The organism is Janthinobacterium sp. 344 (assembly GCF_900112025.1).
GTDB lineage: Bacteria > Pseudomonadota > Gammaproteobacteria > Burkholderiales > Burkholderiaceae_D > Janthinobacterium.
The window spans coordinates 73344-188686 of record NZ_FOKL01000004.1; the positions used below are offsets into that span (position 1 = coordinate 73344).

A 115343-nucleotide genomic window follows, 5' to 3' on the forward strand; every position below is an offset into this window, starting at 1 on the left:
TTGGCATCCGTCAACACCTTGCCGTGCTCACCCGTGATCAGCGCCGCCAGCTGGTCGGCATGTTCTTCCAGCAATTCCTTGAATTTGAACATGACCCGCGCGCGGCGCAGCGGCGACGTCTGCGACCAGGCGGGAAAGGCCGCATGGGCGGCGGCCACGGCCGCGTTCAGTTCGCCCGCAGTCGCCAGCGCCACCTGCGCCGTCACGGCGCCCGTGGCGGGGTTGAAGACGTCGCTCGTGCGCTCCGAGCGCGACGCCATGAGGTTGCCACCAATAAAGTGGCCAATGGTCGGGGTAGTCATCGTTTATCCTTGTCTATTATTTCGTCATCAGCCACTCGTGGGCCGGGTCATTTTTAAAATACCAGGTCCGCTTGGGGCCGGCCATCACGTTCAGGTAATAGCCGTCGTAGCCATACGGCATGGTGACGGGGTGGTAGCCGCGCGGCACCATCACCACATCGTGGTTTTCCACGGCCATCGCCTCGTCGATGGAACGGTCGTCCGTGTAAACGCGCTGGAAGGCGAAGCCCTGTTCGGGGTTCAGCCGGTGGTAATAGGTTTCCTCCAGCGAGCTTTCCAGCGGGATATTGTCGCTGTCGTGCTTGTGCGGCGGATAGCTCGATGAATGGCCGGACGGCGTCACCACTTCCACCACCAGCAAGCCGTCGGCCTCGGCCGTCTGCGGCAGGATGTCGCACACATAGCGCGTATTGGCGCCCTGGCCGCGCACGGAACGCGTCATGCTGGCCGGTTCGATCAGGCGCGCCGGGCGCTTGGTCGTGGCCGGCGCGCTGCACAGGCCGACCTCGGCGTCGCGCACGGCCGTGATGCGGACCGTGGTATCGAGCGGCACATACACGGCGTAGGGCGAGACATCGTCAAAAACGCTGGCGCGCTTGCCGATAGCGTCCCAGGTCTGCTCGCCCGCCTGCACCGTGACCGTGCCCGTCAGCACGACGATGCACAGTTCGCGGCTGCCCGTCTCCAGGCTGATGTGTTCGCCGGCCGCCAGCCGATGCGCGGCAAAGCCCACGTGCGTCCAGCCGGCGGACTGCGGCGTGACCTCGACGATAGTTTGTCCCTGCCCCGCTTTCACCAGCAGCGGGCTCATGCCGCCTCCCGTTTCAATCGGGGAATCGCGTCGACCAATTGCGCCAGGTAATCGTGGCCCATCTTCGCGTATTGATAGCTGGGGGCGACGGCCGGGTCCTGCTCCGCCTCCACCACCAGCCAGCCTTCGTAGCCGTGCAGATACAGGCGCGTCAGGATGGCCGGGAAGTCGATGCAGCCGTCGCCGGGCACGCTGAAGGCCCCATTGATGACGGCCTGCAAAAAACTCCAGTGGCCATTGCGGGCCAGTTTCACCACGTTCGGGCGCACGTCCTTGCAATGCACGTGGCAAATCCGATCGATATGCTTGTTCAGCACCGCCAACGCGTCGCCGCCGGCAAAGGTGATGTGACCCGTGTCGAACAGCAAGCCGACTTCCGGCCCCGTCAAGGCCATCAATTGATCCACGTCGGCCGGGGTTTCCACATAAGCCCCCATGTGGTGGTGATACGCCAGGCGCACGCCGTGCGCCAGCAAGTGCCCCGCAAAGGCCGTCAACTTGTCGGCGTAGTCCCGCCATTGCTGGGCGGACTGGAAACGCGGGCGTTTATATAAAGGCCGGGCTTCGCCCTGGATGGCGTCGGCCACTTCGCCGTAGACCATGACGGTGGCGCCGCTGTCGGCAAGCAAACGTAAATGCGAGCCAACAGAAGCGATCTCGTCCTCCACCGAGCGGTGCGCCAGGCGACCCGAATACCAGCCGGACACGCACGCCAGACCATACTTGCCCAGCACGGCGTTCAGGGACGGGGCATCCTTGGGAAACTTGTTGCCCAGTTCAAAACCCACGTAGCCGATCTCGGCGCCTTCCTTGAGGGCCGTTTCCAAAGGCGTCTCGCCGCCCAGGCTCGGTAAATCGTCGTTCATCCACGAGATCGGGTTGATGCCGATCTTCACATTCCAGGTAGTCATTTCAATTCCTTTGTTTCAGGCGATCGTTGTCATAACGGGCGCGGGCAGCTTGCACGCCGGGCTGGGTGGAGACCTCGGGCACGGCCACTTCCCACCAGCAACCACCCTCCTCGGTCGTGCGCGTGGCGTCCGTGTCGATGCAGATCAGATAGGTACGCGCGGCGGCGCGGGCGCGCAGCATCGCCTGTTCCAACTCGGCGATGCTGGCCACGTGTTCGCACAACGCGCCCAGCGCCTGCGCATGCAGGGCGAAGTCGATGCGGGGGGCGAGGTCGGGCAACATATTGTTGAACGAGGCATTGCCGCAAGCTTGCTGCAGGCGGTTGATGCAGCCATAGCCCCGGTTGTCGAGCACGACGATGATGAGCTTTTTATCCAGCATGACGGAGGTGGCGATTTCCGAATTCATCATCAGATAGCTGCCATCGCCCACCATGACGATGACCTCGCTATCCGGTTTGGCCATCTTGACGCCGAGGCCGCCGGCGATTTCATAGCCCATGCACGAATAGCCGTATTCCATGTGGTAGCCGCCCGGCGTCGATGTTCTCCACAGCTTGTGCAGTTCGGCCGGCAGGGTACCGGCCGCGCAGACGACGATATCGCGGGTGGTAGAGTCAAGTGAAGAGCGCTGCACGGCGCCGATGACTTCGCCGTCGTACGGCAAGCCGGCGACCTCGCGTTGGCCGGTAATGGACGCCACGCTGGCGCGCCAGGCATGCGCCGCCTGCTGCGCCCGGTCCAGCCACTGGCCCGCGCTGTTCCAGGTACCCAGCAGGCGCGACAGGCCCTGCAAGCCCAGGGTCGCGTCCGCCTGCAGGCCCAGGCCGCGGCGTTTCAGCGCGTCAAAGTTGTTGACGTTCAGGCTGAGCAGCTGCGCCTGCGCAAACAGGGAATGGGAACCCGTGGTGAAATCCTGCAGGCGCGTGCCGACGGCCAGCACGACATCGGCCTCGGCCGCCAGCGCATTCGCCGCGGGCGAGCCGGTGACGCCGATGGCGCCCAGCTGCAGCGGATGGTCCCACGGCAAGCTGCTCTTGCCGGCCTGCGTTTCCGCCACGGGAATGCCATGCCGCTCGGCGAACGCCTGCAGGGCGGCGCCGGCCTGGCCATACAGCACGCCGCCGCCGGCGACGATCAGCGGCTGTGTCGCCGCTTGCAACAACACCGCAGCCTCTTCCAGTTCCTGCTCGACGGGCGGCACGGCGCGGAAACGCACGGTCCTCGGCGCAAAGAATTCCTCGGGATAGTCATACGCCATCGTCTGCACGTCCTGCGGCAGGGACAAGGTGACGGGGCCGCAGGCGGCCGGGTCCGTCAAGGCGGCGATCGCCCGTGGCAAGGCCGTCAGCAATTGTTCCGGATACACGATGCGGTCGAAATAGCGTGATAAAGGTTTAAAAGCGTCATTCACCGACACGCTGCCGTCGCTCGCATCTTCCAGCTGCTGCAAGACGGGGTCCGGCGCGCGCGAGACGAACACGTCGCCGGGCAGCAAGAGCACGGGCAAACGGTTGACGTGCGCCAACGCGGCCGCCGTCAGCAAATTGGTGGCGCCGGGACCGATGGAACTGGTGACGGCCAGCATGCGCCGGCGCATGTGCGCTTTCGCATAGGCAATGGCCGCATGTGCCATCGCCTGTTCATTGTGGGCGCGGAACGTGGGAAATGGCTCGCGGTACTGGTACAGCGCCTCGCCGATCCCCGCCACGTTGCCGTGGCCAAAGATGGCGAAGGCGCCGCCGAACAAAGCTTCGTCCTCTTCCGTGCGCAAGGCGGCCAGGTAGCGGACTAAAGCCTGCGCCATGGTCAGGCGGATGGTGGTATGGACGGTGGCGCTCATGCCGCACGCTCCAGGCGGTTGCGCGTGCGCTGCCACAAGGTAATGAGCTGTTCGAAGTTGGCGCGCACGGCGGCGATCAGGCCCGTATCGTCGAGGTCGCCCGCCAGCCAGCGGCGGCTCGGTTCCTGGAAGATGGTGCGCCCGACCATGAAGCCGCGGCAGGTGGTGCTGGCACTGGCTTGCGCGAAACTGGCGGCCAGGGCATCGATGGGCGCGTTCAAGCCCAGCAGCACGACGCCACGGCAATACGGATCGCGCTCGTGCACCAGGGCATCGATGGCTTGCCATTGCTTGGCCGACATGCTTTCCAGTTTCCACCACTCGGGATAGATGCCCAGGTTGTACAGGCGCTTGACTGCGCGCAACACGGTGTCGTCGTGCTGGGGCAGTGCCTTGGCGGGGATAATTTCCAGCAGCAATTCATGGCCCGTGATTTGCGCGGCCTCGTACAAACCCTTGATCTGCGCCTCCTGTTCCAGGCGGTTTTCCACCGCATCATCCGGATGCAGCTGCACCAGGCACTTGATGACGTGTTCCTTCGGCCACTGCGTCAAGCGCGATGCCAGCGAACGGCCCCAGTCGAACTGCAGCGGATTCGATCCCGGCAACTCCACGGGACGGCCGATCCACCAGCCACGCCCCGTCGCATCGTTGAGCGCATCGACGCCATAGCGGCCATCGATCAGCACGCCCGTCTTGCCGGCCAGCTTCAATGCCGTTTCCGTCTGCGCCACGGCTTGCACCATCAATTGTTTCAAGGCCGCAATACGCGATTCGGGCGCGCCCGTCTGTTGCGCCAGCTCAAAGAATTGCGTGCGGTGGTCGAAGGCAAACACGCACAGTTCATTCCACTGCGGGCGCGCCACCGTCGTGCGGTGCAGACGCGACAAGGTCGCATCCTGGTCAGGACGCGTCAGCTTGGCCGCATTGGCGAGGAAATAGTCGAGCTCGACAGGCGACGGCATGGCCGGCGCACAGCCATGGCGCGACACGACGAGCGCGCCGCAGCCATTCGCGTAGCGGCAGCAGGCCTCGTAATCCTCGCCGCGCAGCCAGCCTTTCAGGAAGCCGGACAGAAAAGCGTCGCCCGCGCCCAGCACGTTCAACACTTCCACGCGCACGCCACGATAGTTAAACGCCTCATCGAGACCGGCAGGAACCACCCCCTCGATAACGGCACAACCCAGCGCCCCACGCTTGACGACCAGGGTGGCAAGGCTCACGGCCCGCACGGCACGCAAGCTGGCCATGATATCGGCGCCGCCGCCCGCGATCATGAATTCCTCTTCCGTGCCGACCACCAGGTCGAACTGCGGCAGGATCGCCTGCAAATGGCGGGTGACGCCTTCGTTGGAAACGAAACGCGTTTCGCCGTCCGCCTTGCCCGACAAGCCCCACAGCACGGGCCGGTAATCGATGTCGAGCACGGTGCGCACATGGTTGGCGCGCGCCAAGGTGAGTGCCTGGGTGCTGACGGCGTGCATGGCGCTGGTCGAGAAATGCGTGCCGGTGATCAACAGAGCCTTGCTGGAAGCGATAAAGGCGGCGTCGACGCTGGACGCTTCGATGGCCATGTCGGCGCAATTGTCGCGATAAAAGATGAGGGGAAAGGTATCCTTATCCTTGATGCCAAGCATCACCAGTGCCGTCAGGCGATCCTGGTCGATGCCGACATGGCTGACGTCGCAGCCCTCCTGCGCCAGGGTGTCCGTGAGGAAACGGCCCATGTGGTCGTCGCCCACCTTCGACAGCATGGCCGACTGCAAGCCCAGCCGGGCCGTGCCGAAGGCGATATTCGCCGACGAGCCGCCCAGGTATTTGGCGAAACTGGTCGCGTCTTCCAGCGGGCTGCCGATCTGCTGCGCATACAGGTCCACCGCCAGGCGGCCCAGGCAGATCACGTCCAGCGCGCGCCCCTGGGCAAATTCAGTCGCATTATTCATGGCAATCCTTAAATAGCAAAACCGCACAATGCACTCATCACCCCACGAAACGCCGCACCCCCCGCCAACATCCAGAGCACTCAAGCCATCGAAAACGGTGCCGCGCAGCAAGGACCCAGCGACAAACCCCGCGAAAAAAGGCGCAACGAAGCGCCCACAGGAGACGCAGGAGCCACACAGGAAAAAATAAACAGCACGGACAACCCCCACGCGCACGCCGCCAAAAGCAGTCACAGCACACGGAACGAGGGCGCCACCCCCAAGCAGGCCGGCGCCGCCCAGAACATCAAAACGCGGGCCCCAAACGGAAGCGCCCCGGCAAGGCCCAGGCATCGCCCACAACCGCCCCACAGCCGGCCCAAGGCCCACGGCCGGGCACGCAACATCACCCCCAGCGCCGACAGCCGGACCCACGACGCAGCGGCCCCAGACGCCAAAGCCAACACCCGCAGCACCCAAAACACAGCGGAAAACGGCGAAAGCCCCAAGAAGAAAATCCGCGAAAAGGACACCAGACACACCAACGCAACGGACGGGCAGACGGCCGCCACCCCCACGGCGAACGACGAGCACGGCCAACGGAACCAGACCGCCCGCCCCGACACCAGGCATGACACAGCCAAACGCCGGGGCACACCGACCAGGGAAGCCAACAAGGCACACCACCCCCCCCCACTGCACCCCAGCAGCCAAAGCACGCCCCCCCGCCACAGGCACAGCGACACGCTTTGCACAAAAAAGACCCAGCCCAAACGCGGCCGCACACACGACAACGCAAGCATGCATGCCCGCACGCCAGACCACCAGCACGGCACACACCCACGGACAAACCAGCACAACAGCAACGCGAGCAACACCAGCACCCCGAAGAACACCCACAACCACCCCCAAGCAAGAATCCAAGAAGAAAACCCAATCCACACCAACACCAAGATCACCGACCAGAAGCACGCCCCGAAGACGGAACAGGAGCCCCCCGCCAAAAAAGCCCACCCGAAGAAGGCCCCGATCATGGAAACGAAGTACAGCGCCAGCCCGCAATCGCACACGGCCGAAACCACGGCAAAGAAAAACAGAAAACAAAACAAGCACACCCAGAAGCACACCAAGAAAAACAGCGACACCCTGAACGCTGGCAAAACCACGCCCACCAAACGGGCAACGGGCACGCCGCCCCCGACGCCGAAGAGCCAAATACCCATACACGGGCCGGCCAGGACAAAGCCAAAAACCAGAGCCAAGCCGGCCCACCAGACCACCACCGTCGGCACCCCCCACAACAGAGGCGCGCCAGAGGCGAACGCCGGCACCAACCCCCCCGCGGCCAGACACGCCAACAGCAAGGCCCAAACGGCCCAAGAAAAAACCGCCGCCCCCAGCCAAGCCGCCCCGGACAGCGAACCAATCCCGCTGAAAATCGCCCCGGGCCACAACATAAACCACACGGCCACAGGCAACCCCCACAGCACCAACACCAAAGCCAGAGTGACCAACAACGAAGGAAAGCGCGTCGCGAAAACCAGGAAGCAAGTCAGCCAGCCCAGCACAACCCACCCCACAAAGGAGAACACCATGCACGCACACAACGACCACCGAAAAGAGACGAAAGCAATGCCAAGCATCATGCCCGCAAACCCGATAAAGCAACCCACCGAAACCGCGAAGCACCCGCCGACCATAACGAACCACGCGCCAACGGCGACGATGCAAACCTACGCCGCCAAGCGCCCAAAGGTGAGCACCACCCCCAAGGCCAACACCCACGAAACGCCGGCCGTAACCATGAAGAAGGCGAACACCAGGAGCGAACCCGACAACCACGAGAAGGCCAAACGCCGGAACAGCCACCCCAACAAACGGACCCGCCCCACGCACGCAGCAAGGCCCAGCGTCAACCGCGGCATGCCCGACGAGCCCAAACAACCCCGTGCCACCATGAACCAAACCGTACCCACCCCAGAACCCCATCGACGAAGAACAACCCGACACCCGCGACAACAACTCCACAGCCGCAGAACCCGCCCACCGGCAACCATAGACAGCGCCCAGGCACAAAACCAAACGACCAAATAAAACCAAAAGCGACTGCGCAACGAAACAGCCCGGCGCAACACCCAACAAGACCGACATGGCCATGGGAGACAAAACCAAGGCCGGAACCGACATCCCGCGGGCCATACGATCGCCCCACGCCGTATACGGCCAGGCAGGACTCAAAATGCGCAACAGCGAGCAGCCACTCCCCCACCCGGCCCAGGCCCCCCGCCCCGCCCTGCAACAACAAGGACAGCACAGCAACGCGGAAAGACCAGCGCAGCCAGGGGCGCAGACAGACGGCGAACGCCAACCAGCAAGCCATGACCCCCTTCCAGACCGCAACGGACAAGGAAAACATGGCAAACCACACCCGCCCCGTCAACCACAACGATGCCAGCCACGCAAGCCAAGCAAGGGACGAGCGGCGCCAAAGAGCCAACAAGGCCCCCGGCCGCCACGTAGGCCACAAGCAGCCCCCCAGAACCCTTGCGAAGGAACACGCAGCCCCCCCCCAACACAGCGAGCAAAAAGGGAAAGAAACGCCCAGGGCCGACGCAAAGCCAAAACACCACGCCAACCACGACGCCCTCCACGCGGAACACGTCACGCACACGAAAGAGCGGATGCCCCCCGCCCGACAGCACGCGCCCGCCCCCCCCCAGGCAGCCGAGGAACACCGCCCCACCAGCAGGACCGCACACAGCGCCGAGCGCGGCCCCACCATCCACCAGCACACCGAGACAAACGCAACAGGCCAGCAGGCCACGAACCAAACACGCCGTGCCAGCAAGCGGAACGAGGACACACACACAACCACCACCGCACACGCCCCCGCCGCCCACCGCGCCAACAACCGCGCCATCGCGAAAACGCCCCCAGACCGCCGCGCGCACAAGGCCACCCACAAAGCGAAAGCCGAGCCTGACCACGTCACGCAAGCCCTGATCCTAGACCACCAAGAACCGGAACCGGGCAAACAGCCCAACAGCAAGAACCCCCCCCCCGCCGAGGAGCGACCGCGCATACCCAGACCCAGCCACAGGCCCAGCCCCAGCAAGGCCAGCCTCTGCAAAAACCCCCAACCCTGACCGCCAAGCATGAATGCCCCATGGAAGGATAAAGTCATAGAGACCCAAGCGCCTGGCGCGAAAAACCGGCGAAACGCAAGACAGACAACAAACAACGCACCCACCACAGCATAGACCACAAAAAACACAAAGCCAACAAAATAGGCAAAGCAAACCAAAAGAAAAACCAGGGCCCAGTCGCAAGAGGCCCGCCAAAAAAGCACGCCAGAACCACCCACGCCGAAACCACCGCCCACCAAGCACACCAAGCAAAAAACAAGGCACACACCCACCCCACCCAACACCCAAACCACCACACCGCCGCCCACCAAGACAAGCACGCCAGCCACGAGAAGGGCATCGCACAGGAAATCGAAAAACAACGGGCCAGCCGGAGACTCGAACAAATCAGCGACAGCGCCCCCGCCCGCGACCACCAGCCGGCGCACAACGAGCACCTCGCCCAAAACGGCCACCGCACCGGCCTGGCCAAAAGGCACAAACACGGCCGCCAGGCCCACACGGACCAGGATGGCGCCAAGCCCGACGACCACCAGCCCACCCACAAGCGCATCGACACGCGACACCCCCCCCTCAACCAGCACCACCTGACGCGCCAACACCACCGAGCCAGCCACGCCCACCCCCACCACCTGGCCGCCCGACACCACGACGCGAAACCGCAAGCCAAAGTCAACCAGGCCCACAAGGCGCACAATATCCAGCGCACCGGCGAGCGCCCGCCACTTCCGATCGCCCCAGACAGCCAAGACGCACCACAACACACCGACAACCGCCAGCACCGGAAAAACGGACTAGGACGCAAACACCACGAACACATCCCCAGCGGCCGCGAACGCCAGGGGGACATCCCCACCAGCCACCAGCATGACCCCAACGAAAACCAGCACCACACCAACAAGCAGCAGCACAAGGGACCCAAGGCCCCAGCCACTACCCACAACAAGCGGGACCAGCGCGCGCGGCCCGACCACGAACGACACACCGTCAACGACCACAGCCCCGCCGCAGCCCGCGCGAACACCAGCAAAATCCACCGCGGCAAGCCCCGGTGCATCGCGAGGAAAGACAAACAAGAGCACCACATCGAAAAAAGCCAAACCCCAGCAGAACAGGATGATTCAACGAGCACGCGGCGAAGCCGGACCCAGCCGAAAAACACACGCAGCAAACCGAGCCACACAACCAGGACGACAATCAAAACACGGGCGCAACCGACACCAGGAACCGACCGCCCCGCCGACAACACGCCAAGGAGGCAGCACCGCCCCAGGGCAAAAGCCACGCGCACAACCAACAAGAAAGCCCAGAGCCACCGCATCGAACACACAAACCCACACACAACGGACCAGGCGATCGCCCGCCGCAGCAAAGGCAAGATGACCCGAAAAACCCGGCGACAGCACCAGCCACCCAGCGCGAGCCACCCCCCCCCCAGGCAACCAACCAAAGGGCCCATGCAGGCGAGGCCCCCACCCAAACCAAGAGCCAACCTGCAAAACACAAAAAAAACGAACAGCAGCGGCCCAGAGCCCCACACCGCAATCGCCGCCCCGCACAAGCCCAGAACCCAGCCCACCCCCAGGAAGCTACAGCAAAGGGCAAAGCGGAACATGCAACCAAACGCGAACCCACCATTCAGACAGAATCCCCGGCACACCAGAAGACAAACCCAGAAGAGGCCAACAAACGCCCACAACCCCGCGCCAACCCCCCAGAGCCGAAACGGGCGAAACAGAGACGGCCAGCCCCACCACCCCCACGGCCAACCGAACGCGCCCCCAGAGAAACCCAAAGCGCCGAGCCAACGACGCAAACGAAAAGCACTGCCAAGGCCCCAGCAGCGCACGAAGCCGCCAGCCACCAAACCACAAGACAACAGAACCGACAACCCAAACCACCGCAAACCGAAGCGCCAAAAAGCCGGAAGAAGGCGCCCAGGAACCCAACCGTGGCCCCCACGCGCAGCAAAGCCCGCAACCCTCACACACCATCACCCACCCAACCACACGGCCCACAACAAGAAACCACCGACGGAAAACCCCAGAACCACCAGAGCCAACGACCCCGCCCGGCCCCGAAAGTCCGAGGCGAAAACCACCGAAAAGAACATGGCCGCCGAAAGCAAGAAAAAACAACAAAAAAACACCAGACCACAGCCCAACCCCAACATGAAAACGAGAAAGCACAGCAAAAAGCCAGCGGCGACACCGCCACGCAACAAACCCAGCGAAACCCGGACCAAACGCGCAAAGCGGCGCCCCCCCAAGCCCCCCGACGCCCCAACCAGACAGGGCCGCAAGCCAGCCACCAAGCACAACAAGCTAAGCAAAGCAAGACGCCCAAAGGCCACAACCGGCCACAGACACACGCCCCCCAGGCAAAACAACCACCCGCCATGCGCAACACAAAACAACCCCCCGACGAGCCCCCAAACACCGCCGTTGCGAAAAAACACCAGAACCAGACCCAGCCCAAGCACGAAAGGCGGAAGCACAAGCGGCACAACACCCACAACGCACAAGCAACACACCCAGCGGCCGGCGGTGCGAGGCAACAGAAAAGCAAACACAACAAAAAAGAACGCGACCGACAAGCCCCAAACCAAAGCCAGCGCCAGCGCAAACCAGCCAACACAACAACCCCAGCGACCCCCCAAGCAACTGAGCCCCCACAAGCCGCGGCAGCCCACGCGACGCCACAGGGCACCAGAGCCACCGCCCACACCGGCCACGGGCCAACCCCCGCCCAAAACGAGCAGAGCCAAGCGGAACAAAACCAACACACAAAGGAGGCAAAGCATGAGGCCAAGGCCACAACCCACGAACGACGCGCCACGGCAGACACCGCAGCAGGCCCAGCCCCAGGGCAGCACGAACAACAGCCAAAGCCCAAGAAACACCGACCCAAAACCGAGGCACGGGCCGCCCCCCAGCCGCACCCAGCAAACCCAGCCCAAACACAGCAGAAAGGCCCCACCCACAGCGAGCGCGCAAAGAACCAACGCCGGACGCCGAACACCGCCGCCCACAAGCCCGGCGCAGCCAGCCACAAGAGCAAACAAAACCCCCACCGGCCAGGCGCACAACGACACCAACCGCACAACACCCGACGCAACACACGCACAGAAGAACGGCCAGGACCCAAGCCATGCGCCAGCCAACACCCCCGCAGCCGGAAGCGAACACCGCAAAAGCAACAACCCGGCCAGGGAAACCAACAGCCAGCCGGAAAAGATCCCACGCACAACCGCAAGCCAACGACAAACAGCAGAAACGCCAAGGCGCGCAGCGAGCGATTGCCCACACGCGACAAACAACGGAAAAACGGGGAACGACTGACAAAACCCGCCCGAGCCACAGCGAGCACGCCACCAAACAAACCCCGAAGCGCACGAAGCACGGCCACCAGTTAACCACCGGCACAATAAACCAGGATCGCCCAGAGGAGTAAAAAGCCCAAACCCGGATCCGAACCGCAAAACTCAGCCAACGCGTAGTCAAGCGACCGGACGCTCGCCAGGCGCCGCCAGGCCGCAGGAATGGCCGCGCCCACGCCAGACGGAACAGCAAACACAAACGCATTCAAGACCTCGCGCCGCACGGCGCGGCGCAACGCCAAACAACAAAAAAATGACCCCTGCACCAGCGATGGCGCACCAAAGACGATACCCAGCCAACACATCGAGGAGCAACTCCCACACCACAGCGGCAAAAAATTCACGGGCAACAAAACCACCGGGAATCACACCAAACAAGCCACGAAACAGAGCCACACGCCCCCTACGCCACCCCCCACGTCTCAGCCAGGCCCCACACAAACCCCCGCACAATGACGGAAGATAGGGCCCAATCTCGCAAAGAAAACGAAGCCATAAACGAAACAAAACAAAGGAAAAAAAGCACCCAGCGCCATAAAAAAGACGACCAAGCAATCCGGCGGCCAAAGCGCGAGACCCACCTGCCAAACGCCCGGAACAAGGACGCACCACAACAGGGCCCCCCCCAGGTACTGCAGAGAAAGCACGTGGCCGGTACACGCCACACCCACAACCCAGAGCGAGATACAAAAAGCGCGGCACAACCCCGAAAACCCCGCCGCCACGACCAACAACGACAGCAACGCCACGACCCGCGACGACGAGGCCGACCGCTAACCCAAGCCGGCCCCCGCCAGGGGCCAACAGCACGCGCCGCACCACCACACGTACGACGGCCCGCCCGACGCGCAGCAACAAACCGCAGAACAGCCATCCACCGCGAGCGACATCAAAACCGACACAGACAACGCGCTGGCCCCCCCGAACCACGCAACCAGCAGCCGCCACCAGAACATGCCCAACCAACACAAAACCGACAGGCCCCCCGCGGAGACCATGCAAGGCATACGCAAGGACAGCCATACAGAAAGCACAACACTGCACAACGCCATCGCCCCACACCAAAGCCGCGCGTACGACGAACACCAGACGGCACCGATAGACGCCCGGCTCACCGGCCCCGGAACGGCCAGCGCGCGGCTCAAACCCCAGCGCACACAACTCCACACCCCACCACAAAACCAGCGCGACGGCAAACAAGAAGCCAGCCACGCCGGCCGCGAGCCCACCTACCAACAAAAAAACCCGCCAGACGGCCAGAAAGCCGGCCGCGAACGGGTCACACAGAAACACAGGAGCGGCAATAACAGGCACAAGGGCAAGTACCAGACCGGCACACAAACAAAAACGCACCCACCCGCAGAAAGCCACCCAGCCACAGACAACAGCCCACACAAAGCAAACCAGAACCACCACCCAGACAACGGGCGACGGAAACCCCAACCGAGGCGCCCAAAAGGCCGGCCAGAATAAACCAGAGAGACGCGCCAGTCGACCCAACCCCGGACCGCAAAAGGCACGACAAAATACGGCACAGAACACAGTAGCACAGACCAAGAACGCCCAGACCGACAACAACGAAGACCGTAACCGCCCACCGCACGCCAGACCCCAACAGCGCCCCCAGAACCACAACGAAAAGCGCGACGGCCAAAAAGAACCAAAGCAGACAACCACAGCGCCCGCCAAGACCGGCAAGCACGCACCAAAACCGAAGAAGCACGGCAAAGAACAGCAAACCAAACACTGGAACCACCAGAAAAACCGGCCCAGCGAAGCCAAGCCTACGAGGCCACCAGCGCAGAGCGAACAAAGTAAAAACGGAGAAAAGAAAGAACGAAACCAGAGCGAGAACGCCACCCAACAACACCAGCCGGCCACGCGGCCGCAACACGCGACCCAACGGCAGCGCCACGACCGCCCACCGGCCGACGACCTTAGGAAAAGCCAGCCGGCACCCAAGACGCAGCCCAAACAACACACCAACGACAACCAGCAGCCCGCCACCAACGAAGCGAAGGCAACACCCGGACCAGAACAACAGCCAAACGGTAACGGTTGCACACACCAGCAAGAAAACGACGACGGACACGAAGAACCCCACCGCCACGCCCACCGACCGGAAAAGCCCCCACCAGGCCACCGGCCCCGGCCCCCCATGCCCCCACCCCACCAGCACCGAGCCCCCCCAAGCACCCCCCAAGCCCAACCCCGGGCCGAAACGCCACACAGCCACCAACAAGGCAGCCAAGCCGCCCAGAGCGGCATACCACCCAACCAGCCAGAGGATAACACCAGAAATACCAAAAGCCAGCAAGCCAGCCACCAGAGGAAAAACACAGCACAGACAGCCCCAAAACGAACAAAACACCCCACAGCCGAGAAGCCAAGCGAAAAAGCCAAGGCCGAACCGGCACAGCCAACGCAGCACGCCCCACGACGGCCACCCCGCCGGCAAGAAAACGCTCCAAAACACCAGCACGCAGCCGCCCGCACAAAAAGAAAAGCCAAAGAACCCGACCCCGGGGCAGAGCAGACCGGACAAAAGCACACCACACCGGGAACACCTCCCGCGACGCCGACGCAGGGACCAACCGCCAACGGAAAGGCGGCGAAAAGCCAAGCGACAAATGCAGCGCCAGGCACCACCACACCACCTGGGACAAAACAAGCCACAAAAAAAAAGTGTGACTGAAAAATGCCAGAAACCACCCCATCACGCCGCAGCAGCCGCCCGCAGCCATCGCACTGCAACCCCACAGCCACCACCCATAACACCCGCTCCTGTACATCACGAACGGACAAGAATACCAAGAACAGGAACAAGCCACAGAATTCACCGAACACAACTGCGCCCACGCGCAGCGCCGCAAAAACGGCCACGAAATGCCAAAACAAAACCCACGCAACAACACCCCCTAGGCAAACACAAACAACCGGGCCCCAAAACCCACGATCGCGCCACGACCAGGCCACATTGACAGAAACAACAAGCGCGCCACAGACCGTGACCCGCGGCACCACAGCAAACGCGACACGCGAGACGAGACGACGAAAAGCCACGGCAAACCGCAAGACACCACCGACCACACCAACGCACCGCCACCGCAGCAACGGTCACGCATGGCAAAACCCTGACAGCGGCCCCCCCGAGCAGAGCGGCACGGCGAAGACCGACATCAAGCAACAACAAGGACACGAATAGTCCTCGAAGCAACATACCAGACACGCACAGCGCCAGCGCACCAAGAAACAGCCAAACCCAAACCCCAACAACAAACACGCCAGCCAGAAACAAAGACGCCAACCCCCCCACCCGCAGCGGCACCGAAAACGACCCAACCAGCAAGCCGGGCAAACGCCCTGGCAACCACAGCGACGACGACAGCAAGCACAAGGCCCGCAACAGCCCGACCAACGCCAAAGAAAAGCAAAATAGCCCAAACAGCCACGCCGAAAGAACCCCCCACCGCCCGACCACCACCACCGCCCACGCCCACGTGCGGCACGCCGCCACGCTGAACAAAAACACCGGCAACCGGACACCGCGCACCACCCCAATCGCCACACAACCCCGGGCCGAAGCACAGCACAGCCCACCCCCACACAGCCTCGACCCCAGCGAGGCGCCCAGGCGCCACGCCACACAGGCCCAGCAGCACAACCACCTCCCCGAGCCACTCCAAAAAAGCCCCAAAGCCGACAACAACCAAGGCGGCAATGCCGCCCCGACCCCCAACACCAAGGAACACGACCACGACCCGCAAGACAACCAGCACCGGAAACACACCCACAACCACATCGACACCCTCAACGCCAGCCACGCCAGCCGCCCGCAAAGCCTAAATCACGGCGCCACGATCCAAACCAAAAAAAGCGGACAGGAAACCCAGCCCGTCCGCAACGCGCCACAGCAGCAGCTCGACGCCACGGCCCCCGCCAACGACGCCACGCACGTCCACCGGCAAGGCCCCCTCGACCAGATCCCCCCCACCCACCCCCCCCGCGACGACGACCAGAGCCACCAAAAACTCGAACGCCATGCCCCGGAACAACAGACCACCCACAAGACCAACAACCCCAAGAAAGTCGCCGAGCGGCACGAACACAACCGCCACGAAGACCCACACACGAACAAAGCCAACGTCGACGCCGAGACCCCGACCAACCCACCCGACACCCACCACCACAACCACCCCGTGCGCAAAAACCCGCGCGACAGCAAGACACGCCAAAGCGCCCCGAACGCCACCCGGCACCGGAACGACGGCCACCACACGTTTCACGAAGAAGAAGAGCCCCACAAGGCCCAGAAGCACCAGCTCAAGGGCGGGATCAACATAACGGACAACTACACAAAACACAAGGAAGACGAGGAAAGGACCAACACGAACAAGGACAACAACGCCGGGATCAAGCAGGGCAGCAACAACACAAGACACAAAAACCACCGACCGGCAACAAAAAAACGCAAAGAGCAAAAAAACGACACAGAACGCGCCCCCGACTACACCACAAGCGAACCGCACCACCCCCGACCAGCGACGGCCACCCAAGCGCACGAAGACGACGAACCACACCAGCCACACAAGCAGGACGCACCAGAACAAACAAACACCCACACGCCAGACCCCGAAAGCCACCGCCACACAATCAGCACAGCCGCCCAAGACAGCGCGGGCCAGAACGCAAAACACGCCCACACCCACCGCGCCAACGCCCACGCGCAACACTGCACCCGCGACCAAACCCAGGAGCCACGGAAAGAAACGGACAACCCAAAGGGAAACCAGAACCAGGCCAAAGCCCACAAAAAAGCGCCGGACAACCAACAGCGCAGGAAACAACAACAGCACGCACAGCAGCCCAAAGCCGCCCAAGAACAGAAGCCAGCGGCGCCCACCCAAGCCGCCCGACAGCGCCCCGAACAAACATGGCAGCAACAGACACACGAAAAAACAGCAGCACAGGACGCCCCGGCACCACGGCGTAGCCAGGCCACCCGCGGCAACCAACTACCGCGCCATGCAGGCGCGGAAGCAGCAGAACACCAGCGACCCGCCGGCCGAAAAGCCCAACAAAACAACCAAGGCCCGCGCCCACGTCACCAAGCCCCCCACGCAGCCCCCAGACCTGCCCCGGCCCCACCCCCACGACCACGTCGCCGCCAGCAAAGCACCCAAACTCAGCGACACCAAAGCCCACAGCCAGCCGCAGACGAAGGCCAGCCGCCACCACCACGACCAAAACCCCGCCAACCTCAACAAGCGCCGCAACAGCAACAAAACCAACAGACCCAGAACCGAGCAACCCAGCAACGAAAAAGACGGCAACGAGGCAAAAAAGCCCCGCCGGCCCGACCACGACACGCACCACACCAACCTGCAGCACGGCCAACAAACCCCCCACACGCACAGCCCCGAGAACAGCCGCCCCAACAGAAACAAGAACGGCCCGAAGGCGCCGATGCAGCAACAGGACCGCAGCACGCAGATCAACACCCAGCCGCCCCACAACATCAGAAAGCAAATCATCAAACACGAACAGCGACCACACGCGCCAGAGAGCCCGCCCAACAGCCACCCGCCCACGCGACCCACCAGAAAGCCGCCCCCAAAGACGCCCCACCAAAGCAACAACCGGCACCGGGTAGGACACGAGGGCAACAAAGCCTGCCAAAAACACAGCCCGCACAAAGAACAAATGCAGAACAAAAACCACGCGACCACACACCCGCAACAACCGACAAAGAGCGCAGGAATGCAACACCAGGAAGAGAGCGCGGACACGTCGCGCCAGGTAGCGGACAACCTCACAGCACACGACGAGAAAGCAAAAAACGACCCGCACCACGCCACCAACCACGCCGAGCAAGGGCAACGGGCAACAGCCGGAGCCACCAAACACGATCAAGAAAAGGCAAAAAGCCATGCCGAAGACGAGGCAATACAGAACGCCAACAACATTCGTGAAGACCATCCCCACCCTGCGTAACGATAAACTGAACATAGCACAACCGTAACCCCGCACCGCCCCCGCCATCAGGCCCCGCACAAAAAAACCGCCCGCAAACAGAGAGACCACCAGGGCGAGCAACCCGACAATCACCACGACCACCAGCGGAACGGCCAATTCCAGCAAGCCCGGCAACCCGATGACCAGGCGCACCAAACCCACCCCCACCAGCAACAAAACGCCGCGCGCCAACACGACGCCGAACAGCAAGGCCATCCAGATATCCCGCAACACCCAGACGATGAAGACGACGAAAAGCAGAACCGAAAGCAGCAGCACGAACCGCAGCAACAGCACGAACAACCCGGCCCCGTCCAGCAGAGCACCCGGCACCAGCGCGGCCAGAAAGCCGATCAACAAGGCACGCAACAACACCCACGTGAAGCCCGCGCCCAACACCACCGAAACAAACACCAGCCACAGGCCCGCAGCGACCAGGCCCAACTCGCACAGCAGGCCCACCACCAGCACGAGCACCAACAGGAACCAAACCAAGCACCCCACCACCAACACGCCGAACAGCCAGTCGGAACCGCCGAAACCCCACGCCGCGAACACAAACAAGTCCAAGGCGCCAAGGAAGAACGACACCAGCACGACGACAAGAACCAACCCGACCGACACCCAGAACAACAGCTCCACCCCGCCCAAGCGGACGCCCGGCCAAGCCGAATGCAAGGCCCCCACCAACAAAACGAACGGACACACCAACGGCACGGCCACCAGCGCGCCCCGCCGGAGCGCGTCGAGCGACAGCAACCACCCCCACACGGCCACCGACAGCAGCACGAACAACAACACCGCGAACAAAACCAGCAGCAGAAACAAAACCACCAGGCCAAGGGACAGCCGCAGAGGCCATGCGCCAGACAGCACAGCCCCAGGCCGCGGAGCCCGCCCAGCGACACCACCGGCACCACCACAGCAACGAGAAGAGCCACAAGCAGCACAGCAGAGCCCCAACCAAGACCCACCCCGCCGCCGGCCAAGCAAAAAGGGAAAAGAAAGAGGGACCGCACCAAAAACCAGCGACCCCCCACCCCACCCCAAAAGCCAAGCACCACAGCAAAAAGCGCCAGGCCAAGAGGCGCCAGGACCACAACCACACGGAAGAACACAGGACCCACGGCCGGAACCACCACGCCACACAAAAGCCGCGCAAGCCAACCGCCATCGACCCGCCCAGCACCAACGACAGCAACAGCGACCACGCGCAGGCCAGCCACAAAAAACCCAACAACGAAGCCCGACGACTCACACACGACACCAACAACCACAGGCCAAAGACCAAGCCACGAAACAACCAAACAATCAAAGGGAAAAGAGGTCCAGCACCAGGCAGACAGGAACGAAGCCAGCCCCAAGCAAGGAGCCAGCAGCCACCACCAAGCCGGGCCACCAACGAGAAAGGACACAGACACCGGAGACACGGAGACAACCCGCACCACACCGCACGCCCACACCGACCAGCACACCAGCAACCACAAGAACAGGCAGACCGCCATCCAGCAACACATCAACAAAACACCGAAAAAGCCCACACACCAAAGCAAGGCCCACAAGCCCGCCCAGGAAAACAACGCGCAAGACCACACCACCCCGGCGAACCCGCAGCACGCCACCAACCACGACGCGGACACCGACAACCAACCCGTCAAAAAGAAAAAACAACACACCAACAACACCCAGCAGAAGACCGCCGGCCACAGCACAACAGGGCGTAAAAAGCGGCCAAAAGACGTGCATAACCACATAAGACAGCCGCAGAAGTAAAACGGGGACGGGCCCCGCAGAAACCCGCAAACAACAACCGCAACAAAGCCACCACGAGCGCGCGCACGAAGCGGGAATAAAACGCCCGCCCACCGCCGCCCCGGGCCAACAACATCACTTCGCCCACCACGCCCAGCTCCGCAAACACGGCCGGCGAGCCCATGCCCACGTTCAGGAACAGGGCGACGACGCAAAAAACCCCCCCCGACAGCGCCCAAAGCAGCACCAGGCCGTCGGCAAAGCACAGCACCAGCACCACCGACCTGGCGGTAGAGGCCAAGCCGCCCATCGAGTCCAGGGCGCAAGCAGCGAACTGCACCGTCGACACGCCCAAACGCACCGCCAACAAACCCTAGCGCAGCGCAAAAAGCGACAAAAAATACACAAACAAAAAGACGGTGGCCAGGCCGACCAGCCCAACAAAAAAACAACAATCCTTTTGCGCCAAAAAGCCAAACCAAGCAAAGTCGAAGGCAGAGACCATGTCCATACCAGCAAAAGCAAAAAAAAGGTAAACAAAGACCAAAACAACGCAGCAAAACGGCAACGAGCCCTGCGCCAAGGAGACCACAAAAGACAAACCGGAATGCGCCCCCATGAACACGCCGGTCCCCACCATCCACAAGCCGCCTGCCGCAGCCCCGCCCAGGGAACACAGCAACATAAACAGGGGAACAAACAACCCGAGCAGCGTCGCAACCCTCAAGCCCTCCGCCACCACATGGAGCATGGCGGCAGTCAACAACGCCACGCCCCCCAAGCACAACGAGACCGACGAAAACACAACGACCGACGAAAACAGCAGACCGAACAACAAAACCGCCAGGCAAACCCAGGACCTGACCTACGCGCCCCCGCCCAACAACACCAGCAAGAGCGCCCCACCACACGCCACCACCGCGCGCCACAGCACCTCCGCGCCCACCAAAACCCACGCGACGCCAACCACGCAGAAGGGCAAAACAACAGACCCCCCCCCGGAAGCCAGGATGGCCGCGACGACATTCGGCAGAACGGCATCCCAGGCCCCCAGAATGCACGCAGAAAAAAAAGAAAAAAGCAAGACTTCAACCCACCACCCCGGCACCAACACGCCAGCGAAAAAAACGCCCCCCGGCGCAGAACCGGAAATGACCCGCGACGACAGGGCCAGCACGCCGCAGACGCCAGCAACACCGCCCACCGCGAAACCCGACCACAACAACCCCCCGACGCACACCACCTGCTCCAAACCGCACACGGACATCACCACAAAGCCCGACAGCAACGAGCGCAGCACGACCACCACGATCACCAAGCCCCTGACGACAAACCACAGCATGGCCAATCAGAAAAGTCGGACAAAAAGGAATAACAATGCCAGCCACACACGACGCGGATAACCAACCTGCCAGACAGCCCCGGCAGACGCGGCCCGAAAAAAGCGAAAACCACCCCCACCCACAAGCTCGGCGACCCACACCCCATGGCGAACCCGCACCACAGAGAAAAAAAGACGGCACCCCCATCCAGGACACCCTCAAACCGCACCAACACCACAGAACCGCCCCAAAAACCCACCCCCGAACGAACCCCCAGCATCACCCCCACCCACAAACAGCAAAACGCAACAAAACAGCCCCGAGCCACCGACAGCCGCCACAGCCACGAGCAACCGGCCGGGACCAACAAGCGCCCCGCCGGCAACCAGACCACGAAGCCCCCCAGAATGGCCGCCATGTATACAACCAGGATGAGAACGGCAAGCCGGACGACGCCCCGCCCCCAAGCAGCACATACAGCGGGCCCACGGTGGCCCAAGCGCGCAACGAGACGCCAGCCCCAACCAGCAACCCGACCGACGCCACCAAAGCGCGCACCACCACACCCGACCAAAACCAAGCACACGCCGACAACGGCCCCACGACCAGCACCTCCGGCAGCCACGGAGCCGGCAGCACCCCCGCCAGCCGCACCAGGTCCGCCCCAAGGTCCACCACCAGCGCCAACAGGCGCGCCAAGGCGGACACGGGACCCACGCCAACCGACACCAAGAGCGAGGAAAAATGGCCGGCCGACACCACCGTCACCCACACCGCCACGAACACCATCACCAACAGCGCCACCGCCAGGAGCGCCACCGCATCGAACACCACCACCCCCCCCCCGTCAGAAACCAAGTTGCCACTATTGAGCACGGTGCGCACGTCCGCAAAGCCCAGGTCGCCCAGCAGCTTGCGCAGGTCGGCCATGGCCACGCGCTTGGCGCGGCCGACATTGATACCGCGCAAGAATGCCACTTGCTGACTGTTTTGACTCTGTGCCATGCGTTTCTCCTCGCCTAGCTGCTGCTTTCCGGCAACGGCGTCACCTTGGGCAAGCGCAGCAGGAATGTTGCGCCCTGTCCCAGCGTGCTGCTGACCGTGATGGTGCCGCCAAACTGCTTGGCAATCAAGTTGAACACGATATTCAAGCCCAGTCCCGTGCCGCCCTGCCCGCGCCGCGTGGTGACAAACGGATCAAATACGCGGTCGAGCATGTCCGGCGCGATGCCGCGGCCGTTGTCGCGCACCTGCATCTCGATCCAGTCCTGCTCGCTGCGCACGCCGATATGGATGATGCCGGCCGTATCGGCATCGAACGCGTGCTCGACGCAGTTCAGCACCAGGTTGGTCAGCACTTGCGCCAGCGCGCCCGGATAACTGTCGAGCATGATGCCGGGCGGGCAATCGATGTCGATGGCGATGCGCGTCTTTTTCAGGGTCGGCTGCAGGCTCGAGATCACCTCGCCGATATAGTCGCGCAATTCGAACAAACGGCGCGCCTCGCTGACCTGGTCGACGGCGATCTGCTTGAAGCTGTGGATCAGATGCGCGGCGCGGTAGGCATTGTTCATGATCAGGCGCGCGCTTTCGCCGGCCGTCTCCAGGTAGCGCACGATATCGGTCTTTTTGACGCCGCCGCCCGCCACCGCCGCGCTGATGCTGTCGGTGGCTTCCTTCAGCACCGAGGCGCTGGTCAGCGCGATGCCCACGGGGGTATTGATTTCATGCGCCACGCCGGCCACCAGGCTGCCCAGCGAAGCGAGCCGTTCCGACTGCAGCAACGATTCCTGCGCGCGGCGCAGCTCGTCCATCGCCTGCGCCGTCTCCTGCTGCGAGCGGCGCGCCATCTCCTCGGCCTCGCGGCTGCCTTCGATGATGGACTTGAGCTTGCGCTGCACGGCATTGAAGCCGCGGATCACGTCGCCCAGTTCGTCGCGCCGGTTTTCCGGCAGCTCCTCGACGTCATCGCTGCCGCGCGTGGCCAGGTCGAACAAGCCGTCGCGCAACTGCTTCAAGGGACCGAAGACGATGCGCAGGCTCAAGGCCAGCGCGCCCACGAGAATGATGTCAAGTAGCAACACTTCCACCACCTTGCGCCGCACCTCGCTGCGCAGGGCCGCATCGATCTGCTCGCGGCTGAAATTGACGATGACCTTGCCCACGATCACGGGTTTGCCGCCGGTGGCGGCCGCCACGGCATCGCGGAACACCAGCGGCGCCTCGACGGGCGTGCCGCCGATGGCCACGTCCGTGGTCAGCGGCACCAGGGCGCCCGTGGCGTCGCGCACTTCGCCGGCGAACAGGCCCACCGACGCGTCGTAGACGCGGATGCCGACCAGTTCCGGCGGCAACATTTCCGCGGCGACGATGCTGTCGACCTTGGATTTGTCCAGGTCCCACAGGGCGGAAGGCAAGCTGGTCTGCAAGCGCGTCAGCACGCCGCTGCGCAGGCGCGCGCTGCCTGACTCGAGTTCCTTGCTCAGGGTATATTGGGTGTAACTGCCGGAAATGCCCAGCACCAGCGTCACGATGACGACAAAAAGCAAGGTCAGCCGGACTTGGATACTCACCATCAATCAACGCTCCCCTTGCCAGGCTTGCCGCCGGCCCGCGGCGCGGGCGCATGTGCGTCAGCAAAAACACCGCCTGGAGCAAATGTACGGTATGACATGCTTATTGGCAAGATTTACAGCAGCCCTGCTGGCAACAGGGGCATTGATCCAGGTTGAGACATTGCGTCATGGCAATGGTAATATCCCGCAATCATCAAAGGAGTCGTCATGGCGGTCACGCATCAACATCTACCCCTGGAACAAGTTCGTCCCGGCATGGTCCTGTCGGATGTCTTGCTCGATGCGCATGGACAAGTGCTGTTGCCGCAAGGCGCGGTACTGACGGAAAACATGCTGGCCCTGATGCCGCGTCACGGCATCGACATGCTGCCGATCCAGGCGCCGCCGCCGTCGCCGGAAGAAGTCGCCGCGCAGCAGGCCGCCCACCGCGAACGGCTCGCTTACCTGTTCCGCAAGCACGACCCGGAGAATCCTGACGAGGCTGCCACGACCTTGCTGCGCAGCTATGTCACGACTTACCGCCTGGGCACGGGAGAAGCGCCATGAGCGCCCTGCTGACACTCGACGATATCGTCGCCCACCTCGACGACCTGCCTTCGCTGCCGGCCGTGGTGATGGAACTCTTGAACAGCATCGACCAGGAAGACGTGGATATTTCCGTGCTGGCGAAAAAAGTCTCGTATGACCAGGCCTTGACGGCAAAGACCCTGCGCTTGGCGAACTCGTCGCAATACGGCCTGCAAGTGAAAGCCACCACCATCCAGCAGGCGATTACTTATCTGGGCTTCCAGACCACGCGCAGCCTGATCACCTCGGCCGCCATCACGGGGGCCTTTCCGGAAGGGCGCTGCGCCGGGTTCGATGACAAGGCCTTCTGGCGCCATTCCGTGGCGACGGCCGCCTGCGCCAAGGTACTGGCGCGGCAGATCCGCTTCAACCAGGATTACGCCTTCACGGCCGGTTTGCTGCACAACATCGGGCGCCTGGTGCTGGTCAGCAGTTTTCCCGCGCAATACGCGCAAGTCATCGCGCACCAGGCGGCGCACGATTGCAGCCTGCTCGAGGCCGAGCAGGCGGTACTGGGCGTGGACCACGTGCAGGCGGGCGTGGCGCTGGCCGAGCACTGGAATTTCTCCGATACGACACGACTGGCGCTGGGCAACTATCTGCAGCCGGAAACGCCGGGCGCAGGTTTCCTGGCCGCGCTGGTCCACGTGGCCAATGCCATCGTCTGCGCGCTCGACCTGGCGCAGGCGGGCGACGACATGGTGCCGCGCGTCTCGCCGGTGGCGTGGGATGCGCTGGGCCTGGGCGAGGAAACGTATCTGCAGCTGTTCCGCGAAACGGAACTGCGCTACGACGAAATCACCACGGCGCTGCTGGGCTAGCCGGCGCAGTCAATCCAGGTAAACGCAAACGGCTCTCGCGGTGAAGCGAAAGCCGTTATGGGTACTGCCTTGTTTCCGTCCTGCCCGGTCGACGCCAGCCTGTTACCGCCAGCAGCTACGCAAGCGGCACAGTCAGCGCGCGACCACCACATCAGTGCGCGTAATTCGATTCTTGCGCATCGCCGCGGTCTTCCGCTTTTGGACGGCCCTGGGCGTCGGACAAACGATACTTGGTGCGACGGTCGCCCATCAGGTCGCGCAGGTCGCGGATGCTCATGCCCGTGACTTCGTGCATGCGGATCAGCAGGGAGGCGCCGACCGGCAGGCGGTGGTGGCGGATCTTGCTGATCACGGGTGGCGCCACTTCGAGCAGGCGCGACAGGGCTGCATCGTTTTTCAGCTGCATCTTACTCAGCAGAATGTCGAGCAGGTGGTTAGGGTTGTAACTCTCTTGCGATGCTAATGCATGATGTGCCATGATTTTTCCTCGTCTAGTGAATATTGAAAATAATGCCGATACGAACTTAAGGCTGGCTTAGAGTGTTTAAAAGTATTTCAAAAACCGTCAGCCTCCCCTCCTCCTATCGCCGCCTGCACAAGACCCGCACAGCCACGTCCAGCCAACGTGCGCAGCTTGCCGCGTGAGTAAAAGCACGTGCAATCCGGTGAAATGAATTGCATATAAGGCAATATACTAGTCCAAACAGGCAGCATCCGCGCCTGGCGCAACCTCCCCGATTGTTAAATATCAATCAAGGTGCTGGTTGGCTTGGCAACGATGCCATTTCAACACATTAGGATGCCAGCGGGCGCACACAAGGCTTTGCAGCAACTTGTTACAAATCAATGGTGCGGTAAGGCAATAAATGCTTTTCGGCATCATCTTCGGCGACGGCGGAGGGATGCTGAAACCTTGTCTGCAAGGTAAGCACGGCATGGCCCGTCCCGGCGATTTACGCTAAACTATGGCCTGAACTTGCAGCGCGCCTGCCACCGGGCAGCCAGGGATGCCCGGCAGCTCATCCACCGAGCCCCACCCTGAGCGGCCCCTGCGCCGCAGCAGCCTGCCCAGCCATCTTATTTGCCGCCCCATTTACCGATAAGCGCCAGACCCCATGCAGAAAAAAGTATTCATTAAAACCTTCGGCTGCCAGATGAACGAGTACGACTCGGACAAGATGGCCGACGTGCTGGGCGCCTCCGATGGCCTGGTGCGCACCGATACGCCGGAAGACGCCGACGTCATCCTGCTCAATACCTGCTCCGTGCGCGAAAAGGCGCAGGAAAAAGTGTTTTCCGACCTGGGCCGCCTGCGCGAACTGAAACTGGCCAAGCCGCACCTCTTGATCGGCGTGGGCGGCTGCGTGGCCTCGCAGGAAGGCGACGCCATCGTCAAGCGCGCGCCGTATGTCGACATGGTCTTCGGTCCGCAAACCCTGCACCGCCTGCCGCAGATGATCGAGCTGCGGCGCGCCAGCGGCGACGCGCAAGTGGACATCAGCTTCCCGGAAATCGAAAAGTTCGACCACATGCCGCCGGCCAAGGTGGACGGCGCCTCGGCGTTCGTCTCCATCATGGAAGGCTGCAGCAAATACTGCAGCTATTGCGTGGTGCCCTACACGCGCGGCGAGGAAGTCTCGCGCCGCTTCGAGGACGTGCTGACGGAAGTGGCGGGCCTGGCCGCCCAGGGCGTCAAGGAAATCACCCTGCTGGGGCAGAACGTGAATGCCTACCGGGGCGCGATGGAAGGCGGCGACATTGCCGACTTCGCCCTGCTGCTCGAATACGTGGCCGATATTCCCGGCATCGAACGCATGCGCTTCGTCACCAGCCATCCGAAGGAATTCACGCAGCGCCTGATCGACGCCTATGCGAAAATCCCGCAGCTGGTCGACCACCTGTACCTGCCGGCGCAGCACGGTTCCGACAAGATCCTCGGCGCCATGAAGCGCGGCTACACGGGCCTGGAATACAAGTCCATCATCCGCCGCATCCGCGCCGTGCGCCCGAACATGGCGATTTCCTCGGACTTCATCGTCGGCTTCCCCGGCGAGACGCAGGCCGACTTCGACGCCATGATGAAGCTGATTCTTGATGTTGGCTTCGACAACAGCTACAGCTTCATCTTCAGCAAGCGCCCCGGCACGCCGGCCGCCAGCCTGGAAGACGACACGCCGCACGAGGTCAAGCTGGCTAGATTGCAGCAGCTGCAGGCGGCCATCGACGCCAATACGCGCAAGTACAGCCTGGCCATGGTGGGCACGGTGCAAACCATCCTCGTCGAAGGCCGCTCGAAGAAGGACACGGATGACAGCGAGCTGCAAGGCCGTACCGAGAACAACCGCGTGGTCAATTTCGACGCCGGCCCGGACGGCTTGCTGCTGGTCGGCCAGCTGGTCGACGTGCGCATCACCGAAAGCCATTCCTACACCCTGCGCGGCGAATTGGTCGCCAGCGCCCCCGCATTGAAAAGAGCCAGTTGAAAACCAAAGCCCCGATACAGCCGCATTACTTCATTCCCGAGCCGCTCGACAACACGCGCCTGGCGCATCTGTGCGGCCCGCTCGATGAAAACCTGCGCCAGATTTCCGCCGCCCTCGACGTGACGATTTTCCGCCGCGGCGAGAAATTCATCGTCGGCGGCAGCAACGCCGAACGCGCCGTGGAAATCCTCGAGCAGTTCTACGCCATCGCCAACAAGGTCGTGCCGCTGGAAGAAGTGCAGCTGGCCCTGGTGGAGCAGCGCGCCGGCCTGTCCGCCGCCTCGGAACACCACGCCAACGCGCCCGCCAGCACCTTCGTCGAACCGGACATCGCCAGCCCCGTGCTGAAGACCCGGCGCGCCGACCTGCGCGGCCGCACGCCGCACCAGATCGCCTACCTGCGCGACATCCTCGAACACGACATCAGCTTCGGCGTGGGACCGGCCGGCACGGGCAAGACGTATCTCGCCGTCGCCTGCGCCGTCGACGCGCTCGAACGCGATGCCGTCAAGCGCATCATCCTCACGCGCCCCGCCGTCGAAGCGGGCGAGCGCCTGGGCTTTTTGCCGGGCGACCTGGCGCAAAAGGTCGACCCGTATCTGCGTCCCCTGTACGACGCGCTGTACGATCTGCTCGGCTTTGACCGCACGCAGAAGCTGTTTGAAAAACAGGTGATCGAGATCGCCCCGCTGGCCTACATGCGCGGACGCACCCTGAACCACGCCTTCGTCATCCTCGACGAGGCGCAGAACACCACCGTCGAACAGATGAAGATGTTCTTGACGCGCATCGGCTTTGGCAGCAAGGCCGTGGTGACGGGCGACGTCACGCAGGTCGACCTGCACAAGAGCCAGACCAGTGGCCTGATCGACGCCGTGCACGTGCTGAAAGACGTGCGTGGCATCGGCTTCACGCAATTTAACAGCACCGACGTGGTGCGCCACCCGCTCGTCGCGCGCATCGTCGACGCCTATGAAACGGCGCAGGCGGCCAATGCCGACGCCGCCCAGCTCCTCCCCCTGATCAAACCAGCAGCCGCCAAACATGTCCGAAAAAAATAAACTCTCGCTGTCCGTGCAATACCCGGACGCCCGCCTGGCAACCCTGATCACGCGCCCGAAAGTGCGCCGCTGGGTCAAGGCGGCCCTGTTCGCCCCCGCCGAATTCACCATCCGCTTCGTCGACGCGGAAGAGGGCCGTACCTTGAACCGCGACTACCGCGAAAAGGACTACGCCACCAACGTGCTGACGTTCGCCTACAACGAAGGCGAAGAGCTCGGTGACGACGAGCCCACGCGCGCCGACATCATCCTGTGCACGGACGTGCTGGAAAAGGAAGCGGCCGAGCAAAAGAAGAGCGTGGAAGAGCACACGGCCCATTTGATCGTCCACGGCGTGCTGCATGCGCAGGGCTACGACCACATGGAGGACGAGGAAGCGGCCGAGATGGAGGGCCTGGAAACGGAAATCCTGGCCAAGCTCGGCATCACCGACCCGTACAAGGAGTAAGCGCATGGGAACCTGGGCGCTAGATGCCTTCGGCAACGACTACGCCATGGATTGGGCGCAGGATTTGCACGACTATAAAACACTGGAACTGGTCGAGACGACGCTCGACAACGTCATCGACAGCACGCAAGCGGAACTCGAAGCGCCATTCGCCGCCGAGGCGCTGGCCGCGCTGGAAGTGATCGCCCGCCTCCTGGGCAGGCCGGGCGAGGACGACCCGGCCACCGCCGAGGTGGACGAATGGGTCGCCGCCTGCAAGAAGAAAGTCACGCCGCCGCTGCTGGACAAGGCGCGCCTGGCGTTCGACAAGATCGTGGCGGAAACGTCGGAACTGCGCCAGTTGTGGCAGGACAGCGAGCATTTCACCGACTGGCAGGCGGACGTGGCCGATTTGCGCCAGCGCGTGCTGGGCAAGGAAGCCTGAAACGTCGGGCAACGGACCACTTCAGCGTATTAAATTTGCATCAAAAGCGGGGAAATCCGGTGCGGCCCCACTTTTGGTGTATCCTATAACCCTTCGCAACAACGGCTCACGCCTCCTATGCCCGAGCACCCTAGTGGCGTCAGAACTGACGTCAAGCCCCACCGGTCACTGTTTGAACGCCTGACCGCACTCATTTCCCCCGAGCCAGAGAACCGTGCAGAATTGCTCGATGTTCTACACGATGCGCATGAACGCAAGCTGATCGACGCCGACGCCCTGTCGATGATCGAAGGCGTGTTCCAGGTATCGGATCTCTGCGCGCGCGACATCATGATCCCCCGTTCGCAGATGGATGTCATCGACATCAGCAAGCCGATCGAGGAGTGGATGCCGGAAGTCCTGTCCACCGCCCACTCGCGTTTCCCCGCGATCGAAGGCGAGCGCGACAAGGTTATCGGCATCCTGCTGGCGAAAGACTTGCTGCGTTATTACGCTGAAGAAACTTTCGACGTGCGCGACATGCTGCGCCCCGCCATCTTCATCCCCGAATCGAAACGCCTGAATGTGCTGCTGCGCGATTTCCGCGCCAACCACAATCACATGGCCATCGTCGTCGATGAATACAGCGGCGTCGCCGGCCTGATCACCATCGAAGACGTGCTGGAACAGATCGTCGGCGATATCGAGGACGAATACGACTTCGATGAAGCCGAGGACAATATCCTCTCGCTCAAGGAAGGCCAGTTCGGCCCCCGCTGGCGCGTCAAGGCGCTGACCGAGATCGAACAGTTCAACGAGGAAGTGGGCAGCCACCTGGTGGACGACGACGTCGACACCATCGGCGGCCTGGTCTCGAAGTACCTGGGCCGCATGGCGCACAAGGGCGATATCTTCGACCTGGGCAATCTGCGCTTCGAGGTGCTGCGCGCCGATGCGCGCCAGGTGCACGTGCTGCTCGTCGAGCGCCTGCCCAACGTGCCGGAACTGGAACTCTGACATGCGCGTGCTGTAAATGCGTTTCAGACGCGCCGACCCCAACGCCCCCGCCAAACCGCCCCGCAGCACGTGGGCGCGCATGCTGACTGCCGCCATCGCCGGCGCCGTCGCGGTGCTGGCGTTCGCCCCTTTCGGCTACTGGCCCCTGCAAATCCTCAGCCTGGGCGTGCTGTTCTACCAGGTGCTGCGTTCCTCCAGCGTCAAGGGCGGCGCGCTGATCGGCTGGGCCTATGGCTTTGGCTGGTGCGCGGCCGGCACGCACTGGCTGTACATTTCCATGCACCGCTATGGCGACATGGCCGCGCCGATCGCCGCCATCGCCGTGGCCCTGCTGGCCCTGTTGATGGCCATTTACGTGGCCCTGGCCATGGGCCTGGCCGCCTGGCTGCGCCAGCGCTGGGTGCTGTCGCTGCCGGCCATGACGCTGCTGGTCCTGCCTTCCCTGTGGACCCTGTTCGAATGGACGCGCGGCTGGCTGTTTACGGGTTTCCCGTGGCTGGCCACGGGCTATGCCCACAATGCCAGCCCGCTGGCCGGCTTCGCGCCCATCGTCGGCGCGTATGGCCTGGGCTGGCTGGCGGCGCTGTCGGCCGGCGCCCTGCTGCTGCTAGTCCACCCCCTGCACCGCACGCGCTGGTTCGCGCTGGGCGGCGTGATCGCGCTGTACGCGGCCGGCATCGGCTTGCAGTACGTGGCCTGGACGCACCCGGTCGGGCGCCCCATCACCGTGCGCCTGTTGCAGGGGAACGTGCCGCAGCAGCAGAAATTCGACCCCGGCTTCGTGCTCGGCGCCCTGCAGATGTACCAGAACGCCATCACCAGCGCCCCGGCCGACCTGATCGCCACGCCGGAAACGGCCGTCACCGTGCTGCCGCACCAGCTGCCGCCCGGCTATCTGGATAGCCTGGCGGCGTATGCGCAGCAGACGGGCAGCACCATCCTCGTCGGCATGCCCGTGCTCGACGAACAGCAGCGCTTCTACAATGCGGCGCTGGGAATTGCGCCCAACGCCACGGCGGGCCCCTACTACCAGTACCGCAAGCAGCACCTGGTGCCGTTCGGCGAATTCGTGCCGCCCGGCCTGCACTGGTTTGTCGCCATGATGGCCATCCCGCTGGGCGACATGGGCCGTGGCGCCGCGGTGCAGGCGCCGCTGCAGGTGCGCGACCAGCTGGTGCTGCCGAATATCTGCTACGAAGACCTGTTTGGCGAGGAAATCGCCGGCCAGCTGGCCAGCGCCCACCGCCATGGCAAACAGTCGGCCTCGGTGCTGCTGAATATCTCGAACCTGGCCTGGTTTGGCGACTCGATCGCCATCCCCCAGCATCTGCAGATCTCGCAGATGCGCAGCCTGGAAACGGGCCGCCCCATGCTGCGTTCGACGAACACGGGCGCCACGGCCGTCATCGACGGCAAGGGCGTGGTGCAAAGCCTGCTGCCGCCGGAACAGCAAGCCACGCTGGCGGCCAAGGTGCAGGGCATGGGCGGCATGACGCCATACATTCTGTACGGCAACAAACTGGTCCTGGCCCTGGCCGCGCTGGCCCTGCTGACGGCCTTCCTGCTGTCGCGCGCCGCCCGCCGTGGCCGCGCCGCGCAGCAATAAGCGGCCGATATTGCCCGAAGAGTCACAGTGGGCCCGTAAAAACCGCTAAAATTAGCAAAACCCCGGTCCGGGCGCGCTCGACGAGCGGCGCCCGGGCTTCAAGCAAACCTTAACAAAGCGCAGCCTGTCCGCGCGGCGAACTCATACGATGCTCACATTTCAACAAATTATCCTGACCTTGCAAACCTATTGGGACAAGCAAGGTTGCGCCCTGCTCCAGCCTTACGACATGGAAGTCGGCGCCGGCACCTTCCACACCGGCACCTTCCTGCGCGCGATCGGCCCGGAGCCTTGGCGCGCCGCGTATGTGCAGCCGTCGCGCCGCCCGAAGGATGGCCGCTATGGCGAAAACCCGAACCGCATGCAGCACTACTACCAGTACCAGGTGGTGTTGAAGCCGGCGCCGGAAAACATCCTCGACCTGTATCTGGGTTCGCTGGCCGCGCTGGGACTGGACCTGAAGCAGAACGACGTGCGCTTCGTCGAGGACGACTGGGAAAGCCCGACCCTGGGCGCCTGGGGCCTGGGCTGGGAAGTCTGGCTGAACGGCATGGAAGTGACGCAATTTACCTACTTCCAGCAAGTGGGCGGCCTCGATTGCAAGCCCGTGCTGGGCGAGATCACCTACGGCATCGAACGCCTGGCCATGTATCTGCAAGGCGTGGAAAACGTGTATGACCTGGTGTGGACCGAGTGGGAAGAGAATGGCGTCACAAAAAAACTGACCTACGGCGACGTCTTCCACCAGAACGAGGTGGAGCAATCGACCTACAACTTCGAACACGCGAATACGGACCTGCTGTTCGAACAGTTCGGCAACTACGAGGCGGAAGCCAAGCGCCTGATCGAACTGCAGCTGACCCTGCCCGCCTACGAGAAAATCATGAAGGCCTCGCACAGCTTCAACATGCTCGATGCGCGCGGCGCCATCTCGGTGACGGAACGCGCCGCCTACATCGGCCGCGTGCGCACCCTGTCGCGCCTGGTGGCGCAAGCGTATTACGACTCGCGCGAGCGCCTCGGTTTCCCGATGCTGCCCGCCGCAGACCACACCGCCGCCTGATCGCCTAGCTCATACACCGCCGTACCAGACAAGAACACCATGAACCAAACACTGCTCATCGAACTGCTGACCGAAGAACTGCCGCCGAAAGCGCTGGCCAAACTGGGCGCCGCCTTCACGGCCGGCATCGTCAACGGCCTGAAAGCGCGCGACTTCCTGGAAGCCGACAGCGTCGCCACCAGCTACGCCTCGCCGCGCCGCCTGGCCGTCTCCATCACCAACGTGCGCGAAGTCTCGCCCGACAAATCGATCCGCGAAAAAGTCCTGCCCGTCTCCGTGGCGCTGGACGCGAACGGCAACGGCACGCCGCCGCTGGCCAAGAAACTGGCCGCGCTGGGCTTCCCCGAGCTGACGGTGGCGGACCTGGAACGCGCCGCCGACGGCAAGGCCGACAGCTTCTTCTACACGTATACGGCGCCGGGCAGCAAACTGGAAACGGGCGCGCAAGCGGCCTTGACCGAGTCGTGCGCCAAGCTGCCGATTCCAAAGCTGATGAGCTACCAGCGCCCGGACGGCACCACCGTGCAATTCGTGCGCCCGGCCCACAGCCTGATCGCCCTGCACGGCATCAATATCCTGCCCCTGACCCTGCTGGGCTTGAGCGCCGGCCGCACCACCCTGGGCCACCGCTTCCTCACCGACGGCGAACCGATCACCATCGCGCACGCGGAAAACTATGCGCCGTCGCTGATCCTCAACGCCAGCGTCATCGCCAGCAACGAGGAACGCAAGGAGCGCATCCGCGCCCAGCTGCTGGACAAGGCCGGGGCCGACCAGGTGCTGATGCCCGAAGCGCTGCTCGACGAAGTGACGGCCCTGGTCGAATGGCCGGTCGTGTATGAATGCCACTTCGAGGAGGAATTCCTGGCCGTGCCGCAGGAATGCCTGATCCTCACCATGCAGACGAACCAGAAATACTTCGCCCTGACCGACAGCGAAGGCAAGCTGCGCTCGCGCTTCCTGATCGTCTCGAACATCGAGACGGACACGCCCGAGCACATCATCGGCGGCAACGAGCGCGTCGTGCGCCCGCGCCTGTCCGACGCCAAGTTCTTCTTCGAGCAAGACAAGAAGAAGACGCTGGCATCGCGCCTGCCGCTGCTGGCCAACGTCGTCTATCACAACAAGCTGGGCACGCAAGCGGCGCGCACAGAGCGCGTCAAGTCGCTGGCCGGCGCCATCGCCGCCAAGCTGCAATATGACGTCGCCCTGGCCGAACGCGGCGCCCTGCTGGCCAAGGCCGATCTGCTGACCGACATGGTGGGTGAATTCCCTGAACTGCAAGGCATCATGGGCACGTATTACGCGCGCCATGACGGCGAAGCGGAAGAAGTGGCGCTGGCCGCCTCCGAACATTACCAGCCGCGCTTTGCCGGCGACGCCCTGCCGTCGACCGCCACCGGCACCGCCGTGGCCCTGGCCGACAAGCTCGAAACCCTGGTCGGCATCTGGGCCATCGGCCTGGCGCCAACGGGTGACAAGGATCCGTTCGCGCTGCGGCGCCACGCCCTGGGCGTGCTGCGCATGCTGCTGGAAAAGCGCCTGCCCCTGTCGATCCAGGGCTTGCTGGCGGACGCCGCCGCGCAGTTCGCGTCGGTGCCCGGCTTCAAGGACCCGGTCGCGGATGTGACCACCTTCATGCTCGACCGCCTGCGCGGCATCCTGCGCGAGCGCGGTTTCTCGCCGAATGAAATCGAAGCCGTCGTGGCGCAAAATCCCGACCGCCTGGACGACATCGTGCAGCGCCTGGAAGCCGTGCAGGCGTTTGCCGCCCTGCCGGAAAGCGCCTCGCTGGCAGCGGCCAACAAGCGCATCACGAACATCCTGAAAAAGAACGAGGAAGCCGTGAGCCAGGTCGCCGCCGGCGGCGTCAACGTGGCGCTGCTGCAGGACGAGGCGGAGAAAAAACTCGCCGCCGCCGTCTCGCGCGTGCAGCCGGAAGTCGACGCGGCCTTCGCCAAGGGCGACTTCACCGGCACCCTGCAAACCCTGGCGCAGCTGCGCGACGACGTCGATGGCTTCTTCAACGACGTGATGGTGATGGCCGAGGATGTCGCCCTGCGCAACAACCGCCTGGCCTTGCTGTCGTCCCTGCACGGCATGATGAACCGCGTGGCCGACATTTCCAAGCTGGCGGCATAATGGGGACTCCGGCGCTGAAACTGATTATTCTCGACCGCGACGGCGTCATTAATCATGACTCGCCGGACTTCATCAAGTCGCCGGCCGAATGGCTGCCGATCCCCGGTTCGCTCGAAGCGATCGCCCGCCTGAACCAGGCTGGCTATCGCGTCGTCATCGCCTCGAACCAGTCGGGCATCGCGCGCGAATACTTCGACATGACGGTGTTGAACGCGATCCACCAGAAGATGCACACGCTGGCGCAGCAAGTGGGCGCCGATATCGATGCCATCTTCTTTTGCCCGCACGCGGGCGCGGACAATTGCGACTGCCGCAAGCCGAAACCGGGCATGTTCCATGAAATCTCGCAGCGCTACAACATCAGCCTGAAAGGCGTGCCGACCGTCGGCGATTCGCTGCGCGACCTGCAGGCAGGCTTCATCAGCGGCTGCGTGCCCTACCTGGTCTTGACGGGCAAGGGCGAAAAAACCAACGAGACGGGTGGCCTGCCGCCCGGCACCCAGGTCTTCCCCGACCTGGCCGCCGTGGTCAGCCACCTGCTCAAGGCGCCCGCAGTACCGGCGCCCACAGTGGCATTGAGTATTTAATCTTCGGAGAACCGCATTGCGTAATATTTCCCTGTTCCTGCGATCCCTGCTGTTCATGGTCATCATGATCGTGGCCACCATCGTCTGGGCCTGCGTGTGCTTTTTTGCCGCGCCATTGAGCTACAACAAGCGCTATTGGGTCACCTCGCGCTGGAACGTGTTTATCCTGTGGTGTGCCAAGGTCATTTGCGGCATCCGCTATGAAGTCAAGGGCGCCGAGAACTTCCCGGATGCGCCGGCCATCGTGCTGTCGAAGCACCAGTCGGCATGGGAAACCATCTTCCTGCTGCCAAGCTTGCCCCGTCCGCTCGTGTATGTGTTCAAGAAGGAGATCCTGTATATCCCGTTCTTCGGCTGGGCCATGGCGCTGCTGCGCATGATCCCGATCGACCGCAAGCAGGGCAAGCACGCCTTCAAGAGCGTGGTGGCGCATGGCAAGCGCCGCCTGGCCGACGGCCAATGGATTATCATGTTCCCGGAAGGCACGCGCATTCCCGTGGGCCAGACGGGCAAGTACAAGAGCGGCGGCACGCGCCTGGCCATCGCCACGGGCGCCGTGGTGGTGCCGATTGCGCATAATTCAGGCGAGTGCTGGCCCAAGCAGTCATTCCTCAAACGCCCGGGACTGATCACCGTCTCGATCGGCAAACCGATTTCGCCGGAAGGGCACACCCCTGACAGCATGATGCAACAGGTGGAAAATTGGATAGAATCAGAAATGCGCGTCATTTCGCCTCACGCCTACAACGCTGGCTAGACGGCATCAGCGCGGTCATCCAGGAGCCGACCCTGCGCCAGCAGATGAAGACCATCAAGGTCGGCGACCAGCAACTGGATTTGTTCGCGCATGACGTCTCGACCAGCACGCCCCCGGCGGTGCGCCCCGCGGCACCGCCAGCGCCGCCCGTGGCGCCACCGGTAGTGGCGCCCGCGCCGCCCATCGTTCGTCCCGCCCCGCCTCCCCTGCCTTCCCCGCCACGCACCGCCGATGGCCCGCCGCTGCGCCAGCTGCAGCTGGGCGCCCACCTCGTCGAATTCGCCCTGCGCCGCTCCACGCGCCGCTCGATCGGCTTCATGATCGACGACAACGGCTTGCGCGTGACTGCGCCCAAGCGCGTCACCCTGGCCGAAATCGACAACGCCATCCGCGCCAAACAAGGCTGGATCCTCTCGAAGCTGCTGGAACGGGGCGAGCGCAAGGTACAGCGCCAGCAACGTCCCCCCGTGGCCTGGGTCGACGGCGCGACGCTGCCGTATCTGGGTGGCGAGATCACCTTGCGGCTGCACCAGGCGCCGCGCCACCGCGCCAGCTTCCAGCGCGAGACGAATGAACTGCACGTCTGGGTTACGCCGGCGGGCACGGAACAGCAGTTGAAGGAAAAAGTGAAAACCTGGTTCCAGCACGAGGCGCGCCAGCTGTTCGAGACGCGGCTGGACCTGTATGCGGACAAGCTGGGCGTGCGCTACGATTCGCTGTCGCTGTCGTCGGCCGGCACGCGTTGGGGCAGCTGCACCATCGAGCGCAAGATCCGTCTGAACTGGCGCCTGATCCACTTCGCCCTGCCGCTGGTCGACTACGTGGTGGCGCATGAATTGTCGCACCTGCTGGAAATGAACCACAGCCCCCGCTTCTGGGCCACCGTGGAATCGATCTATCCCGATTACGACGGCGCCAAGCAGGCGCTCAGAAAACGCTCGCAGGAGCTGCCGGTGTTATTTTAACGGTACGCCCGCCAAGCGGCGCACAGCCGGGGCCAGACCCGTGGGTCTGACTCCGGAATTAAACCAACAATAAAGGTTGAATCGCCGCGATGGTGCGCGGCGTGGCGCCCCGGTGCTGGTTGGCGAACGCCAGCGCCTTTTGTCCCATCGACGCCAGCTGCGCGGCATCCTGCAGCAGCGCCGACGCCTGCGCCATCAGCGCGTCGGCATCGGCCACCAGCGCGGCGCCGCCGGCGGCGATCGCCTGCTGCGTCACCAGCGCAAAATTGAAGGTGTGCGGGCCGATCAGCACGGGTTTGCCCAAGGCCGCCGGTTCGATCAGGTTTTGTCCGCCCAGCGGCAGCAGGCTGCCGCCGACAAAGGCGCAATCGCAGGCCGCGTAGTACGCAAACATCTCGCCCATCGAGTCTCCCAGCAGCACTTGCGTGCCCGGCGCCACGACGCCATCCTGGCCCAGGCCTGACCTGCGCTGCACGGCCAGGCCCTGCGCCACGATCAGTTTTTCCACCTCGTCGAAGCGCTGCGGATGGCGCGGCACGATCAGCAGCAGCGCATTCAGCGGCAAGCTCGCGGCCAGGCTGGCGCGCAGCCAGGCGTCCAGGATCAATGGTTCTTCGCCTTCGCGCGTGCTGGCGCACAGCAGCACGGGCCGCGCGTGGGTCGATGCATCGATCGCAGCGCGCAGCCAGGCGCCCGTCGCCAGCGCCGCCTCGGGCACGACGACGTCGAACTTGATGCTGCCCGTGACGACCACGTCCCGCACGCCCAGCTGGCGCACGCGCTCGGCGTCGTCCTGCGTCTGCGCCGCCACCAGGGTGATGCCGCGCGCCGCATCGGCGATCAGCTTGCCCAGGCGCTGCGCCTTGCCCAGCGAACGCTGCGACAGGCGCGCATTGGCCAGCACCACGGGCACTTTGTAGCGATTGCATTGATGGATCAGGTTCGGCCACACTTCGGTCTCCATCAGGATGCAGATGCGCGGCGCGAAATGGCGGATGAAACGCGCCGGCATGGCGCCCGTGTCGTAGGGCAGATAGCATTGCACCAGGCGCGCGCCGTGCTTGGCGAACAGCGCCTTGCCCGTGGCGCGTCCCGTCGGCGTCATGTGCGTGAGGACGATGCGGCAATCGGGCCATTGCGCCAGCAGCGCATCGATCAGCGGCTCGGCCGCGCGCGTCTCGCCGACGGAGACGGCGTGCAGCCACAGCGTCGGCATCAGGGACTTGGACTGGCGGCCGTAGCAGCCCAGGCGCTCGGCCCAATGCTGGCGGTAGCCAGGTTCCTGGCGGCCGCGCAGCCACAGCCGCGCCAGCACCAGGGGCAAGGCCAGCCACCAGGCGAGGGTATAAAGAAGTCGCATGATTATTGAATGTTGAGGTCAGGCGGGGGGATAGGCGGCCAGCAGGCGCTGCGCCGCGGCCAGCACTTCCGGCACGCCGGGCGGCGCACCCTTGTCGCCCAGGTTGATGATTTTCGGCGACCAGTTGCCCTCCGTTTTCCACAGCGGCGAATCGGCGTAGATCTCCACCGTCGGCCGCACGAAGGCGGCGGCGATATGCGTCAGCCCCGTATCGACGCCGACCACCAGCGCCGCGTGGCGCGCCAGCAGGGTGGCGTCGCTCATCGACAATTGTGGCAGCACGCGCGCATTCGGCAAGCCGGCCGCCAGCACTTCGGCTTCCGCCTTTTCCTTGGGCGAGCCCCAGGGCAGCAGAATCGGCATGGGCGCGAGCGCCTGGCCCAGGGCGATCCAGTTTTCCGGCGCCCACTTCTTGGCGTCGCGCGCGGTGCCGTGGAAATACACGCAATACGGCGCCTCGCCCATCCAGTCCGGGCGCGGCTCGCTGCCTGAGACCTCGGGCAAGCCGAAATCGGCCGGCGTATCGACCGTGTAGCCCAATGCAGCGGCGGCCACCAGTCGTCCACGCGCTACCGCATGCGTGCGCGGGTCGAGGGGAATGCTTTTCGTGTGAAACAGGCGCGAGATGCCTTCATAGCCCGAGCCTTCGCTGCCGTTTGCCAGGCCGACCTTCTGCCCGCCGGGCGCCAGGCGCGCGGCGCCCATGATGATGCCCGTCTTGAGCAAGCCCTGGGTATCGAAGACATAATCGTAGCGCGTCTGGCGCAGGCTGCGGAAGAAGGCGGCGATTTCAGCGCGCGTCTCCTTCCTGCCCAGGCTCTTGCGCCAGCGCCGCAGCGCGAAGGGGAAAATGGTATGCACGCGCGGGTTCAGGCGCACCAGGCTGGTGTAGCCTTCCTCGACCACCCAGTCGATGCTGGCGTTCGGATAATGGCGGGCGATGTCCGCCACCATCGGCAGGTTATGCAGCACGTCGCCCAGCGACGACACCCGCACCAGCAGGATTTTCAGAGACGCCTGCGCGCCCGCTTGACCGGCCATGCTGTCAGAACGGCAGGACGGCGTCTGGCTTGGCGGCCAGGATCACGCTCTTGAACTGGCCCTGGATACGCGCCAGGGCGGCCGGCGTTTCCGCTTCGAAGCGCATGACGATCACCGGCGTGGTGTTCGACGAGCGGGCCAGGCCGAAGCCGTCCGCATACTCCACGCGCAGGCCGTCGATGGTGATGATCTGCTCATTGCCAGGGAAGACGGCGTCACGGCGCAGTACCTCCATCAGCGCCACGTTCTCGCCTTCCTTCAGTTCCAGATGCAGTTCCGGCGTGCTGTCGGACTGCGGCAGGGAATTGAGCAAGGCCGATGGATCGGCTTCGCGCGTGAGGATTTCCAGCAGGCGCGCGGCCGAATACAGGCCGTCGTCGAAGCCGTACCAGCGGTCCTTGAAGAAGATATGGCCGCTCATTTCGCCACCCAGCGGCGCACCCGTCTCGCGCAGCTTGGCTTTCACCAGCGAGTGGCCCGTCTTGTACATCAGCGGCACGCCGCCATGCTTGCTGATCCACGGCGCCAGGTGGCGCGTGCATTTCACGTCGTACAGGATCTGCGCGCCCGGATGGCGGGTCAGCACGTCGGCGGCGAACAGCATCATCTGGCGGTCAGGGTAGATGATCTGGCCATCCTTGGTGACCACGCCCAGGCGGTCGCCGTCGCCATCGAAGGCGATGCCGATTTCGGCATCCGTCTCGGCCAGGCAGCGGATCAGGTCTTGCAGGTTTTCCGGATGCGCGGGATCGGGGTGGTGATTGGGGAAATTGCCATCGACTTCGCAGAACAGTTCAATCACTTCGCAGCCCATGCCGCGGAACAGGTCGCCCGCGAATGCGCCGGCCACGCCATTGCCGCAATCGACGGCGATCTTGATCGGGCGCGCCAGCTTGACGTCGCCCAGGATGCGCTCCAGGTAGGCGGCGCGGATGTCGTGCGTGGCGTAGCTGCCCGGCTTGTCGCTGTCGCTGCCGTCGTGGGCGACGATGCTGTGGTACAGCGCCTGGATCGCTTCGCCGTGAATCGCTTCACCGGCCAGCACCATCTTGAAACCGTTGTAGTCGGGCGGATTGTGGCTGCCCGTGACCATGATGCCGGAGCGCGTATCGAGCACGTTGGTGCCGAAGTACACCATCGGCGTGGCCACCACGCCCAGGTCGATCACGTCGACGCCAGCGGCCTGCAGGCCCTGCGCCAGCGCCGCCGTCAATTCAGGTCCCGACAGGCGGCCATCGCGGCCGATCACCACCCGCTGCTCGCCCTTGGCCAGGGCGGCCTGGCCAAATGCCTGTCCAATCTTGCGTGCCACGCCGGCATCGAGGGTTTTAGCGATGATGCCGCGGATATCGTAGGCTTTGAAGATCGTTTTGGACAGTGGGAGCATGGTTATCGACAATTATCTGCAAGTAAAAGGGTAGGATCCGGCGCGCGCAGCGTTGGAAAACTTGCCACAGCGCCAAAAGTATACCGAATTATACGCGCAGCAGATCGATGGACTTGCCCGATTCCACCCAGTTCTTTACCCACAGCGGTTGGCGGCCACGGCCGGTCCATTGTTCGGCCGCGTTCTCCGGATTGCGGAAACGCACGGCGACCTTGCCGGTGCGCGGGTGCAAGCCATCGAGAATCAGCTGTTTCAGGGGGATACCGGCTTGCTGCGCGATGGCCATGATCTGTTCGCGCGCCTTGCTCAAATCCTGGCGCTCGCGCTGGCTGATTTCTTGCTGAACCTTTTCCTGCAAATTGCGCAGTTCAACCATTGTCATTGTCGATACATTCATGCTTCGCCTTCCAGGTAGTAAATGCGGGTTGCTAAAGCCCGTGAATATACACTATTTAATTCATTTCTTCTTTTTCATAATCATCCAGCGTGGAGACTTGAATCGGATAATGCGGAAATATAACCAGACATAGGTCGTCATGAATAACAGCGAACATAAAATCAATAACCAGCTATGACGCCAGAACAAGGTCGCGGGAATCACCGCCGTCAGCGAAAACAGCCATAAATAGGGCGACGTCATGGAATTACGGCGCATCAATGCCTTCGCTTCCTTGCGGCCCACCGTCCATTGCACGATGCGGCGGAAAATCAGGCTATGCAAGTGGATGCCATCGGGCATAACCGGCGATTTTCCTTGAATGAAGGCACGCCGGTAGGCGGAAAAAATCGTTTCGAACGCAGGATAAATGAGCAACAAAATCGCATACCAGGTCGATATCTGCGGATTGCGCATCACCAGCAGCAGCGTCAATTCACCCAGCATGAAACCGATAAAATAGGCTCCGCCATCGCCAAGAAAAATCAGGCCGACGGGATAATTCCAGATCAGGAAGCCGGTAATCGCCCCCGCCACCAGCAGGGCGGCGACAAGAATGAAGGAATCGTTGACTTGCAGGGCCACATACGCGAGCGACAACAACATGCAAATCGATACCACGCTGGCCAGGCCATTGAAGCCATCGATAATATTGATGGCATTGGCAATGCCGGCCACGGCCAGTACCGTGATAGGCAGGCTCAGCCAAATAAAGGGGATGGCCCAGCTGGAAAACACCCAGTCAACGCGGTCGATGCGCGCATCGATCAAAAAATAAGCGAGCAACGCCCCTGCCATGGTCAGCAGCAAGCGGCCCATGGGACTGACCTTGCCGGTGAAATCCTCCGCGATGCCGCCAATAAAGGCTATGCCCGAACACAACAGCAGCGACAGCATCCAATAGGTCATGGGCGGCAAGCGCCAGATCGAGACAAAGGCGCCCAGCACCACCGCCAGGAAAATAGACAGGCCGCCAATACGCGCCACCGAATGCGAATGAACTTTTTGCACGCCATGAAAATCCGAATCCAGCGCGGAGCTATGCAATCTGACCTGTTTTATAATCAACAGCGTCAATAGCGCGGAGGCGACAAAGCTCACGATAAAAGAAAACATTTTTTTATTATCAATAATAAAATCGGGCTTGCCACAAAAAAGCCATCGACAAGGTAAAAATACGGGAAAACTGCAAACCACGGCGGTGAATTGACATTGTACCAAAATGCCAATAAATGCCAATTTCTGGCGCCCTCTGGTGCGCAGCGCAACGATGCCGGCAAGGGCATGGATTTGGCAGATGCCACCCGGGCCAATTCTGCCGCTTGAAAAAATAACTGCGAAACAACATTTATTTCGGAAAGTGTTCACTTCCTTCATGACGGCGTGCCGATGGTAGCAAGCCTGGCCACGATTGCTAACGGCTTTTACCATTTGATACATCGTCAATAGCCGGCGGAATAAGGTGGCCGGTGTCCCGCATGGGGAGGCGGCTGGCGCTGCGTGCCCCCTCCGTGGTATACATGGCGACACGCCATGTCTTTACGCAACAACAAGATCCGTCCATGAAAACCTACTTTATCGGTGACCTGCAAGGCTGCCATGCACAAACCGTCGACTTGATCGACCGCATCCAGGCCACGGCCGAGGGCCCATACCGGCTGCTGTTCGCGGGCGACCTGATCAATCGTGGCCCCGCCTCGCTGGCCACCCTGCGCCATGTTTACGCGCTGGCGCGGCAAGGCCTGGCTGACAGCGTGCTGGGCAATCATGACCTGCACTTGCTGGCCGTGGCCAATGGCATCCGTCCGCAGCACGCCTCCGATACCCTCGCTGACATCCTCGATGCACCCGACCGCGAAGAATTGATCGCCTGGCTGCGCTGCCGCCCCCTGATCCTGCGGCACGAGGGCCATGTGCTCGTGCATGCGGGCTTGCTGCCGCAATGGAGCGCGCAGCAGGCGCTGGACCTGGGCGCCGAAGTGGCGGCCATGCTGCGCAGCGACGGCTGGGTGGATTTCCTGCGCACCATGTACGGCAACGAGCCGGCCGCCTGGCGCGATGACTTGCAGGGCGCCGACCGGCTGCGCTGCATCATCAACGCCATGACGCGGCTGCGCTTTTGCACGCCCGACGGCGTGATGGACTTCAAAATGAAGGAAAGCGGCAGCGCGCCGCCCGGTTCCGGCCTGCTGCCCTGGTTCGACGTGCCGGGCCGGCAAAGCGCCGGCGATACCGTTGTCTTCGGCCACTGGTCGGCACTGGGGCTGCAATTGCGGCCCGACCTGATCGGCCTCGATAGCGGCTGCGTCTGGGGCGGCCAGCTGTCCGCCGTGTGCCTGGAAGACCGCTCGCTGCTGCAGGTAAGCTGCCCCGCGTTCCAGCAGCACAGCGGCAAGAAGTAAACTGCCTCGCACGCATATGCTTAGTCGAAATCCGTCGTTGGGCCTGGCGCGTGCGGCCCGTATGATGCAGCTTTTGCCTCTTCGATTCCATGCATCCTGATACCGACCGGCTGGCGCGCTGGCTGCTGGGCAGCTTGCAGCTCGACACGGCCGTCCTGCACGTGGGCCAGTACTGCGGCCGCTGGCGCGCCTCCACGGCGGGCCGGGAACTGGGCAGCTTCCACCTGGTGCTCGACGGCCATTGCTACCTGCATCTCGATGGCGCGGCGCCCATCGCCCTCGGTCCGCGCGATGGCGTTTTCCTGCTGCGCGACCTGCCGCACTTCCTCAGCCCCCACAGCGATCCGCTGCAAGCGGTGAGCGCACAAGCGATGCTGCCACTGCAGGCTGCCGCGGACAGCCCGGCGACGGCGCTGGCGTGCGGCTTTTTTCAGTTTCGCGGCGCCCTTTCCGCGCTGATCGTCGACTCCTTCCCCCCTTATCTGCTGATACGCGGCGACGCGCCCGCCTTCAGCGCCGCCACGGCGCTGTTCGACCTGATCTTGCTTGAGGCCGGCGGCGACCCGGAACAGCCCTCGCCCTTGATCGCGCGCCTGGTCGAACTGCTGTTCTTTTATCTGATCCGCCACGTGGCGCAAGGCGAGCAGGTGGCGGCCGGTCTGCTGTCGCTGCTGCACCAGCCCGCGTTTTCGCCGCTGCTCGAACGCATGCTCGACGCCCCCGCCGAAGACTGGTCGATCGAGAACATGGCCAAGGCGGCCTGCATGTCGCGCGCCAGCTTCTGCAAGCATTTCGCCAGCGCCAGCGGCCACTCGCCGGCGCAGTTCCTGCTCCTGCTGCGCATGAAGATCGCCGCGCGGCGCCTGCACGACGGCACCTCCGTCGAGCGCGTCGCCGAACTGGTGGGCTACCGCTCGCACGCCGCCTTCACGCGCGCCTTCAAGCGCGTCACGGGGGAGCAGCCGGGCGCGTATCGCCGCGACCAGCGATTGCGCCAGCTGGCCAGCTGACGTCAAGGATCACACAATCGCAGACGAACGAGCACAAAAGGGCGACGCTCACGTCTGTTGCCCGCACGATATGGCCGATATAATGCATGAGTGACTTACTAACTTAGCAAGGTACCCCATGTCCCGTCTGACTCTGCATACTCTCGATACCGCGCCGGCCGACAGCCGCCCCTTCGTGGAAAAGGCCATCGCCAACAATGGCTACCTGCCCAACCTGATCGGCGTGCTGGCCAACGCGCCGCTGGCCCTGGAAACCTACCTGACTGTCTCGGGCATCAACGCGCGCGCCAGCCTGACCTTAATGGAACGCGAAGTGGTGCAGATCACGGCCGCGCGCATCCACGGCTGCGATTTCTGCATCGCCGGCCATAGCGCCATCTCGCTGAAAAAGGCCGGCCAGACGCCGGACACGGTGCGCGCCCTGCAGCATGGCCAGCCCACAGGCGATGCCAGGCTGGACGCCGTCGCCGCCTTCGCCACGGCCGTCATCGCCACGCGTGGCGCCGTCGCCGACACCGACTATCAGGCATTTCTGGCCGCCGGCTACAACCAACAGCAGGCGCTGGAAGTGGTGCTGGGCATCAGCCTGGCCACCCTGTGCAATTTTTCCAACAGCCTGGCCGGCACCCCCGTCAATGCGCAACTGACGCCCTACCTGCCCGGCGCCGTCTGACATGGGCCACCTCAATCACTGGCTGCACATGCATGCCGACCAGCTCGACCAGTCGTCGCAGCTGGCTGAAACCGTCCTGCCCGCGCTGGCGGGCGACCAGCTGCTGCGCATCGGCGTACCGCAGGAACACGGCGGCGCGGGCGGCGACGTGCGCGACGCCATCCACGCCATCGCCAGGGTGGCCGAAGAATCCGTGACGGCGGCCTTTGTCTTCTGGGGCCAGCGCTGCTTCATCGAATTCCTGCTGCAAAGCGAAAACCGCGCCCTGGCCGAGCGCCGCCTGCCAGGCCTGCTGGCAGGCACGCAGGCAGGCGCCAGCGGCCTGTCGAACGCCATGAAATTCTTGTCCGGCATCGAGCAGCTGCAAATCACGGGCGCGCGCCACGCCGATGGCCTGCTGGTCGACGGCGGCCTGGCGTGGGTGACGAACTTGCGCAAGGCGGGCTTTGTCGCGGCCGCCGCCGTGGCGCCGAACGACGGCGCAGCGCCCGTCATCGTGGCCTTCGACAGCGGCGCGCCAGGCGTCCAGCGCAGCGAGGACCTGGACCTGGTCGCCCTGCGCGGCAGCAATACGGCCTCCGTCAAGCTGGCACAGGTGCACATTGCCGCCGCGGACATCATCAGCGACAACGCGCCGGCCTGGCTGCCGCAGGTGCGACCGTCGTTCCTCGGCATGCAGTGCGGCCTGTCGATCGGCCTGGCGCGCGCCAGCCTGGCGCAGGCGGCGCAGATTTCCGCCGGCTCGCGCAACCAGCTGTCGCCACGCATCGAAGCGCTGCAATCGACCCTGGAGGCGGCCGTGGCGACCCTGCTGGACGGCGTGCACGATGGCCGCTTCAAGACGCAGGCGCCGGCCATGTTCCGCCTGCGCATACAGCTGGCCGACATTCTGCAGCAGGCGCTGATGCTGGAACTGCAGGCGATGGGCGGGCGCGCCTACCTGAACGCGGAGCAGCAGGGCTTTGCCCGCCGCTGGCGCGAATCGTCGTTCATCCCCATCGTCACCCCCAGCCTGACCCAGTTGCAGGCAGCCTTGCAGCTGTTCGACAGCCAGCAGGCGGCCAAGGCGGCGGGAGCGCAGGCATGAGCGTTGCTGACTGGGCCTTGCAGGCGCAAGACCTGAGCTTTTCCTATGCGGGCAGCGCGCCCGTGTTCCAGCACGTCTCGCTGGGCGTGCGCAAGCGCGAAATCGTCTGCCTGCTGGGCGGCAGCGGCTGCGGCAAATCGAGCCTGCTGCGCGTGCTGGCCGGCTTGCAGCCGCCATCCACGGGCGCCATTCAATTTCTCGACGCGCCAATGCGCGAGCCGGACCCGCGCAGCGCCCTCGTCTTCCAGCAGGCCAGCCTTTTGCCCTGGCTGAACGTCACGGGCAATGCCGGCTTCGGCCTGGACTTCAAGCACCAGCCCAAGCTGACGCGCGCGGCGCACCAGGCGCGCGTGGCGCAAGCCATCGAGGCGGTGGGCCTGAAGGGCCGCGAAAAGCTGTATCCGTCCGCGCTGTCGGGCGGCATGGCGCAGCGCGTGGCGCTGGCCCGCGCGCTGGCGCGCGAACCGGAACTGCTGTTCGCCGACGAACCGTTTTCCGCGCTCGACGCCATCACCCGCGCCGAGATGCAGTCGCTGCTGGTCGACGTGGTGCACCGCTGGCACACGGCCGTGCTGCTCGTCACGCACGATATCGACGAAGCGATCCTGGTGGCCGACCGCATCCTGCTGATGGGCGGCAAGCCGGGCAACATCGTGCGCGAATGGCCCGTCGCCATCGACCAGCCGCGCATCGGCCACAGCGCCGACGTCATCGCCCTGAAAATGGACATTCTCGACGCCCTGCAGGCGCTGCAAAAGCAGGATCAAGCGCCCGCCGTCGCCACCCTATAACCCATCGGAACACTTCCATGTCCTTCCCAGAAAATAAGCAACCCCTGCACATCTGCGCCTCGTCCGACTGCGACTGCGGCCTGACGCGGCGCGACTTCCTGCGCATGTCGGCCCTGGCCACGGCCAGCGTCGCCTCGCCGCTGCTGTTCGCCGGCGACGCCATGGCCCAGCAAGGCCCGAAAGGCGACGACCAGCCCGTGAAAATCGGCTACCTGCCCATCACCGACGCCACGCCGCTGCTGGTCGCCCACGCGCGCAAGCTGTTCGAGGCGGAAGGCTTGCAGGCCGAGACGCCGCGCCTGTTCCGCAGCTGGGCGCAGATCATCGAAGCGTTCGTCGCCGGCCAGGTCAACGTCATCCACCTGCTGTCGCCGGCCACCCTGTGGGTGCGCTATGGCGCCAAGTTCCCCGCGAAAGTCGTCGCCTGGAACCACGTCAACGGTTCCGCGCTGACGGTGGCCAACGAGATCAACAAGGTCTCCGACCTGGGCGGGCGCACGGTCGCCATCCCGTTCTGGTACTCGATCCACAACATCCTGCTGCAGCAGATCCTGTCCGCCAATGGCTTGAGCCCGGTCACGCGCGCGCGCAACGCGGCCATCAAGCCGAATGAGGTGAACCTGATCGTGCTGGCGCCGGCCGAAATGGTCTCCGCCCTGGCCAGCAAGTCGATCGCCGGCTACATCGTGGCCGAGCCGTTCAATGCGGCGGCGGAAAACGCCGGCATCGGCAAGATCCTGCGCTTCTCGGGCGACGTGTGGAAAAACCATGCGTGCTGCGTCACCTTCCTGTCCGAGCGCGACATCAACACGCGTCCCGAATGGGCGCAAAAGGTCACCAACGCCATCGTCAAGGCGCAGCTGTGGACGCGCTCGAACCAGGTCGACACGGCCAAGCTGCTGTCGAACGTGGGCGAGCACCGCTACACGCCGCATCCGCTGCAGGTGCTGACCAAGGTGCTGGCCACCACCGATTACGCCGGCTACGAAAAGCAGGGCCTCATCGTGCACAAGAACTGGCAGCAGCGCCGCATCGACTTCCAGCCGTATCCGTTTGCCTCGTACACGGAAGAACTGGTGCGCGCCATCGGCCGCACCAAGGTCGAAGGCGATACGCGCTTCCTGGCGAACCTCGATCCGAAGTTCGCCGCGCGCGACCTGGTCGATGACCGCTTCGTGCGCAAGGCCATCACGGCCGTGGGTGGCCCGGCCGCCTTCGGCTTGCCGGCCAACCTGCTGCGCAGCGAAACCGTGGCGGTCTGACGATGACGAGCAAGTTGTTCACGAAGTTCGGCCTGCCCCTGGTGGGGCTGGCCTGTGCCTTGCTGTTGTGGTCCGTGGGCGTGACGGCGCTGGAGGCATCGACGCCGATCGCCAGCGCCTTTGCGCCCTTGCCCACGGCGCTGGCGTTCAGGGAGATGCTGGGAGGTTCCGATATCTGGCTGCACGTGGTCTTGAGCCTGCAGCGGGTGGCCGTGGGCCTGGGACTGGCCATCGTCATCGGCGTGCCGCTGGGCGTGCTGGTGGCCATGTCGAAAAGCTTTTCCGGCGCGGCCATGCCGCTGTTCCAGCTGCTGCGCATGATTTCGCCGCTGTCGTGGATGCCGATCGCCGTGATGGTGCTGGGCGTCGGCGACGCGCCCGTATACTTCCTGCTGGCGTTTGCGGCCGTCTGGCCGATCCTGCTCAATACGGCGGCCGGCGTGGCGCGGCTCGATCCGAACTGGCTGCTGCTGGCGCGCAGCCTGTCGGCCACGCGCAGCGAGATCGTCTTCAAGGTGATTTTGCCGGGCATCACGGCCGACATTTTGACGGGCGTGCGCCTGGCCATCGGCATCATCTGGATCGTGCTGGTGCCGGCGGAAATGCTGGGCGTCTCGGCGGGCCTCGGCTACTTCATCCTCGACACGCGCGACCGCCTGGCGTATTCGGAACTGATGGCCGCCATCGTGCTGATCGGGATGTTAGGCTTCATCCTCGACTACCTGGCCCGCGCCGCGCATGCGCGCTGGCTGCATATGAAGAATTAAGAGCGCCTAACAGAACCGTAGCGAGCGGCGGTGAGTTGCGGCTGAGAGGCGGAACTGTGCACATGCACAGTGAGCATCGGAGGCCGCAAATCGCGACGCGCAGTAGGTTATGTCAGGTGTTCAGCGGCCTTTTCCAGCGGCAGCGCAGCGGCCTTTTCCAGCGGCAGCGCAGCGGCCACGGCCGCCTGCGTTGCCGCCGCCAGGTCGCGCCGGTGCGCCCCCGGCGTCGCCACCGGCGCCAGACAGGTCAGGCGCGCCGTGATGGGCGGGCCGCTCAAGATCGCCACCATGCTTTGCGCAAAGCTCATCTCGCCGATGAAGTCGACGGCGTGATGCAGCGCTCCCTTGTCGTCCACGTAGACGAGCGCGAACGGCTGCACCGGCACTTGCGCATCGATGGCCGCCTCGAACAGGTTGGCGTGGAACGGCAGGATCTGTCCTTGCGCGGCGGTGGTGCCTTCGGGGAAGAACGCGATGCGTTCGCCCGCCGTCAACTTGTCCACCAGGCCCTGGAAGATCAGGCGCAGATCGCGCTTGCTGCCGCGCGAAATGAAGATGGTGCCGGCGCGTCCCGCCAGCCAGCCCAGGATCGGCCAGGCGCGGATTTCCGCCTTGGCGACGAAGCGGCAAGGGTGGACGGCGTTGATGACGAAGATATCGAGCCACGACACGTGGTTCGCCACCACCATCGCATGCGCGAGCGCCGGCACGCTATCGGCCGGCTGCTGCACCCGCACGCCGCAGATATCGAGCAGCTGCGTCGACCAGCGGCGGATGCGCCGGTTGCGCCCCTCCAGGTCCAGCCAGGGAAACAGCACGGCGCTCTTGGCCATGCCGCAGCTCAGGTGAATGGCGATGCGCGCGAGGCGGTAGGTAAGCAGAAGTTTCAAATGACACCAGATAAAGAAGCAAACCCACAGCAAATTCTGGGGTCAGGCCCGGCGGGGGAATCCGCCCCAATGGGGCGCATTCCGCTCCTGAAAGGACTGACCCCGGCAGTATGCTGGAGTTTCACTCCAGTACAAAAAATTTAGCGCTGAAACGCCACCCGTCCAGCCACGATGGTCGCCTTGACGATGCCGCTCAACTCATAGCCGAGGAAAGGCGTGTGCTTGCCCTGGCTGGCCAGCGAGGCCGACGACACGGTCCAGCGCGCGGCCGGATCGAAGACGCAGATATCGGCCGCTTCGCCCACGCCCAGGCTGCCGGCCGGAATACCGGCCACCCGCGCCGCATCGGCGGTGATCTTCGCCACGGCGCGCGCCAGCGGACGCGCGCCGGTCTGCGGCTGGTGCAAGGCATAGTCGTCGGCCCATTTCAGGGCCAGCGACAGCAGCAGTTCCAGGCCCGTGGCGCCGGGCGAAGCTTCGCCGAACGGCAGCAGTTTTTCATCGTCGTCGACGGGCGTGTGGTCCGAGCACATGGCGTCCACGGTGCCGTCGAGCAGGCCGGCGCGGATCGCATCGCGGTCGCGCTGGCTGCGGAACGGCGGCGTGACGCGCGCGTTGGGGTCGAAGAAGCCGATGTCGGCGTCCGTCAGGTGGGCATGGTGCGCGCCCACGTCGCAGGTGACGGGCAAGCCTTCGGCCTTGGCGGCGCGGATCAGTTCCAGGCCGGCGGCCGACGAAATGCGACACAGGTGCACGCGCGCGCGGCTGGCGCGCATGAGTTCAAAAATCGTGTGCAGCGCGATGGTTTCGGACATCACGGGCACGCCGGACAGGCCCAGGCGCGAGGCCAGCGGGCCGCTGTGGGCGATGCCGCCACGGCCGATGTGCGGGTCTTGCGGGCGCAGCCAGACGGTGTAGCCGAAGGTGTTCGCGTACTGCATGGCGCGCAGCAGCACGGTGGTGTCCTCGATCGGCTCTTCGGCCTGCGCGAAACCGATGCAGCCCGCTTCCGTCAATTCCGCCATCTCCGTCAGCGACTGGCCCTTCAAGCCCATGGTCAGCGCGCCCAGCGGGTGCACGTGGGCCTTGTTCTGCGTCTTGGCGCGGTACTTCAGCATCTCCACCAGGCCTGGCTCATCGAGCACGGGATCGGTGTCGGGCGGGCACACCAGGCTCGTGACACCGCCCTGCAGGGCCGCCTGCAATTCCGATTCCAGGGTCGCCTTGTATTCGTAGCCTGGCTCGCGCAGGCGCGCGGACAGGTCGACCAGGCCGGGAGAAACCACCAGGCCGGCCGCGTCAAACGTGGTGTCGGCGGTGAAGCCGGCCGGGGCGCTGCCCACGGCGATCACCTTGCCATCGGCGATGAACAGGTCTTGCAAGCCATCGATGCCGTTGGCAGGGTCGATCAGGTGGCCGTTCTTGATATGTAGTGTCGTCATGCTTGCTTACTCGTCCTTGGGCTATCAGCCCTGATTACCAGCCAAAATACTCATCACCGCCATGCGCACGGCGATACCGAACGTCACCTGCGGCAGGATCACCGCCTGCGGACCGTCGGCGACGGCCGAATCGATCTCCACGCCGCGGTTCATCGGGCCCGGATGCATGACGATGGCGTCCGGTTTCGCCAGCGCCAGGCGCTCGGGCGTGAGGCCATAGCTCTTGAAATATTCCTGCGCCGACGGCAGCAGCGCGCCGCTCATGCGCTCATTCTGCAGGCGCAGCATGATGATCACGTCCACGCCTTTCAAGCCTTCATCCATGTTGGTGAAGGTACGCACGCCCATCTGCTCCAGGCCGCCCGGCAGCAGCGTGTGCGGGCCGATGGCGCGCACTTCCGGCACGCCCAGGGTGGTCAGCGCGTGGATGTCGGAACGGGCCACGCGGCTGTGCAGGATGTCGCCCACGATGGCCACCGTCAGGTTGGTGAAATCCTTCTTGTAGTGGCGGATCGTGTACATGTCGAGCAGGCCCTGGGTCGGATGCGCATGGCGTCCGTCGCCCGCATTGACCACGTGGACGTGCGGCTGCCTGGTGTCGATCAGGTGCTTGGCGATCAGGTAGGGCGCGCCCGACTGCGCATGGCGCACGACGAACATGTCGGCATGCATGGCCGACAGGTTGTCGATGGTGTCGAGCAGGGATTCGCCCTTGCTGGCCGACGAGGCCTGGATATTCAGGTTGATGACGTCGGCCGACAGGCGCTTCGAGGCGATTTCAAAAGTGGTGCGGGTGCGCGTGGAGTTTTCAAAGAACAGGTTGAAAACGCTCTTGCCGCGCATCAGCGGCACTTTTTTCACATCGCGGTCGGAGATGCCGACGAACGAGGAAGCCGTGTCGAGGATGTGGTTGACGATAGACTTCGGCAAGCCTTCGATCGTCAGCAGATGTTGCAGTTCGCCGTGTTTATTCAGTTGCGGATTAAGCATGGTGGGTATCTATGGTGAGCGTGAATTTTCCATCGTCGGCTTGCTTCAGGACCAGGGCCTGGCCAGGCGGCACGGCAGTGAAGGCGGCCACGAAATCGGCGGCCACCGGCAGCTGGCGCTCGCCGCGGTCGACCAGGGCGGCCAGCATGATCTTCGCCGGGCGGCCATAGTCGAACAGTTCGTTGATGGCCGCGCGCGTGGTGCGGCCCGTGTACAGCACGTCGTCGACCAGCAGGATGGTGGCGCCGGCCACGTCGAAGCTGATCTGCGTCGGCTTGACGTCCGCGTGCAGGCCTTTTTGCGCGAAGTCGTCGCGGTAGAACGAGACGTCGAGCACGCCCAGGCGGTCAAGCAGGTTCAGGTCGCGCGCCAGGCGCTCGGCCAGCCAGGCGCCGCCCGAATGGATGCCGACGATGGCCACGTTGGCGACGCCCGCCAGGCCGCTCTGCACCTGTTGCAGCAAGTCCGCATACAGGGCCTCGGCGTCGAGTTGGGAAGGATTCGTAGGGTGCGGCATAGGGTTCTTGATCATTCAGGAATGGAGTCAAAAGGTCGGATTAATAATTCGCGTCGAAATACTGCTGCAGGATGACGGCGGCGGCGCGGTCGTCGATGACTTCACCGCGCTTGGCGGCGATCACGGCCGACGAATAGCGCTCGTCGACGAGGTCCACGGGCAGGTTGAAGCGGCCGTGCACCTGGTTGGCGAAACGCCGGCAGCGCGCGCTCATCTCGTGTTCCGTGCCGTCCGGATGGCTGGGCAAGCCCACCACGATGCGGCTGGCGCCCCACTCCCTGATCAGGCTCTCGATGGCGGCGAACTTCGGCTCGTTCGCCGTGGCCGTGATCACGCTGAGCGGCTTGGCCTGGCAAATCATGGTATTGCCGATGGCCACGCCGATGCGTTTCAGGCCGAAATCGAAGGCGAGGATGGTGTCGATGGCGTCGCCGCTCATGCGTGGCCAGCCTCGCTCGCCAGCATCAGGGGATCGATGCCCAGCAATTTGATGGCTGCCACGTAGCGCTGCTCGATGGGGAAATCGAACAGGATGTCGGCCGAGGCGCCCACCGTCAGCCAGCCGTTACGGCCGATCTCGTCTTCCAGCTGGCCCGGGCTCCAGCCCGAGTAGCCGATGGAAACGAGCAAGCGCTCGGGACCATCGCCCTTGGCGACGGCTTCGAGCACATCGATCGAGGTGGTAAACGCGATTTCGTCCGTCACCGTCAGCGACGAGGAATAGCGCGCGCCCGGCGTGTGCAGCACGAAGCCGCGGTCGTCCTGCACCGGGCCGCCGAACATGATCGGTTCATTGATGATGGGCGCGTCGCTGCCTGCCGCCAGTTTCAGGTCGATGCGGTCGAACAGCACTTCCATCGTCATGTCGGTGGGCTTGTTGATGACGACGCCCAGCACGCCGTTTTCATTGTGTTCGCATACGTACACGACCGTGCCGCCGAAGATGGGATCTTGCATCGCCGGCATCGCGATCAGGAAATGGTTGGCCAGATTCAGGGTGGACGAACCGGTGGCGGCCGGCTCACCGACGCCCTGCATCAATCGATGTCCTGGTAGAGTCTGGTCGATTTTACTCTTCTTCATACGCGATGCTCTCTCTGTGGGCTTGCTGGCAAGTCTCGCTTACCCCGCTGTCGTACGCCTGGCACAGTCCGCCGCGAATATTGGGCGGCGGAGCATGGTATTGCCAGGCGTTATTCTTGTTATGTTATAAATTTACTGATGCATTCGCTGCGTACAGCACATCTTGCGGCTTGCGACATCGCAAATACCACGACGATCACCGCCCTCTTTTCAGATCAATTGTAAAATTGATTGCAAAATCGCTGTCGCACATAAAGCAATGCAAACATACGCGCTAGTTTACACTGAATTGCCGCCACAGCGACGCCAAAGGCACGACGCGGGCGGCCATAACGCCCCTTCGAGGGCAAAAAAACGCTACTCTTTGACCCGGAACACGCAAAAATAATGACCTTCAAGACTTCCCTCGTATGGTTCCGCCGCGACCTGCGCGCCTTTGACCATGCTGCACTGCATCACGCCCTGTGCCAGAGCCAGGCCGTGCACTGCGTGTTTGTCTACGACACCGCCATCCTGGACGCGCTGCCGCGTCGCGACCGGCGCGTCGACTTCATCCATGCCAGCGTGGCCGAACTGGCGGCCGAACTGCGCGCACTGGGCGGCGACCTGATCGTGCTGCACGCCGAGGCGGCCGAGGCCATCCCGCGCCTGGCGGCCGAACTGCAGGTGGACGCCGTCTTCGCCAACCACGACTACGAACCGCAAGCCATCGCCCGCGACGCCACGGTGGCCACCGCGCTGACGCACGATGCGCGCCTGTGGTTCAGCTTCAAGGACCAGGTGATCTTTGAAAAGGACGAGGTCCTCACCTTGTCGCAGAAACCCTACACCGTCTACACGCCGTACAAGAATGCCTGGCTGAAGAAGATGCGCGCCGAACCTGGCTGCCTGGCGCCGTTCGATGTCGCGCCGCACGCGGCCCGCCTGGCGCCGCCACGCGCCGGCGCGCCGGCAGCGCTGCCCTCCTTGGGCGAGCTCGGTTTCGAGCCCAGCAACCTGGCCGAGCTGGCCATCCCGACCGGCATGTCGGGCGCCAGCGCCCTGTTCGAGGATTTCCTGCCGCGCGCGGCCCGCTACGACGTGGCGCGCGACTTTCCCGCCCTGAAGGGACCATCCTACCTGTCGATGCACCTGCGCTTCGGCACCGTCTCGCTGCGCTACCTGGTGCGCACCATCGTCGACCTGATGGACCGCGGCGGTGGCGGCGATGGCGCGCCCGTGTGGCTGGCGGAACTGATCTGGCGCGATTTCTATGCCATGATTCTGTACCAGAATCCGCACGTGGAAGGCGGCGCCTTCAAACCGGCCTACGACGCCATCGCCTGGGAAACGGGACCCGAGGCCGACGCCGCCTTCGCCGCCTGGTGCGAAGGCCGCACCGGCTATCCGCTGGTGGATGCGGCCATGGCGCAGCTGAACCAGACGGGCTACATGCACAACCGCCTGCGCATGGTCACGGCCTGCTTCCTGATCAAGGACCTTGGCATCGACTGGCGCCGTGGCGAAGCGTATTTCGCGCTGCACCTGAACGACTTCGACCTGGCCTCGAACAACGGCGGCTGGCAATGGGCATCGTCGTCAGGCTGCGATGCGCAGCCCTATTTCCGCATCTTCAATCCCGTCACGCAATCGGAAAAATTCGATGCGGGCGGCCGCTTCATCCGCCGCTACCTGCCGCAACTGAAGGCCCTGGGCGACAAGGAAATCCACGCACCATGGCTGGTGCCGCGCATGCTGCTCGAACAGAAAAACATCGTGCTGGGACGCGACTATCCTGAACCGCTGGTGCAGCACGACGAGGCGCGCAAGGAGACGCTGGAGCGTTATGCGGTGGTGAAGGTGCTGGCGTAATCGGGCAATATGCTTGCCCTGGCCGCTGGAGGGCAGCAGGCGTAGGTCGGATCAGCGGGGCCAGGCCCCGCGTAATCCGACGATATTGTTGCCTTGGCCGGTGGTGTCGGCTTACGCCACGCCGTCGGCCAGCAAGCGCTCCACCTCGGCCAGCAATTCATCCTCCTGGAACGGCTTGCCGAAATACGCATTCACGCCCAGCTCCAAGGCATGCGTGCGGTGCTTGTCGGCGCTGCGCGAGGTGATCATGATGACGGGGATGGCGCGCGTCTTGTCGTCGCTGCGCACATTGCGCGTCAAATCGAAACCATCCATGCGCGGCATCTCCACGTCGACCAGCAGCAGGGCCGGCATGGCAGGCAGCTCCAGCGCGTGCAGCTGTTCCAGCGCATCGACGCCATCCTTGGCCAGCAGCACCAGATAGCCTTCGCGCTCGAACAGGCGCTGCATCACGCGGCGCACGGTCAGGGAATCGTCAACCACCATCACGCAGGCACGCGGCGCGGCCAGCACGCTGGAGGCGGCGCGCTGCACGGCCGACGCCACCACGTACTGCGACAGCAGTTCCGGGTGGTGTTCAAGGTGCTGCGCCAGCGCCACCGGGTTCAAGATCAGGACGATGTCGCCCGTGCCCAGCACCGTGGCGCCGGCGATGCCCGGCATGCGCGCCAGCTGCGGCCCCACATGCTTGACCACCACTTCGCGGTTGCCCAGTACGTCGTCGACCTGCAGCGCCAGCCTGTCATTGCCATTCCTGAGCAGCAGCACGGGCGCATGGCGCTGCACCGCCTGCGCCACCGGCGTCTCGCCCAGCATGGCGGACAAATGATGCAGCGCCAGCGCCTGGCCGTGCGACTCGATGCAGCCAGCCGCCTGCACCTGCTCCAGCTGCTCGCCTTTCAGGTGTAGCACCTGCTCCACCAGCACGGAGGGCAAGGCATACGTCTTGCCGTTCGCCGCCAGCAGCACCACTTGCGTGACGGCCAGGGTCAGCGGCAGGTGTATCGTGAAGCGCATGCCTTGCCCCGCCTGCGTGGCCGTCTCGATCCGCCCGCCCAGTGCCAGCGCCTCGGAACGCACGATGTCCATGCCCACGCCGCGCCCCGCCAGTTCCGTCAGGCTGTCGGCGGTGGAAAAGCCCGCCGCGAAAATCAGCTCGGCCGCCTGCGCGTCGCTCAGTGGCGCGTCCGGCGCCACCAGGCCGGCGCTGAGCGCCTTGGCGCGGATGCGCTCCAGGTCCAGCCCCGCGCCATCGTCGGAAAAGGCGATCGCCACCTCGTTGCCCTGCTGGCTGACCTGCACCAGCAGTTCGCCCGTTTCGCTCTTGCCAGCGGCCAGGCGCGCGTCGCGCGGCTCGATGCCGTGCACGATGGCGTTGCGCAGCAGGTGTTCGAACGGCGCGGCCATGCGTTCCAGCACGCTGCGGTCGATTTCCACGCCACCGCCGCGGATGTCGAGGTTGACCCGCTTGTCGACTTCCTTGGCGCTTTGCCGCGCCACGCGGAACAGGCGTTCGGCGATGCTGGCAAACGGCACCATGCGGATCTGCATCAGGTCGCGCTGCAGCTCACGCGTCAGTCGCGCCTGCAGCACCAGGTCGTCCGTCACCGCATCGACGCTGTGGCTGAGATTTTCATGGAAGGACGCCACGTCGTTGACGCTTTCTGCCATCATGCGCGTAAGCTCCTGCAGGCGCGTAAAACGGTCGAATTCGAGCGGATCGAAATCGCGCTCGCTGCCCACGGCCATGCGCGAGGCGATCTGCGATTCGGCCTGCATTTCCACTTCGCGCAACTGGCGCCGCAAGCGCTGCAGATTATCGGAAAACTCGGCCAGCGAAGCGCCCAGCACGCCCACCTCGTTTTCCATTTTCGAGCGCGTGATCGACACCTCCCCTGCCTGGTTCACCAGGCGGTCGAGGATATCGGCGCGCACGCGCACCAGCGCCGCCTTCGGCTCGGCGGCGGGCGTGTCCTCCATGCCCGGCAAGGGCAGCAACGGCTGCTGCAACTGCTCGAACAGGTGCAGCGCATGGTCGTAATGGGCCAGCAATTCCTCGAAGGCTTGCGGCGTGGCGGTGCCCGCGTGCAGCATGTTTTCGATATGCGTCTCGATTTCATGCGCATGCTGGCCCAGGCGCATGGCGCCGGCCATGCGCGCGCTGCCCTTCACCGTATGCAGGGTGCGCAGCAGCATCTGCGCCTGGCCGCTGTCGTGCGGCTGCTGCTGCCAGCTGCGCAGCGCCTCGCCGATCTGCGGCAGCAGGTCGGCGCCCTCTTCCAGGAAGACGGACAGCAGGTCGAGGTCGAGTTCATCGCTGATGCCGGCGCTGGCCGCCAGCAGCGCAGCCGCATCGGCCGGCATGATGGCCGGCACCGGCGCCTCTGGCAGCGCGTGCGCCAAAGGCGGCGCATGCTCGAAGCCGGCGTCGAACAGGTCGTCGCTGGCACCGATGTCTGGCCGCGATGCTTCCGACGTAACAGGCGCTTCCGTCGGCTGCAGCGCATCGGCGACAATGCTTGCATAGGTGGCGGCGAACAGGGTGTCGAGCTGCGGCGCTGGCACCTCGGCCAGCTCGTCGGGCAATTCCTCGTCCAGCGCTTGCGCGGATTGCGCCGGCGTGCCGACGATGCTGGCGTAGGTGGCGGCAAACAGGGCGTCGAGCCGCTCTTCCGGGCTTTCGCCGGGCGGCGCCGTCAAGGCCCGCCACAGGCTGTTGAGCGCTTCGATCATGTCCGGCTGCGCCGGCGCCAGGTCGCCCAGCGCGAACGCCTGCAGCATCTGCCCGATGCGCTGAGTGGCCTGCTCCAGCACGTCGTGCTGCGCGTCGCGCAAGCCGGCCAGCGGCGGCACCACCGTTTCTATCGTTGTTTCCAGCGCATGCGCCAGGTCGCGCAGGGACTGGAAGCCCACCGTGCCGGACGTTCCCGCCAGGGTATGCACGGCTTGCAGCGCCTCGCCACTGACGCCGCGCTGTTCGTGGCGCCACTCGCCAAAGTCGCGCGTGAGCACGCGCAGCAGTTCATCCGTTTCGGCCAGATAGATGTTGTACAAGGGCAAGCTGATGCGCAGCTCGCCCACGTGCTTCAGGTGTTCGTCGGGCGCCGCGTGCGCGGCGGGCGCCGTGGCGGATGGAAAACCGATCACATTGCCATTGCTGGCCATGGGCGCGGCCGATGCCGGGCGAGGCTTGCGCAGTTCGAATGGCCCGCCTTCGCGCACGCGCTCGGCCGCCGCCAGCAGCATGCCGGCCTCGCGCTCGCGCCCCGCGCCGCCTTCCAGTTCGGCCACCCATTCGCTGAGCTGGTACCAGCCGTAATTGAGCAGGGTGAACAGATCGTCGCTGACGGGGCGCGCCTCGGCCAGCCAGGTATTCATGACCCGTTCGATGGCGCCGGCCGCCTCGGCAAACTGCGCCAGGCCGATCATGCGGCTGCTGCCTTTCAAGGTGTGGAACGAGCGGCGCAGCATGGCCAGATGCTCGCCGCTGGCGGCCTGCTCACGCGGCAGGGCCAGGGTGGTGTCGACAAAGGCCAGCACTTCGCGCGCCTCGGCGATGAAGATGTCTAGCATTTCCGCATCGAGGGCTGCATCGGCCGGCGCGGCATCGAGGGCGGATGGCGCGGACGGTGCCAGGGCCTGGTCGAGCAGGGGCACGGGCACGCTGCCGGCGGCGGCGAATTTTTCAAACGGCAGCGCGCGGAAGGTGCCGGCGGCCGCGTCGAAATGAAAGCGCCCCTTGGCCGCTTGCGCATTGCGGCCCAGCATATCGACAAAGAAGCCCAGGGCGCTGACGTTTTGCGCGATCTCGTCGAGCGCCCCGGCCTGTCCGGATTCGCCCTCGATGGCGGGCAGCTGCAACACGGCCGCATCGACCTGCGCCACGGCCGCGCCGGCATCTGCCTGGCCCAGGCTGGCGAGTTGCTGCTGCAATTGCCGCAACAGGGGCGCCACGCCGTCGAGCGACGCGCGACGCGCGCCATCCGCGTAGTAGTCGTTGAGCAGTTTTTCCACCTGGCGCAGGCCCGCCTTCATGTCGTCGGCCAGCGCGGCGACGGTCTGCCCCTGTTCGATCTGGCGCGACAGGTCGCCGGCGGCGGCAGGCGGCGGTGTCTCGCCGGCCAGCAGCGCCTGCAGGCGCGCGGCGATGGTTTCCGCGTTGCCGGCGAAATCGTCGGGCAGGCGCCGTACCTGCTCCAGGCCCGTCTCGGCAAACAGCAGCGCCGTGCCGATTTCCTGCTCCAGAGCGGCACTGCGTCCGCTGGCCACGGCTTGCCGCGCCACGGCCGCGCATTGGCGCAGCAGGCTGGCCAGGGACGGCAGTTTCAAGGATTCCGCATGCGCCGCCACGTCTTGCAGCGCCTGGCCAAACTCCGCGCCCAGCGCGGGATCGAGATCGGCCTGCGCCAAACGGCTCCAGCTGGCGCGCGCCTGCGCGAGGGCCGTGCGCGCGCCCTGCAAGGCATCCTGGTCGACCTGGCCGTAGCGCCGCGTTTCCACATCGGCGGGCACCAGACCATCGAGCGCGAACGCCGCGCGCAGCTGCTGCGCCGCCGGCGTCGGTGCGTCCGCGGCGGCGATGAAGAACAGGGCATCGCGCAACATCGTCTCGGGCAGGCTGGCCGTGCCCTGCGCCAGGCGCCGCAACTGCAGGTTGATCAGGCCGAACAGCTGTTTCACATATAGCGTGCCCATGCCCTCGCCGCTGGCCGCCAGTTCGGCAAACGCCTGCATCGCGTACCAGAAGGTGCGCGCCGGCGCGTCCTGCTGCGCGTCGGCCACCAGGGTCAAGGTTTCATGCAGGGCGGCCGCATGCTGGCGCCGCGTGGCGTCATCCTGCGCCTTCAGGAACGGCAGCAGGGACTTTTCAAAGCGTCCGCGCCAGGCCGGATAATCGGCCCCTGGCGGCGCCTCGGCCAGCGCGATGGCATGGCCTTCCAGCACCGACGCTGGCGGGAAAAACAGGTCGGCCGGGTGGATGCGCTCGGCGCCCAGCATGCTTTGCAGGGCGCGGTAATACGGGAACAAGCGGGCCGGCTGCGGCGGCGTGCCGGCCACCAGGTCTTCCAGGTACTCGGTCAGGGCCTGATACAGCTCGGCGACGACCTGCGCGTGATCCACCGTGTATTCCAGGCTGCCGTCGCGAAAGCGCGCCAGCGCCTGCTCCGCGCCAGCCGTCAGCAGGCTGGCGCCGGCCACGTCGACCATCACCAGCGCGCCATGCGCCTGGTGCAAATGCGAGCGCGCATGCTGCAGCGCCGTGGCGCGTTCCTCGCGCTCGCGGCCGCCCGCTTCGAACAGCGCCGTTTTCGAGCGGCCCAGCGCTTCGCGGATTTCCACCATCACCCACGACAGGGGTTCGCTGTCGAACGGCTTGAACTGCTGCGGACTATCTGGTGTGCTCATGCATGCCTCGGTAAAGAAATCGTAGCGCAAAATCGGTACGCACAACGCGCCGCGCCCTGCACTGGCGCGGCGTTCAGGCGGCGACGCGGAAGCGCGACACCGAGTTTTTCAGTTCCTGCGCCAGCATCGACAACTTGTGGATCGATTGCGCCGTCTGCTGCGTGCCATCCTGGGTCTGTTCCGTCACGCTCAGGATATGCTGGATATTCAAGGCCACGCCGCTGGCCGAACCGGCCTGCGTGCCGGTGGCGAACGAGATGCCCTGGATCAGTTCGGCCAGGTGCTTCGATACCTGGCTGATGTCGTTCAGCGCCGCGCCGGCCGCGTCGGACAGGCGCGCGCCCTCGACCACGCCCTGCGTGGATTTTTCCATCGCCCTGGTCGCATCCTGTGTATCGGCCTGGATGGTGCGCACCAGCGCGCCGATCTGCTTGGCGGCGCCGGCCGAGCGCTCGGCCAGGCGCTGCACTTCCTCGGCGACGACGGAGAAGCCGCGTCCCGCCTCGCCAGCCGATGCCGCCTGGATGGCGGCGTTCAGCGCCAGCACGTTGGTCTGTTCCGTGATGTCGGAAATGAGCTCGGTGATCTCGCCGATCTCCTGCGACGATTCGCCCAGGCGCTTGATGCGCTTGGAGGTGTCCTGGATCTGCTCGCGGATTTCATGCATGCCCTTGATGGCGTTTTCCACCGCCGTCGAGCCTTGCAGCGCGGCCGCCACCGACTGGCGCGCCACGTCGGCCGAGACGCTGGCCGATTTCGACACGTCGGTAATCGCGTTGGCCATTTTTACCACGGTGGCGCTGGCGTCGAGGATTTCGCGCGACTGCTGCTGCGAGGCGATCAGCAATTTGCTGGAGATGCTTTGCGCCTGCGTCGAGGCGCGGTTCACCTGTTCGGCCGTGGCCGTGACCCTGCCCACCAGGCCGCGCAATTCCTCCACCGTGTAGTTGACGGAATCGGCGATGGCGCCCGTGATGTCTTCCGAGACGGTGGCCTGCACCGTCAGGTCGCCGTCGGCCACCTTCTGCAGTTCATTCATCAGGCGCAGGATGGCCGCCTGGTTCTGGTCATTCTTGGCCTTGGCCTGCTCTTCCTTCTCCTGCGACAGCAGGCGCTGGATTTCCGCCTCATGGCGGCGGCGCTCGGCCTCGCGCGTGCGGTTGACGGAATCCTGCAGCAGCACGCGGCCGATGCCGGCCGCCGCGATCAATGTCAGCAGCACGCCGGCCACCATCAGCCAGAAGGCGATGCCCAGGGTTTCCTGGTTCGCGTGGTACATCTGCTGCAGCAGGGTCAGGCGCTGGCGCAGGTCTTCGTTTTCATTGAAGATCAGCTGCTCGGCGCTTTTCGCCGAACTGAATTTATCCAGGCGGTCGAGGATGGAGGAGACCAGCTTCTGGTAATTGTCGAAGCTGGCCTTCAGCGCCACCAGGCGCTCGCGCAGTTCGGCGTCGCGCGTGGGCGCCAGCTGCAGCGAGACGCTGCCATTGAGCAGGCCTTCGACGGCGGCGCGGAAATACGTCGTGTCGCGCCCCAGCGAAAACGCCGTCTCCGAGCTGATGCTGCCCGACGAGAGGAACTCGCTGGCGCTGCGGCTCATGCGCTGGCTCAGCATCATCAGCCGGCCGATGACGGCCAGGTCGCGCGCATTGCCGCCGCGCTGCACCTTGAGCGCCGCGATTTCCTCGGTCTGCGCCAGCAGCGCGGGCGACAGCGCGTTCAATTGCTGCAAGGTCTTGTCGAATTCGCCCAGTTCCGGTTTCAGGCGCAGGATGGTGCTGGCCGCGCGGTCGCTGCTGGCCCACTTCTTGCGCGCGTCGGCCACCGCCGCCAGCAGACCCGAACGCGATTCGCCGATATCGCGCCCGTGATAGGTGCCGCCGCGCAGCATCAGGCGGAAATCCTGGTTCAGCTCATTGCGGCTTTCCTCGAGCTGGCGGAACGCTTCCGGATTGCCCTGCACGGCGTTCGGCGCGGCCTTGCCGATGCGCTGCGAGTGCATCAGCGCATCGCTGGCCAGCTGCGTCTGCGCCGAGGCGATATTGCCGCTGCGCGTATTCAGGCCGACGAACAGCAGGCTGGCGGCCAGGCTCAGGGCCATGACCGTCGACAGGATGCTCAATTGTTTTTGCAGCGGCAAATGGCCGATCAGCGGCAGCTTCCAGTCGCCGGCCGGCGCGCTGGCCAGCGACTTGCGCCGTCCCAGCGCGTCGCGCAGGCGCAGCGGCAGGTCGGCCGGCAGCGCCGCCTCGCCCGGGGGGGCGTGCTCCGCCTCGGCCATGCCGGACGCCAGGATAGGGGAATTGGCGCCCATCAGCGTTCCTCCTTGCCGCTGGCCGCGCCGGCAAAGCCGGCATCGAGGAAGCGCTCGGCCTGCGCCAGCTGCGCCAGGTCCAGGCGCAGCCACTGCTGCCCTTCGCTGTCGCGCAAGGTCTGCGCGGCCCACGGCGGTGCAGCGCCTGCGGCGGCTTCCTGCGAGGGCACGGACAGCATGCCGCGCTGCTGGCGCAAGCCCAGCACGCGCTCGACCAGCAGCGCGCAATTCATGCCCAGGCGGGGAGAAAACGTGATGATGCGGCTGTCGCCGCCGGCCGCGCAGGCCGATTCGCCCATGTAGCGGGCCAGGTCGATGACGGCGGTCAGGCGTCCGCGCATGGCGGCCAGGCCCAGGTACCAATCCTGCGCCAGCGGCACGGCCTGAATTTGCACGCCTGTGGGAATGACGATTTCACCGAGCTGCGTCAGATCGAGCAGGCAGCAGCGCCCGCCCAGCATCACGCCCAGCTCCTTGCGTGCCGCCAGCGCGCCGCTGCGCGCGGCTTGTACCCGTTCGAGCAATTGCAGCTGATACTGGCGCAAACGGCCCTGCCGCACGCCAGCCTCGAACGGCGGCATGGCCAGCAAGGCCGGAGCAGGCACGCCATTGCCAGGCATCGTGCGCATGCGTCAGGACAGCGCCGCGATCTTCGCCAGCAGGTCGGCTTCGACCACCGGCTTGACCAGGTAATCGCGCGCGCCCTGGCGCAAGCCCCAGATGCGGTCCGTTTCCTGGCTCTTGCTGGAGCAGATAATCACCGGCACGTCCTGCAGTTCAGGATCGCGGGCGATCGCGCGCGTGATCTGGAAGCCATTCGCACCGGGCATCACCACGTCCATCAGGATCAGGTCGGGCCTGGCCTGCTTCAGCTGCGCCAGCGCGTCGGCGCCGTCTTGCGCCGTCAGCACGGCGTAACCGGCACGCACCAGCATCTCGCTCAGGTAGTAGCGCTCTGTCGGCGAGTCATCGACGATCAGAATTGTGTGTATGGCCATCTGTGTTTTACTTCCTTGCTGCGGTGATTGAGTCTCGCTCAATGAATCATACTAAAAATGGCTGGCCAGGTGCTGCCGCACGGCCGCCAGCAGCGCCTCGGGCGCCAGCGGCTTGGCCAGGCAGGCGCTGGCGCCCGCCATGGCGCCGCGCGCACGGTCAAACAAGCCCTCTTTCGACGACAGCATCAGCACCGGCGTGGCGTGAAACGCCGCACTGGCCTTGATCAGCGCGCACGTGCGGTAGCCATCGAGGCGCGGCATCAGGATATCGCACACGATCAGCGCCGGCCGGCAGTCGCCGATCTTGGCCAGCGCGTCGAAGCCGTTTTCGGCCATCACCACGCGGTAGCCCGCCTCGCTCAGCACCTTGCCGGCCGCGCTGCGCACGGTGGCGCTGTCGTCGATGACCAGGATCGTCACGCCGCCGGACGCCGCCTGGGGCGCTAAAAGAGTCGTCATTTGATTATTCGGCAATCTTTCATACCATAGCACAGGCGCCCGCCAGGCCACGAGCGGCTGCGGCATGCTTGTGCGTCATGCTTGATTAAATGGCCACCATCTCGAAATCATCCTTGCGCGCGCCGCATTCAGGGCAGGTCCAGTTCATCGGCACATCGGCCCAACGCGTGCCGGGAGCGATGTCTTCGTCGGGCAGGCCGGCCGCTTCATCATAAACCCAGCCGCAAATAAGACACATCCACGTTTGGAATTGCTGCGTTGTTTCGTTGCTACTCACGTTCTGCCACCCTTCAATCAAGTAAAATGCTGAATTAGGTATCTTAATCTACCCGCCGTGCAAAACCAAACTTCTCCCCTCATATTAAGCTTCGGCGTGTCCGATCCAGTCGGCGCGATCGGCATCCAGGCCGACCTGGCCACGTTTTCCGCCTTCGGCTGCCATGGCCTGTCCGTTACCACGGGCCTCTTGATCAGCGACACGGCGCGCGTGGAAGACGTGCAAGCCGTCGACCCGGACTGGGTTTCCGACCAGGCGCGCGTGCTGCTGGAAGACATGTCCGTCGCCGCCATCAAGATCGGCGCGCTGGGCAGCGTGGAAAACGTCACGGCCATCGCCGAAATCGTCTCCGACTATCCGAACGTGCCACTGATCCTCGATCCCTTCATTTCGGCGTTGCCGGAACAGGGCATGGATGACGAGGACATCCTCACCGCCGTGCGCCAGCTGCTGATCCCGCAAACCACGCTGCTGGTGCTCTCGCCGGTGGAACTGGAGCGCCTGGCCGAGACCTGGCGCGACGCCGACCCCGACGACACCCTGCAGAACGATGTCGACTACCTGGTGGCGCTGGGCTGCGAATACGTGCTCGTCACCGGCATGCCGGCCGACGCCAGCAAGTCCGGCACGGGGGAAGGCAAGCTGCGCGCCAATACCCTGTTCGGCGAAGACGGCGTGGTGCGCCACGACGAATGGCGCCACCTGCCCGGCATCTTCAACGGCGCCGGCAGCACCCTGTCGGCGGCCGCCACCGCCCTGCTGGCCCTGGCGGACAATGAAGACGACGTGCCGCAGGCGGTCGTCGCGGCGCAGGAATTTACCACCGGCGCGCTGGCGCACGCGCAGCGCCACGGCATGGGCAAGCTGGTGCCGAACCGGCTGTTCCAGCTGCAGCGCCAGCGCGCCGCCCAGTAATTCCATACCAGACCACACAGACGACTCAGACAACGAACCACTTTCAAGGCACGATTATCATGACGACGACTTCACAGAACGACATCCTGTTTACCCGCGCGCAAAAAACCACGCCAGGCGGCGTCAACTCGCCCGTGCGCGCCTTCCGCTCCGTGGGCGGCACGCCGCGCTTCATCACGCGCGCCGAAGGTCCGTACTTCTGGGACGCGGACGGCAAACGCTATATCGACTACATCGGCTCCTGGGGTCCGGCCATCGTCGGCCACGCCCACCCGGAAGTGGTGAAGGCGGTGCAGGATGCGGCTGCGCTGGGCCTGTCGTTTGGCGCGCCGACGGAAGGCGAAGTGCTGATGGCCGAGGAAATCACGCGCCTGGTGCCGTCGATCGAGCAGGTACGCCTGGTTTCGTCGGGCACGGAAGCGACCATGAGCGCCCTGCGCCTGGCGCGCGGCGCCACGGGACGCGACAAGATCGTCAAGTTCGAAGGCTGCTACCACGGCCACGCCGATTCGCTGCTGGTGAAAGCGGGCAGCGGCCTGCTCACCTTCGGCAACCCGACGTCGGCCGGCGTGCCGGAAGATTTTGTCAAGCACACCCTGGTGCTCGACTATAACAACGTGGAACAGCTGAAGGACGCCTTCGACAGCTTCGGCACGGAGATCGCCTGCGTCATCGTCGAACCGGTGGCCGGCAACATGAACCTGGTGAAAGCCACGCCCGCATTCCTGCAGGCGATGCGCGAGCTGTGCACGCAGCACGGCGCCCTGCTCATTTTCGATGAAGTCATGTGCGGCTTGCGCGTGGCCCTGGGCGGCGCGCAGGCGCTGTACGGCATCAAGCCGGACCTGACGGCCCTGGGCAAGGTGATCGGCGGCGGCATGCCGGTGGCGGCCTTCGGCGGCAGCGCGGCGCTGATGCACCACATGGCGCCGCTGGGCGCCGTCTACCAGGCCGGCACCTTGTCGGGCAACCCGGTCGCCGTGGCGGCCGGCATGGCGACCCTGAAACTGATCCAGCAGCCCGGCTTCTACGAGCAGCTGGGCGCCACGGCCAAGCGCCTGGCCGAGGGCCTGACCAGCGCCGCGCAGGAAGCGGGCGTGGAATTCTGCGCCGATTCCATCGGCGGCATGTTCGGCATCTACTTCAGCGAAACGCCGCCAACGAGCTACGCGGAAATGATGGCGGGCGACCGCAGCAAGTTCAACGCCTTCTTCCACGCCATGCTCGACGAAGGCGTGTATTTCGCGCCAGCCGCCTTCGAGGCGGGCTTCGTCTCGGCGCAGCACGACGATGCCGTCATCGACGCCACCATCGCCGCTGCGCGCAAGGTGTTTGCCACCCTGGCGTAAGGTACACACCTGACAAAACCTACTGCGCGTCGCGCTTTGCGGCCGGCGATGCTCACCGTACTAAAGTACGGTTGCGCTTCTCGGCCACAAATCACTGCCGCTCGCTACGGTTTTGTCAGGTGTCGTTACACTATAGCGCCTTGTAGCAGTTCCGCCACCAGCGCCGGCAGCTTGGCCATGTCGTTGAAGACGACATGCGCGCCGGCCGCCTTCAGGCGCGCTTCCTGGCCGGCGGCGATATGTCCGCCGCCGATAAATCCCAGCACCGTCATGCCCGCCGCCACGGCGGCCGTCACGCCCGTGACGCTGTCTTCCAGCACCAGGCACTGGCTTGGCGGCACGCCGAAGGCGGCCGCCGCCGCCAGGTAGACGCCCGGATGCGGCTTGGCGTGGCCCACCAGATCCGGCGTAAACACGCGCTTGTCGAACAGCTGCGCCATGTTAGTCCGCTCGAGCGCCGACAGCACGCGCGCGCTGACGCTGTTCGAAGCCACGGCCTTGGGCAAAGGGATCGCCGCCAGCGCCTGCGCCACGCCGGGCACGGCGCGCAATTGCGCGTCGCAGGCCGCATCGACGGCGTTGCCGATAGCCATGATCTCGTCGGCCGGCAATTGCGGCAGGCCCAGTTCCTTGTAGATATCCTGCATCAGCGGCACCAGGCGCTGCCCCAGGCGCGGCTCGATCAAGCCTTGCAGCGTGATGCCCTCGGGCAGGTTCGGCAGGCGCGGCCCCAGCAATTCCAGCAGCGCTTGCAGGGCCACGGCCTCGCTGTCGATCAGCACGCCATCGCAGTCGCTGATCAGATGGGTAAAGCGCGGTGGGGTGGTGGCGGTATCAGGCATGGACTCTCCAGAAGACAACGGTGACGGGAAATGCGGCAGCCAGCCGGCAGAGGCCGGCGCCGCGACTAGCATAGGTGGAACAGGCGGACACCGCCACGCCAAAAGCAGGCCGATTGCGATACTTTTTTGCAAAGGACAGGGCCAAGGGCGGCGGGAATGAAGGGCCAACGGCGCAATACCACTTCAATACCACGCAATACCAGTGATTATCGCCGATTTTTGAAATTGCTGCGTTCGCCTTGCATGCCGGGCGCTGCCGCGTCCCGGCGATGCGGGCTTATTTCAGCCAGCCACGGTGGCGGAAATACAGGAAGGGCGCGATGGCGCTGGTAATCATCAAGCCCCAGGCCCATGGATAACCGAACGACCATTCCAGCTCCGGCATCAGCTTGAAGTTCATGCCGTACACGCTGGCGATCAGGGTCGGCGGCAGGAAGGCCACGCTGGCGACCGAGAAGATCTTGATGATCTTGTTCTGGTTGATGTTGATGAAGCCGACGGTGGCATCCATCAGGAAGTTGATCTTGTCGAACAGGAAAGAGGTGTGGCCATCGAGCGATTCGATGTCGCGCAAAATCTGCCGCGCTTCCTCGAACTGCTCCGAATTCAAGAGCCGGCCGCGCATCAGGAAACTCACGGCGCGGCGCGTATCCATCATGTTGCGACGGATGCGGCCATTCAAATCTTCCTCGTGGGCAATCGCGTTCAGCGCTTCGGCCGCGTGCGCATCGGTAAATTCCTTTTGCAGCACGCGCGTGCTGACTTCTTCCAGGTTCTGGTAGATGCCTTCGAGCACGTCGGCCGAATATTCGGCATCGGTGGCGTACAGGTCGAGCAGCACGTCCATGTAGTCGGCAATCGAGCCGGGCCGCGAGCGGGCGCGCATGCGCACCAGGCGGAACACGGGCAGGTCGTCCGTATGCATGGAGAACAAAATCTTGCGGGCAAGAATAAAGGCCACGGTGATGACGCGCGAGGGGCCGTCATCTTCTTCGCGCAGGAAATCGGTGCGCAGGTGCAAGTCGCCGTTTTCCGCTTCGTAATAGCGGGCCGACGCTTCAATATCCTTGACTTCGTCTTCGCCCGGCAGGGTGACGTTGTAGATGGCCTTGACCCAGGCCCGTTCGTCATCGGTGGGGTCGGTCAGGTCGACCCACACCGGTTCGGCATTTTCGAGGTCTGCGCGGCTGTCGATCGGCACCTGGTTGAGCCGGCCATTCTGTAATACAAAGACATTGATCATGCGCGCTCTCAGCCGGATGTTGGGTTATCGTGATGTGCTGGCGCTGGCGCCAAAAATGAAAACAGCGCAAGTGTACCCGCAAAGGCCTTTTCACGACCACCCCTCCACCATGCTTTTTCACGGAAAATGTGCGGCCATGCCCCATTAAGATGCTGCGCTGCAATAGTGCCGATTCGGCAGCTTTAATCTAATGCAAACAAAGCCTGCCGCCGTCAGGGCAATTCAGCCGCTCCCATGCGCCGCAGGATCACGCCTGTGCGCCGGTTCAGGTAGCCCGTGTCGCGGTGGCGGTCGTAAAAGCGGGGATTCGGCAGCATCACGGCCAGCTTCGCCGCCTGCGCCGCGCTCAGGCTGGCCGCGCTCACATGATAATAATGGCGCGCCGCCGCCTCGGCGCCGAAGATGCCCGTGCCAAACTCGACCACGTTCAGGTAGATCTCGAAAATGCGCTGCTTGTCCATCAGGCTTTCCAGCATGTAGGTGATGATCAGTTCCTGGCCCTTGCGCACATAGCTGCGCGAACCGGACAGGAACAGATTCTTCGCCAGCTGCTGCGTGATGGTGGAACCACCGGCCACGACCTTCTGCTTCTTGCTGTTTTTTTCATACGCCTTTTGCAGGGCATCCCAGTCCACCCCTTCATGCTCGGAAAAATTCGCGTCTTCCGACGCGATGATGGCGCGCTTTAAATTGTTCGAAATGCGGTTGTACGGTACCCACGTCTGCTGGATCGTCGCGTTCGGGTTTTTCTCCTGCAAGACCGACAGCTGTTCGCGCATGAAAGCCGTGCTGGACGGATTGTGGTCGACCCACCACCAGATTTGCAGGAAGAAATACAGTTGCACGACGATAAACGCCAGCACGGGCACGATGAACAGCCACTTGATCCAGCCGTAGCGGCTGCCGCCCCCCTTGCGATTGCCCTTCTTGCCGGCGCTCACAGGGCACCGCGCAGCTGCGCCAGCAAGTCCTGCGTCTGCGGCCGCACGCCGCGCCACACGTAAAACGCTTCGGCCGCCTGCTCCACCAGCATGCCGAGGCCGTCGCGCACCTGCGCGCCATGCTGGGCGGCAAAGTCCATGAAGACGGTGGGCTGCGCGCCATACATCATGTCCAGCGCCAGGGTCTGGCTGCCGAAGATCGTGACGGGCACGGGCGGCAAGTCGCCCGCCAGGCTGGCCGAAGTGGCGTTGATGACAATATCAAATGGCCCTTCGGGCTGCTCGAAACCGCCGGCGCGCAGCTGCTCAGGATGCTTCAAGGCATCGGCGAACTGCGCCACCAGGGCCTCGGCCGTGGTGACGGTGCGGTTGGCAATGAACAGTTCCTGCGGCCCCTGCTCCAGCAAGGGCAGGATCACGCCGCGCGCGGCGCCGCCCGCGCCCAGCAGCAGGATACGCTTGCCGGCGATGGCCACGCCCGCGTTGCGCACGATATCGGCCACCAGTCCCGCGCCATCGGTATTGTCGCCAAGAATGGCGTCGCCCTCGAAGCGCAGGGTGTTCACGGCGCCGGCCGCTTTGGCGCGCGGCGTCAGCTGCGTGGCCAGGGCGCAGGCGTCGAGCTTGAACGGTACCGTCACATTCGCGCCCTTGCCTCCTTCGGCGGCAAAGCTGCGCGCCGCCAGCGCAAAACCATCGAGCGGCGCCAGCCGGCGCGCGTACTCGATGGGCTCGCCTGTCTGCAAGGCGAAGGCGGCGTGGATCAGGGGCGACTTGCTGTGGGCGATGGGGTTGCCGAAGACGCAATATTGATCAGGATTCATATCGTTTTTGCTCAATTGCTGCCGCCAGTCAGGTTAGCTTCCATTTTTTCTTCGCGGGTAAATTTGAAGCGGGTGATGACGACCCACAGGTCATCCTTATCGCTCGACAACATATTCGGCGGGAAACGGCCGAACGGTGCGGCACGGCGCACGATGGCCAGGGCGGCCGCGTCCAGCGCCGGATTGCCCGAACTGCGCTCGACGCGGGCGCCGCCTTCCTTCTGGTAAATCGTGCCATCCTGGAAGATCGGGATGTACACGACCAGCTCGCCATACATCTTGCGGCCATTCTTTTGCGGGAAATTCAGGGTGCCGATTTCCTCGATGCGCTTTTGCAGGGTCTTGTAGTACATGGCATAGCCGACCTCCTGCGTGCTGGGGGTAATGAAGGTCTTGCGCGGACGCTTGTTCTGGTCTTCCACGGTCTGGCTGATCTCGGCCGCCATGCGGGCGATGGCCTTGCTGCTTTCCATCAGGTCCGAACCGCTGGCCAGGGGATTGGGTTTGTCTTTTTCCGTGACGGGCGCGGCGCTGTAGGGCGTGGGCCTGGCCGCCTGCGTCAGCAACTCCTGCTGCTTCTGTTCCAGCTCGGCGATGCGCCGGGCGCTGGCCTTGACGCTCTCGCCCTCTTCCACCTTGCGCATGTCGGGCAAGGGTGACTTGGCGCGGCCCTTGTCGGCCTGGCCACCACCGTCCAGGCTGGCTTGCGCCAATGCGTCCGCCTTCAGCGGCTTGTTGGCATGCTTGGCATTGACCAGGATGACTTCCAGTCCGGGATCGGTGGCGACGGCCCGTTGCGGCGCCGGGGCGACAAAGTGCATCGCCAGCAAGGCGCCGTGCGCCAGCAGCGATGCCGCCACGGCAATCATCAGGAAACGATTCTCTCGGAAAGACTTCACGCGCAACCCAGTTCGCAACAAACACACCATACAAGATGGCTGAATTCTACGTCAAAGGGCGGTGCCGGCAACAGATTTCAGCACCGCCCCGCAGCGTTGGCTGCGCCTTATTTGACCTCGGGCTCGCTGACCACGTCTTCGCTGGCCAGTTCCGCCACTTCCGCGTCGGCGTCGCTGACCTGGTTGGCCGCCTCCGGCGAGGCGTCCGGCGCGGCGTCACCGTCGTCGGCGCCGTCGTCGCCCGCCTCTTCCTCGTAGTCGAGTTCGGCATCGGCCGCCGCGTCCGGCACGGCGGCGATTTCCAGCAGGCGCGCTTCGATGCTCAGGTCGACTTCATCCCAGCGCAGCAAGTCCAGTTTGACCTGGGCGCCGCGCGCCACCGACGGCATGCCTGGCAGCTTGATGACCAGCGGAATGTCGACCAGGCGCAGGATTTCGTCTTTGAGCACGACGGCATCGACCTGGCGCGCGTTTTCCTGGTGCAGCCAGCGCAAGCACCAGTAGCGTTCCATGTTCGACTGGAAATCACCATACGCGGCATACGCGGCGTCGAACGCCGAGACGATGGCGAACAGGTTCGCATCGCGCGGCTTGAAGGGTGCCACCAGCGGCGCCGTCACGCCATGCTCGGCGCAGGCGATGATTTGCCACTGGTTCACCAGATCGGTATACCGGCGCAAGGGCGAGGTGCTCCATGCGTACTGATCCACGCCCAGGCCCTGGTGCGGCGCCGCATGAGTGACCATGCGCACCTGCATCTTTGCCGCCCAGCTATTGCCCGTGCCGCCGCCCTGGCTGCGGTAGATGCCCGGCACGCCATGGTCGTGCAGCATCTTGCCCCAGGTACTGTTGGCAAAAATCATCAGTTCGGCGACGATCTTGTCCAGCGGCGCGCCACGCTTGCGGCGCGCCACGGTGACGATGTCGTTTTCCACATAGAAGTTGAAATCGACGCGGTTATTCTGTTCCGGCTTCAGGCCAAACGCTTCGCGCTTCTTCATGCGGCCCTGTTCCAGCTGCTGCGCCCATTGCCACAGGATGGCGAAGTCGGCCTTGTGTGGATAGTCTCCCTCGCCGCTGGCCAGCGTTTCCTCGTTGACCAGGTCGTCGAGCTGGTTGTGGCGCAAGTTGCTGGCGATGGGCACCAGTTCGGCCACGGTGTGCGTGCTGACGACGGCCCACTCCGCTTTCGGGTCCAGCGTGGCGTACAGCGACAGGGCCGGGCACGTCGTGCCTTCCGCCAGGGTAAACGCATTGACGATTTCGTCCGGCAGCATGGTGATCTTGTCGCCCGGCATGTAGACGGTGGACATGCGCTGGCGCGCCATCTTGTCGATCACGTCTTCCGGGCGGATGCCCAGGCCCGGCGCGGCGATGTGGATGCCGACCTTGACCGTGCCGTCCGGCAACGGCTGCACGGAGAAGGCATCGTCGATCTCGGTCGTGGTCACGTCGTCGATGGAGAAGGCGGCCACGTCGGCCAGCGGCAGCTTGGCCGTGACGGACGGCACGGGCACGTTGGGGAAACCGGCGCCTTTCGGGAAATTCTCGAAGAGGAATTTCGACAGGTGCAAGTCTTTCGGCGAAGCAATGCCACCGACGGCCAGCATCAGACGGGCCGGGGTCGTGTGCAATTCCGTGCACGCCGCTTCCAGCGCCTTGTATTCGATGGTGTTCTTGTCCGGCTTGAACAGCAGTTGCAGCACCATGGGCTGCATCGACGCGGGCAAGCGGTTCTGCTTCAGTTCTTCCACATAGCTTGCCTGCACCAGCGCCTGCTGTTTTTTCTTTTCGATGCCGGCCAATGCCGCCTTCAGCGACGCTTCCGGCGCCGCCTTGTAGCGGCCACGGCCCTTCTTGTAGAAATACACGGGCGCCGAATGCAGGGCCAGGATCAGGCCGGCCGCTTCCGGTGGCAAGGGGGCATGGCCGAAGTACTCGGCGCCCAGCTCGGCAAAGCCGAACTCGTCTTCGCCCGCCACTTCCCACAGGAAATCGAGGTCGATCTCTGCGGCAACGGCCTTGGCCTGTTCCAGCATCTCGGCCGGGGCCGGCTTTTCGTACTGCAGCAGCACGTCCTTGGTCTTGACCTTGGTGCGCTTGCCGCTGGCCATTTCGACCTGGTAGGCCTCACCCGCTTGCGACAGGACCGTGCCGACCTTGAAATCGCCGGATTCTTCAAAAAATAGATTCATTGTTATGCTTTGTTTATTAATGTGTCGGTTGCAACGGTGCGAGGCATGACACTCAGCTCAAACACCGCCGGCAAAAATACTTCCGTTACCAGCAGCAAACCCTGGTGACGCTGATACAGGCAGCGCCGGGCAAAAAACAGCGACTTGGCGTCACAGCGCGCCCCTTCCAGGGCCAGCGCCGCCTGCGCCCGCCGCACCAGCGGATGGCCGGCGCGCAAACGGGCAAATTCGAGTGCGCCACGCCGCACCATGCGGTCGCCGAACAGGGTCGTGCCCAGCGAGCGCTCGCCCAGCGCGGAAAACAGGGGCCAGTCAGTGGCCGTCGCCTGCATCGGCACGACCGTGTGGCCAAACACGGCAGGCTTATTATCACACCGCAACAGCACTTCACGTTCCCAGACCCGGCCCGCGCGGTGCAGGCCGATGCTGGCCGCTTCATCGCTGAGGCAACGCGCCGTTTCCTGATGCAAACATTGCACGCGGAATGCCTGGCTATGCGCTTTCAGCTTGGCCGTCAGCGAACCGCCCCCCGTCAGCCAGTGGCGCAAGGCGGGCGGTGCATTGACGGCATTCACGTGGCCATGCCATTGCGCCTGGCGCAGCGAACCCGGCCTCACCGGCCGTTTTCCACGTCGACGCCGCAAAAGGCCAGCGCCGGCGCCACGTAATCGGCAAATTCGCTGATGCCGTGATCGCTGCCCTCGATGACGATCTGGCGCGTCCCTGGATAATGCGCCAGCATGTCGCGGTAGTCGAGCACTTCATCGCCGGTGGCGGCGATCAGGAAGTACCGTTGCGGCTCAGTAATTTTCTCTACGGCAAATGCGCGCAGCTCATCGATATACGCGCGCTTGAACTCGAAGGGCTTGTCCGAATGGAACTCGGTCGTCACGCCCACATGCTGCTCCAGGTCGATCAGGGGCACGATGGCGGGATTGAGCAGCACGGCGCGGCAGCCGAGCCGTTCGGCCAGCCAGGTGGCGTAATAGCCGCCCAGCGAGGAGCCGATGATCGTCAGGTCGGCCGGCGCCACGTCCTTGACCAGCGACAGGGCCAACTCGATGGCCAGCTTGGGCGACGCCGGCAATTGCGGGCACAGCCACTCTGCCTCGCGGCCCAGCGCCTGCATCTGTGCGGCCAGCAGGCGCGACTTCATCGACAGCGGCGACGAGCGGAATCCATGCAGGTACAGAATCATCGGCCTAGCGCCTCCAGCAACTTCTGGTGCACGCCGCCAAAGCCGCCATTGCTCATGACGACGATCTGGTCGCCGGGACGGGCGCTTGCCACCACGGCCGCCACCAAGGCATCGATATCTTCATAGGCGCTGGCGATCTTGCCCAGCGGCGCCAGCGCGTCGCCCAGGCTCCAGCCCAGCGCTTGCTGGCTGCCGAAGCCGAAGACCAGGTCCGCATCCTTCAGGCTGCCTGGCAGCGCATCTTTCATGGCGCCCAGCTTCATGGTGTTCGAGCGCGGCTCCAGCACGGCCAGGATGCGGGCGCTGCCGCCAACTTTTTGCCGCAAGCCGCCCACGGTGGTGGCAATCGCCGTCGGGTGGTGGGCGAAATCATCGTACACGGTAATATTGTTGACGACGCCGCGCACTTCCATGCGACGCTTGACGCTCTCGAACGTGGCCAGCGAGGCGCACGCCTGGCCAATCGGCACGCCCACGTGGCGGGCGGCGGCGATGGCGGCCAGCGCATTGCTGCGGTTGTGCTTGCCGGTCAGGGCCCACGCCACGTGGCCTTCCTGCCGGCCATTGAAGAACACGTCGAAGCTGCCGTCGGCCTGTTCTTGTAGTTGCCAGTTGGCATCGTGGCCGAAACTTTCCTTTTCGCTCCAGCAACCGCGCGCCAGCACCCGCTGCAACGACGCTTCGTCGCCATTGAAGACGAGGCGGCCAATGCCGGGCACGGTGCGCACCAGGTGGTGGAATTGCGTTTCGATCGCATGCAGATCGGGGAAGATGTCGGCGTGATCATATTCCAGGTTGTTCATGACGGCCGTCTTCGCATGGTAATGCACGAATTTGCTGCGCTTGTCGAAGAAGGCCGTATCGTATTCATCGGCTTCGATGACGAAGAAGTCCGAATCGGCGCTCTTGCCGTCGATCTTGCCGCTGAGGCGGGCGGAAATGCCAAAGTTCATCGGCACGCCGCCGATCAGGAAGCCCGGCGCATAGCCCGCGTCTTCGAGTATCCACGCCAGCATGGCGGAGGTGGTCGTCTTGCCATGCGTGCCGGCCACGGCCAGCACCCACTTGTTGCGTAATATATGTTCGCCGATCCACTGCGGGCCGGATACATACGGCAGGCTACGGTTGAGAATCTCTTCCACCAGCGGGTTGCCACGCGATACCACATTGCCAATCACATACAAATCCGGATTCAGCCTCGTTTGTTCGGGGTCGAAGCCCTGGATCAGTTCGATTCCCTGCGATTCCAGCTGGGTGCTCATCGGCGGATAGACGTTGGCATCGCAGCCGGTGACTTTATGGCCGGCTTCCTTGGCCAAGACGGCCAGGCCGCCCATGAAGGTACCGCAAATGCCGAGGATATGAATATGCATGTGATCAGTGCGAAAGGTGCGCGGTGAACGCGGTTAAGTAACGGTTAAGCCAGTAATACGCCGGGATAAAAAACAGCAAGTGTGAGATTTTACCCGACGCCATGGCTTTTTCCGCTTCGGAGTATCATCTCGGTCATGACGACTGATGCATTTGACGATAGCGCGCTGCTGCGCCTGGAAATTGCCGCCGCTGCCGCGCGCCTGGTGGCGCAGGACGGCGCCGACTATGCCAGCGCCAAGCGCAAGGCGGCGCGGCAGGTGCTGGGCGATGCGCCCGGCCGGCCCAATGTACTGCCCGACAACGACCTGATCGAGGAGCAGGTGCGCCAATATAACGCCCTGTTCCTGGCCGACAGCCAGCCGGCGCGCCTGTTTCAGCTGCGCACGATTGCGCTGCAGGTGATGGAAGCGTTGCAACAATTCCATCCCCTGCTCAGCGGCCCCGTGCTCAATGGCACGGCCGGCCCGCACGACGAGATCTATCTGCAGCTGTTTGCCGAGAGCGCCAAGGATATCCACATCTTCCTGCTGAATAAAAATGTGCTGCTCGACATGTCGGAAAGCCCGCATTTCAAGGGAGCGCGTTATGATGCGGTCGAGACCGCCAGTTTCCTGTGGAAAAACGAAGGCGTGCACGCGGCCATGTATGCGCTCGACGACATGCGCGGCGCGCTGAAGCCCAGGGACGGGAAGGTGCTGCGCACCGACATCGCGGGGCTGCGCGGCCTGCTCGCCGCCAGCCTGGCCGCACGGCAAGCGGATCATCCTGACCACTGATATAGATAGAAGATAGATTAGAGAACCATGACAAAAAAGAACTGGATCGCCTGCGCCGTCGTTGCCCTGATGTTTGGCGGCATGGGTGCATATGTGGGCATGCACAAGGAGAAGGAAAAAGCAGGGCCGCTGACGACCACCATCGCGCCTGGCGCGACGGGTCCCGTCAATGAACTGTATGCGCTGTCGCTGCCCGACGCGGCAGGCGCCACGCAAGCCTTGTCACAATGGAAAGGCAAAAACTTGCTGGTGAATTTCTGGGCGCCGTGGTGCCCGCCCTGCGTGGAAGAAATGCCGGAGCTGTCCGAAGTGCAAGGCCACTACGCGGCAAAAAACCTGCAGGTGATCGGCATCGGCATCGATTCGGCCAGCAATATTGCCACGTTTGCCAGCAAGTTCAAGATCGCCTATCCGGTGTACGTGTCCGGCATGAGCGGCACCGACCTGTCGCGCCATTTTGGCAATGCCACGGGCGGTTTGCCCTTTACGGTGCTGATCGGCGCCGATGGCGAAGTCAAAAAGACCTATCTGGGGCGCTTGAAATTTGATCAGTTGCGCGCCGATCTGGACAATTTGTAAATTCGGAGCGTGCTTTTTTCTCTTGCCAATGCGTATCTTTGGCGGCAAAATGCGGAACTTTCGCTAAAACGGTCTTCCATACATGGCAAAAAACCTCCTTCTGCTCAACGGCCCCAACCTGAATTTGCTGGGGACGCGCGAGCCTGAGGTCTACGGCGCCAGCACCTTGGCCGATATCGAACAGGCAGCGATGGCGCAAGCCATGGCGGCCGGTGCCGACCTGGTCTGCTTTCAAAGCAACCATGAAGGCGCGCTGATCGACCGCATCCATGCCGCGCGAGCGGAAGGGATCGATGCCATTGTCATCAATCCGGGCGGCCTGACCCATACCAGCGTCGCCTTGCGCGATGCGCTGGCCGGGGTCGCCATCCCGTTTGTGGAAGTGCATATCTCGAATATTTATCAACGCGAAACGTTTCGACATCACTCATTTCTCAGCGCGATCGCGCAGGGGACGATCTGCGGGCTAGGTATCGATGGATATCGGTTTGCCATCGACTTTGCGCTTAAAAAACGTTAATCTACGCGATCTGCACGCATTTAGCGCGGCGATAGGTTCTTGGACATCACCGCATCACTCATAAAACAAACTACATTCCTAGGGGTTTTACATGGATCTACGAAAACTCAAGACCTTGATCGACCTGGTCGCCGAATCGGATATCGCAGAGCTGGAAGTTACCGAAGGCGAAAGCAAGGTTCGCATCGTCAAATCGTCGGCCATGCCGCAAAACCAGATGGTCATGATGCAGCCGCAAGGCATGCCCGCCCAATACCAGCCAGCCGCGCCAGCGGCCGCGCCGGCACCGGCTGCCGCCGCCGTCGTGGTGGCCGCCGAGCCAACCGGCTATGTGGTCAAGTCGCCGATGGTCGGCACCTTCTACCGCTCCTCCGCCCCTGGCAGCGCCGCCTATGTTGAAGTGGGCTCGACCGTCAAGGAAGGTGATACCCTGTGCATCATCGAAGCGATGAAGCTCCTGAATGAAATCGACTCCGATAAAGCCGGCGTCGTGACCCAGATCCTGGTCGAAAACGGCCAACCGGTCGAATTCGGTCAACCCTTGTTTGTGATCGGCTAAAACCCAGTCCACACGGCCGGCAACGGCCGTTTGCAGTTTTAGCCCCTCACACTTGTTGTTTCGCCGGCTCGCCGGCTCTCACAGACATACGCGAACCTACCATGTTTGAAAAAATCCTGATTGCCAACCGTGGTGAAATTGCCCTCCGTATTCAGCGCGCCTGCCGCGAAATGGGCATTAAAACGGTTGTAGTCCACTCCGAAGCCGACAAGGACGCGAAATACGTCAAGCTGGCCGACGAATCCGTTTGTATCGGGCCGGCACAGTCCGCCCTGAGCTATCTGAACATGCCCGCCATCATCAGCGCCGCTGAAGTGACGGACGCGCAAGCGATTCACCCAGGCTATGGCTTCCTGTCGGAAAATGCCGACTTTGCCGAACGCGTCGAGAAATCGGGCTTCGTCTTCATCGGCCCCCGCTCCGAATCGATCCGTTTGATGGGCGACAAAGTGTCGGCCAAGCAAACCATGATCAAGGCTGGCGTACCGTGCGTACCCGGCTCGGAAGGCGCCTTGCCCGACGATCCGAAAGCCATCGTGCAAATTGCCCGCAAGATCGGCTACCCGGTCATCATCAAGGCCACCGGTGGCGGTGGCGGACGCGGCATGCGCGTGGTGCACACGGAAGCGGCCCTGATCAACGCCGTGGCGATGACCAAGACGGAAGCCGGCACGGCCTTCGGCAACCCTGAAGTGTATATGGAGAAGTACCTGGAAAATCCGCGCCACGTGGAAATCCAGATCCTCGCCGACGAACACAAGAACGCCGTCTGGCTGGGCGAGCGCGACTGCTCCATGCAGCGCCGCCACCAGAAAGTGATCGAAGAGGCGCCAGCGCCGGGCATCCCGCGCAAACTCATCGAGAAAATCGGCGATCGCTGCGCCGAAGCGTGCCGCAAGATCGGCTACCGCGGCGCCGGCACCTTCGAATTCCTGTATGAAAACGGCGAGTTCTATTTCATTGAAATGAATACCCGTGTGCAAGTGGAGCATCCCGTCACCGAGATGATCACCGGCATCGATATCGTGCAAGAACAGATCCGCATCGCCGCCGGCGAAAAACTGCGTTTCCGCCAGCGCGACGTCTTGCTGTCGGGCCACGCCGTCGAGTGCCGCATCAATGCCGAAGATCCGTTCAAGTTCACGCCATCGCCAGGCAAGATCGTTTCCTGGCATGCGCCAGGCGGTCCAGGCATCCGCGTCGACTCGCACGCCTACGCCGGCTACTATGTGCCGCCGCACTACGACTCGATGATCGGCAAAGTGATCGCTTACGGCGCCACGCGCGAACAGGCGATCCGCCGCATGCAGATCGCCCTGTCCGAAATGGTGGTCGAAGGCATCAACACCAACATCGCCCTGCACCGCGAACTGATGATCGACGCGCGCTTCATCGAAGGCGGCACGAATATTCACTACCTGGAACAGAAACTGGCCGACATGCCGGACCTGGGCAAGAACCTCAATAGCGGCAGCCCCAGCATCGCCAAGAAATCCGAAATCAAGGCGGGCGCATGAGCTGGACTGAAATCGTCATCGAAATCGCCCGTGACAACGCCGAGGCCATGTCCGACGCGCTGATGGAAGCGGGCGCCCTGTCGGTGTCGGTGGAAGACGCCGACGAAGGCACCGATGCCGAGCAGCCCCTGTTTGGCGAACCCGGCATGGAACCGAAGGAAGCGGCGTGGGAACGCAGCCGCGTGGTGGCGCTGACCGACGTCGACGCTGACCAGGCCGCCATCGTGGCCGCCGCCGCGCACGCGGTCGGCATGGCCGACGCGCCGGCGTTTACCGTGCGTCCCGTGGAAGAGCAGGATTGGGTACGCCTGACCCAGTCGCAATTCGCGCCGATTCACATCGGCAAGAATATCTGGGTCGTGCCCAGCTGGCACGAGGCACCGGACCCAAGCGGCCTGATCCTGGAACTGGACCCGGGCCTGGCCTTCGGCACGGGCAGCCACCCGACCACGCGTCTGTGCATGGAATGGCTGGAAGCGCATCCCGCGCCCGGCAAGACCGTGCTCGACTACGGTTGCGGTTCCGGCATCCTGGCCATGGTGGCCAAGAAGCTCGGTGCGCACACGGTGGCCGGCGTCGACATCGACCCGCAGGCGATCGAATCGGCGCGCGACAATGCCGAGCGCAACCAGTGCGAGATCGAATATTTCTTGCCAGACACGTTTGCCACCTCGGCACACGCCACGGCCAAGTTTGACATCGTCGTCGCCAACATCCTGTCGAGCCCATTGAAGCTGATGGCGCCGATGCTGTCGGGCAGAGTCGCCGACGGTGGCGCGCTGATCCTGTCCGGCGTGCTGGCACGCCAGGCGGAAGAAGTGGCCGCCGCCTACGCACCATTCATCCAGCTGGGTGTCTGGGCCGAGCAAGACGGCTGGGTGGCGCTGCATGGCCGCCTGGGCGCCACGCAAGCCCCTGCGCCCCGCGCGGAAGGTGCATAAGCACAGCAATGGCCCTCGCCACCAAATGCCCCCATTGCAACACGATATTTCGGGTCGCTGTTGACCAGTTGAAGTTACGTGGGGGCATCGTGCGCTGTGGCACGTGCAGGGAAGTCTTTGACGGCAATGCCGCACTGGTCGATCCAGCTGCGGCATCGCCGTTTTTAAGCTCCGCTCCCGGCACTGCCGCCCCGCCCTCAACCAGTTATCCGGCCGACAACAGCCTGCCGTCCGCCACGGACGACGAACCCATTTATTCCCTCGACTTCGACACCTCGTTCGACCCGTTCGGCATCCTGCCGGAAGCGGCGCAGCTCAAGGACGACGCCGACGATGGCGAGCCCATCGAACTGGACCTCGACGTCAGCCTGCCCGCCGAGGCGCCGGACGATGCGCCTGTCGCCGCGCCGCGCGTACTCCCCGAGGAAACACCGACAGACACAGTGGCCGAGCAGCCTGATGCGCCGCTGCCCCGGCCGATGGCGCCCTTCAGGCGCCGCCAGGCCGATGACGCGCCCGCCTTCGCCACGTATTTGCGCGACAGCCGCCGCGAGCCGAGCCTGGAGGCCGCCGCCGCGCCCCCGTTACCCGTCCCCGCCGCCGAAAAGGTCAGCCTGGACAAGCCTGTCTCCGCCGCAGCCGCTGCCGCGACGCCTGCGCGCCAGGAACCGACCCTGGCCGACCATTCCTTCGCACCGCTGCCCGCCGCCGTGACGCCTGAACCGGCCGAGGATCACGAGACGACGCGCGTGCCAGCCGCTGACGAGGAACCGGCCTTCGTCACCCGGGGCCGGCGCCGCGAGCAGAGCGGCAAGGCCCTGCGCGTGGCCATGGCCCTCGGCTCCGTCGCCCTGCTGCTGATATTGCTGCTGCAAGTGATGACCACCTTCCGCAATCCGCTGGCGGCGCAGTTTCCGCAGTGGAAGCCGGCCCTGGTGGCGCTGTGCGCCGTGAGCGGCTGCCAGGTGGACTTGCCGGCGCAGATCGAGGCGCTGTCCATCGAGCAGGGCGAATTGCAGACCTTGAAGGAACAGACCTTCTCGTATGTCTCGCTGCTGCGCAACCAGAGCCGCAGCGTGCAAGCCTGGCCCAGCATCGAACTGACCCTCAATGACGCGAATGACAAACCCGTGCTGCGCCGCGTCATCGCGCCGCGCGACTACCTGCCCGCCAGTATCGGCGTCAGCCAGGGTTTTGCCCCGCGCTCGGAACAAACCATCAAACTGTATTTCGCATTAGACCAGCTCACGGCGTCTGGCTACCATATCGCCATCTTTTATCCTTAACTGACACTATCATGACCAAAACTTCGTTGATCTGCGGTTCGCTCGCCACCGACACCATCATGCAATTTCCCGGCCGCTTCGGCGAATCGCTGCTGGCCGACCAGTTGCACAAAGTAAACGTGTCCTTCCTCGTGCCGACCATGCGCACGGAGTTCGGCGGCTGCTCGGGCAACATTGCGTACAGCCTGAAAATGCTGGGCGGCGACCCGCGCATCGTCGGCGTCATGGGGCAAGACAGCGCCGCCTACCTGGAGCGCCTGCAAAAGCTGGGCATTTCCACCGCCAACATCCTGATCAAGGCCGACAGCTACAACGCGCAGTGCTTCGTCACGGCCGATGCGGACAATAACCAGATCAACGCCTTCCACCCGGGCGCCATGGCCTTCGCGCATGAAAATCCGATCGCCAATGCGGGCCCGGCCAAGGTGGCCATCATTTCGCCGGACGGCGACCTGGGCATGCTCAAGCACGCCGCCGACCTGGCCGAGCTGGGCATTCCCTTCATGTTCGACCCGGGCCAGCAATTGCCACGTTTTGATGGCGCCCAGTTGATCGACTTCATCAACAAGGCCACGTACGTGTCCGCCAACGACTATGAAATCGAAATGTTGATGGAACGCACCGGACTGACCCTGGCGGACATGGCCAGCCGCCTGGAAGCGCTGATCATCACGCGCGGCGAAAAGGGTTCGGAAATTTATACGGACGGCAAGCGCATCGACATTCCTGTCGTGGCCGCCAAGGAAGTGCTGGACCCGACCGGCTGCGGCGACGCCTACCGTGCCGGTTTGCTGTTCGGCATCACCAACGACCTGGGCTGGGAAACCAGCGGCCGCCTGGCCAGCCTGCTGGGCGCCATCAAGATCGCCACCCAAGGCGCGCAAAACCATGTGTTTACGCCGGAGAGCATCGCCGAGCAGTTCGAAGCGGCGTTCGGCTACCGCTATTAATAGATAAGCTTGTTCAAGCCCTAGGTCGGATTAGCGCGCTGAAGTCGCGCCTGATCCGACACCATCGCTGGCATGGCACGTGGGGATGGCGGCGTACGCCGCCCTCCCGCGTTACCGCAGCACAAAAATCATCCCCACCAGCACTTGCGCGATCTGCAGCAGGATCAGCGCCACCAGCAGCGATAAATCCAGGCTGCCGACCAGCGGCACGACCTTGCGTATCGGACGCAGCAGCGGCTCGTTCAGGGCCCGCACGAACGGCGCCAGCGGCGCATGCGGGTTGACCCAGCTGAAGATGGCTTCAATGATCAGCAAGGCCATGAAACCGTAGAGTATCCATTGCAGGAAGCGCTGCAGCGATTTGAGCAGCACGGCCTCGAAGGGATAGCCGGAAATCAGCAAGACGGTACTGGCCAGCAAGACGATCAGGAACGCGCCAATCAGGCTGGCCCAGTCATACCCGCCCACGCCAGGTACCACGCGGCGCAACGGGCGCACCAGCCAGTCGGACAATTGAAAGGTGAATTGCGCCACGGACGAAGGCGGCCGCACGCGCACTGCCTGCATCCAGAAGCGCAGCAGCAGCACGCCGCCCAGCAAGGTGGCGATGGTATCAACGATCAATGTAAGAATAACGATCAGCACGACTAATTCTCCAAAAAAAAACCGCTGTGTGATTGAGTCACACAGCGGCGTGTTGCCTCATCCAGGCATCCGTATCGTAAGAATTACGATGGGCGGGTGCTGGTTGGGAATGGCCAGGCTGCGGCCGGTGCCAACACGGTTTTTGCTACAGGTGCGATAGGCGCCGATGGCTTGGCGACAGGAGCTGCCTTCTTCGGCGCGGCTTTTTTAGGCGCGGCCTTCTTGGCGGCTGGCTTGGCGGCCACGGCGGCTGGTGCCGCTGGAGCTGCCGCTGCCGGTGCGGCGGCGGCCGGTGCTGCTGCCACGGCTGGCGCTGCGGCTGGCTTGGCGGCAGGTTTCGCTGCGGCTTTCGCTGCCGGTTTGGCGGCTGGCTTGGCTGCCACTTTTGCTGCCGGCTTCGCTGCCACCTTGGCCGCAGGCTTGGCTGCCGGTTTTGCTGCTACCTTGGCGGCAGGTTTCGCTGCTGCTTTGGCGGCTGGCTTCGCTGCGACCTTGGCCGCTGGTTTGGCTGCCGCTTTTGCTGCCGGCTTCGCTGCCACCTTGGCTGCTGGTTTGGCAGCAGCCTTCGTTGCCGCCTTGGCTGCCGGCTTCGCCGCTACCTTGGCCGCTGGCTTGGCTGCAGCCTTGGTTGCTGGCTTGGCGGCTGGCTTCGCTGCGACCTTGGCCGCTGGCTTGGCTGCCGCTTTTGCCGCTGGCTTCGCTGCCGCTTTTGCTGCTGGCTTGCTTGCTGCCTTGGCTGCCGGCTTGGCTGCCGCCTTGGCTGCCGCCTTGGCGACGACTTTTTTCGCTGCTGGCTTGGCGGCCGCTTTGGCGGCCGGTTTCGCTGCTGCCTTGGCTGCAGGTTTCGCTGCGGCTTTTTTCACTGCAGGCTTGGCGACAGCTTTTGCTGCTGGCTTCGCTGCGGCTTTGGCGGCCGGCTTGGCAGCTGGTTTGGCTGCGGCTTTTTTCGCGACTGGCTTGGCTGCTGCCTTGGCGGCCGGCTTGGCTGCTGCCTTGGCTACAGGTTTCGCTGCGGCTTTTTTCACTGCTGGCTTGGCTGCTGCCTTGGCGGCTGGTTTTGCCGCGGCTTTTGCTGCTGGCTTGGCGGCTGGTTTGGCTGCGGCTTTTTTCGCGACAGGCTTGGCTGCTGCCTTGGCGGCAGGTTTTGCTGCGGCTTTCGCTGCCGGCTTGGCCGCTGGTTTTGCTGCGGCTTTCGCGACTGGCTTGGCAGCCACTTTTGCTGCAGGCTTGGCTGCGGCTTTGGCGACTGGTTTTGCTGCTGGTTTCGCTGCGGCTTTGGCAGCTGGTTTAGCGGCAGCCGTCTTCGCTGCGGCTGCCGGCTTCTTCGCGGCAGGAGCAGCCTTGGCGGCTGGTTTCTTTACTTCTGATTTCTTAGCGGCTGTTGCCATTTGTCTCTCCTTCATCTGAGATGAGAAATTTAAGCTACAAGATTTAAACCCGTCCGACCCACCACAGGGATAGGCCAGGCGAATTATTCATCGGCACAAACGGTCGTTTGCGCTAATGAATTCGGCACCAGCTGAACTGCTGCAACTCCTCACGTTTGCAGCACTTCAGCCATCGTCGGTGCCACCCTGCTTTATCTCGCAGCTGGTGGCAAAGTCTGAATTCGGTCATTCGTTTTCGATGCCGTGCGTTTTTTCGCTCCTCGCATCGCGCTCGCTACAACACCTAAGCGTAAAAAAAAAAACCGCCATGCCTGAAAAAATTCGGGCACGGCGGCAGACGAAAACGGTGTGGTTTTGTGCATATCCGTGTAAATCTGTATCCCTGTTTTGCGAGGTTTTTTCGTTACCGCGCTGGTTAAAAAACCCCGCATTCTAACGCTCGCATTTGCAATCTCATAAAGTACACGAAAACCTTGTCAATGCGCAACCGGCACGACACGTTTTCGCGGGCTTTTTTGCACGATACGCGCGCTATCGCACAATCGCGCGCCAAATGCCGCCGCCAGCGTGTCCGGAAACGATATTTTCGGCCGGCGATGCGGCCGCACATGGCCTGCAAAAAAACTGGCGCGCGCCACTTCGCGGCGCCCGGTGCGGGCGCATTTTCGCGCCGTGCCGGCGGCGTTTTTTCGCGGCCTCCGGCGGCGGTATTTTCTGCGCCAGGCACGAAAAAAAAGCGCCGTCACGATGACGGCGCTTTTGGCGTTGAGGAGCGAAGACTTATTCCCAGTTCAGCGCACCGCCGGTCTGGTATTCCGTCACGCGCGTCTCGAAGAAGTTACGTTCCTTCTTCATGTCGATCATCTCGCTCATCCACGGGAACGGATTTTCTTCCTGGGCGAACAGCGGCTCGATGCCGATCTGCTGCGCGCGGCGGTTGGCGATGAAGCGCAGATAGCCCTTGAACATCGGCGCGTTCAGACCCAGCACGCCGCGCGGCATGGTGTCTTCGGCGTACGCGTATTCCAGCTCCACGGCCTTCATGAACAGATCCTTGATCTCTTCGCGGAAGGCGGCCGTCCACAGCTGCGGATTTTCCATCTTGATCGTGTTGATCAAGTCGATGCCGAAGTTGCAGTGCATCGATTCGTCGCGCAGGATGTACTGGTACTGCTCGGCCGCGCCCATCATCTTGTTCTGGCGGCCCAGCGCCAGGATCTGCGTGAAGCCGACGTAGAAGAACAGGCCTTCCATCAGGCAGGCGAAGACGATCAGGGATTTGAGCAGCTTCTGATCGTTTTCCACCGTGCCGGTGACAAACGCCGGGTCGGTCAGGGTGTTGATGAACGGGATCAGGAATTCATCCTTGTCGCGGATCGACTTGACTTCGTTGTAGGCGTTGAAGATCTCGCCTTCGTCCAGGCCCAGCGATTCCACGATGTACTGGTAGGCGTGCGTATGGATCGCTTCCTCGAACGCCTGGCGCAGCAGGTACTGGCGGCACTCGGGCGCCGTGATGTGGCGGTAAGTGCCCAGCACGATGTTGTTGGCGGCCAGCGAATCGGCTGTCACGAAGAAGCCCAGGTTGCGCTTCACCAGGCGGCGCTCGTCGTCCGTCAGGCCGTTCGGGTTCTTCCACAGCTCGATATCGCGCTGCATGTTCACTTCCTGCGGCATCCAGTGGTTGGCGCAGCCGGCCAGGTATTTGTCCCACGCCCACTTGTACTTGAACGGCACCAGCTGGTTGACGTCCGTCTTGCCGTTGATGATGCGCTTGTCGTCGGCATTCACGCGGCGCGCGACTTGCTCGGCGTTCGCTTCGGACGGCTCGGCACCTGCCGGCAGGTTCAAATCGGTATTTCCCAGTGGCGCTTGCTGCGCCGGACGCGGCACAGCTGCCGACGTGGTTTCATCATCCCAAGACAACGACATAATCTTCTTCCTTTCCATGCCGGTTCACCGGCGTCTGCAACAGGCCCGTTGTATCGGGCAATACAGACATTAACAACACTGAATCAACCCGGCCGTGCCGGGCTGACAACTAAAATCTTACTGGCAGGCTTCGCATTCTTCAAAGCCATCGTCGCCTGGACGCAGGTAGCAGGCTTCGCCATCGGCGTCATCCGCCGCCGCTGCCACTACCGGCGCCACCGCCGGAGCGGCTGCCACCGCGGCGGCTGCCGCTGCGCTGTGCGCGCTGGCCGACATGCCGCCATCGACTGCCACGGCGTTCAGGGCGCCCGTCTTGGAGGTCGATTTCTCCATGTGGGTAGCGGCGATGGTACGCAGGTAGTAGGTGGTTTTCAGGCCACGCAGCCATGCCAGCTTGTAGGTCTCGTCCAGCTTCTTGCCCGAGGCGCCAGCCATGTAGATGTTCAGCGACTGGGCCTGGTCGATCCACTTCTGGCGACGCGAAGCCGCTTCCACCAGCCAGCTTGGCGACACTTCAAAGGCGGTGGCGTAGATATCGCGCAGGTCTTGCGGGATGCGGTCGATCTTCACCAGACTGCCGTCGAAGTACTTCAGGTCGGAGATCATGACTTCATCCCACAGGTCGCGCGCCTTCAGGTCGCGCACCAGGTAGCCGTTGATCTCGGTGAATTCGCCCGACAGGTTCGATTTCACGTACAGGTTCTGGAACGTCGGCTCGATGCAGGCCGACACACCGATGATGTTCGAAATCGTCGCCGTCGGGGCGATCGCCACGCAGTTCGAGTTGCGCATGCCGAACTTGGCGATGCGTTCGCGCACCGGGGTCCAGTCCATGGCCGACGAGGAATCGACTTCCAGGTAGCCGCCGCGCTCTTCGGCCAGCAGTTTGACCGAATCCTGCGGCAGGATGCCGCGGTCCCACAGCGAACCGGCGTACGATTCATAGCGGCCGCGCTCTTCGGCCAGTTCCGTCGACGCCAGGTAGGCGTAGTAGCACACGGCTTCCATCGAGGTGTCGGCGAACGACACGGCGGCGTCCGAGGCGAACGGGATGCGCATCATGTGCAGGCAGTCCTGGAAGCCCATGATACCCATGCCGACCGGACGGTGGCGCATGTTCGAATTGCGCGCCTTGTCGACGGCGTAGTAGTTGATGTCGATGACGTTGTCGAGCATGCGCATGGCGGTGCGCACGGTCTTGGCCAGCTTGACGTGATCGAGCTTGCCTTCCTTCATGTGCGCCGGCATGTTCACGGAACCGAGGTTGCAGACGGCGATTTCATCGCTGCTGGTGTTCAGGGTGATTTCCGTGCACAGGTTCGAGCTGTGGACGACACCGACGTGCGACTGCGGGCTGCGGATGTTGCAAGGGTCCTTGAAGGTGATCCATGGGTGGCCCGTTTCAAACAGCATCGACAGCATCTTGCGCCACAGGTCCAGCGCCGCGATCTTCTTGAAGACGCGGATTTCGCCGGCGGCGGCCTTGGCTTCGTAGCCCACGTAAGCCTGTTCAAAGGCCTTGCCGACCTTGTCGTGCAAATCTGGCGTGTCCGATGGCGAGAACAGGGTCCATTCGCCTTTTTCCATGACGCGCTTCATGAACATGTCGGGAATCCAGTTCGCCGTGTTCATGTCGTGCGTGCGGCGGCGGTCGTCGCCCGTGTTCTTGCGCAGGTCGAGGAATTCCTCGATGTCCATGTGCCAGGTTTCCAGGTAGGCGCAGACGGCGCCCTTGCGCTTGCCGCCCTGGTTGACTGCCACGGCCGTGTCGTTGACCACTTTCAGGAACGGCACCACGCCTTGCGACTTGCCGTTGGTGCCCTTGATGTGGGCGCCCAGGGCGCGCACTGGCGTCCAGTCGTTGCCCAGGCCGCCAGCGAACTTGGCCAGCAGCGCATTGTCCTTGATGGCGTCGTAGATGCCTTCCAGGTCATCCGAGACGGTGCTCAGGTAGCACGACGACAGCTGCGAGCGCAGGGTGCCCGAGTTGAACAGGGTCGGGGTCGAGCTCATGAAGTCGAACGAGGACAGCAGGCTGTAGAACTCGATGGCGCGCGCTTCGCGGTCCGCTTCGTTCAGCGCCAGGCCCATGGCCACGCGCATGTAGAACGCCTGCGGCATTTCGATGCGCACGTCCTGGATGTGCAGGAAGTAGCGGTCATACAGGGTTTGCAGGCCGATGTAGCCGAATTGCAAGTCGCGGTCGGCCACGATGGCTTTGGCCAGGCGTTCCAGGTCGAAGCTGGCGAGTACCGGGTTCAGCAGCTCGGCGGCGATACCCTTGGCGATGTATTGCGGGAAATACGTCAGGTATTCGGCGGCAGCGGCCGCTTGCGGCACTTCCTTGCCGAACACTTCCTTGCGCACCGTGTGCAGCAGGATGCGGGCCGTGACCTGGCTGTAGGCCGGGTCTTTTTCCATCAGCGCGCGCGCCGCCAGGATGGCCGACTTGTGCAGTTCTTCCACCGGCACGCCGTCGTACAGGTTTTTCACGGTTTCGGCCAGGATGGCGTCGGCATCGACGTGCTTTTCCAGGCCGGCGCAGGCAGCGTTGATCAGGTCGCGCACTTCCTGCATGTCCAGCAGGCGGCGCACGCCGTTGTCGGTAACGTTCAGCTGGGGCGCGGTCACTTGCGCGGAGGCGCCTTGCGCTTCCTTCTGCAGGCGGCGCTCTTCCATGTGCTTGGCGCGGTACAGCACGTAGGCACGCGCCACGTCGTGCTCGCCCGAACGCATCAGCGACAGTTCCACCTGGTCTTGCACATCTTCGATATGGAAGGTGCCGCCGCCCGGGTGGCGGCGCACCAGCGCGGCCACGACGCCGTCCGTCAATTGTTCCACCAGTTCGCGGATGCGGGCCGAGGCGGCGCCCTGGCCGCCGTTCACGGCCAAAAACGCCTTGGTCATGGCGATGGCGATCTTCGAAGGCTCAAATGCCACCACCGCACCGTTGCGGCGGATGATGCGATAGTCGCCCAAGGCCGCGCCCGTACTCGCCACGCTATTGGCCGCGCCGGGCGCTGGCGATACTGGCGTTGGATGGATGGAAATATCTTGAGGTGATTGCATTGAAGCTCCCGTTGTCAGCTAAAGTCAGCCTGCAGTTTTGCTGCCGCGTGTGTGGTTGAATAGAACGCCCGATGCTCAGGGTTTCTTCAGGTAATAATGTTGCTAAATAGTAAATTCATAATGCACGAACAGGGTCAGAATCCATATCGCCACACCGCACTGCCCGGCTGGCGCGAAACACGATCAAGGGTGGTGAACCGCCAGTTCCGATTGCCATGACAGCAAGCAGGGTGGCTTGGACAATAATTCTGAAAACGTCTGAGGTGGCACTAGATATAGTCTTTTAATCCAATTTCTTCACTAATTGTAGTGCCCATCGAAATGGGATGCAATAGTTTTCCGGCATCGGGCGGCGTAATTTTTTGTACTTTCTTCTACGATTTCGGTTGACTTTTCAGGGTACCGACGGGAAGCCCAATGCCCGCGTAGTAAGCGCTAACGCCGGCCATTCCCGCTGGGTTTCCTGCCAGCATTCTTGATAGAAATGCCAGTCAAAAAACGGCCCCGGATCCGTCTTCCTGCCCGGCGCGACGTGCTCGTGGCCACGCACATGCGCCAGCCCGTAGCGCGCCACCAGCGCCGCCGTCAGGGCCGCCAGCACATGGTATTGCCGTGCCTGGAAAGGGACAAAGTCCGAGCCTTCCATTTCGATACCGATGGAATAGCCATTGCACTGCGGGCGTCCCTCAAACGAGGACGTGCCGGCATGCCAGGCGCGCTGGTCAGCCGAAACATATTGCAACAGCGCACCATCACGCCGCACAAAAAAGTGCGCCGAGACCTGCAAACCACGCAGGTCGGCAAAAGAAGGATCGGCATTATAATCTACCCGGCCGGTAAACAAGTCCGACACATGCGGCCCGCCGAAGTGGCCGCCAGGCAAGCTGATGTTATGGATCACCAGCAAGTCGATCTGCTCCCCTTCCGGGCGGGCATCAAAATAGGGCGAGTCGTAGCGCACGGCGCCATCGCACCAGCCATCGTCATCGATCTTCCATGCCGTCATCAAAGCGAGGCTCCTGTATCGTCAATTTGTGCATCCTGTAACGTAACTGGCGCACGCTGATGCCCAGCAGCTGCGCCGCCCGTGCGCGGTGATAGCGTTCCCGCACCAGGGCCAGCGTGATCATTTCCCGCTCCGCCTGACACAAATACAATGCCAGCGGCAACACGGGCGCCATGTTGCGCGGCGCCATGCCGGGCAGCGACAGTTGCCGTTCCGGCAGCACCGGCGCCAGCCGCAAGGGCGTGATGCTGGCCCTGGCCGCTGCGCCCGCCGGTGACGGCAAGCCCAGACCATCGGGAGCGATCACGCCATCGTCGGCAAAGGCCAGCGCCCGCTCCAGCATGTTTTCCAGCTCGCGCACATTCCCGGGAAACGCATGCGCGGCCAGCGCCGCCAGCACGCACGGCGCCAGCCGCACGCTTTGCCGTGGCGCCAAGCGCGCCAGGATCGCCTCACATAATACCTGCAGATCGTCCAGCCGTTCACGCAGCGGCGGCACGGCCAGTTCGATCACATTGAGCCGGTAATATAAATCGCGGCGAAACGTGCCGGCCGCCACGCCACGCGCCAGGCCGTGCTGGCTGGCGCACAGGATGCGCACGTCGACGGCCTCGTCCCGGCTGCCGCCCAGCTTGCGCACGCGGCGTTCCTGCAAGGCGCGCAAGAGCTTTACTTGCATGGCCAGCGGCAAGTCGTCCACTTCATCGAGCAGCAGGCTGCCGCCGTGCGCCGCCTGGAACAAGCCCTGGCGCTCATGCAGCGCACCCGTGTACGCGCCCTGGCGGCAACCGAAGAATTCCGCCTCCATCAGCGCGTCGGGAATGGCGCCGCAATTGACGGCAACAAATGGAAGGCCCGCACGCGCGCCCTGCGCATGGATGGCGCGCGCCGCCAGTTCCTTGCCGCTGCCCGATTCGCCACGGATGGCCACCGGCGCGCCGCTGCCGGCAATGCGGCCGATCTGCGCGCGCAGCGCCTGCATGGCGGCCGAGTTGCCGATCAGTTGCGGCGCTGGCGGCATGCCGGCGGCGGCCAGGCCTGGCGAACGGGAGAGGGAGTCAGGCATGCGGCGGGCCTTTCTGCAATGGCGACCGGGGCCGCTTCCTGCCGATGCTACGCCTGACGGGCAAAAGGGGACGTTACGATACGGATGAGCAATGCGGCGCACCGGCGCCCACGCGATTACAGCGTGGCGTGGGCGTGGCTGCAATAATCGTGGCCCTTGGCCTGCACGTTTTCGGACGCCGGATAGTACACGCCGCAGTGGGCGCAGCACAGCATCAGTTCGGCATCAGGCAATTGCTGCGGCCGGCCTGGCGGCGTAAACGGGTTGGGCCGCTGCTGCTCACGGGCACGCTGCTGCATGCCACGGATCTTGCTGCGGATAGCAAACAGCACCAGAAACACCAGCGCCAGCCAGAATAAAACACGTGTCATGCGAATCCTCGGTGTAAAACCACTTCCAGTACAAAACGGCTGCCGACATAGGCCAGCAGCAAGGTGGCGAAACCGGCCAGGGTGAAGCTCAGCGCCGTCTTGCCGCGCCAGCCGCGAAAACGGCGGCCCGCCAGCAAGGCGGCGAACAGCAGCCACGACAGCATGGTAAACACCGACTTGTGATCCCAGTTCAGCGCCTTGCCAAACAGCTGCTCCGAAAAGACGATGCCCGACAGCACGGTCAGGCTGAGCAAGATGAAGCCCAGGCCGATCATGCGGAACAACAATTTTTCCATCGTCAACAGGGCCGGCAACTGATCGAGCGCGCTGCCGATGAAGCCGCGGCTTTCGCTGCGCGTGTGCAGGCGCGATTCCTGCAGCGCCATCAGCACGGCGTGGAAGGCGGCAATCGTCAGGGTGCTATAGGCAAGCACGGCCACGGCGATATGCCAGCCGAACACGGCCGACTTGCCCTCCATGCTGACCTGGCTGCCGGGAAAGGCCCAGGCCAGGGCGATGGCGATGACGGCGCTGGGCATGACCATGCGGCGCAAGCCATCGAGGCTGAAATTGCGGTTCTCTATCCAGTAGGCGCCCACGGACACCCACAGCGCGGCCGACAGCATGGCGGAAAAGCCGAAACGCAAGGTGCCCGGCGCCATCAGGTCGAACCACAGGGTGGCGGCATGCGCCAGCCAGGCGACGCCTGTCAGCCCGGCAATGAGCTGGGGCCGCGACGGGGGAAGCACCGCACACGCCGCATATAACAGGGCGGCGACGAGAAAGAAGTAAGTCTGCATGTTTTAAGTTTACACCATAGCCGGCAAGCGCGATTCGGGGTGGCGGCAGGGAGGCAGGCACGGGGCCGCCCGCCGCTACCGCAAGCCTGCCATGATATCGCGCCTGAGGGGCGGCGGGGTGGCGCACCCTCAAGAATTTGGCAATCTTTCCCCGGGCTGGCGGACCGGATGCAGCGGCGGCGTTGCCATCCTGATTAGCCAGTCCTATAATTATGTCCATAGAGCAACTTATATCCGCTTTCCCCACTCGTCCCCACCGCCATGCTTTCTTTCAAAAAAATTTCCTGGACTTGCCTCCTGCTGGCCTGCACTGTCTTGAGCGGCTGCATGAAAGATACGCCGTCCCAGTCCACCTACGAAGACTATTTCCGCACGTCTATCCAAAGCTATGACCTGTACAAGGATTACTTTGACATCGCCAAGCTGGAAAAGCTGAATGGCTGGAAAGAAAACGAACAGTATGAAATCAAGGGCTCGGCCATCCTGCGCGCCAGGGTGGGCTACCTGGAGTTGCTGTCCGACATGGTCGACAAGCTCGAAGCCCAGGCCAGGACGGACAGTTCCGTCGGCATGAGCATGGGACTGGGCCTGATGGCGCGCGGCATGGGCGGCGAAAACAAGGCCTTCCGCGACTTTTGGGCGCAGGAGCAGGAAAAGAAGGCCATCCCCGCGCCGCTGCTGGCGCGCCAGGCGGCGATGACGGCCGAGCGCTTCGAAAACCTGCTGCAATGGGCCGACCAGCTCGTGCTGGACAATTACGGCGCCATCATCAACCGCCAGCTCAAGAAAGGCGATGAACTGACGCGCATCTATACCCTGAGCTTCCGGCAGACGGAAAAAGGCTGGATGGGCTTCAACGCCCGCTAAGGGCGCGCCGCCACTGCGCCTAAAAAAAACCTCCGCACCAGCGATGGCGCGGAGGTTTTTTTGCAGGGCGTCCTGATTTACTTCACATTCAGGCTCTTTTTCGCCTGCTCCAGCAAGTCCGTCTTGACCCAGTCCTTGGCCACGGGCGGCTTCGCCATGCGGCCCACGCCCGTTTTCACCATCACGTCCGTGGTGATCTGGATGTGTTCGGGCGAGATGTCGTACGAATACGGCGAATTGCTGATCGCATCGTCGAAGTCATCCTTCGTGATCTGTCCGCGGAAGACCACTTCGCGCACGTATTTTTCCGCCGTCGCCTTGTTGTCGATAAAGGTTTTCGTCGCTTCGACGAAGCAGCGCATGAATTTTTCCGCCACGGGACGGCGTTCCTTGTAGAATTTTTCCGTCATCACCATGGTCCGCACGGGCTCGCCAATCGGCGTGTCGTACGGCTTGATGACTTCGCTGCCGAAGCCCTTGTTGATCGCCTGCGACGATTGCGGTTCCGATTGCATCATGGCATCGATATTCTTGCCCATCAGCGCCTGGTTCAGGTCGGCGTAGGCGAGGAACACCAGTTGCACATCCTTGCCCTTGGTTTCCGCATACGTCAGGCCCGCCTGCGACAGTTCCGCCAGCAGCAGCACTTCCTGGATGCCGCCGCGCGTCACGCCCACGCGCTTGCCCTTCAAGTCCTTGACGCTGGCGATCTTTTGCCCCGTGCCCGCCACCAGGCGCGCGCCGCCCTTGGCAAAACCGGCCACCACGTAGATGGGCGCGCCGCCGGCACGGCCGGAAATGGCGGCCTCGGATGCCGTCGCGCCCACGTCCAGTTCCCCCGCGATGATGGCCTGCATCACGTCGAGTCCCTTGGCGAAGATATGCTCTTCCACCTTGATGCCGCACTTGGGCGCGATTTCCTTGATGTACGACACGGCGCCGTAATGGGCAAATTTCAGATTACCCAGGCGCACGACTTCCTGCGCCTGGACGGCGCCCATGCCGAACGCCAGCACGAGGGCGGCGGCGATACCGGTCTTCAAGGTCAAATTTTTCTGCATCGGTTTCTCCTGTGGTGGTGGGTATGTGCCCGCGAGGGCATAAAACACGAAACACTGCTTTTTTATTATGGGGAGATAGTACCGTGTGTTGAGTCAGGAGCAATCTTTTTTATGCACAGCCTGCCTTGGCGCTGTTGCGGCAGCGCAAAGGCAGGCGAACGCGGGAGCAGCCCCCGCTGCGTGAAGCGTTACTGCCCCGCCAGCGCCACCACGGGATCGAGTCCCGACGCCTTGCGTGCCGGCATGAAGCCAAACACCAATCCCGTCACCACGGCGCAGCCGAAGGCGCCGGCGATGGCGCTCAGCGAAAAGATCACGGGCACGTCCCACACCAGCAGCAAGCCGGCCACCGTCACGCCGACCACGATGCCGGCCACGCCGCCCACCACCGACACCAGCACCGCTTCGGTGAGGAACTGGCGCAGGATGTCGCGCCGGCGCGCGCCCGTCGCCATGCGGATGCCGATTTCGCGCGTGCGCTCGCGCACCGTCATCAGCATCACGTTCATGACGCCGATGCCGCCCACCACCAGCGAGACGGCGGCGATCAGGCTGAGCATGATGGTCATGTTGTCCTGCGTCTTCGCTTCGGCGGCGATCGACGCGGCCGCGTTGCTGATGCCATAGTCGCGGATGCGGTGGCGCTCGAACATGGTGGCATCGACGGCCGCCTCGACTTCCGTCACGCGCTTGACGTCGGCCACCGCCATGACGGTGTAGGTCGGCTCGCGCTGGCCGAAGACGCGGATGCCGGCCGTGGAAAACGGCAGCAGCAGCACGTCGTCCTCATCCTTCTCGCCCGTCAGCGCGCCCTTCGCGCTCATCACGCCGATCACCTGGAACGGCACGTTGCCGATCAGGATATTCTGCCCCACGGGATTGGCCACGTCGGGCATCAGCTTTTCCGCCAGGTGCGCGCCCAGCACGGCCACGGTGGCCATCTCGCGCTCGTCCTCCTCGGTAAAGAAGCCGCCCTTGGCCACGGGCCAGGTCTGGATCTGCGGCAGGGCCGGTCCCGTGCCGCGCACATAGGTCTGCACGTCGAGGTTGCCGTGGCGGATCACCTTGTTGCCCGTGACATTCGGCAGCACGTGGGAAATGCCCGGCACGTCCTTGAGCGCGTCGAGATCGGCCAGCGTGATGCTGCGCCCGGGGATGCGCGAGCTTTCGCCGCGCGACGCCATGTACAGCAAGTTCGAGCCGAAGGCGCCCAGCTGCGCCATCACCTGCTGGCGCGTGCCCAGGCCGATGGCCAGCATGACGATCACGGAGGCGACGCCGATGATGATGCCCAGCAGGGTCAAGCCCGTGCGGAAGCGGTTGATCCACAGCACGCGCCAGGCGGCGCGCGCCGCGTCGAGCAATTCCGTGCCCAGCGACGCGCCCGTATCATGCGCGGCGCGCGACAGGTCCAGCGGCGGCAAGGCCGTCGACGTGGCGGGAATGGCGACGGCGCCCGAGTCTTCGACGATCTGGCCATCGCTGATCTCGATCACGCGGCGCGCCTGGGCCGCCACCTTGCGGTCATGCGTGATCAGGATGATGGTATGGCCCGCGTCGGCCAGCTCGCCCAAGAGGGCCATGACTTCGGCGCCGCTGCTGCTGTCGAGCGCCCCCGTCGGCTCATCGGCGAGGATGATGCGTCCGCCGTTCATCAAGGCGCGGGCGATCGATACGCGCTGCTGCTGCCCGCCCGACAACTGGTTCGGCCGGTGATCGAGCCGCTCGCCCAGTCCCAGGCGCTTGAGCAGCGCCTCCGAGCGGGCGTGGCGGGCGGCGGCCGGCATGCCCGCGTACAGGGCCGGCACTTCCACGTTTTCGCGCGCCGATTCCGTGGCGATCAGGTGGTAGCCCTGGAAGACGAAGCCGAACGCCTCGCGCCGCAGCCACGCCAGTGCATCGGGATTCAGGCTGGCCACGTCCTGGCCGGCGAAGCGGTAGGTGCCGTCGCTGGGCCGGTCCAGGCACCCCAGCAGATGCATCAGGGTCGACTTGCCGGAACCGGACGCGCCGACGATGGCGACGAATTCGCCGGCGCCGATAGCCAGGGTCACGCCGCGCAGCACTTCCACGGCCGGCGCGCCGTCATGGCCGCCGTAGCGCTTGCGGATGCCGGCAAGCTCAATCAGGGGCGGCGGCTGGTCCGGCTGCCCGGGTTGCCCCAGCGACGCGGCCTCGCTCATGGCGCTCACAGCTGGAACCTGCTGCTGCCGCTGCCGGCCGGCTGCTCGCCCGTGACCAGCAATTCGCCTTCGCGCAAGCCTTGCAGCACTTCCGCGCTGAGGCGGTTGCGCACGCCGACGGTGACGGCGCGCGTATCGACCTTGCCATCCGCATCCATCACGCGGGCCGTGAACTGCCCCGGTTTCGCGCCTTCCTGCGTCGATGGCTTCAAGGCCGGCAAGGGCACGGCCAGCACATTGTTCGCCGCCGCCGTGACAAACACCACTTGCGCCGTCATCTGCGGCATCAGTTCGCCGTCCGCGTTATCCACGTCGAACAGCACGGTATACAGAATGACCTTGCTGGTCGACGGCGCCAGCGCCGTGCCGGCGGCGGAACCACCGGGCACCGGCGGCGCCGGCAGCACTTGGCGCACCTTGCCGCTCCAGCGCCGCTGGTCGCCGCCCAGGGTGGTGAAATACACGGGCATGTCCGGGCGCACGCGGCGCACGTCCGCTTCCGACACTTCCGTCCACACCGTCATGGCCGACAGGTCGGCGATGCGCAGGATGTTCGGCGTCTGGTACGTGGCGTTCAGGGTCTGCCCTTCCTTCGCGTCCAGGCCCACCACCTTGCCGGCCATCGGTGCATAGATGCGCGTATAGCCCAGGCGCGCCTCGTCCGCCTTCAGGCTGGCCTGGGTCTGGGCTATCTGCGCTTTCAGGTGGTCGATCTTGGCGGCGGCAGAGGCCAAGGTGGCTTCCGCCGTTTCCAGGTCGGCCAGCGGGGTGGAATCGAACTTGGCCATCTGCTTCTGGCGGCCATGCTGCTGGCCCGCCAGGCGGTGCTGCGCCTGCTGGTCGGCCAGCTGCGCGCGCAAGCCCGCCAGGGCGGCGCGGCCCGCGTCGACCGTGGCTTGCTGCACGCTGGGGTCGATCTCGGCCAGCAGCTGGCCTTTTTCCACGGCGCTGCCGGGCTGCACGTGCAGGCGCGTGATCTGGCCCGACACCTGCGCGCCCACGTCGACATAGGTTTGCGGCTGCAGGGTGCCGATGGCCGTGACGCTGGCCTCGATGTTGCCGCGCTTGACGGGGGCCGTGTCGAACACGGTTGTCGGGCCGCGCGTGGCCCACAGGGCACCGGCGCCGAACAGCGCCAGCAAGACCACGCCGCCCAGGATGCGGGCGCGGCGCGAAGGCAGGCGGGCCGCCATCAGGAAGCCGCCTTGCGGTTGCAGCTAAAGTAAAACGGTGTCGCCAAACGTGAAAGATACATCGGTCTATCCTTGAAAATAGCGGTGGACATCACCGCAGGAACGTCACAAGACCTGCCAGCGCGGCGACGGCTGCCAGCAGGGAACTACGCAACAGCAATCGGGGCGCATACGGCAGCAGCAGGGCCACCAGCAGCGCGCCGGCCGAAATAAAACCCAGCCAGGCGACCACGCCGACGGTGGCGCTCCAGCCGGCCACGCAGGGCCAGATGGCCAGCGCCAGCAACAGGGCGCCGGCCAGCTGCAGCGCGCGCCGCACGTTCGGCGCCGCATCACGTCCCCATACCTGGCCGTGATGGCGGTCCATCGCCAGCGAGAGGCTGGCCATGCCCGCATACGACAGGCCCAGCGCGCACAGGATGGTGTTGATCATGACTGTCCCTCCGTGGTGACGTGCAGGCTGGCCGATGGCATTTCCTTGCTGATCGGCTTTTTCAGCGGTTTTTCCTTGCGCTTGTGGACTTTCCACGCGCCCCAGGCGGCCAGCAGGCCGAAGGCCACGCTGCACAATTCCACGCCGGCGCTTTCCCAGTCGCCGCGCGCGATTTGCGCCGCCAGGTTGTCGCCCGTGCTCAGCACGTTCAGTACGGGCAGCAGCAGGCACAGGGCGGCCAGCAAACACAGTTGCTCGATCCATGCGCGTTTTTCGCCGCGCAGGCTGGCATGTACCAGCATCACAAACCACACGCCGAAGAAGGCCCGCACTTCCCAGCCGGCGCGGTGCTCGATGCCGACGGGGATCAAACGGTTGGCCCACAGGTAGCCGATACAGGCGACAGCCAGGCCGGCGATCGCCGCCACGTTCAGGCATTCGATGACGCGGTACACGCGCTGCGTGTAAGCGCCGAATTCGCCGCCGGACTTCTGGCGGCGCTTGACCATGAACAGGATGGCGCCCGTGCCCATCATGGCCGTGCCGGCCAGGCCGCAGAAAAAGTACAGCCAGCGCATCGGCGTGCCGCCGAAACCGGCCATGTGCAGGTTCGACATGACGATGCGGGTCAGGCCCGCGCCGCCCGTGTTCGACTCGCCCGGCTGGCGCACGGCGATCTGCTGGCCCGTGGCCAGCGCGTAGCAGGCCATGCCCGTGTTGGCGCTGATGCGTTCCATCGTGTCCGTCTCTTCGTTCCAGCCGTACATGCAGACGCGCATCGAGGCGTCATTCGGATTGTCCAGCACCACGGCGCGGATTTCCTGGCCGATGGCTTGCTCGGCGCGCTGCGCGAACGGTTCCAGCGCGGGAATGGCCAGCGGCTGGCCGATGCGCGCGGGCTTGCCCGTATCGTTCCAGTCGCTTAAAAAGGCCCGCTTGCCGTTTTCCATGCCGTATTGCGCCACCACGGGCGCCGGCACATAGTCATCGCTGAAAAACGACAGGCCCGTATAGGCGATCATGAACTGGAACGGCAAGGTCAGCACGGCCACGGCGTTGTGCGCGTCGAGCCACGAGCGCTGGCCCTTGGCGGGGCGGAAGGTGAAGAAATCCTTGAAGATGCGCTTGTGCGTGATGACGCCGCTGACCAGCGCCACCAGCATGATCATGGTGGTGATGCCGACAATCCAGACGCCGATGCGGCCCGCATGCAGTTCGTAATGAAAATCGACGAAATGGTGGCCGCCGATGGTCTCGCGCTCGGTCGCCTCGCGCGCATGCTCGACGACGGCCCCCGTCAGCGGATCGAGATCGGCCGAACCATAGCCGCCGCCGGGCTGGAACCAGTAGGCCGACAGGCCATGGCCGGGACGCTGCACGGGCCAGATTTCCCACATGTCCGCCTTCGGGTGCTCCTTCGCCATGAAGTCGAGCGCCAGCTCCAGGCGGTGGCCACGGTCCGTGACCTTCGGCAACGGCGGATCGTTCGCATGCGCCGCTTCTTCCAACGCGTGTTCGGGCGTCATCCAGTGGCCGATCGGGTCGTCGAAGACGGCCAGGGTGCCGGTCAGGAAGATGGCGAACAGCAGCCAGGAAATCCACAGGCCGCTCCACGTATGCAGCCAGGCCATGGCCTGGCGCAAGCCGCCCTGCTGCGGCGTTTTCACCACCTTGTCTACCTTGACGGCGTTCATGCGGCACCCCGCGACAGCAGCATGCCGATGCCGCCGCACAGGATGGCCGGCAGCAGCATGCCGAGCCAGACGCGGCGCAGGTCGTGCACGGCAAAGACCCAGATCACGGCACAGGTATACACGGCAAAGGCGCTCAAGGTGGCCGTCAGCACGGCCTCGGCGCGCGACAGCGGCAGCACGGCCGCCAGCAGCACGGCCACGCCGGACGTCAGCGCATAGCCGCCAAAGACGGCGGCGAGCACGCGCGAGAACAACATCATGTTGGCCGACTTCATCATCGCGGCGCTCCCTGCGGCACCAGCGCGGTCACGCCATCGCGGGCCAGGTTCAACTGCACATCCATAAGCCATGCATCCTTCATCAAGATAGGTGATTCAAAGTTATTCGGTTATAGCTTGTAGTTCAAGGTCAGCATCAGATTGCGCGGCGCGCCGACCAGATTGCCGAAGACATCGGAATAGATGCTCTGGTAATAGTGCTTGTCCAGCGCATTGTTCACGTTCAGGCGCAGCTCGGCGCGGCTGTCGATCTGCCACGCCGCATTCAGGCCCACGATCGCGTAGCGGCCCTGGCGCAGATGGTAGGTGCCGTCGCTCGACTCCGTCGCGCCCTGCCCGTACACGGAGGCGCCGACGCGCCAGCCCTGCGCCGCGCCGGACAGGCGGTAGCTGGTGGCCAGCTTGAGCTGCTGGCGCGGATAGCGGCTGTTGAAATCCTTGCCGATATTGGCCGGGTCGCTGTCGCGCGTGAATTGCGCCTTCACATAGGTAAAACCGGCCGACAGCTGCCAGTCCGGCGTCAAGGCGCCCGCCACGTCCAGTTCCACGCCTTCGCTGCGCACCTCGCCCGAGGCGCGCTGGCAATAGCCCCAGGTGCTGCCCGGGCAGGGATTCGGGCCAGCCAGGTCGTCCACGCCCCGGTTCTGCTGGCGGATCTGGAATACGGCGGCGCTGGCATTGAGGGCGCCGCCGAAGTATTCGCCTTTCACGCCCGCTTCATAATTGGTGCCGCTGATCGGCTTCAACGGCTGCGCATTGGCGTCGGTGGACGCCTGCGGCTGGAAGATCTCGGTCCAGCTGGCGTACACGGAATGCTGCTTGTCGAGGTCATACACGACGCCGGCGTACGGCGTGAATTCGCGCGCCACCGAGTAGCCGGCATCGTCCTTGTACCAGCTCACGCGCCCGCCCAGCACCAGCGACAGGGGATCGGCCAGGCGCAGGCGCGTGCCCGCATACACGCCGCTTTGCTCGGTGATGCTGGCCGTGCGCCACTGCGCGTAGTTGATGACGGGGCGCGCCACGCCGCCCGCATCCCAGTTGTACGGGTCGAGCACGGGCGCCGCCGCGCCCCAGCTGTACGGGGCCCAGCCGCCATAGCTGTTTTTCGACGAACGGCGGTGGCTGGCGCCGACGGTCAGCTCGTGCTCGCGGCCGAACAGGCTGTAGCTGCCGCTGGCGTACGCGTCGTAGCTGGTGTTGGCCAGTTCGGCGCGGTAGCTTTGCGAGTTGAAGCGCAGGGTGTCGCCGCGGCGGTTGATGCCGGAAAACGTGGTGTCGATCTCGGGCGTCTTGCGCGTGGCGGCCAGCTTGGCCTTCCAGCCGTTGCCGAAACGGTGTTCCAGTTCGGCGAAGATGGTCTTGTCCGTCTGGCGCCATTCATCGAAATCGGTGCCCAGGTAGGTCGAGCGGGGCAGGTTCAGGAAAGTACCATCGGCGGCCGTGACCACGCCCGTCGTCACGCCATCGTTGTCCGTCTTGCGGTAGTGGGCGCCCACGGTCAGCGTGGTGTCGGGACGCAGGTCCGCTTCGACGACGCCGTACAGCTGGTGATTGCGGCCATGCAGCACGTCGACAAAATCCTGCTTGTCCTGCAGCGTGACGACGATGCGCCCGCGCAGGGTCTTCGCTGCGTTGAGCGCGTTGGCCGCGTCCGCTTCCAGCCGGTAGTTGCTCCAGCTGCCCACGCTGGCCGAGAACGAGGCTTGCGGGGTGGCCGTCGGGCGCTTGCGCACCAGGTTGATGGCCGCGCTGGGCGTGCCGCTGCCCGTCGTCAAGCCTGTGGCGCCGCGCACCACCTCGATGCGGTCGTAGATGGCCAGGTCGTCATTGTCGCCATTGAAAGTGCCGTTCGCGCCCAGGCTGGTGGGCAAGCCGTCGAGCAGGATGTTATCGACGGGGAAGCCGCGCGCGCTGAAGCTGCCCGAGTCGCCCGTGAAGTTGCCCTTCTGCATGACCAGTCCCGTGATCGACTGCACGGCGTCGTCCAGCGTCGTGATGCCCAGGTCGTCGATCTGCTGGCGCGTCAGCACGCTGACCGACTGCGGCGTCTCGCGCAGCGACAGGTTCAGCTTGGTTGCCGTATTGCTCACGCCCGTCGTGTAGGAGCCGCTGCCTTCCGTTGTCGCATCGCGTCCCGCCGTGACGGATACCGCGCCCATGGTCTGCTCGGCAGTGGAGGCAACAGGGGTGGCCTGCTGCGCCAGCGCCGGCAGGCTGGCGGCCAGGCACAGGGCGGCGGCCGCTTGCGCCAGCGGGCGCCGTGCGGCATGGGGGGAGGGCAAACTGACAAAAAGCAAAGCGTGCGACATGCAAATTCCTGATGGTGGCGTCATGAGACGGTAAAAGAAAGGCGCCCTACTCTGTAGGTGCCGCGAAAACGAAAAACGGGCAGCCGGATGGCCAGTATTTTTTTACGACGCGTGGCTACGGGGCCGATTCCACCGTCACCCAATACGCCGTGCGGCTGCGCACCTGCACGGGCAGCGAGTGCGGCAGCATGTTCAGGATGCGCCCGGTATCGGCCAGCGGGAACACGCCGGACAGGCGCAGCCGGGCCACTTGCGGCGCGCAATGGATGACGCCGGGGCGGTAGCGGGCCAGGTCGGCCAGGAAATCGCCCAACGTCACGTCGTCGACGATCAGCTGCCCGCGCGACCAGGCATCGGCATGCGCATCGATGGCGTGCGGCGCGTCCGTTGCTTGGCGTGAAAACGCCACGCCGCGCCCGGCCGCCAGGCGCAGCGGCGCGCCCTGGCCGTCGCGGGGGCGGATCTCGACGGCGCTTTCAAACACGTCCACCGTGCTGACGCCATCCTGCTGGCGCACGGAAAAGCGCGTGCCCAGCGCGCGCACCAGGCCTTCGCGCGTGGCCACCACCAACGGCGCGGCGCTGCCGGCGCCGTGGCCGCTGGTGACGAGGATTTCGCCGGCCAGCAATTCGATCAGGCGGCGGCTGGCGTCGAAACGCACGTTCACGGCCGATCCCGTATTCAGGCTGAGCACGCTGCCATCGGCCAGCGCCACGTCGCGGCGCTGGCCCGTGGCCGTGCGGTAATCGGCGCGCAAGCTGCGCGCGCCATCCCAGGCAGATGTCTGCGCGGCCAGCAAGCCGCCACCGCCGGCCACGCCCAGCCACGCCAGCAGCTGGCGCCGCTTGCGACTGGCGGGCGGCCCGGCGCTGGCCAGGGCCTGGGCGGCGGCCGTGCGCTGCGCGCCATCGCCATACGCGCCGTTGAAGCGCTGCGAGACGGCCTCGATATGCCGCCAGGCCCGTTCATGTTCCGGGTCGGCCCCGCGCCAGCGCTGCCATGCGGCCTGCGCGGCTGCATCCATCTCGCCCGACATCAGCATGGTCAGCCACTCGGCCGCCTGCTGCTGCACCGCCTCGCGGATGGCCGGCGGGGCCGCAGATCCACGCAAGGTGCTCATGCCGGCAGCGAGAAAAACACCTGGCGGTTGGCACGCGTCAGGTATTGCTTGACCGAGCTGGCCGACACCTGCAGGCGCGCGGCGATCTCGGCATAGCTGAGGCCTTCCAGCTGGGCCAGCAAAAACGCCGTGCGCACGGGGCCGGGCAAGCCATCGAGGGCCGCGTCGATTTCCTGCAAGGCTTCCAGCGCCAGCAAACGCGCTTCGGGCGCGGGCGCCACCTCGGGCGGCAGACAGGACAGCGCTTCCAGATACGCGTCTTCCAGCACTTGCCGGCGGTAGCGGTGCGCCAGCAGGCGGCGCGCGATGGTGGCGAGAAACGGCCGCGCCTCGCGGATCTGCGGCGCCGTGCCATTCGTCAGCACGCTGATGAAAGTATCGTGCGCCAGGTCGGCCGCCTCGCCCGCATTGCCCAGCTTATGCCGCAGCCAGCCCTGCAGCCAGCCGTGATGGCTGCTGTAGAGCGCGTGCAAGTCCTGTTGCTGGGCAAAATCGGCGGCCGACATGGCATCCTCTCCGGTCAGGCGCAGCGCGCCCAAGAATGTAAATAAGAATTATTCTCATTTTAACCGCGAATTTAGCTTTCATGCAATCGCGGCATTGCCAGAAATACCAACTAATTCAAAGGCAGGCCGACCGCCAGGCTGTGCAGCAGGGGAACGCCGTGGCCCCGCGATGGGGTAAAATGGCGCCCATCGTCCGGCTTTCGCCGCCCACTCCCAAGCTTTTCATTGCAGGTTCATCATGCTAGATAATCTCACCCAACGGCTTGCCAAAGTCGTCAAGACCATGCGCGGCGAGGCGCGCCTGACCGAAGCGAACACCGCCGACATGCTGCGCGAAGTGCGCCTGGCGCTGCTCGAAGCCGACGTCGCCCTGCCCGCCGTGCGCGAATTCATCGCCAAAGTCAAAGAAAAAGCCATGGGCGAGGATGTCATTTCCTCGCTCACGCCGGGCCAGGCCCTGGTCGGCGTGGTGCAGCGCGAGCTGGCCGCCCTGATGGGCGCCGACCTGGGACCGGAAGCGTCGCAGATCAGCTTTGCCCAGCAGCCGCCCGCCATCATCCTGATGGCCGGTCTGCAGGGTGTGGGTAAAACCACCACCGTCGGCAAGCTGGCGAAGTACCTGAAGGAAGAAAAGAAGAAGAAAGTGCTGACCGTCTCGGCCGACGTGTACCGTCCCGCCGCAATCGCCCAGCTGCAATCGGTCACCGCCCAGGTCGGCGCCGACTTCTTCCCGTCTTCCAGCACGGACAAGCCCGTCGATATCGCCCTGGCCGCGCTGGACTGGGCGAAAAAGCATTACCACGACGTGCTGATCATCGATACGGCGGGCCGTCTCGGTATCGACGAAGAGATGATGCGCGAAATCGCCGCCGTCCACGGCGCCGTGAAACCGATCGAAACCCTGTTTGTCGTCGACGCCATGCTGGGCCAGGATGCCATCAACACGGCCAAGGCCTTCAACGACGCGCTGCCGCTGACGGGCATCGTGCTGACCAAGCTCGACGGTGACGCGCGCGGCGGTGCGGCCCTGTCCGTGCGCCACATCACGGGCAAGCCGATCAAGTTTGCCGGTGTCTCGGAAAAACTCGACGGCCTGGAAGCGTTCGACCCGACCCGCATGGCCAACCGCATCCTCGGCATGGGCGACATCCTCGCCCTGGTGGAAGAGGCACGCAAGGGCGTCGACAGCAAGGCGGCGGCCGACCTGGCGCAAAAAATCAAGGTGGGCGGCAAGTTCGACATGAACGACTTCAAGGCGCAACTGGGCCAGATGAAGAAAATGGGCGGCATGGCCAACCTGATGGACAAGTTGCCGGCCCAGTTCCAGCAGGCGGCAGGCGGCAAGAACATGGACCAGGCCGACAAGCAGGTGCGCCGCATGTGCGGCATCATCGATTCGATGACGCCGCAGGAACGCGCCAAGCCGGAACTGATCAAGGCCACGCGCAAGCGCCGCATCGCCGCCGGCGCCGGCGTGCAGGTGCAGGAAGTAAACCGCATGCTGACGCAATTCGAGCAGATGCAGACGATGATGAAAAAACTGTCGGGCGGCGGCATGATGAAGATGATGCGCAGTATGAAAGGCATGATGCCAGGTATGAGGTAAGGCTTCAAAATCCGCTGCGCGGTGGTCTTTGCGGCCGGCGATGCTCAGCGCACTAGAGTGCGCTTGCGCTTCTCGGCCACAAATCATCCCCGCTCGCTGTGATTTTGAAGGCCTTTTTTACGCCGCGTATCGCAAGTCGATAGATCAAAAAACACTGTTCCAGATAATGCCGGATTGCATTTTCATGTGCCCGGCATCACTCTTCCCTTCTCCTGCGGCAGCCCTCCCCGCATAGCCAGCAACCATGCCATTTACGGGCAAAAACACGCTTCTGTGCCCCCAAGCGGTGCGCCCGGGAGACAGGCGCGTCATTTCGCTGCTTTTTCCTCGTGAAAACGTGAAAAACACTTGCATACTAGGTAAATCCACACCAATATTAGCCGTGCGATTAATTGCGCAATTTCCCATGTGTTTGTTAAGGAGGCTCGAAGATGGCAACAGCCAAAAAAACCCCAGTAGCAGCGCCAGCCAAAGCAGCAGCAGCCAAGCCTGCAGCCGCCAAGAAAGCAGCACCCGCAGCCAAGGCAGCAGCTAAACCTGCAGCGGCGAAGAAAGCGGCAGCACCGGCAACACCACGCAAGCCAAACGCAGCATTCATGAAAGCAATGACGCCATCGAAAGAACTGGCCGCCGTTGTTGGCGCAGCACCACTGCCGCGCACGGAAGTGACCAAAAAGGTATGGGATTACATCAAAAAACTCGATCTGCAAGATCCGGCCAACCGCCGCATGATCAATGCGGACGACAAGCTGAAAGCCGTTTTCGGCGGCAAAGCCCAAGTCTCCATGTTTGAAATGACGAAACTGATCTCCGATCATTTGAAATAATCAGATACGCACAGGGCGTTACGCGCCGTGTGAGTGCCCCGCCGCATTACTGCGAGCGGGGCATTTTTTTGGGGTCAGTCCCTGCGGGGCATTTTGGGGTCAGACCCTCAACACCGTTAACACAAAGCTCTGCGCCAACGCTGCCGGGGGTCTGACCCCAGCCTTTATTTGACTTCCCACTGCTTCCAAGCCGCCCTTACCGCATTCGGATACTCGGCCCTGCCCCGGCTGCCGTTGTACCGTCCCAGCGCCAGGTACAAGTCGCCTTTTTCCATGTCCAGGTACATGCGCAGGATGGCGCAGCCGTAGCGCAAATTCGTCTGCATGTGGAACAGCTTGCTGCGGTCGCTGTCGCCGATGACGCCCGTCCAGAACGGCATCACCTGCATGTAGCCGCGTGCGCCGGCCAGCGAGACGGCATATTTGCGGTAGGCCGACTCGACCTGGATCAGGCCCAGCACCAGGGCCGGCTCCAGGCCCGCGCGGCGCGACTCATACCAGACGGTTTCCAGGAATTCCGTGCGCAGTTGCGCATCGGGCAGCTTGCGCTGCAGGCGCGACGACATCTGCGCCAGCCATTGCTGATAGCGCTGCGCGTCGGCGGGCGTGGCAAATTGGGGTTGCGGCGGACGCTCGTCGCGGATCGCGTGCGACAGGGCCAGGCGGACGGAGTCAGCCAGTGCCTCCTCCTTCTGGTTGCCGGCCTGCGCCGGAGCGACGCAGGCCAGGCAGGCGGCCAGCGCGAGCGCGCCAGCCGTCGTGCTTACCGATAAGCGCTTCACTGCGCCATTTTGCCCTGGATGAAGGCGACGATCTCGTCCGGCGCAACGCCGGTCGCTTCCGCATCGCGGCGGCCCTGGTATTCCAGCTTGCCTTCCTTCAGGCCCCGTTCGCCGATGACGATGCGGTGCGGCACGCCAATCAGTTCCCAGTCAGCAAACATGGCGCCTGGACGCAGGCCACGGTCGTCGACGATGACATCCACGCCGGCGCCTTGCAGGGCCGCGTACAGCTTCTCCGTCTCTTCCTTGACCAGTTCGCTGCGGTCCATGCCCATCGGACACAGCACGACTTCGAACGGCGCGATCGAGGCGGGCCAGATGATGCCCTTGTCGTCGAAGTTCTGTTCGATGGCGGCACCCAGGATGCGCGTCACGCCGATGCCGTAGCAACCCATCTGCAGCGGCGCAGGCTTGCCGTTTTCGTCGAGGAAGGTGGCTTTCATGCTTTCCGAGTACGCCGTCCCCAGCTGGAACACGTGGCCCACTTCGATGCCGCGTTCGATGGCCAATGCGCCCTGGCCGTCCGGCGAAGCGTCGCCGGCGACGACGTTGCGCAAGTCGGCCACGATGGCAGGCTCGGCCACGTCACGGCCCCAGTTGGCGCCCGTGTAGTGGAAACCGGCGTCATTCGCGCCGCAGACGAAGTCGCTCATGTGGGCGACCGTGCGGTCCGCCACCACGGTGACCGGTGCTTGCGTGCCGATCGGGCCCAGGTAGCCGGGAATGGTGCCGTAGACTTCCAGGATTTCCGCTTCCGTCGAGAAACGATGACCGGCCAGGCCGGCAACCTTGCCCACCTTGATATCGTTCAATTCATGGTCGCCGCGCAGCAGCAGCATGAAGTGCTGTTTCGTGACTTTCTCGTCCTTGCCCGTCGTCTCCACCGTCAGGGCGATGGTTTTCACGGTGCGCGACAGCTCCAGGCCCAGCAAGGCGGCCACGGTTTCGCACTTGACGGTGTCCGGCGTGGCCGTTTTCGTCAGTGCCTCGGTGGCGGCCGGGCGTTCGCCGGCCGGCGCCAGCGCTTCGGCCGCTTCCATGTTGGCCGCGTAATCGGACGTCGGGCAATACACGAGCGCGTCTTCACCCGTGTGGGCGATGACGTGGAATTCGTGCGAACCGGAACCGCCGATGGCGCCGTTGTCGGCCGCCACGGCACGGAATTGCAGGCCGAAACGCGTGAAGATGCGCGTGTAGGCGTCAAACATGACCTTGTACGATGCCTGCATGCCGGCCAGGTCGCGGTCGAACGAATACGCGTCCTTCATGGTGAATTCGCGGCCGCGCATCAGGCCGAAGCGGGGACGGCGCTCGTCGCGGAACTTGGTCTGGATGTGATAAAAGTTCAGCGGCAGCTGGCGGTAGGACTTGATTTCCGTGCGCACGACGTCCGTGATGACTTCTTCCGACGTGGGCTGAATCGCGTATTCGCGGCCGTGGCGGTCTTTCACGCGCATCAGTTCGTCGCCCATCTTGGTCCAGCGGCCCGTTTCCTGCCACAGTTCGGCCGGCTGCACGAGCGGCATCAGCAGTTCGATGCCGGCGGCTTTGTTCATCTCGTCACGGATGATGGCTTCCACCTTGCGGATCACGCGCAAGCCCATCGGCATGTAGGTATAGATGCCGGAACCGAGGCGTTTGATCATGCCTGCACGCATCATCAATTGGTGGCTGACGATTTCCGCGTCAGAAGGTGCATCTTTAAGTGTGGAAATAAAAAAACGGGAGGCGCGCATAACGGTGAATTCTTTTTAAAAAGAGAGGGTTATAATCAACCTAATTTTAAAGGATTAGCTGGCTGATGCGTCCATACTTTACACAAATGCGCTCAATTGGTGCGATTCCGGCCCTTTTCGCACCCCGAAAAGGTGGCCGGCTTGCGGAGTTGTGGGTAATTATGTAAAAAAAGACGCTCTGTCGCAGAAAGTTTGAGGTGCATTATGCTCGACCGTGAAGGGTTTCGGCCCAACGTCGGCATCATCCTGCTAAACGCCCAGAACGAGGTGTGGTGGGGCAAGCGGGTGCGCGAGCACTCATGGCAGTTTCCGCAAGGCGGTATCAAATATGGCGAAACACCGGAACAAGCCATGTTTCGCGAACTTGAAGAGGAAATCGGACTCAGACAGGAACACGTCAAAATTGTCGGCCGCACCCGCGACTGGCTGCGCTATGAAGTGCCAGACCACTTCATCAAGCGCGAGATTCGCGGCCACTACCGTGGCCAGAAGCAGATTTGGTTTCTGCTGAGAATGTGCGCGCGCGACAACGACGTCAATCTGCGCCTGACCGACCATCCGGAGTTCGACGCCTGGCGCTGGCATGAGTACTGGGTCCCGCTCGATGTCGTGATTGAATTTAAACGCGATGTGTACCAGCGCGCCTTGCAGGAGCTGTCCCGCTTCCTGACCTGGCCCGTGCATGGCAACACAGCGCAGCAGCACCGCCACACGGCGCGCTACCTGCGCCAGCCCCATGCGCCCAGGGCGCAGGACGGCGTGGCACCGGCAAAACCTTGCGACGGCCCCGCCGCCGAGGGGCGCACGCCGGAGCTGATTCTGCCCGGCAAGGAGTAGTCCGCCGTACCATGAACGCACTCTCCCACGCAAAAGGGGCAGCCTGACCAGGCTGCCCCTTTTTTCATTCCGACAGGAAACTTCCCTGCCGGTCCGGCTGACTTAGTGTGCCGCCGGTGCTGGCGCAGCGCCCGGCACGTCGAGCGTGATCGCCTTCAGGCCCAGGATATTGCTGCTGTACTGGCGGATCTTGTTGGCCAGGGCCGGGTCGTTGTTCAGCTTTTGGCCGTACGACGGCACCATTTCCACCATCTTGGCCTGCCATTCCGGCGTGGCCAGGCGGCTCTTGAATGCCGTTTGCAGCACCTTGATCATGATCGGCGGCGCGGTCGAGGCGCCTGGCGAGGCGCCCAGCAGGGCGACGATGCTGCCATCGGCGGCGCCGACGACTTCCGTGCCGAACTGCAGCAAGCCGCCTTTGACCGGGTCATCCTTGACGATCTGCACGCGCTGGCCGGCGTTTTGCAAGGTCCAATCTTCCATCTTGGCGTTCGGCAGGTATTCGCGCAGGGTCTTCAGGCGGTCTTCCGGCGTGTTCATCACCTGTTCCACCAGGTATTTGGTCAGCGGAATATTGTCGTAGCCGGCTTGCAGCATCGGCTTCACATTGCCCGTGCCGATCGAGCCTGGCAAGTCGGTCCACGAACCGTTTTTCAGGAACTTGGTCGAGAAGGTGGCAAACGGGCCAAACAGCAGGGCTTTCTTGCCATCGATGATGCGCGTATCCAGATGCGGCACGGACATCGGCGGCGAACCGACGGACGCCTTGCCATACACCTTGGCCGCATGCGCCGCCACCAGTTCCGGGTTGGTCGTCACCAGCCATTGGCCGCCGACCGGCACGCCGCCATAGCCCTTGGCTTCCGGGATGCCCGATTTTTCCAGCAGCGGCAGCGAACCGCCACCCGCGCCGATGAAGACGAACTTGGCGCGCATGGTCTTTTCCTGGCCGTCGGCCAGGTTTTTCACCTTGACGTTCCACACGCCATCGGCGCCGCGCTGGATATCTTCCACCTGGTGGCGCAGGTGCAGGACCATGCCATGGCTGTCCGTCAGGTAGCTCACCAGGCCGCGCGTGAGGTTGCCGAAATTGACGTCGGTACCGATGTCCATGCGTGTCGCCGCCACTTTCTGGCTCTTGTCGCGGCCTTGCATGACCAGCGGCGCCCATTGCGCGATCTGCGCCGGGTCTTCCGAGTACAACATGCCCTTGAACAGGTTTTCCTTTTGCAGCGCTTCATAGCGCTTGTGCAGGAAAGCGATATTGGCGTCGCCCCAGACAAAGGCCATGTGCGGCACGTTGTTGATGAAGGTTTGCGGCGCGCCCAGGTGCTTGTTGGCCACCTGATAGGCCCAGAATTGCTTGGAAATTTCGAATTGCTCGTTGATGGCAACGGCTTTCTTGGTCTCGATGCTGCCGTCGGCCGCTTCCGGCGTGTAGTTCAGTTCGGCAAATGCCGAGTGGCCCGTGCCCGCGTTGTTCATCGCGTCCGAACTTTCGGCGGCCACGGAATCGAGACGCTCGACCATTTCCATCGTCAGCGACGGGTCAAGCTCCTTGAGCATGCTGCCCAGGGTGGCGCTCATGGTGCCGGCGCCGACCAGCAGCACGTCGACCGGCTTGTCGGACGATGCCGACGAGGCCGTTGACGGGGTTTTGTCACATGCCGCCAGGATCAGGCACGACATCAAAAGTAATAGCGGTTTACGCATACGTAACTCCATTGAGTGATACTGAAGGATGATTCTTGTGCGCCACCGCGGCAACGCCTATGCTGCAGCCAATGAAAACAGTCCGGCCTCCGGAGCGCCAGGGCGGCCGGAAAGGCGAAGAGCGATGGTGTCAGGCATGCTGCCGCGCTCCGGTTGAATGGGAGCGAGTACGGATGGCAAAGGTGCGGACACTGGACGGGGCGACGTCGTTGTCGGCCGGGAATCGGCAATACAATCGCCGTCATGTCCAGAGCAAATATCAAGAACGGCGATTTTATCACCGTTATTTGGCGCCGCCGGGGCGCGGGGATCGTGGATAATACTTACTGCCAGGTATTATTTTCTGGTAACTATCAGGTCATGCGCAGGGGGAGCGGGCGTGAAAAAGGGCATCCGCGATGCCCTTCACATTGCTCACAACAACGATGTTCAGACGATGCGGCAGGCTTCCTCGAACGCCAGGCGCGGCGCGCGCGGACGCACTTTGTCCGCATCGCCATAACCGAGGCTGCAGACGAAATTGGCTTTCACGGTGGTGCCGGCAAAGAACGCGGCATCCAGTTTGTCCGTATCGAAACCCGACATGGGGCCGCAATCGAGGCCCAGCGCGCGCGCCGCCAGAATCAGATAGCCGCCTTGCAGCGAGGAATTGCGGAACGCCGTCGCAT

Annotated in this window: 98 protein-coding genes and 1 pseudogene (1 of these 99 only partly in view); 36 read left to right on the plus strand and 63 right to left on the minus strand. The window is 63.9% G+C overall.

The annotated features are described in order from the left end of the window. The 5 genes from BM193_RS12680 to iolC form a co-directional block, all read right to left on the minus strand. Nucleotides 1–302: aldehyde dehydrogenase family protein (locus tag BM193_RS12680; protein ID WP_139229966.1), on the minus strand; the 302-nt coding region annotated here is incomplete at its 3' end. Between the two features lie 16 nt (nt 303–318). Then, a complete protein-coding gene (gene iolB / locus BM193_RS12685; protein ID WP_092832354.1) occupies nt 319–1113 on the minus strand; it encodes a 5-deoxy-glucuronate isomerase in 795 nt (264 codons plus the stop codon). Continuing rightward, the gene (gene iolE / locus BM193_RS12690; RefSeq protein WP_092832356.1) at nt 1110–2024 is read right to left on the minus strand and encodes a myo-inosose-2 dehydratase; all 915 of its coding nucleotides are present in this window, start codon (nt 2022–2024) and stop codon (nt 1110–1112) included. The genes iolB and iolE overlap by 4 nt, the downstream gene beginning before the upstream one ends. 1 nt (nt 2025) lies before the next feature. Continuing rightward, complete coding sequence (iolD, locus tag BM193_RS12695) at nt 2026–3867, minus strand: 3D-(3,5/4)-trihydroxycyclohexane-1,2-dione acylhydrolase (decyclizing) (protein ID WP_092832358.1); 1842 nt, start codon at nt 3865–3867, stop codon at nt 2026–2028. Then, a complete protein-coding gene (gene iolC / locus BM193_RS12700; RefSeq protein ID WP_092832360.1) occupies nt 3864–5810 on the minus strand; it encodes a bifunctional 5-dehydro-2-deoxygluconokinase/5-dehydro-2-deoxyphosphogluconate aldolase in 1947 nt (648 codons plus the stop codon). The genes iolD and iolC overlap by 4 nt, the downstream gene beginning before the upstream one ends. 780 nt (nt 5811–6590) lie before the next feature. Here iolC and BM193_RS28340 point away from each other — a divergent pair. Next, nucleotides 6591–7883 (plus strand): hypothetical protein, encoded by a 1293-nt coding sequence (locus BM193_RS28340; protein WP_139229961.1) that lies wholly within the window; start codon nt 6591–6593, stop codon nt 7881–7883. A gap of 1846 nt (nt 7884–9729) precedes the next feature. On the opposite strand, the gene BM193_RS12720 is transcribed toward BM193_RS28340, so the two are convergent. The 10 genes and pseudogenes from BM193_RS12720 to BM193_RS12765 all read right to left on the minus strand — a co-directional run bounded on the left by BM193_RS12720 (nt 9730) and on the right by BM193_RS12765 (nt 23979). Continuing rightward, a complete protein-coding gene (locus BM193_RS12720) occupies nt 9730–10035 on the minus strand; it encodes a hypothetical protein (RefSeq protein WP_092832368.1) in 306 nt (101 codons plus the stop codon). Nucleotides 10036–13593: 3558 nt separating this feature from the next. Then, a complete protein-coding gene (locus BM193_RS12730) occupies nt 13594–14859 on the minus strand; it encodes an MFS transporter (protein ID WP_139229962.1) in 1266 nt (421 codons plus the stop codon). A gap of 1297 nt (nt 14860–16156) precedes the next feature. Beyond that, nucleotides 16157–16894: a hypothetical protein gene (locus BM193_RS12735; RefSeq protein WP_139229963.1), complete on the minus strand. Its 738-nt coding sequence runs from the start codon at nt 16892–16894 to the stop codon at nt 16157–16159. Nucleotides 16895–16967: 73 nt separating this feature from the next. Continuing rightward, nucleotides 16968–19157 (minus strand): P-loop NTPase family protein, encoded by a 2190-nt coding sequence (locus BM193_RS12740; protein ID WP_092832376.1) that lies wholly within the window; start codon nt 19155–19157, stop codon nt 16968–16970. A 106-nt stretch (nt 19158–19263) separates the two neighbouring features. Then, a pseudogene (locus BM193_RS29360) lies at nt 19264–19779 on the minus strand (DUF6691 family protein); the annotation flags it as partial. A 204-nt stretch (nt 19780–19983) separates the two neighbouring features. Continuing rightward, the gene (locus tag BM193_RS12745) at nt 19984–20436 is read right to left on the minus strand and encodes a hypothetical protein (protein ID WP_139229964.1); all 453 of its coding nucleotides are present in this window, start codon (nt 20434–20436) and stop codon (nt 19984–19986) included. 18 nt (nt 20437–20454) lie between these two features. Further along, the gene (locus BM193_RS12750) at nt 20455–20916 is read right to left on the minus strand and encodes a hypothetical protein (protein ID WP_092832380.1); all 462 of its coding nucleotides are present in this window, start codon (nt 20914–20916) and stop codon (nt 20455–20457) included. Between the two features lie 30 nt (nt 20917–20946). Further along, complete coding sequence (locus BM193_RS12755; protein ID WP_139229965.1) at nt 20947–21423, minus strand: hypothetical protein; 477 nt, start codon at nt 21421–21423, stop codon at nt 20947–20949. A 259-nt stretch (nt 21424–21682) separates the two neighbouring features. Then, nucleotides 21683–22408, minus strand: coding sequence for a DUF1697 domain-containing protein (locus BM193_RS29280; RefSeq protein WP_092832385.1), 726 nt, complete (start codon nt 22406–22408; stop codon nt 21683–21685). 14 nt (nt 22409–22422) lie between these two features. Further along, nucleotides 22423–23979, minus strand: a complete 1557-nt coding sequence (locus tag BM193_RS12765; RefSeq protein WP_092796280.1) for a sensor histidine kinase — start codon at nt 23977–23979, stop codon at nt 22423–22425. A 207-nt stretch (nt 23980–24186) separates the two neighbouring features. Between BM193_RS12765 and BM193_RS12770 the strand changes: the two genes are divergently transcribed. Both BM193_RS12770 and BM193_RS12775 read left to right on the plus strand, forming a co-directional pair. Continuing rightward, the gene (locus BM193_RS12770) at nt 24187–24525 is read left to right on the plus strand and encodes a hypothetical protein (protein ID WP_254786101.1); all 339 of its coding nucleotides are present in this window, start codon (nt 24187–24189) and stop codon (nt 24523–24525) included. Then, nucleotides 24522–25367, plus strand: a complete 846-nt coding sequence (locus tag BM193_RS12775) for an HDOD domain-containing protein (protein WP_092796284.1) — start codon at nt 24522–24524, stop codon at nt 25365–25367. The genes BM193_RS12770 and BM193_RS12775 overlap by 4 nt, the downstream gene beginning before the upstream one ends. 151 nt (nt 25368–25518) lie before the next feature. On the opposite strand, the gene BM193_RS12780 is transcribed toward BM193_RS12775, so the two are convergent. Next, on the minus strand, nt 25519–25845 hold the full coding sequence (locus tag BM193_RS12780) for a hypothetical protein (protein ID WP_034746769.1): 327 nt from the start codon (nt 25843–25845) through the stop codon (nt 25519–25521). A gap of 637 nt (nt 25846–26482) precedes the next feature. On the opposite strand from BM193_RS12780, the gene miaB reads away from it, so the two are divergent. The 11 genes from miaB (at nt 26483) to BM193_RS12835 (ending at nt 37899) form a co-directional block, all read left to right on the plus strand. Next, nucleotides 26483–27850, plus strand: coding sequence for a tRNA (N6-isopentenyl adenosine(37)-C2)-methylthiotransferase MiaB (gene miaB, locus BM193_RS12785; protein WP_092796286.1), 1368 nt, complete (start codon nt 26483–26485; stop codon nt 27848–27850). Then, a complete protein-coding gene (locus tag BM193_RS12790; protein WP_092796288.1) occupies nt 27847–28911 on the plus strand; it encodes a PhoH family protein in 1065 nt (354 codons plus the stop codon). Before miaB ends, BM193_RS12790 begins: the two co-directional genes overlap by 4 nt. Next, complete coding sequence (gene ybeY / locus BM193_RS12795) at nt 28895–29359, plus strand: rRNA maturation RNase YbeY (protein ID WP_092796290.1); 465 nt, start codon at nt 28895–28897, stop codon at nt 29357–29359. The genes BM193_RS12790 and ybeY overlap by 17 nt, the downstream gene beginning before the upstream one ends. A 4-nt stretch (nt 29360–29363) precedes the next feature. Further along, a complete protein-coding gene (locus BM193_RS12800) occupies nt 29364–29783 on the plus strand; it encodes a DUF4259 domain-containing protein (RefSeq protein WP_092796292.1) in 420 nt (139 codons plus the stop codon). A gap of 117 nt (nt 29784–29900) precedes the next feature. After that, on the plus strand, nt 29901–30779 hold the full coding sequence (locus BM193_RS12805) for an HlyC/CorC family transporter (RefSeq protein ID WP_071075558.1): 879 nt from the start codon (nt 29901–29903) through the stop codon (nt 30777–30779). Nucleotides 30780–30858: 79 nt separating this feature from the next. Continuing rightward, nucleotides 30859–32385, plus strand: coding sequence for an apolipoprotein N-acyltransferase (gene lnt, locus BM193_RS12810; RefSeq protein WP_092797130.1), 1527 nt, complete (start codon nt 30859–30861; stop codon nt 32383–32385). A 148-nt stretch (nt 32386–32533) separates the two neighbouring features. Then, a complete protein-coding gene (glyQ, locus tag BM193_RS12815; RefSeq protein WP_092796294.1) occupies nt 32534–33448 on the plus strand; it encodes a glycine--tRNA ligase subunit alpha in 915 nt (304 codons plus the stop codon). A gap of 39 nt (nt 33449–33487) precedes the next feature. Continuing rightward, complete coding sequence (glyS, locus tag BM193_RS12820; RefSeq protein ID WP_092796296.1) at nt 33488–35590, plus strand: glycine--tRNA ligase subunit beta; 2103 nt, start codon at nt 33488–33490, stop codon at nt 35588–35590. After that, nucleotides 35590–36177: a D-glycero-beta-D-manno-heptose 1,7-bisphosphate 7-phosphatase gene (gene gmhB, locus BM193_RS12825; RefSeq protein WP_092796298.1), complete on the plus strand. Its 588-nt coding sequence runs from the start codon at nt 35590–35592 to the stop codon at nt 36175–36177. Before glyS ends, gmhB begins: the two co-directional genes overlap by 1 nt. 16 nt (nt 36178–36193) lie before the next feature. After that, nucleotides 36194–36934 (plus strand): lysophospholipid acyltransferase family protein, encoded by a 741-nt coding sequence (locus tag BM193_RS12830; protein WP_092796300.1) that lies wholly within the window; start codon nt 36194–36196, stop codon nt 36932–36934. A gap of 44 nt (nt 36935–36978) precedes the next feature. Next, on the plus strand, nt 36979–37899 hold the full coding sequence (locus BM193_RS12835; protein ID WP_092796302.1) for a M48 family metallopeptidase: 921 nt from the start codon (nt 36979–36981) through the stop codon (nt 37897–37899). Nucleotides 37900–37957: 58 nt separating this feature from the next. On the opposite strand, the gene waaA is transcribed toward BM193_RS12835, so the two are convergent. The 5 genes from waaA to BM193_RS12860 form a co-directional block, all read right to left on the minus strand. Continuing rightward, a complete protein-coding gene (gene waaA, locus BM193_RS12840) occupies nt 37958–39259 on the minus strand; it encodes a lipid IV(A) 3-deoxy-D-manno-octulosonic acid transferase (RefSeq protein ID WP_092796304.1) in 1302 nt (433 codons plus the stop codon). Between the two features lie 18 nt (nt 39260–39277). Then, nucleotides 39278–40300, minus strand: a complete 1023-nt coding sequence (waaC, locus tag BM193_RS12845) for a lipopolysaccharide heptosyltransferase I (RefSeq protein WP_092796306.1) — start codon at nt 40298–40300, stop codon at nt 39278–39280. A gap of 4 nt (nt 40301–40304) precedes the next feature. Further along, nucleotides 40305–41687 carry a phosphomannomutase/phosphoglucomutase gene (locus BM193_RS12850; protein ID WP_092796308.1) on the minus strand — a complete coding sequence of 461 codons (1383 nt, stop codon included), beginning with the start codon at nt 41685–41687 and terminating at the stop codon, nt 40305–40307. An 88-nt stretch (nt 41688–41775) separates the two neighbouring features. Next, nucleotides 41776–42084 (minus strand): H-NS histone family protein, encoded by a 309-nt coding sequence (locus BM193_RS12855; protein ID WP_092796310.1) that lies wholly within the window; start codon nt 42082–42084, stop codon nt 41776–41778. Nucleotides 42085–42144: 60 nt separating this feature from the next. Continuing rightward, complete coding sequence (locus BM193_RS12860) at nt 42145–43239, minus strand: MraY family glycosyltransferase (protein WP_092796312.1); 1095 nt, start codon at nt 43237–43239, stop codon at nt 42145–42147. A gap of 446 nt (nt 43240–43685) precedes the next feature. On the opposite strand from BM193_RS12860, the gene BM193_RS12865 reads away from it, so the two are divergent. The 7 genes from BM193_RS12865 to BM193_RS12895 all read left to right on the plus strand — a co-directional run bounded on the left by BM193_RS12865 (nt 43686) and on the right by BM193_RS12895 (nt 50115). Further along, the gene (locus tag BM193_RS12865) at nt 43686–44525 is read left to right on the plus strand and encodes a symmetrical bis(5'-nucleosyl)-tetraphosphatase (protein ID WP_092797132.1); all 840 of its coding nucleotides are present in this window, start codon (nt 43686–43688) and stop codon (nt 44523–44525) included. Nucleotides 44526–44614: 89 nt separating this feature from the next. Then, nucleotides 44615–45535: an AraC family transcriptional regulator gene (locus BM193_RS12870; RefSeq protein ID WP_092796314.1), complete on the plus strand. Its 921-nt coding sequence runs from the start codon at nt 44615–44617 to the stop codon at nt 45533–45535. A gap of 118 nt (nt 45536–45653) precedes the next feature. Next, the gene (locus BM193_RS12875) at nt 45654–46208 is read left to right on the plus strand and encodes a carboxymuconolactone decarboxylase family protein (protein ID WP_092796316.1); all 555 of its coding nucleotides are present in this window, start codon (nt 45654–45656) and stop codon (nt 46206–46208) included. Nucleotide 46209: 1 nt separating this feature from the next. Then, nucleotides 46210–47295, plus strand: a complete 1086-nt coding sequence (locus BM193_RS12880; RefSeq protein ID WP_092796318.1) for an acyl-CoA dehydrogenase family protein — start codon at nt 46210–46212, stop codon at nt 47293–47295. Continuing rightward, nucleotides 47292–48086, plus strand: a complete 795-nt coding sequence (locus BM193_RS12885) for an ABC transporter ATP-binding protein (RefSeq protein ID WP_092796320.1) — start codon at nt 47292–47294, stop codon at nt 48084–48086. The genes BM193_RS12880 and BM193_RS12885 overlap by 4 nt, the downstream gene beginning before the upstream one ends. A 17-nt stretch (nt 48087–48103) precedes the next feature. Beyond that, nucleotides 48104–49348: an ABC transporter substrate-binding protein gene (locus tag BM193_RS12890; protein WP_092796322.1), complete on the plus strand. Its 1245-nt coding sequence runs from the start codon at nt 48104–48106 to the stop codon at nt 49346–49348. A gap of 2 nt (nt 49349–49350) precedes the next feature. Beyond that, the gene (locus tag BM193_RS12895; RefSeq protein ID WP_092796324.1) at nt 49351–50115 is read left to right on the plus strand and encodes an ABC transporter permease; all 765 of its coding nucleotides are present in this window, start codon (nt 49351–49353) and stop codon (nt 50113–50115) included. A gap of 107 nt (nt 50116–50222) precedes the next feature. Here the strand turns inward: BM193_RS12895 and BM193_RS12900 are convergent, their stop codons facing one another. The 6 genes from BM193_RS12900 to BM193_RS12925 all read right to left on the minus strand — a co-directional run bounded on the left by BM193_RS12900 (nt 50223) and on the right by BM193_RS12925 (nt 54992). Then, nucleotides 50223–51005: a lysophospholipid acyltransferase family protein gene (locus tag BM193_RS12900; RefSeq protein ID WP_092796326.1), complete on the minus strand. Its 783-nt coding sequence runs from the start codon at nt 51003–51005 to the stop codon at nt 50223–50225. Nucleotides 51006–51145: 140 nt separating this feature from the next. Next, a complete protein-coding gene (locus BM193_RS12905) occupies nt 51146–52447 on the minus strand; it encodes a dihydroorotase (RefSeq protein WP_092796328.1) in 1302 nt (433 codons plus the stop codon). A 24-nt stretch (nt 52448–52471) separates the two neighbouring features. After that, nucleotides 52472–53437, minus strand: a complete 966-nt coding sequence (locus tag BM193_RS12910; protein ID WP_034780223.1) for an aspartate carbamoyltransferase catalytic subunit — start codon at nt 53435–53437, stop codon at nt 52472–52474. Then, the gene (gene pyrR, locus BM193_RS12915; RefSeq protein ID WP_092796330.1) at nt 53430–53954 is read right to left on the minus strand and encodes a bifunctional pyr operon transcriptional regulator/uracil phosphoribosyltransferase PyrR; all 525 of its coding nucleotides are present in this window, start codon (nt 53952–53954) and stop codon (nt 53430–53432) included. The genes BM193_RS12910 and pyrR overlap by 8 nt, the downstream gene beginning before the upstream one ends. Before the next feature lie 40 nt (nt 53955–53994). Beyond that, a complete protein-coding gene (gene ruvX, locus BM193_RS12920; protein WP_254786104.1) occupies nt 53995–54393 on the minus strand; it encodes a Holliday junction resolvase RuvX in 399 nt (132 codons plus the stop codon). Further along, on the minus strand, nt 54390–54992 hold the full coding sequence (locus tag BM193_RS12925; protein ID WP_092796331.1) for a YqgE/AlgH family protein: 603 nt from the start codon (nt 54990–54992) through the stop codon (nt 54390–54392). Before BM193_RS12925 ends, ruvX begins: the two co-directional genes overlap by 4 nt. A gap of 432 nt (nt 54993–55424) precedes the next feature. Between BM193_RS12925 and BM193_RS12930 the strand changes: the two genes are divergently transcribed. After that, nucleotides 55425–56888 carry a cryptochrome/photolyase family protein gene (locus BM193_RS12930; protein ID WP_092796333.1) on the plus strand — a complete coding sequence of 488 codons (1464 nt, stop codon included), beginning with the start codon at nt 55425–55427 and terminating at the stop codon, nt 56886–56888. A 111-nt stretch (nt 56889–56999) separates the two neighbouring features. On the opposite strand, the gene BM193_RS12935 is transcribed toward BM193_RS12930, so the two are convergent. The 6 genes from BM193_RS12935 to BM193_RS12960 form a co-directional block, all read right to left on the minus strand. Beyond that, the gene (locus tag BM193_RS12935; protein ID WP_175533269.1) at nt 57000–62294 is read right to left on the minus strand and encodes an Hpt domain-containing protein; all 5295 of its coding nucleotides are present in this window, start codon (nt 62292–62294) and stop codon (nt 57000–57002) included. Nucleotides 62295–62367: 73 nt separating this feature from the next. Continuing rightward, nucleotides 62368–64608: a methyl-accepting chemotaxis protein gene (locus tag BM193_RS12940; RefSeq protein WP_092796336.1), complete on the minus strand. Its 2241-nt coding sequence runs from the start codon at nt 64606–64608 to the stop codon at nt 62368–62370. Next, on the minus strand, nt 64608–65237 hold the full coding sequence (locus BM193_RS12945; protein WP_092796338.1) for a chemotaxis protein CheW: 630 nt from the start codon (nt 65235–65237) through the stop codon (nt 64608–64610). Before BM193_RS12945 ends, BM193_RS12940 begins: the two co-directional genes overlap by 1 nt. A 3-nt stretch (nt 65238–65240) precedes the next feature. Then, nucleotides 65241–65606: a response regulator gene (locus BM193_RS12950; protein WP_086143773.1), complete on the minus strand. Its 366-nt coding sequence runs from the start codon at nt 65604–65606 to the stop codon at nt 65241–65243. 51 nt (nt 65607–65657) lie between these two features. Next, complete coding sequence (locus BM193_RS12955; RefSeq protein WP_092796340.1) at nt 65658–66065, minus strand: response regulator; 408 nt, start codon at nt 66063–66065, stop codon at nt 65658–65660. Nucleotides 66066–66150: 85 nt separating this feature from the next. Then, nucleotides 66151–66303, minus strand: coding sequence for a rubredoxin (locus BM193_RS12960; RefSeq protein ID WP_038488910.1), 153 nt, complete (start codon nt 66301–66303; stop codon nt 66151–66153). A 96-nt stretch (nt 66304–66399) separates the two neighbouring features. Between BM193_RS12960 and BM193_RS12965 the strand changes: the two genes are divergently transcribed. Next, nucleotides 66400–67257 carry a bifunctional hydroxymethylpyrimidine kinase/phosphomethylpyrimidine kinase gene (locus tag BM193_RS12965; RefSeq protein WP_092796342.1) on the plus strand — a complete coding sequence of 286 codons (858 nt, stop codon included), beginning with the start codon at nt 66400–66402 and terminating at the stop codon, nt 67255–67257. Between the two features lie 59 nt (nt 67258–67316). Next, nucleotides 67317–68606: a glutamate-1-semialdehyde 2,1-aminomutase gene (gene hemL / locus BM193_RS12970; protein ID WP_092796344.1), complete on the plus strand. Its 1290-nt coding sequence runs from the start codon at nt 67317–67319 to the stop codon at nt 68604–68606. A 125-nt stretch (nt 68607–68731) separates the two neighbouring features. Here hemL and BM193_RS12975 read toward each other — a convergent pair whose 3' ends face one another. The 9 genes from BM193_RS12975 to mpl form a co-directional block, all read right to left on the minus strand. Continuing rightward, nucleotides 68732–69448, minus strand: a complete 717-nt coding sequence (locus BM193_RS12975; RefSeq protein WP_092796346.1) for an HAD family hydrolase — start codon at nt 69446–69448, stop codon at nt 68732–68734. A 277-nt stretch (nt 69449–69725) separates the two neighbouring features. Next, nucleotides 69726–70691: a magnesium/cobalt transporter CorA gene (gene corA, locus BM193_RS12980; RefSeq protein WP_034746658.1), complete on the minus strand. Its 966-nt coding sequence runs from the start codon at nt 70689–70691 to the stop codon at nt 69726–69728. A gap of 212 nt (nt 70692–70903) precedes the next feature. Next, nucleotides 70904–71632, minus strand: a complete 729-nt coding sequence (gene mtgA / locus BM193_RS12985; protein WP_092796348.1) for a monofunctional biosynthetic peptidoglycan transglycosylase — start codon at nt 71630–71632, stop codon at nt 70904–70906. Continuing rightward, nucleotides 71629–72456, minus strand: coding sequence for a shikimate dehydrogenase (gene aroE / locus BM193_RS12990; protein WP_092797138.1), 828 nt, complete (start codon nt 72454–72456; stop codon nt 71629–71631). The genes mtgA and aroE overlap by 4 nt, the downstream gene beginning before the upstream one ends. Before the next feature lie 11 nt (nt 72457–72467). Next, nucleotides 72468–73325, minus strand: a complete 858-nt coding sequence (locus BM193_RS12995; RefSeq protein ID WP_092796350.1) for an energy transducer TonB family protein — start codon at nt 73323–73325, stop codon at nt 72468–72470. A 137-nt stretch (nt 73326–73462) separates the two neighbouring features. Further along, nucleotides 73463–75550, minus strand: coding sequence for a ribonuclease catalytic domain-containing protein (locus BM193_RS13000; protein WP_092796352.1), 2088 nt, complete (start codon nt 75548–75550; stop codon nt 73463–73465). Nucleotides 75551–75552: 2 nt separating this feature from the next. Next, on the minus strand, nt 75553–76167 hold the full coding sequence (locus tag BM193_RS13005) for a chorismate--pyruvate lyase family protein (protein ID WP_092796354.1): 615 nt from the start codon (nt 76165–76167) through the stop codon (nt 75553–75555). Further along, nucleotides 76164–76748 carry a YqiA/YcfP family alpha/beta fold hydrolase gene (locus BM193_RS13010; RefSeq protein WP_092796356.1) on the minus strand — a complete coding sequence of 195 codons (585 nt, stop codon included), beginning with the start codon at nt 76746–76748 and terminating at the stop codon, nt 76164–76166. The genes BM193_RS13005 and BM193_RS13010 overlap by 4 nt, the downstream gene beginning before the upstream one ends. Then, nucleotides 76745–78121: a UDP-N-acetylmuramate:L-alanyl-gamma-D-glutamyl-meso-diaminopimelate ligase gene (gene mpl, locus BM193_RS13015; protein ID WP_092796358.1), complete on the minus strand. Its 1377-nt coding sequence runs from the start codon at nt 78119–78121 to the stop codon at nt 76745–76747. The genes BM193_RS13010 and mpl overlap by 4 nt, the downstream gene beginning before the upstream one ends. Nucleotides 78122–78256: 135 nt before the next feature. Here mpl and BM193_RS13020 point away from each other — a divergent pair, with 135 nt between their 5' ends. From BM193_RS13020 to BM193_RS13055, 8 genes are all read left to right on the plus strand, one after another. Continuing rightward, a complete protein-coding gene (locus tag BM193_RS13020) occupies nt 78257–78898 on the plus strand; it encodes a hypothetical protein (protein WP_092796361.1) in 642 nt (213 codons plus the stop codon). Between the two features lie 27 nt (nt 78899–78925). Further along, nucleotides 78926–79477 carry a TlpA family protein disulfide reductase gene (locus BM193_RS13025; protein ID WP_092796363.1) on the plus strand — a complete coding sequence of 184 codons (552 nt, stop codon included), beginning with the start codon at nt 78926–78928 and terminating at the stop codon, nt 79475–79477. Nucleotides 79478–79559: 82 nt separating this feature from the next. Continuing rightward, complete coding sequence (aroQ, locus tag BM193_RS13030) at nt 79560–79997, plus strand: type II 3-dehydroquinate dehydratase (protein WP_034746628.1); 438 nt, start codon at nt 79560–79562, stop codon at nt 79995–79997. A gap of 91 nt (nt 79998–80088) precedes the next feature. Continuing rightward, entirely contained in the window at nt 80089–80556 is a 468-nt protein-coding gene (gene accB / locus BM193_RS13035) for an acetyl-CoA carboxylase biotin carboxyl carrier protein (protein ID WP_092796365.1), read from the plus strand. 101 nt (nt 80557–80657) lie between these two features. Next, nucleotides 80658–82073, plus strand: coding sequence for an acetyl-CoA carboxylase biotin carboxylase subunit (accC, locus tag BM193_RS13040; RefSeq protein WP_092796368.1), 1416 nt, complete (start codon nt 80658–80660; stop codon nt 82071–82073). Then, a complete protein-coding gene (gene prmA, locus BM193_RS13045) occupies nt 82070–83014 on the plus strand; it encodes a 50S ribosomal protein L11 methyltransferase (protein ID WP_092796370.1) in 945 nt (314 codons plus the stop codon). The genes accC and prmA overlap by 4 nt, the downstream gene beginning before the upstream one ends. 8 nt (nt 83015–83022) lie before the next feature. Continuing rightward, nucleotides 83023–84300, plus strand: coding sequence for a zinc-ribbon and DUF3426 domain-containing protein (locus BM193_RS13050; RefSeq protein ID WP_092796372.1), 1278 nt, complete (start codon nt 83023–83025; stop codon nt 84298–84300). 11 nt (nt 84301–84311) lie between these two features. Further along, nucleotides 84312–85250 carry a carbohydrate kinase family protein gene (locus BM193_RS13055; protein ID WP_092796375.1) on the plus strand — a complete coding sequence of 313 codons (939 nt, stop codon included), beginning with the start codon at nt 84312–84314 and terminating at the stop codon, nt 85248–85250. A gap of 111 nt (nt 85251–85361) precedes the next feature. On the opposite strand, the gene BM193_RS13060 is transcribed toward BM193_RS13055, so the two are convergent. The 8 genes from BM193_RS13060 to ccsA all read right to left on the minus strand — a co-directional run bounded on the left by BM193_RS13060 (nt 85362) and on the right by ccsA (nt 95527). Next, entirely contained in the window at nt 85362–85895 is a 534-nt protein-coding gene (locus BM193_RS13060; protein ID WP_254786107.1) for a YggT family protein, read from the minus strand. A gap of 83 nt (nt 85896–85978) precedes the next feature. Beyond that, nucleotides 85979–87283, minus strand: a complete 1305-nt coding sequence (locus tag BM193_RS13065; protein ID WP_092796379.1) for a transcriptional regulator — start codon at nt 87281–87283, stop codon at nt 85979–85981. Between the two features lie 780 nt (nt 87284–88063). Beyond that, nucleotides 88064–89215 (minus strand): ribonucleotide-diphosphate reductase subunit beta, encoded by a 1152-nt coding sequence (locus BM193_RS13070; RefSeq protein WP_070218582.1) that lies wholly within the window; start codon nt 89213–89215, stop codon nt 88064–88066. 117 nt (nt 89216–89332) lie between these two features. Continuing rightward, nucleotides 89333–92284 carry a ribonucleoside-diphosphate reductase subunit alpha gene (locus tag BM193_RS13075; RefSeq protein WP_092796381.1) on the minus strand — a complete coding sequence of 984 codons (2952 nt, stop codon included), beginning with the start codon at nt 92282–92284 and terminating at the stop codon, nt 89333–89335. Nucleotides 92285–92678: 394 nt separating this feature from the next. Further along, on the minus strand, nt 92679–93290 hold the full coding sequence (ampD, locus tag BM193_RS13080) for a 1,6-anhydro-N-acetylmuramyl-L-alanine amidase AmpD (RefSeq protein ID WP_092796383.1): 612 nt from the start codon (nt 93288–93290) through the stop codon (nt 92679–92681). Further along, nucleotides 93268–94356: a sigma-54 interaction domain-containing protein gene (locus BM193_RS13085; RefSeq protein ID WP_092796385.1), complete on the minus strand. Its 1089-nt coding sequence runs from the start codon at nt 94354–94356 to the stop codon at nt 93268–93270. Before BM193_RS13085 ends, ampD begins: the two co-directional genes overlap by 23 nt. A gap of 116 nt (nt 94357–94472) precedes the next feature. Next, a complete protein-coding gene (locus BM193_RS13090; protein WP_092796387.1) occupies nt 94473–94727 on the minus strand; it encodes a PP0621 family protein in 255 nt (84 codons plus the stop codon). Beyond that, nucleotides 94724–95527: a cytochrome C assembly family protein gene (ccsA, locus tag BM193_RS13095; RefSeq protein WP_092796389.1), complete on the minus strand. Its 804-nt coding sequence runs from the start codon at nt 95525–95527 to the stop codon at nt 94724–94726. Before ccsA ends, BM193_RS13090 begins: the two co-directional genes overlap by 4 nt. A 327-nt stretch (nt 95528–95854) precedes the next feature. Between ccsA and BM193_RS13100 the strand changes: the two genes are divergently transcribed. Next, the gene (locus BM193_RS13100; RefSeq protein WP_092796392.1) at nt 95855–96394 is read left to right on the plus strand and encodes a hypothetical protein; all 540 of its coding nucleotides are present in this window, start codon (nt 95855–95857) and stop codon (nt 96392–96394) included. Nucleotides 96395–96471: 77 nt separating this feature from the next. Here the strand turns inward: BM193_RS13100 and BM193_RS13105 are convergent, their stop codons facing one another. The 9 genes from BM193_RS13105 to BM193_RS13145 all read right to left on the minus strand — a co-directional run bounded on the left by BM193_RS13105 (nt 96472) and on the right by BM193_RS13145 (nt 107174). Continuing rightward, nucleotides 96472–97455 (minus strand): ABC transporter substrate-binding protein, encoded by a 984-nt coding sequence (locus BM193_RS13105; protein ID WP_092796394.1) that lies wholly within the window; start codon nt 97453–97455, stop codon nt 96472–96474. A 188-nt stretch (nt 97456–97643) separates the two neighbouring features. Further along, nucleotides 97644–99638, minus strand: coding sequence for a MacB family efflux pump subunit (locus tag BM193_RS13110; RefSeq protein WP_092796396.1), 1995 nt, complete (start codon nt 99636–99638; stop codon nt 97644–97646). Nucleotides 99639–99643: 5 nt separating this feature from the next. Next, nucleotides 99644–100831, minus strand: coding sequence for an efflux RND transporter periplasmic adaptor subunit (locus BM193_RS13115; RefSeq protein ID WP_092796398.1), 1188 nt, complete (start codon nt 100829–100831; stop codon nt 99644–99646). Between the two features lie 91 nt (nt 100832–100922). Continuing rightward, nucleotides 100923–101264, minus strand: coding sequence for a DUF3325 domain-containing protein (locus tag BM193_RS13120; RefSeq protein ID WP_092796400.1), 342 nt, complete (start codon nt 101262–101264; stop codon nt 100923–100925). Then, nucleotides 101261–102958, minus strand: coding sequence for a PepSY-associated TM helix domain-containing protein (locus tag BM193_RS13125; RefSeq protein ID WP_175533270.1), 1698 nt, complete (start codon nt 102956–102958; stop codon nt 101261–101263). Before BM193_RS13125 ends, BM193_RS13120 begins: the two co-directional genes overlap by 4 nt. Continuing rightward, complete coding sequence (locus tag BM193_RS13130; protein ID WP_092796402.1) at nt 102955–103236, minus strand: hypothetical protein; 282 nt, start codon at nt 103234–103236, stop codon at nt 102955–102957. The genes BM193_RS13125 and BM193_RS13130 overlap by 4 nt, the downstream gene beginning before the upstream one ends. 110 nt (nt 103237–103346) lie before the next feature. Further along, nucleotides 103347–105548: a TonB-dependent siderophore receptor gene (locus BM193_RS13135; protein WP_217638418.1), complete on the minus strand. Its 2202-nt coding sequence runs from the start codon at nt 105546–105548 to the stop codon at nt 103347–103349. A 115-nt stretch (nt 105549–105663) separates the two neighbouring features. Continuing rightward, a complete protein-coding gene (locus tag BM193_RS13140) occupies nt 105664–106668 on the minus strand; it encodes a FecR domain-containing protein (RefSeq protein ID WP_175533271.1) in 1005 nt (334 codons plus the stop codon). After that, on the minus strand, nt 106665–107174 hold the full coding sequence (locus BM193_RS13145) for a sigma-70 family RNA polymerase sigma factor (protein WP_092797145.1): 510 nt from the start codon (nt 107172–107174) through the stop codon (nt 106665–106667). The genes BM193_RS13140 and BM193_RS13145 overlap by 4 nt, the downstream gene beginning before the upstream one ends. Before the next feature lie 238 nt (nt 107175–107412). Here BM193_RS13145 and ffh point away from each other — a divergent pair, with 238 nt between their 5' ends. Next, nucleotides 107413–108780 carry a signal recognition particle protein gene (gene ffh, locus BM193_RS13150; RefSeq protein WP_034780269.1) on the plus strand — a complete coding sequence of 456 codons (1368 nt, stop codon included), beginning with the start codon at nt 107413–107415 and terminating at the stop codon, nt 108778–108780. 431 nt (nt 108781–109211) lie between these two features. Next, entirely contained in the window at nt 109212–109607 is a 396-nt protein-coding gene (locus BM193_RS13155) for an SWIB/MDM2 domain-containing protein (RefSeq protein ID WP_071653383.1), read from the plus strand. Between the two features lie 164 nt (nt 109608–109771). Here BM193_RS13155 and BM193_RS13160 read toward each other — a convergent pair whose 3' ends face one another. Together BM193_RS13160 and BM193_RS13165 are read right to left on the minus strand one after the other, a co-directional pair. Continuing rightward, nucleotides 109772–110389, minus strand: coding sequence for a lytic transglycosylase domain-containing protein (locus tag BM193_RS13160; protein ID WP_092796408.1), 618 nt, complete (start codon nt 110387–110389; stop codon nt 109772–109774). Beyond that, complete coding sequence (locus BM193_RS13165; RefSeq protein ID WP_092796410.1) at nt 110386–112125, minus strand: proline--tRNA ligase; 1740 nt, start codon at nt 112123–112125, stop codon at nt 110386–110388. Before BM193_RS13165 ends, BM193_RS13160 begins: the two co-directional genes overlap by 4 nt. A gap of 204 nt (nt 112126–112329) precedes the next feature. On the opposite strand from BM193_RS13165, the gene BM193_RS13170 reads away from it, so the two are divergent. Beyond that, nucleotides 112330–112962, plus strand: a complete 633-nt coding sequence (locus tag BM193_RS13170; protein WP_092796412.1) for an RNA pyrophosphohydrolase — start codon at nt 112330–112332, stop codon at nt 112960–112962. Between the two features lie 102 nt (nt 112963–113064). Here the strand turns inward: BM193_RS13170 and mqo are convergent, their stop codons facing one another. Together mqo and BM193_RS13180 are read right to left on the minus strand one after the other, a co-directional pair. Next, on the minus strand, nt 113065–114675 hold the full coding sequence (gene mqo / locus BM193_RS13175; protein ID WP_254786108.1) for a malate dehydrogenase (quinone): 1611 nt from the start codon (nt 114673–114675) through the stop codon (nt 113065–113067). A gap of 429 nt (nt 114676–115104) precedes the next feature. Next, on the minus strand, nt 115105–115343 hold the 3' portion of the coding sequence (locus BM193_RS13180; protein ID WP_092796416.1) for a malonic semialdehyde reductase. Its footprint extends 343 nt past the window's final position; the window shows 239 of its 582 coding nt (coding positions 344–582); its start codon lies beyond the right edge, outside the window; it ends in the stop codon at nt 115105–115107.

What these genes read in the sequence shown, in the direction of transcription:
- BM193_RS12895 (WP_092796324.1), top strand. Translation starts at nt 49,351, where the DNA reads ATGACGAGCAAGTTGTTCACGAAGTTCGGCCTGCCCCTGGTGGGGCTG.
- BM193_RS12975 (WP_092796346.1), bottom strand. Translation starts at nt 69,448, where the DNA reads ATGCCTGATACCGCCACCACCCCACCGCGCTTTACCCATCTGATCAGC.
- ampD (WP_092796383.1), bottom strand. Translation starts at nt 93,290, where the DNA reads ATGACGGCATGGAAGATCGATGACGATGGCTGGTGCGATGGCGCCGTG.
- BM193_RS13140 (WP_175533271.1), bottom strand. Translation starts at nt 106,668, where the DNA reads ATGAGCACCTTGCGTGGATCTGCGGCCCCGCCGGCCATCCGCGAGGCG.
- glyQ (WP_092796294.1), top strand. Translation starts at nt 32,534, where the DNA reads ATGCTCACATTTCAACAAATTATCCTGACCTTGCAAACCTATTGGGAC.
- BM193_RS13010 (WP_092796356.1), bottom strand. Translation starts at nt 76,748, where the DNA reads ATGATTCTGTACCTGCATGGATTCCGCTCGTCGCCGCTGTCGATGAAG.
- lnt (WP_092797130.1), top strand. Translation starts at nt 30,859, where the DNA reads ATGCTGACTGCCGCCATCGCCGGCGCCGTCGCGGTGCTGGCGTTCGCC.
- BM193_RS13020 (WP_092796361.1), top strand. Translation starts at nt 78,257, where the DNA reads ATGACGACTGATGCATTTGACGATAGCGCGCTGCTGCGCCTGGAAATT.
- BM193_RS12940 (WP_092796336.1), bottom strand. Translation starts at nt 64,608, where the DNA reads ATGGGCGCCAATTCCCCTATCCTGGCGTCCGGCATGGCCGAGGCGGAG.
- BM193_RS12995 (WP_092796350.1), bottom strand. Translation starts at nt 73,325, where the DNA reads ATGATTGCCGTGGCGGCATCGCTGCTGGCGCACGGCGCCTTGCTGGCG.
- BM193_RS12885 (WP_092796320.1), top strand. Translation starts at nt 47,292, where the DNA reads ATGAGCGTTGCTGACTGGGCCTTGCAGGCGCAAGACCTGAGCTTTTCC.
- accB (WP_092796365.1), top strand. Translation starts at nt 80,089, where the DNA reads ATGGATCTACGAAAACTCAAGACCTTGATCGACCTGGTCGCCGAATCG.
- BM193_RS13115 (WP_092796398.1), bottom strand. Translation starts at nt 100,831, where the DNA reads ATGGCGGCCCGCCTGCCTTCGCGCCGCGCCCGCATCCTGGGCGGCGTG.
- BM193_RS13055 (WP_092796375.1), top strand. Translation starts at nt 84,312, where the DNA reads ATGACCAAAACTTCGTTGATCTGCGGTTCGCTCGCCACCGACACCATC.
- BM193_RS13130 (WP_092796402.1), bottom strand. Translation starts at nt 103,236, where the DNA reads ATGATGAAGTCGGCCAACATGATGTTGTTCTCGCGCGTGCTCGCCGCC.
- BM193_RS12860 (WP_092796312.1), bottom strand. Translation starts at nt 43,239, where the DNA reads ATGTTTTCTTTTATCGTGAGCTTTGTCGCCTCCGCGCTATTGACGCTG.
- BM193_RS12875 (WP_092796316.1), top strand. Translation starts at nt 45,654, where the DNA reads ATGTCCCGTCTGACTCTGCATACTCTCGATACCGCGCCGGCCGACAGC.
- iolD (WP_092832358.1), bottom strand. Translation starts at nt 3,867, where the DNA reads ATGAGCGCCACCGTCCATACCACCATCCGCCTGACCATGGCGCAGGCT.
- BM193_RS12945 (WP_092796338.1), bottom strand. Translation starts at nt 65,237, where the DNA reads ATGCGCACGATGCCTGGCAATGGCGTGCCTGCTCCGGCCTTGCTGGCC.
- BM193_RS29280 (WP_092832385.1), bottom strand. Translation starts at nt 22,408, where the DNA reads ATGGCACAGAGTCAAAACAGTCAGCAAGTGGCATTCTTGCGCGGTATC.
- BM193_RS13100 (WP_092796392.1), top strand. Translation starts at nt 95,855, where the DNA reads ATGAAAGATACGCCGTCCCAGTCCACCTACGAAGACTATTTCCGCACG.
- BM193_RS13155 (WP_071653383.1), top strand. Translation starts at nt 109,212, where the DNA reads ATGGCAACAGCCAAAAAAACCCCAGTAGCAGCGCCAGCCAAAGCAGCA.
- BM193_RS13090 (WP_092796387.1), bottom strand. Translation starts at nt 94,727, where the DNA reads ATGACACGTGTTTTATTCTGGCTGGCGCTGGTGTTTCTGGTGCTGTTT.
- BM193_RS12835 (WP_092796302.1), top strand. Translation starts at nt 36,979, where the DNA reads ATGAAGACCATCAAGGTCGGCGACCAGCAACTGGATTTGTTCGCGCAT.
- BM193_RS12765 (WP_092796280.1), bottom strand. Translation starts at nt 23,979, where the DNA reads ATGGTGAGTATCCAAGTCCGGCTGACCTTGCTTTTTGTCGTCATCGTG.
- prmA (WP_092796370.1), top strand. Translation starts at nt 82,070, where the DNA reads ATGAGCTGGACTGAAATCGTCATCGAAATCGCCCGTGACAACGCCGAG.
- mqo (WP_254786108.1), bottom strand. Translation starts at nt 114,675, where the DNA reads ATGCGTAAACCGCTATTACTTTTGATGTCGTGCCTGATCCTGGCGGCA.
- BM193_RS13065 (WP_092796379.1), bottom strand. Translation starts at nt 87,283, where the DNA reads ATGGCAACAGCCGCTAAGAAATCAGAAGTAAAGAAACCAGCCGCCAAG.
- BM193_RS13075 (WP_092796381.1), bottom strand. Translation starts at nt 92,284, where the DNA reads ATGCAATCACCTCAAGATATTTCCATCCATCCAACGCCAGTATCGCCA.
- BM193_RS12935 (WP_175533269.1), bottom strand. Translation starts at nt 62,294, where the DNA reads ATGAGCACACCAGATAGTCCGCAGCAGTTCAAGCCGTTCGACAGCGAA.
- BM193_RS12865 (WP_092797132.1), top strand. Translation starts at nt 43,686, where the DNA reads ATGAAAACCTACTTTATCGGTGACCTGCAAGGCTGCCATGCACAAACC.
- BM193_RS13165 (WP_092796410.1), bottom strand. Translation starts at nt 112,125, where the DNA reads ATGCGCGCCTCCCGTTTTTTTATTTCCACACTTAAAGATGCACCTTCT.
- BM193_RS12930 (WP_092796333.1), top strand. Translation starts at nt 55,425, where the DNA reads ATGACCTTCAAGACTTCCCTCGTATGGTTCCGCCGCGACCTGCGCGCC.
- BM193_RS12905 (WP_092796328.1), bottom strand. Translation starts at nt 52,447, where the DNA reads ATGACGACACTACATATCAAGAACGGCCACCTGATCGACCCTGCCAAC.
- BM193_RS12780 (WP_034746769.1), bottom strand. Translation starts at nt 25,845, where the DNA reads ATGGCACATCATGCATTAGCATCGCAAGAGAGTTACAACCCTAACCAC.
- BM193_RS13025 (WP_092796363.1), top strand. Translation starts at nt 78,926, where the DNA reads ATGACAAAAAAGAACTGGATCGCCTGCGCCGTCGTTGCCCTGATGTTT.
- BM193_RS12775 (WP_092796284.1), top strand. Translation starts at nt 24,522, where the DNA reads ATGAGCGCCCTGCTGACACTCGACGATATCGTCGCCCACCTCGACGAC.
- ybeY (WP_092796290.1), top strand. Translation starts at nt 28,895, where the DNA reads ATGTCCGAAAAAAATAAACTCTCGCTGTCCGTGCAATACCCGGACGCC.
- mpl (WP_092796358.1), bottom strand. Translation starts at nt 78,121, where the DNA reads ATGCATATTCATATCCTCGGCATTTGCGGTACCTTCATGGGCGGCCTG.
- BM193_RS12800 (WP_092796292.1), top strand. Translation starts at nt 29,364, where the DNA reads ATGGGAACCTGGGCGCTAGATGCCTTCGGCAACGACTACGCCATGGAT.
- gmhB (WP_092796298.1), top strand. Translation starts at nt 35,590, where the DNA reads ATGGGGACTCCGGCGCTGAAACTGATTATTCTCGACCGCGACGGCGTC.
- BM193_RS13105 (WP_092796394.1), bottom strand. Translation starts at nt 97,455, where the DNA reads ATGCAGAAAAATTTGACCTTGAAGACCGGTATCGCCGCCGCCCTCGTG.
- BM193_RS12850 (WP_092796308.1), bottom strand. Translation starts at nt 41,687, where the DNA reads ATGCTCCCACTGTCCAAAACGATCTTCAAAGCCTACGATATCCGCGGC.
- aroE (WP_092797138.1), bottom strand. Translation starts at nt 72,456, where the DNA reads ATGAATCCTGATCAATATTGCGTCTTCGGCAACCCCATCGCCCACAGC.
- accC (WP_092796368.1), top strand. Translation starts at nt 80,658, where the DNA reads ATGTTTGAAAAAATCCTGATTGCCAACCGTGGTGAAATTGCCCTCCGT.
- BM193_RS28340 (WP_139229961.1), top strand. Translation starts at nt 6,591, where the DNA reads ATGCATGCCCGCACGCCAGACCACCAGCACGGCACACACCCACGGACA.
- BM193_RS13070 (WP_070218582.1), bottom strand. Translation starts at nt 89,215, where the DNA reads ATGTCGTTGTCTTGGGATGATGAAACCACGTCGGCAGCTGTGCCGCGT.
- corA (WP_034746658.1), bottom strand. Translation starts at nt 70,691, where the DNA reads ATGATCAATGTCTTTGTATTACAGAATGGCCGGCTCAACCAGGTGCCG.
- iolB (WP_092832354.1), bottom strand. Translation starts at nt 1,113, where the DNA reads ATGAGCCCGCTGCTGGTGAAAGCGGGGCAGGGACAAACTATCGTCGAG.
- BM193_RS12955 (WP_092796340.1), bottom strand. Translation starts at nt 66,065, where the DNA reads ATGACGACTCTTTTAGCGCCCCAGGCGGCGTCCGGCGGCGTGACGATC.
- ffh (WP_034780269.1), top strand. Translation starts at nt 107,413, where the DNA reads ATGCTAGATAATCTCACCCAACGGCTTGCCAAAGTCGTCAAGACCATG.
- hemL (WP_092796344.1), top strand. Translation starts at nt 67,317, where the DNA reads ATGACGACGACTTCACAGAACGACATCCTGTTTACCCGCGCGCAAAAA.
- BM193_RS13135 (WP_217638418.1), bottom strand. Translation starts at nt 105,548, where the DNA reads ATGTCGCACGCTTTGCTTTTTGTCAGTTTGCCCTCCCCCCATGCCGCA.
- BM193_RS12925 (WP_092796331.1), bottom strand. Translation starts at nt 54,992, where the DNA reads ATGCAGGGCGTCGGTGAGCCGGCCGCCACCGGTTCGTCCACCCTGAAT.
- iolE (WP_092832356.1), bottom strand. Translation starts at nt 2,024, where the DNA reads ATGACTACCTGGAATGTGAAGATCGGCATCAACCCGATCTCGTGGATG.
- BM193_RS13085 (WP_092796385.1), bottom strand. Translation starts at nt 94,356, where the DNA reads ATGCCTGACTCCCTCTCCCGTTCGCCAGGCCTGGCCGCCGCCGGCATG.
- BM193_RS13000 (WP_092796352.1), bottom strand. Translation starts at nt 75,550, where the DNA reads ATGAATCTATTTTTTGAAGAATCCGGCGATTTCAAGGTCGGCACGGTC.
- waaA (WP_092796304.1), bottom strand. Translation starts at nt 39,259, where the DNA reads ATGCGACTTCTTTATACCCTCGCCTGGTGGCTGGCCTTGCCCCTGGTG.
- BM193_RS13110 (WP_092796396.1), bottom strand. Translation starts at nt 99,638, where the DNA reads ATGAGCGAGGCCGCGTCGCTGGGGCAACCCGGGCAGCCGGACCAGCCG.
- BM193_RS12910 (WP_034780223.1), bottom strand. Translation starts at nt 53,437, where the DNA reads ATGCTTAATCCGCAACTGAATAAACACGGCGAACTGCAACATCTGCTG.
- BM193_RS12755 (WP_139229965.1), bottom strand. Translation starts at nt 21,423, where the DNA reads ATGCTGTGGTTTGTCGTCAGGGGCTTGGTGATCGTGGTGGTCGTGCTG.
- BM193_RS12870 (WP_092796314.1), top strand. Translation starts at nt 44,615, where the DNA reads ATGCATCCTGATACCGACCGGCTGGCGCGCTGGCTGCTGGGCAGCTTG.
- waaC (WP_092796306.1), bottom strand. Translation starts at nt 40,300, where the DNA reads ATGGCCGGTCAAGCGGGCGCGCAGGCGTCTCTGAAAATCCTGCTGGTG.
- BM193_RS12855 (WP_092796310.1), bottom strand. Translation starts at nt 42,084, where the DNA reads ATGAATGTATCGACAATGACAATGGTTGAACTGCGCAATTTGCAGGAA.
- BM193_RS12770 (WP_254786101.1), top strand. Translation starts at nt 24,187, where the DNA reads ATGGCGGTCACGCATCAACATCTACCCCTGGAACAAGTTCGTCCCGGC.
- BM193_RS13125 (WP_175533270.1), bottom strand. Translation starts at nt 102,958, where the DNA reads ATGAACGCCGTCAAGGTAGACAAGGTGGTGAAAACGCCGCAGCAGGGC.
- BM193_RS12805 (WP_071075558.1), top strand. Translation starts at nt 29,901, where the DNA reads ATGCCCGAGCACCCTAGTGGCGTCAGAACTGACGTCAAGCCCCACCGG.
- BM193_RS12880 (WP_092796318.1), top strand. Translation starts at nt 46,210, where the DNA reads ATGGGCCACCTCAATCACTGGCTGCACATGCATGCCGACCAGCTCGAC.
- pyrR (WP_092796330.1), bottom strand. Translation starts at nt 53,954, where the DNA reads ATGCCGCACCCTACGAATCCTTCCCAACTCGACGCCGAGGCCCTGTAT.
- BM193_RS12890 (WP_092796322.1), top strand. Translation starts at nt 48,104, where the DNA reads ATGTCCTTCCCAGAAAATAAGCAACCCCTGCACATCTGCGCCTCGTCC.
- ruvX (WP_254786104.1), bottom strand. Translation starts at nt 54,393, where the DNA reads ATGAGCGGCGACGCCATCGACACCATCCTCGCCTTCGATTTCGGCCTG.
- miaB (WP_092796286.1), top strand. Translation starts at nt 26,483, where the DNA reads ATGCAGAAAAAAGTATTCATTAAAACCTTCGGCTGCCAGATGAACGAG.
- BM193_RS12950 (WP_086143773.1), bottom strand. Translation starts at nt 65,606, where the DNA reads ATGGCCATACACACAATTCTGATCGTCGATGACTCGCCGACAGAGCGC.
- BM193_RS13120 (WP_092796400.1), bottom strand. Translation starts at nt 101,264, where the DNA reads ATGATCAACACCATCCTGTGCGCGCTGGGCCTGTCGTATGCGGGCATG.
- glyS (WP_092796296.1), top strand. Translation starts at nt 33,488, where the DNA reads ATGAACCAAACACTGCTCATCGAACTGCTGACCGAAGAACTGCCGCCG.
- BM193_RS12960 (WP_038488910.1), bottom strand. Translation starts at nt 66,303, where the DNA reads ATGTGTCTTATTTGCGGCTGGGTTTATGATGAAGCGGCCGGCCTGCCC.
- ccsA (WP_092796389.1), bottom strand. Translation starts at nt 95,527, where the DNA reads ATGCAGACTTACTTCTTTCTCGTCGCCGCCCTGTTATATGCGGCGTGT.
- BM193_RS13050 (WP_092796372.1), top strand. Translation starts at nt 83,023, where the DNA reads ATGGCCCTCGCCACCAAATGCCCCCATTGCAACACGATATTTCGGGTC.
- aroQ (WP_034746628.1), top strand. Translation starts at nt 79,560, where the DNA reads ATGGCAAAAAACCTCCTTCTGCTCAACGGCCCCAACCTGAATTTGCTG.
- BM193_RS13145 (WP_092797145.1), bottom strand. Translation starts at nt 107,174, where the DNA reads ATGTCGGCCGCCGATTTTGCCCAGCAACAGGACTTGCACGCGCTCTAC.
- iolC (WP_092832360.1), bottom strand. Translation starts at nt 5,810, where the DNA reads ATGAATAATGCGACTGAATTTGCCCAGGGGCGCGCGCTGGACGTGATC.
- BM193_RS13170 (WP_092796412.1), top strand. Translation starts at nt 112,330, where the DNA reads ATGCTCGACCGTGAAGGGTTTCGGCCCAACGTCGGCATCATCCTGCTA.